Genomic DNA, 115,343 nt, shown 5'->3' on the forward strand with positions numbered 1-115,343 from the left:
ATAAGAAGTCTGAAACAGAAACAAGAAATGCAGCTTAAAATTTAAGTAAAGAGTGCCAACTACCTTGAAAAACACCGAGTCTATGAGCCGTGGCAACCACCGTACTGCAGATGCTTTTTCGGCTTCTTAACTGTGTTATCCAACGGTTTAAATCATCTTGTTTTTTACTCGCATGGCTGACGACGGTTCTGGCGCCATGAATAAGCTGTTTTCGTAAATATCCGTTGCCACGTTTTGTAATACTGCCATTAACACTTCGATGGCCAGAGGCAAATTGCTTAGGGGTTAACCCCAGCCACACCCCCAGTTCTTTAGCAGTATTAAACGCCTGGCCTTTGCCAATTGATGCAACAAACGCTGATGCGATAATGGGGCCTATACCAGGAATACTTAATAAGATTTTGCCATTAGGGTCACGCTCGACAAGCTTTTTTATCAAGGTATTAATTCTGTCTAAACGTTTATTAACACTTTGATATTCATCCCAGAAGTCATTAGCCATCAGTTTAATAATAGGGCGTTGTGACGCATCGTTAATGATGTCCCACATAGCCACTTCAAATGCTTTATAGCCCTGGGCAAAGCAAATCCCAAAATCAACTAATACACCCCTAATTTGATTAGTACAGGCGGTTTTCTCCTTTACTAAACGTTCTCTGACTCGGTGTAACATCAATATTTCTTGCTGCTCTTCGGTTTTCACTGGCACGAAACGAATGTTTGGCCTAAAGCTGGCTTCAAAAATCGCCATTGTGTCATTGTTGTCATGTTTACTGCCTCGCACGAACGGGGTGACATGTTGGGCAGGAATGAGTTTAACGTTATGCCCCATAGCGAGAAACTTACGCCCCCAGTAATGGGATGAATAACAAGCCTCAAAGACCACATCGCAATGGGGTTGTTGCAACATAAACTCAATCAGTTGAGTGCGATTTAAACGTTTATTGAAGACTTGCTTTGCATGGCTATCCATTCCTAAAACTTGGAAAACATTTTTTGCCAAATCAATCGCAATAGTGGTAACTTTCATGGTGGACGCTCCTTAAGTAACTGTATGGTTCAACATCAGTTTGGCGCATTGACGCCGTATTAGGGAGCGTCCATCTCATCACCCATTCCAATTGGATAAATAATAAAGACTCAACTAGGCTTTAGTTACCTTTATCTCTAACAGGCAACCTAAGATGGCGAGACCAAGACAAACTATCGTTAGCTTAGACGATACGTCTTACTATCATTGTTGCTCACGAGTTGTGCGTAAGGCTTTTCTTTGCGGAATAGATAACTCGACAGGCGAGAACTTTGAACATCGACGAGAGTGGGTGGATTCACGTATTCTTGAGTTGGCGACCATTTTCGCCATTGATATTTGTGCTTATGCCGTCATGAGTAACCACTTGCATGTGGTGATAAAAGTCGATGCAGACAAAGCGAGGTACTGGTCAGATAAAGAAGTACTGATGCAGTGGCATAAAGGCTTTAAAGGCACATTGTTAACTCATAAGTATGTTAAAGAGGAAGATCTTAATCAGTTTGAGCGCCAAATAGTCGATGAATGCATTACAGCGTACCGTAAACGATTAGTTGATATCAGTTGGTTTATGCGGTCTCTCAGTGAGCCGATAGCTCGAATGGCCAACAAAGAAGATAAGTGTACAGGTCGCTTCTGGGAAGGTCGTTTTAAATCTCAAGCCTTATTAGATGAAGCGGCCGTATTAGCCTGTATGGCGTATGTCGATTTGAACCCAATTCGAGCCAAGATGGCTGCGACCCCAGAAACCTCAGATTACACCAGTATTCAGCGCCGAATAAACTCAGCAATAAAAGGCGAGCAACCTACAGAGTTATTACCTTTTGTGGGTAATGAACGTTTAGACATGCCTAATGGGCTAATGTTCAGCGTGAAAGACTAATAAAACATGGCCACCCATTCTAAAACATAATAAAACATGGCCACCCATTCTAATTGGATAAATAATAAAGACTCAACTAGGCTTTAGTTACCTTTATCTCTAACAGGTAACCTAAGATGGCCAGACCAAGACAAACTATCGTTAGCTTAGACGATACGCCTTACTATCATTGTTGCTCACGAGTTGTGCGTAAGGCTTTTCTTTGCGGAATAGATAACTCGACAGGCGAGAACTTTGAACATCGACGAGAGTGGGTGGATTCACGTATTCTTGAGTTGGCGACCATTTTCGCCATTGATATTTGTGCTTATGCCGTCATGAGTAACCACTTGCATGTGGTGATAAAAGTCGATGCAGACAAAGCGAGGCACTGGTCAGATAAAGAAGTACTGATGCAGTGGCATAAAGGCTTTAAAGGCACATTGTTAACTCATAAGTATGTTAAAGAGGAAGATCTTAATCAGTTTGAGCGCCAAATAGTCGATGAATGCATTACAGCGTACCGTAAACGATTAGTTGATATCAGTTGGTTTATGCGGTCTCTCAGTGAGCCGATAGCTCGAATGGCCAACAAAGAAGATAAGTGTACAGGTCGCTTCTGGGAAGGTCGTTTTAAATCCCAAGCCTTATTAGATGAAGCGGCCGTATTAGCCTGTATGGCGTATGTCGATTTGAACCCAATTCGAGCCAAGATGGCTGCGACCCCAGAAACCTCAGATTACACCAGTATTCAGCGCCGAATAAACTCAGCAATAAAAGGCGAGCAACCTACAGAGTTATTACCTTTTGTGGGTAATGAACGTTTAGACATGCCTAATGGGCTAATGTTCAGCGTGAAAGACTACATTGTACTCGTCGAAGATACAGGCCGGATTATTCGAGAAGATAAGCGTGGTGCTATCAGTGAAAGTAGCCAAGATATACTTAATCGATTAAACATCCCCGAAGAAAATTGGTTAAAAATCACCACAGAGTTTGGTGCGTTATTTAAAGGCGCTGTTGGTGCATTACCCGCATTAACTGAATATTGTGAGCATTTAGACCGAAAACGACGACAAGGTGCTGCAAATTGCCAGCGTTGGCTGTGCGCTTAAGTCTTAACTTCCACCCTAAATTACAATTCACTTTGAACTTGATTAACATCAAGTTTTTCAGCTGTGCTGAATTCTGCTGATGACGAATAAACCACTCATATAACGCTATGATTTAGACATATGGATTGAAGTTGGTGAGTTGATTGCATCGAGCTGAACTCTCTCCAAAGCAATGAAAACGAGATATGTTACTTATTCAAATGATGGGTGGCATTTTTTATGCTGGCATTTTTTATGATGTTATGGGTGGCATTTTTTATGATGTTGTTGTTTTGTTTTGATGTTGTTTTGATGAGGTATCATTCTTTATAAAATCTAGTGTAGGCGATGTAGCTTAAATAGCATCTGGCATAGTGATGATGGAGGGAAGTCATCGCTTCATTATTAAGACAGGCATTCAAAAATTAGAACCAATTGGTTACTGGTATGGTGTTGCTATCCTGACGCATGGGGGAGTTCAAAACACAACAATATCGATTAGCCTACACTGATATGTTCGGTAATACCGTTTCAGCTCGTATCTTTAAATGAATTCCTTTGCTATATTTTATTGTAAGTAAAGTAGCGCTTTGATTTATTTCTGGAGGGGGTATGGCGAGATCACTTGTACTGTTTATTGTCTTTAGTCTAATACCCATATTTTCAGTCTATGGAAAAGAATTGAAACTTGCTGTGGTACCTAAATTTAATAGTGTTTTTTTTGAGCAAAGTAAAGCTGGTTGTATAGATGCCGCCGCTCAAATAAAAGGCGTGGAATGCATATATCGAGGACCAGATATAAGTAATGTTAGGATGCAAGATCAGGTAATAAATCAATTGATTGATGAAGGTGTCGATGGTATCGCGGTAGCCGTTACACAGTCTAAATATCTCGTTAACAATAGCCTGAAGAGAGCTAAAGAAGCAGGCATACCGATTATTACCTATGACTCTGATTTTGATGCTTCAATCAACGAAGACCCTAATAATATACGTCTAGCCTATATAGGCACTGATAATTTTGAATTGGGTAAATCATTAGGTGAAGAGTTAAAAAAACTTCGGCCCAATGGGGGAACGCTAATAATGCAATCTGGGCGACCAGATTCTCCCAATCTGAATTTAAGACTTATGGGTGTTCGTTCCGCATTATCGGGGAAAAAATACGATACACCTCCTGGCGAATTGCTTAATAACGACTCGGGCTGGACTGAAGTTAGAGAACCTTTTTTTAATTTTGATCAGCTGGATCAATCTGTTAATCAAATGGAGTCTGTAATGAAAGGTAAACCTGTAAAAGCAGATTCCTTTATTACTGTTGGTGGTTGGGCACAAAATGATCAAGCACTTTACCGTAAAATGATTGCCCCGTACCAGGCAAAAATTAATAACAACAAGGTCATCATTATTATTACTGATACATCTTCTGAACAATTAACTATGTTGGAAGATCAACTTGCTCATATCAATATTGGTCAAAACCCATATGAAATGGGAAGACAAGCCATTTTGACACTTTATAAGATTGTAACAGAACAAAAATATGAGAAAACAATTTACACTCCTATCACAGTTTGCACACCAGAGAATGTTGATACCTGTAACAAGAGTGCGGGATTGTAATCATATTTAATGTCGCCTGAAATAGAATTAACATAAAATTAACATGGCCACCCAAAGTTGTCGTCTAAACAATTAGCAATTAACAATGAAAAACGCTTTAATTACCCTTTGAAAAGGGTAATTAAAGATGGCCAGGCCAAGACAAACCATTGTTAGCTTAAATGACACGCCTTTTCCCTGTATATAGAAAGTTGCCACTGTTGCTCGCGTTTAGTACGTAATGCTTTTCTTTGCGGGATTGATAACTCGACAGGTGAGAGCGTTGAGCATCGCCGAGAATAGGGTTATTCACATATTTTTATACTGATTTTCTGCTTATTAAGCACGCTATTTGTTAGACCAAAATTTTGATAGCAAGATTAGTTGTAAATAATGTGTGTTGCTGATAATAATCGATCTCACATATGAAAGGTGGTTCAATTACACTCCAATCTTATAAAACGCCTGAATGGAAGAATGAGTATGCCACACCAAGATCAGAGCCTTACCATTAAAATGGCGGCTCCTTTTTGTATATTATTAATAGTGATATTACTGACACAGGTTGTTGGTGTGTATGTCAGTAATAACTTTTTAGCTTCTGGAGGGGTTAAAGGTTATTGGATTATAAGTCGATTAATCTTTCCATTTGTTCTCGTTTTATTGCTGGCCATACCGTTAAAACAATTGTACTTCTCTAAACCAACAATTAATCGTGAAAACCTGCTACTTATGGCTGTGTTTTTGGGTCTTTTGCTTTGTTTATTCGTTTATCTACAATTTTTTGCCGCAGATTATTTATCTCATTATCGTCATGGCAGTTCTTTAGAGGGGCTAAGAGAGGCAGGGAAGTTTCAACGTTTTTTAATTTTTACCGTATCGACTATCATTGGCTGGGAGGTGCTTCACCGAGGATTTTTATTGGGTGGTGGCCAATATTGTTTAACTCAGCATTACAAAATCAACCCGACGGCGGCGGCTGTGATAATGACCGTTATTGTCTGCATCTTTGAAGTATTATTCCACATAAAAAAACCGATTTACGAAGCTATAGGTATGATTTTTGCCTCGCCATTATTGTCTTATTTAACCATTAAGACGCGCAGTTTATGGCCAGCATTAACGTTTCATTTATTGATTGAGTTAGCATTTGGCTTTTCCGCTTTCTATTATTCGGTCTATTAATTACTGCATTTATAAACTTGGCCAAAATCTAAAATCACTATGGACACCCAAGAGTGTTGATGGACACTGGCATACTATTTGATATCGGACAGAATTGGTTTGTGTAGCGAAGCTGTTTTTAGATCGTAGCAAGTCAGTGATAGCAAGTGATAGTGAATAAAATGAATCTTTTGCGGCATTACCAAATTCTGTAGTGATTAATCACTATGCCAAAACACATCTTCTAAGTATAACCTAGAAAAGTAAGCTTACATGCCATACACGCGCATCTAATTTGTTTTATGGCTCTTTACTGTAAGTATGGCATTTGTGCAAATCAAGAAAGGTAACGTAAATGCACATCGCTATTGGATGATAATAAACTACTCTTTAACTTGTTCAGCCATTACCCTTAGATTGTATCTACCATCATTTCCGTGGTTATTTAATGTAGACTTTATAACGTCTTATATTGCAATTTCTTGGGTTGCCTGGGTTCCAAATGTATTAGTAGCACAATTATATTTACTAAAAACCAAACGTGTTAATTATGCCGTTCAACGTCCTATTGATAATACATTAAGTACATAGAGCAAAGTGTAAACCGCTCCTAAACCCAACCAATAAGCGAGAAATGGATTGATTAATTTGGTTAATCCGCTTGGTTAACCACTCGCGCCCCTTGGGGCACTTATTGCAAGTCGGACGTTAGAAACTTATGACGCAAAATAGTGCTATTAAAATTGCCTTTTGGCGAGGCGTGCTAATTGCTCCGCTTGCGGTACTGCCTGCAACACTTATTTGGGCTTTAATTGCCTTGGTTAATCAATTTACTGTTCAAAACTTAATTGATGCGATTTTTAATGTAATATTTATCAGTTTGTGGGGCATTTGCGTTGCTTATGTTATTACCGCGACATATGGCAGCTTAGTTTGGTATGCGCTTTGGCGTTATAACGTGCTGTCGTTGGGCTCATTATTATTAGCTGTTGTTATTCCTTGTGCGATAACGGCGATCATTACGACCGATATTTTGTTTTCGTTAATGGTCACATATTATTCATTAGCCGTGGTATTTTCGTTTTGGTTTGTTGGTATTCGAAATATTAAAGAGTGATAACGGCATCGTATTTTTTCAGTTGTGGGACGATGTGAAATTAATATCAAAATCGTACATCTGTTTTACGCCTTATGGCAGATAAAAGGAGTTTATTTTGCGCTTGATTCATTGGATTTACTTAACAATTGTTATAGTTGCAACTTTTTCGGCAAGTTCATCTGCCACAGTTGCAGTTGAGATATTGCCTATGCGCGACAGAGCTGAGTTTATTGACAGCATACTGGCTAAGCGGGTCGAGCTATTATTACCCAAGTTGATGAATGAACATAAGCTCGATATGTGGGTAATCATTAGTCGTGAATACAATGAAGACCCTGTTATTAAAACGCTATTACCTGCTACATGGATATCTGCTCGCCGCACAACAATACTGGTATTTGCTCGTAAAGGTGACGGCAGTGTTGATGCTTATGCAATCGCGCCTTATAACGTTGGTAATGTTTTCGAAAAAGCGTGGGATAAATCAAAACAACCCAATCAATGGTTGGCTCTTAATGAGTTAATTGAAAGCTATCAACCCAATACCATAGGTGTTAATCAATCGAAACATTGGGCTCACGCCGATGGACTAGTCGCAACAGATAAAGAAAATCTGTTAGCGCATTTACCCGAAAAATATAAAACAAAAATAGTTTCAGCTGAACCCGTCGCCGTAGGATGGTTGGAGCAACGAATACCTGAAGAAATTGCCGTTTATAAAGATATCGTAAAATTGGCTCATGCAATCATTGCTGAAGCATTTTCTAACCAAGTCATTATCCCTGGGGAAACAACGACTGATGATGTGGTTTGGTGGCTACGAGAGCGTATCGTTGAGCTCAAGTTACAAACTTGGTTTCATCCAAGTGTATCAATTCAGCGTAGTGATGATGTTGCCTTAGCGCGCGAGTCGAGTGTTACCCATGACAATGATAAGCAAATTATTTTACCGGGCGATCTACTGCATGTTGATTTTGGCATAACCTATTTACGTTTAAATACGGATACGCAGCAGCATGCTTATGTACTCAAGCCAGGCGAAAGCGAAGCACCACAATATTTACAACAGGCGCTGTTATCAGGCAATAAACTACAAGATGTATTTACCGGACAATTTGCTGAAGGTCTTACTGGTAACCAAGTATTAAAACGCTCTCGTGAACGTGCAATTTCACAAGGATTAACGCCCACAATTTATACTCACCCGCTGGGTTATCATGGCCATGCCGCAGGTACGACACTGGGAATGTGGGATTCGCAAGACGGGGTTCCTGGTGATGGTGACTACCCATTACACCTCAATACGGCCTATTCAATTGAGCTTAACAATGCCGTTTATATTGAGCCGTGGAAAAAAGAAATCAGAATTATGCTAGAAGAAGATGCCATTTTTGACGGACCGGGAGTGTGGTATTTAAATGGCAGACAAACAGCTTTTTTACTGATTAAATCTCAGTCTCGCTAAGCTTTATAGATTAAAACTTGTTTGGGAAAAATAGTTATTCTTTTATACCACAATGGTGCGCGAGTGTTGGGGGGCAAAGCCTCCTGTTAGGTGTATTCAACGAACCAAGTTACTCATTCTTTAGGTTCTATTTCGTTCCACATTTTAGTACGTTATGATTCATCGCTTAAAACAGCGTAAAGCAAACAAGGAAGTTGTATATGTCAGGAAGCAAAGTCTACTCACCCGTTCAAGCTAGTCTAGGCGCATTTTTAGGAGGGCCAATAGCTTCAGTTTTTTTCATAAAACAGAACTTTGTCGTCTTGAATGATGATGAAGCCGTTAAAAAAACGAATCGCTATGGTGCTTTGGTTATTACTTTTTTCATCTCAATTTTGCCTTTTTTGCCAGAAAACTTTCCAAATATGATCATTCCTATAATCACGATTATTTCTACGAGACTGTTAGTTGAAAAGTTTCAATTTACAAAAGAAGTCATCTCCAATAACGATGATTTAGATTTTCATTCTAACTGGCGAGTACTTTTTGTCAGCTTGATAAGTCTGGTTGTTTTTATGATTATTGGCGTTAGCCTGCTGTTGGCGTTAGATTTTTTTGGTGTTGAAAGTCTGCTGTAAACTTCACGACTTCACGACTTCACGTCTTTACTATGGGTAATTTTTTGAAAATGAAGTCAGCTTTCAAAGATAGTGATGTCAGGTTTTATTTTTTTAATAAAAACGAAAAATTGAGCAAATGAACTTAATCTACGCTATTTCGAACTAGCATGATTTAATTTTGGTCAAACATTAACAAGGAACTCAGTTGAGAAAAATCATTTATATCTTAGGATTGATATCCGTATTTTCAGTGCAAGGTGCCAGTTTTGATTGCTCGCTGGCCAGAAGCGCGATAGAAAAGAACATATGTGCTAACCCTGATATTTCAAAGGCAGATGAGGCGTTAGCAACGCTTTATAGCAATATTAAAAGCCAAGCTAAATATGTTAATGATTTAATTAATGGTCAGCGTGCTTGGTTAACACAACGAAATGCATGTGAGACTGATGTTTGTATTTTAGATAAATACCAATCTAGAGCGTTGGCGTTAAATGCTTGGCCTGAAACAGAGGCTAAAAAAGATAAAGCGCTAGAAAACTGTACCGATCGTCCCGAGTGTTGGCCAGAAGGCAGCGCTATGCATACTGGTTTGACATTAGTTAACAGTTTGAACAAGGCATCTGCTCAATTGAAAATAAAGCATGATGAGCTCATCGCTCTGTTGTCTGATGCCCCTAATTATTATGGTGAAAAACAGCCTGACTCTCGTGTTATCTCGGCTTTAACCGCACAGCAACTGTCCTTGAGTACTTATAGATCTGACGAATGTGAATTAATTGGTTCGCTGACCGGAGCGGGTGGCTCATGGCCATCGACTTATGCTAATCGTTGTGAGGTCAATTTGACTGAAGAACGTTTGCGCCGCGTTAATTCATCTATTAAGTGTATTAACAAAATACCTTTAGAAGATCGTTGGATGGAACAGTCTCGTTGTTTACAGCAACTTGCACCGTTAGCCAATAAAGTGTAGATAATTAACGTAAACTAGGGCTGCTAAGTACCTATTAAACAAGTTATTAGCTTCCTTAGTTATTTGGCCTGCATTTCTCGTTATAGGATGTCATTATTTAAAGGTAACTTTGCCTCCCACCATTTTAAAGGCTGGTGCGCCTCTCACTAAGGTATCTCTGGCAAATATCTGGCTGCATTCAGGGCATGTGCAAGGAACCTTGGTGTTGTCTTCGACAATACGCTCCTTAAAGCATTTGATTAAGGCGCCTTTACCTCCCTTACGATACTTAAACAATGGTGCTTTACACTTAGCGCAGAAAACATCGACGGTGCGCGAAGGACCTTTCTTGTTGGGTTGGGCCATGTATCGTTTACTCTAAAGTCTGTAAAGTGCTTTAGCCTATTGTAATGAAAAGTGCCGGGTTAGGCTAAAGTTAGCGATGCCTTTTATCATCCGGCCCTCTTGCTATTGGTATACGCTGTTATCCGTTAATGTTACTGACCAAGAAAGAGCTTAAGACTCTTTTAATGCTTATCTTTATGACTGGCTGTTTAATATTAATCAGCCTATTGGCACTCAAAAGTGCTTGGAGTGCCAACCATATGAAGATCGTGATTAAGGTTAAATTGACGAAACTGCTAATATAGATACATATAGAGTCATATAAAACAGCAAATAGACGATGGCTGTTAGATTAGGCTGTAATCATAATCGTAAATTAACACCCAATGCTTGCAGATGTTAGCCATGGTTTATATTGAGCTTTCGGAATGCAAATGTTAATTATTACAGAGGATTTACCTTTGAGTTTTTATGAAAACAACATTCTTCCACACATTATAAATTGTGCTTGTTCTTCAAGTGTCATCATGGAGCTTAGGCAGAAAGTTGTGCCTTTAGCTTATGGCAATGTTTTAGAGATTGGTATGGGCTCTGCTGTTAATATGGTTTTGTATAATCCTATGAACGTTAATATGATATGGGGCCTTGAACCTTCTCCTGGGATGCGTAAAAAAGCGCGGAAAAATTTAGCGAAATCGCCTATTCAGGTTGAATGGCTAAGTCTCCCTAGTGAACAGATTCCTTTAGATGATCAATGTGTTGACTCAGTTGTGTTAACTTATACTCTTTGCACTATTGCTGATTGGCGTGCCGCTATGCAGCAAATACATAGAGTGTTGAAGCCTGATGGTAAAATATTTTTCTGTGAGCATGGAGAAGCACCTGACGATTCAATTAAAAAATGGCAACATCGTTTAAATCGCTTATGGGGTAACGCTTTTGGTGGCTGTAATTTGAATAGACCTATGATTGACAATATACAAAGCAGCGGCTTTAGTATCGATTGGTTTGAAAGTGATTATATAAAGGGAGTGCCAAAGTTTGCATCGTATATTAGCTGTGGTGTGGCGACTAAAAAGACCTAACAAGAGAGTGGGGATATAAGGTGGTTTAAACTGGTCACTTTAATTTCAGTACTTAGTTTTGTTATCCTAGTCGAGGTGATGAGCATAATGATCTAGATTAAGATAATAGGCGGGAACTGGGCAGTGCTATTTTGGTCTAGAATTTAGTCGTTTTTATTTCGTGTCATTGAGGTGAATTAGTCGTTTTAATCGTTAATCTCTCTTGATTAGATAACCGAATTTGAATCCCATCGACTGTGGTAATCCGCTGAGCTTCAATATCTTTTTTACGCACCTTGTAACTGTTTGTCATCGCTTCAATAGGTTATGTAATTGTAACTTCAACGACGGTATTATCGTCATACCAACTCCAGCCCCAATAGCCTGCAGAGGCTAACATCGACACCGCAATCATAGTGTAAATAATTACTCGACTAAGAAGGGGTGATTTTTGTGCATCTGCCATATCTGCGATGCGATTAACTTTATGCCCTCGTCCACGGCGCAAGTAGACAATAGCGCCAAGGATTACCAATATTGTCACTAGAATTTTTGTTAGCACGTCATCTTCCACCAATTAATAATTAACCACAATTATACAGTTTATTGAATAATTTAACGTTATCTAGCACACATCAATCGTGCTAATTAATATTGATTACTCAGTTGTAAATATAGCCGCATAGGGACACTTCCGACGAGGATAATATCGTGATCGTTTATTAAGCTGTGATGACCACTCTAAATGACAATAGCTTAAGTCTTCAATTCTTACTATGCCTCACAGCCTAGGATGAAAGCTGCAATGGTAACAAATAACCCGTCAAAAAATGGGTTTAATTTACTTGCCTGACGAGGAACATCGATGCATTAAAGTGAGTTGATTCACCAGCAAGACTCATACAATACTCCTTAAAAAGAGTTGTAATGTCACAACAACATTAGCGAGTTAGATAGGTTATCTAATGGTACGAAAAAACATTCCCGCTCTTGTCTTGGTAACTGCAAGTAATGAGTTAATTAAAAGAGTCGACCAAATCAACTCATTATTAAGCGGATGATTGATACCGCTAATAATGAGAACTTGGCAATATTTTTATATACGGATTAATTCATCTATTTTCCTGTTGTAAGGAGGATTGATTTAACCAATGTATGCTGGTAAGTTATTAAAAATATTAATAATTAAACACGTGTTACTATTGCGCAGTTAAATGTGTTCCGGGTATTTACCGAAACTCTGACTCTTTTCACAAATACGCTGTCATAGATAAACTTATTAACTCAACGGAGTGATAGATGAAGTTGTTCAAATTGGCTTTAATTTTTGTAGCGGCCATATATTTATCTGGATGCGCATCTGGTGCAAAAATGAAAAATATGACGTTTCAGGGTGAACAAAAATCCTACTTTGATGTATTAAATGACAACATAGAGTTATCAAATGTCTCTGGTGGTCAAAAAACAAATCCACTGTGGACATCAGAAATTAGCAGTGAAGCCTTTTCTGGTGCTGTCAGGGGAAGCCTGCAAGCACAGGGATTATTGTCTGATGATGGTCGATATAAACTGGTTGTGAATATGCTTAAAGTGGATCAACCTATTTTTGGGTTAGATTTTGAAGTTACTACTCATGTTCAATATTTACTGACCGATTCGGCAACCCAATCCATTGTGTTTGACGAAACCATCATTGCACCGCACACAGCAACATTTAAGGATGCCTTTGTTGCGGTAAAAAGGCTTAGATTAGCCAATGAAGGTGCTGGAAGAAAAAACATTGAAGCACTACTTGATAAATTATCTGCGTTACAGATAGATAAGAATGAGGTATCACTAGTAGAGTAAAAAATGCATGGCCTCAAGCTTATTGCTTAGTCTGCTGTAAATTTTAGCTGACTTATTCGGTAGGCTTTTGTTTACTAGGCTCGCAGTTATTTTTTAAAGTGTTAGATTGATATAAGCATCCCCCAAATCACCTAGCCAGAAATTAGTCGAGTAATAGCTATCTAATTTCTAGTTTGGTTATATTTTGTTATTACCAGTTGGATACAATCCCCCATATTATTCTGAAACAACTATTGATGGTTATTTTTATTTTCATGAGTAACTTTTACATAGTAAAAAGTAATAATTTGTAAAAACTACAAAATAATTATATTAAAATATTTCATTTTTTATCATAAAATATAAATGTTATATTTATCAGTTGTTTATTTTTTTGTTGCTTCGGTTTAAATGTGGCATGCCTTTCGCTTTATTAAAATAGAGTCGCTAATATTTAGGCATGTTTTTTTATTAATGTTATATAAATTGACCCAATCTATTTATCGTAATAGTGTGTTAATTGGACAGTTTTTATTGCCCCTATTTATTTCAGCGTAATATCACTCTATAAATTTTGTATTTAAGGAGATTAGAAATGGCTACAACAAAGGCAAAAAATCAAGATCCACAACAGAAAATTGAAGATGCTTATCACTTAGCTGAAGAAGCGACTTCAGAGGCTGTTCATTCCTTGAAAGATAAAGCGAAAGAATCATTGGGTGAAGGCACTGAAAAAGTTAAATCGGCAACAGCTCAAACTGAAAATCTTATTAAGGAACACCCTTTATTAAGTGTCGGGTGTGCTTTTTTAGCGGGATGGGCGATTTCGAAACTTATAAAATAGCAAAGCGGCCGGAGGGGTTTTATTATGGAAAACACTGAGAAAGTGCACAGTAAAGATAAAATCTCCGATGGCTCGCAGACCGATCCTCACGTTAACTCAGATGAGGTGGACGTAAACTCCGATGACGTAAACGTTGAAGAAATTAAAGATATTTTTAATAAGGCATCGAAATTAGCTCAAGAGGTTGGACAGTGGTCAGAGTCTACAGTCCAACTTTTCTTTATGGAAATATTACGAAATGTTGCCGCAGCAAAACAGTTTCTTGTTTGCCAGCTTTTATTTATTCCATTGTTAGTTCTCTTTATCTTCAGTTTATGTGTTTGCTCCGGGATTGTGATCTACAGCCTCACTGACAGCATATTTATTGGCTTAGGGGTATTTCTACTCACAATGATGTTGGTTTTAGTTGGCTTGCTGTATTGGCAAAAACGGCTTATTCGTTTTTTTGGCTTCAAAGACACTGTCTCCCAATTAAAGGAGGGTATCGATGTCATCTCTAAAGCATCTAAATCATTCGATTAAGTTAACACGTATGCAGGGGAAAGACTCTGTTAGGCAGTGCGAGTTAACGCTTAATTTATTACTCCATTCTGTTAAAAAGCAGACTCGAAAGCATCCTTTTGGGGTCACAGTTGGTGTCACCATCGCCACGATTGTCTTTGCTCGGTATAGGAAAAGTATTAAATCTCTTTATCCTATTGCTTCTCTAAGCTTTAATTATGCGAAACAACATCGCAATTCAAAACCTCAAGAATAAAAACCAATCAATCATGATGATTGCCATTTTCTTGCCCATTATATGATCGAGTCAATACTTTGAACTGTTGTGAGTCTGGATAACTTTCAGTGTGACCCATCGCAAATATTTCAAAGATGTTAATTATTTACTGATTAAAGTCGTGAGTCATCACATACAAATAATGCTGATTGTTTAATAATCAGCTTAATTATTTAACTCAATGACGTTTAATATATCAACATGACCACAAAAGATATCATCGATGAAGAAGTCACTTATCCGTCGGATTATATGATCCTTTCAACAACCGATTTAGACAGTGTTATTACTCATGTTAACGATGACTTTATGACGGTCAGTGGTTATAAAGAAGATGAGCTAATTAATAAACCCCACAATATAGTACGCCACCCAGATATGCCTAAAGCTGCATTTAGTGACCTATGGGACACCATAAAGCAAGGGAAAAGCTGGATGGGATTGGTGAAGAATCGCTGCAAGAATGGTCAGTATTATTGGGTTAACGCTTATGTGACCCCGATTAAACGTAACGGTATTATTTGCGAGTATCAGTCGGTAAGAACTCAGCCTGAAGCAGAGCTGACTGAACGTGCTCAAGCCTGTTACGATGCAATTAATGCTGGTAAAGCTGCTAAGCCTAAGCTTGGTGCCAATATTATTACCAAACTTTTTTTGGCTTGGTTGCTATCTGTTGGGTTGTTGATGTCCTTGCCTTACTCAAGTGGTTTTTTCACCGTCGTCGCATTTATTGTTGCCATTATCTGTTTTTGTCGGCCGCTTTATGTTCTTAAACAGCGTTTTAGTAACATATTGATATTAAGTGAAACAATACATAATAATCCACTAAATCAATTTGTTTATACAGGTTATACCGATGAGCTTTCTCACATCGAATTAAGTCTACGGATGCAAAAAGCTGAAACGCTGGCGGTGGTTGGACGTATAAAAGAAAGTGGTGAGGAATTACAGCAAGGTTTAGAAGAGCATCAACAACAAAATCAAGCCAATCAAAATCAGTTGGTTACGCAATCACAAAACCTTGAGCAAGTTGTCACAGCCATCGGCCAAATGAGCTCGTCTGTTACTGATATAGCTAAAAATACGACAAATTCAACCACAGAAATTCATCACTTAGTTGAACAAATAGAGTCAACTAAGGTGGCATTAGCCAGCAGTCAAATCGCGACTACGGAAATTAATAACTTATTGGAAGAATCTCGTATTGCTATTTCTTCGCTGAATAAGCAATGTCAAAATGTAAACCAAGTTGTCGAGGTGATCGAGAGTATTGCACAGCAAACAAACTTGCTTTCGCTCAATGCCGCCATTGAAGCCGCTAGGGCTGGAGAGGCTGGTAGAGGGTTTGCTGTGGTCGCGGATGAAGTGCGTAACTTGGCCAGTCGCTCGGCAACTTCTGCTCATGAAATACACGCTATTATAAATTCACTTAGTCGCACAACTGCAGAAGCCGTTGCACAGATGGAACAAAGCCATTTGTTAATAGATAAGAGTATTGATTCTAGTCAAATACTCGAGAAAAGCCTGGTCTCGGTTAGTGAAGTGATGAGTATTATCGAAAGTAATGGCGAGCAGATTTCAGTGGCGGCAGAAGAGCAAGCTGCTGTTGTTAATCAAATTTATAACAACGCGATGATACTACAAGATGGCATTAATCAATTTGAACAAAATTGTCATAATGCAGCAATACATAGCCAAGAAATTAGTGGTCAGGGTATACGTCAAACAGAGTTGGTAAATCAATTTAATTAGATTGTAATATCACAAATTGTGAGGTGATGACTTCGGTATAATTGAGGTAATTTTACTTTGTTGACTCTGCTGAGCATCTTGCTGCCAAAACAAATTAACCAACTTACCAACTTACCAACTAACTAACCAACTAACCCAGGGTGAGGTTGTGAACGTTTTTTATACAGATTAAGTATGTTTTTAGAACTATATTTGTTCAGTACGTTATCACTTCATGAATGATTGGAAGTGATTCAGTATCGAAATTATTTATAGTGTTCAAAAAACGCACACTCATGCGGTTACCCTGCCAACTAACCAACTAAACAACCCACCCACTAACCAATCAATCAACAACATCAATACACTGTACATCGCGAATGTGCATATCAATGGCTTAAATAAGTGCTGTTTATCAACTGTGTTAGCTTGTGTGCTACAGCCTTCTTTGTATGCCGTTATCGTATTCTTTTGCCGAGTATCGCTTTGGGTGTATGGTTTTTTCTTTGATGGTTAATAAAGATTAAAGCTAGATATTATATTTAAATCAGCTGGTTAAGTGGTTTGTAATGGTCGGTGTCCGAATAAGCAATGAGTACTAAACAGGCGTAGTGGACGTAAGCCATAGTTTAATTAATACAAGTGACATCGGCATGAGAAGTGTCTACTAGACTAGCGGCCAGCACAAAAACGGCAATAATAGTGTCAATAATGTTTCAACTAAAAATGATGATTTGTGTAAATAAGGCATTTTTTATAATACGATGACTTTTAGCTTGTTATTTAGGCTTTATGTTTTAGTATAATCCGTTGCACTTATCAATTAGGGAGAACGTAATAAATGGAATTTATAAATGAAATAGTCGCAAATGAGAATTATACTTTTTTAGTGGTGTTAGTTATTGGGGGGCTGACTCTTTGGTTTCTTCCTGCTATTTTGGCATTATTTTTTAATCGAAAACACTTTAAATATATTCTGTTAGCGTGTATCCCTGCAGGGTTTTCTTTTATTGCGTGGGGCGGCGTTATAGTGTGGGCTACCACGGGTAAAGTTATTGGTAAATACGCTAATAAAGTTAACGCTGAAAGTTAACTTCTATCAATAATATACACTCACCATAAACCATAAAAATCATTATATGCACTTATTTTTCGCTCACTTTGTGATGCTTTTAAGTGCCGGTTTTTGGCGTCAGTTTTCGGTATAAAATGCAAAAGGATATTACATGAAATACTTATCAATTGTCATCATCGCACTCTTACTTGGTTGTTCTTAAAAAGATTTTAGTGCTCAGGTTAACGATTAGTTCATCGAGAAAGTTATTGGTGGCGAATACTCACGTAATGGCGCTCAATGCAAAACCATAAAAAATCAATGTCCTGAAGGACAATACGAAGAGTGGATTCAAAAGAGCGGTGAAAAAGCGTGTGCGTGCAATAGCTTGTAGCATTCAATTGCTTTGAGTAAGGGGTAAAAACTAAAAAACTTGATAATAGTTAGCATAATACTGGCGATTTTTATCGATAGTTAAGCTGGTTATTAACTGTGTTGGAAATCCTTTGTTTCATGTTAATTATCAACGGATAACGTTAGTTATATCTGGATATACAGGGAAGTAATACGATGAAAAAAATGATAACGGTTGTGACATTATTGGTGTTAGGTGTGTGTTTGAATGTTCAAGCGAATGACAGATATAAGCCTACATCTAATTTGTCATTGTTACGTTCATTAGACCGTGGCTATATGATTATTGGCACTACACATACAAACGATGTTAATGATCTTCAACTTGTCGATATAGAACGCCTTTTTAACGAGCTTAATCCCACTTTAGTGTTGTTAGAAGGTGGTTATTGGCCTGATAAAATGTCTAAAGCTGAAGCGATTAAGTGCTGTGGTGAAATGGGGTTTTTACAGTTTTTAGCTAAGCAGCATCATGTCAAAGTAACAACTTGGGAAGGCGATAGCCTAAGTGAAGCTAAATTTGTGTTAGAGAAGTTTGATGATGAAAGCCTAAAGGTATTTTATTTATTAAGACAAGCACCACAGTTGCTCAGTAATGTTAGTCTTGCCGACGCGAAAAGTAAGATGTCTAATCTGCTCGGACAATCTGGTTTTCCTGCAACAGAATATCACCTAAATGTTAAGCCAGATTCAATTGCTGAGTTAGACATTATGTTATCAACCATGGTGGGGAAATCTGCATCGTGGGTTGAGTTTTCATCGGCAACTATTTTTGACCAACAACTCAGCACCTCTGAATTTACGACGCTTAAAGCGATTAAAGATCGTGTAAATGAGTTTAGGGATAATAGCGCCATTAACAAGGTGAAAGCCGCGATCGATAATAATGAACGAGTCATGTTTGTGGCTGGTGGGCTTCATTTTATGCCTGTCATGAATGCACTCATGCAATAGCTTAGTGCTCATAGCTGTTTATTCATTTATATTTTATTGATAAAGATAGATTGGCCATGTGTGGCATCTTAGGTCCTAGTCAGGAATCATCATAAGGAAAGGGCTTTGGGTATCTTATTTGCGGTATTAGCGGCTTATTTATCATTGACTAGGATAGTGATGCCAGATGTTGATATGACCATGCCAATCCAGTAACTCATTTTACGGCGTTGACTCTTTTGCGAATCGCTTCTGTTAATTGTTTTTTGACTTGGTCTTCGCCACAAAATGTTGCAAATCCTAGTCCCCATCCATGAGGATTCACTTGAGTTGCCAATTCAACCACCCGGTAACAATAATCGCCCTGTTTTACGATTCTGTTAGGGTCTAGCCTATGGTTAAAGGTATGCGGTTGGCTGATATCAATTTCTGCTGCTAACTCTATAAAATCAAGGTTAGGGTCCATTTCACTCATAGTGCCAGTGGGTTTGTTTTGTAATGCAGTTTGAGAACCTACGAGTGTGTCTAATGCTGCAATATTATTTTGCTGTATAAAATGGCTAGTGGCTTGTTGTATTGACGCTAATGATGGCGCGGACTTGTTGATGTCAGTGGTCATTTTTGGTTTTATTTGGCTCGGAAGTACATTATTTTTTTTGGTTATTACATGTGGTTGTATGTTGTTGGGCTTATTGTTTGATGGCATCACGTTATCGAGAGTGTTGTTGTCTTCATCTAAGGAGATTGGTGTCTCTTTCGCGTTTATAGACGTCGATTGGCTAACATCAACATTCGTATCAATAATGGGCGGAAAATTCTTTATGAGTCGGGCACTTTCTAGGTCATGAAGCTTGGGTGATAAACTTGTTTGGGTTATTGATTGGTATTGCGCCGAAGTCATGAGATAGCTTTTTATTGCGGTGGGCGAAGGCTTAACCACTAAAGCTGACACTCGTTGCGTCGTGTCTTGGTACCAAAACGCAATCAACACATAAATCAATAAAACATGGATGATGAATGCCGTGAGTACAGGCTTAAGCCAATATGCTTCTTTAGAGGAGTGTGTTGAAGATCGAGAGTGATGTGGCTCCCAGCCAACCGTTATTACTTCCATTTATATCAATCACTTTATCGCAGTATTATCAGTCCTTTTTTGATTGTTAACAGAAGGTAAAGTTCATAAATTGATGTGGATAAATTTATCTTGCTTGAGCAAAAGACATCATCCTTGTTAATTGGTCTATTTTATCGAAAGAAAATCACACTATTATGCAATATTTATTCAGTTAACAGCCTGCTATTATTAAATAGTTATTTTTCATCACCGAGGTTTTCATGAAAGTATTACAGCGTTTTAGCGCTTTGCCCGCAATGGACGGTGATGGTGTAAACATTAATCGTATTGCCGACTTTGATAAGCTTCGTTTTGATCCATATTTAATGATCGATGAGATTAAGTCTGATGATGAACAAGATTTTATTGGTGGTTTTCCGCCGCATCCACATAGAGGTGTAGAAACCTTTACTTATATTCGTAAAGGCGGCTTTGAACATCGCGATCAAATGGGCAATGTTAAACCTATTCGTGCCGGAGATGTGCAGTGGATGAGTACTGGCAGTGGCGTGCTGCATTCTGAAATGCCATTAGCAGATGCCAAAGAAGGGCTGCATGGGTTTCAAATTTGGATCAATATGCCAGCAAAACACAAAATGCGTCCGCCTATTTATCAAGACAGCAGCAAACAGACTAATCCCCGTATAAATAACGAACACGGCGCAACGCTTGTTGCCTTGGCGGGGAGTTGGGGTTTTAATCATGAGCCACATAAGATTACTTCAACTCTTCAGGGGTTAGCTGGCCATGGGGCAATTGCTGATTTAACGTTAACTGAATATGGTCACTGCACGCTGAATCTTGCAGAGCACCAAACGGTGTGCGCTTATGTGTATCAAGGCGAGCTTAACTATATTGATGCACAAGGTTTGCGAGAAACTGCAGGAGCAGGGCAGTTTTTAGTTTTAAATGCGCTTGAAGTCTGTCATTTTCAAACCGAGGCCACAGGTGCTGGGTTGTTAATATTAGCGGGCAAGCCGATTAACGAAAAAATTGTCCACATGGGGCCGTTTGTGATGAATACCCAGGCTGAGATAGAGCAAGCTGTTCGTGATTATCAGCAAGGCCACTTTGGCCAAATTACCTAGCATTACCCTCAAAATAAGCTGAATTATTGATAAATATTTGTCAGCGAACTGCGAATAAAATTGCTACAATAGCTGACATCTGGCTTAGGTTTGTTTTAAGACCTTTGCTCACACCAATCTTATTTATTATCTGTTCCTTCTGGCAAGATAAATCGTTCGCAAATAGCGGTAAGCATTTTTCATATAACATCATTGTATATGCTAATTTTGTTCCGCTGTTTAATGATAGTTTTGCGCGTTATTGGCTCATTTATGTAATGGTATTGGTATATTTTTTTGCAGCTTTTGCCTGCTTTTTACCTTTCGATATCAGAGGATATTTGCCTTGAGTCAGTCTACAGAACAAGTCGTTAACACGGCTTTTGCATCACTTAAATTAAAACCTGAATTGCTTGAAAACCTCCAAACTATGGGTTTTGAATCGATGACTCAGATCCAAGCTGAGAGCTTACCGCCTATTTTGGCCGGTGAAGATGTTATCGGCCAAGCGATGACTGGTTCAGGTAAAACAGCTGCCTTTGGTTTAGGATTGCTTAATAAACTGGATGTAAAACGTTTTCGCATCCAAACCATGGTGCTTTGTCCAACGCGTGAGTTAGCCGACCAAGTAGCGAAAGACATTCGTACCTTGGCCCGTGGTATCCATAACGTTAAAGTACTAACGCTATGTGGCGGCGTACCTATGGGGCCACAAGTTGGCTCATTGGAACACGGAGCACACATTATTGTCGGTACACCGGGTCGTATTGTTGATCATTTAGATCGCAACCGTTTAGATTTAAGTAACATGAACATGCTGATTTTAGATGAAGCCGATCGCATGTTAGAAATGGGCTTCCAACAGCACATTGACCAAATCATTGCCGCGGCCCCTCGTGAACGTCAAACATTGCTGTTTAGTGCCACGTTCCCAGATCAAATCCAAGCGATTGCCGATCAAATTCTGTATAAACCGGTAATGGTTAAAGTTGAAGCTAAACACGATAACCTCACTATCGATCAGCACTTTTATCGTATTGAAGATAACCAGGGCCGTCTTGAGGCATTGCGTTTATTGTTATTAGATAAGCAGCCTGGAAGCGCAGTCGTGTTTTGTAATACCAAGCGTGAAACCCAACAAGTGGCTGACTCATTACATGAGTTTGGCTTTAGCGTACTAGCATTACATGGCGATTTAGAGCAGCGCGATCGCGATCAAATGTTATTGCAGTTTGCTAACCGTAGTGCGCGTATTTTAGTTGCTACCGACGTAGCTGCACGTGGTTTAGATATTGATGAGTTAGACGCAGTATTTAACTATCATATTGCTTACGATACTGAAGTGCATATTCACCGTATCGGCCGTACTGGCCGTGCTGGCAGTTCTGGAGCCGCATATACTTTCTTTGGTGAAGAAGACGGTTACAAAATGGCGATGATTGAAGAAGCCATGAACAAAGATGTCGTCAGTGAGCCTTTACCGCCAATGAGTGCGCTCAACAAGCAACCGCTTGCTGCTGAAATGATCACCATTCAGATTGAGGCGGGTAAAAAGCAAAAAATCCGTCCTGGTGACATTGTTGGTGCATTAACGGGTGGCAATGGTTTAGATTTTAACGATATTGGCAAAATTAAAGTGACTGATTTTCGCGCTTACTTTGCCGTAAAAAGCAATGTGTCTAAACAAGCGATGAATATCATCAGTAAAGGTAAGTTAAAAGGCCGTAGCTATCGTGCGTGGTTCATGTAACTGAGCCTTTTGCAGCCTGTAGGGTTGCAGTTGATTGATTTGCAGTTGATTGATTTGCAGTTGATTGATAGTTAGTCGATTGGGTTATGCCTGAATAATAAAAAAGCCGCTGAACAATGTTCACCGGCTTTTTTATGCTCTATCGCAAGTTAGCTTTTAACTTTAGCGTTGGCATAAGGATTATTGCTATTGGCTGACACTACTGGTGCAGTACCACTGCGACGTGGTGGACGATTACGCTGTGGTGGTTTATTACCATTCGCTCTAGCTTCCGCTTTAGGATCTGCAGGCTTATCGTGACTGCGTGATGGTTGGCGAGAGTCAGGTTTACGCGCTGGTTTATCACCTTGAGCGCCATCATTTGCATGCTGTTGAGCATGTTTACTGCGATTCGGGTTTGGCTTTTTAGCGCTATTACCGCCAGATCTGCTACTCGCTTCAGGGATAGTGAATGGTGCTTCAAAACCAGCAAGTTGCTTACGCTCAATAACACGATTGATTAAACGCTCGATATCATGCAGTAATTTAACTTCTTCAAGACCCACTAATGATACAGCTTGACCTGTTGAACCAGCACGGCCGGTACGGCCAATACGATGCACATAATCTTCAGGTACGTTAGGTAAGTCAAAGTTAACCACAAATGGCAGTTGATCGATGTCGATGCCACGCGCGGCAATATCTGTTGCGACCATAACTTGTACGGCACCGGCTTTAAAATCTGCCAATGCTTTAGTGCGTGCTGTTTGGCTTTTATTGCCATGAATGGCAGCGGCTTTGATGCCAGCAGCTTCTAGGCTTTTCGCTAAACGGTTAGCACCATGTTTGGTACGAGAAAACACTAACACCTGTTTCCAATCATTGGTTTTAATCAGTTCGATTAGCGCCATTGATTTACGGGTTTTATCCACTGGATACACACATTGGGTCACGGTGTTTGCTGTTGCGTTACGCGGCGTAACTGAAATCTCTACCGGATTGTTAACCAGGCCTTTAGCAAGTTCACGAATTTCATTCGAGAATGTTGCTGAAAACATCAAGTTTTGACGCTTAGCGGGTAATAATGCTAATACTTTTTTAATGTCGCGAATAAAGCCCATGTCTAGCATGCGGTCTGCTTCGTCTAACACTAGAATTTCTAATTTGTTAAAGCTAATGGCTTTTTGCTGACATAAGTCGAGTAAACGGCCTGGCGTTGCGACCAGAATGTCGACACCATTTCTGAGCGCAGCTAATTGTGGCACGATGGACACGCCACCAAAGACTACGGCTGATTTTAACGGTAAGTTGATGCCGTAAGTGGCGACGCTTTCTTGTACTTGCGCGGCAAGTTCGCGTGTTGGTGTTAATACTAGCGCACGGACTTGACCACGTTGCGCTCGTTCACCTTTAGATAATAATTCTAAAATTGGTAAGGTAAAACCAGCTGTTTTTCCTGTCCCTGTTTGTGCTGCTGCCATTACATCTTGACCGGCTAAAACCGCTGGAATTGCTTGTGCTTGAATTGGAGAGGGGGTGTCATAACCTTGTTTTTCAACCGCTTTTAAAATAGCAGCATTCAGACCAAGTGAGGAAAAACTCATAGAAAAATCTCTTTGGGCAACGCATTGTTGCTTTGAATAAAAGGTAGCCAGTAACGGCGGCCGTGAAGCTTACCTGAAAACCTCTTTGAGTGCTATCAAATCCCTGTGTGGGCAGCGATATATACTCTGAAATCACAATTAATAATGGACTATTTAATGGTGAAAATGTCTCGCTTATGATTGCCAAATACAGCGATTTAATGAAATCGTGTTAATCTTAAGACCAGAATCAGTGCTAAAAGTCGACTTATTGCATACAATAAAATGGTAACTCGTTTTCTATCTAAATATTCAGCGACTTAGCTGAGGTTACTTAACTTAAGGTGTCTCTAACTGATGAAATTAACGGCACAAATACATATTGAAAAAATGGCGTATGAGCTGCGAGATCATGCTCATGCCGTGATTAAAAATGTGCTGTTAATGTCTAATATTTCAACCTTATCTCTTCAACTTGCTATGCGCGAGCTCGCTCAACATAGCCGAGTCGCGTTGCATTTTCATCCCGATCAAATTGATAATCGAGGCCTCACTGTTGTTGATGGTTTATTGCGTGATGGGGTGTATAAAAGCCAGTTTGAAACCCATGTCTCTAATGGTCATTTATCACCAGAATTAGGCGGTTCTCGCGACCATTGGGAAAACCAATTATTTGGTCACAGCTATTCTGGGATTAAGCATCGGCCTAAATATGGTGCGTTAGATTTTGGTTTGTGCCCATTAGGCCCGGCGCCTCGCTTTGGCAGTTGTTATTTAGTGACTCATCCTCAAATATTGTCTCGATGTACCTTTAGTTACATGGACTCTTATCGGTTGCCCAAAGAAAAGGGCACTATAAAGTGTTTTGATGCGATTTTAGCGGCATTACTCAGTGAGAGTTTTGAGCGTCAATATGCTTTGGGTATTTCTGGGCTTAAACCGAGTAAGTTGATTGAACATTTTAGTCAGCATTTAACCGATGATATCAGTAGCCGTTTCGATGTGGCCCCTAGCGGTAATTTAGATCATTATATTGAAGCCCAAATTCACGGCGATGTGTCGCTCGATCAAGATATTGCTATATTAGTGGCCGATCCGTCATATGTAGGCACTGCCATTGGCGATTCATTAGTCGCCTTGTGTCACGAGTATGGAATTGAGTTGCATTGGCATCAAGGGCGGCAGATTAATGTGGCACAAATACCCGATGATTTTCGTGGTGCTGCGATGCCTATTTTGGCGCAAAGCCTTGCTGAAAATGAGTTGATTAATGCTGAGATTATTGGCCGTGCGGCGTATCAATTGCAAAAACAACCGGCTTCATGGAGTGAGCGTGGTGCACATTCTAAAAAACGACAAGATTTAAAGTTACTCTGGCACGTATTGGTAAAATACGGGGAGAGTACTGGTCAATAAATGTTATTACCAACAATAAATTGTTTTACTCGCATTGCTTCCCCTTTGGTTCTTTTTGCAAATTAGCTTGGTTTTGTCGCTCAACGTGTTTGTGTTAAAGACTGTGTTTAACACTGTGATGTTGTTTGTGATTAACCATTCTATTTGTAAAAAGATGCACTTTATTGAATTTGATAAATTTCAAGCTGATAGTGGTTAAATTTAATCTTTAAATAAGGCTTTATTAGCAAAATGTGAATCAGATAACATTTACACTGTTTTAGGTGTCAACTCGATGCCAGGACTGCGATACTGCGTGATTAAAGTGGTCATCGATAACTCTGCCGGAGCTTCATGGACAAGTCGTTAGAAAAGTCATTAGCCAAATGGCTTAAAAGCCAACAATCTTCTTGTGGTATTTTCCTCAAACTATCGGTGCTATGTGGTGTGCTAAATGGCATTGCCATGGTGGCACAGGCCTATTTTATTGCTCAGATTTTACAGGGTGTCATTATTGATAACCTTGTTCCCGCCACATTAAACATTCAATTTTTTGCCCTTATTGGTTTGCTATTCACCCGAGCATTGTTAGCGCAGGTGCGTGAACGGATAAGCTTTGAGGCGGGCAAACGTTTACGCACCGACATACGCCAAGCGGTGCTCAATAAATTAGTCGCATTAGGGCCGGTATTTATTAAAGGCAAACCTGCTGGGTCATGGGCAACCTTAGTATTTGAGCAAGTTGAAGATTTACATGACTATTATGCTAAATACCTACCGCAGATGATGCTGGCAGGGTTTATTCCTTTGCTTATATTAGCCTGTGTGTTTCCGCTTAATTGGGCCGCTGGGATCATTTTGATGGCCACCGCACCATTGATTCCGCTATTTATGATTTTAGTGGGTATGGGCGCCGCAGATGCTAATCGTAAAAATATGCAGGCGTTATCACGTTTAAGCGGTCACTTTATGGATCGCCTAAAAGGCCTGCAAACGTTAAAGCTGTTTAATCGCGGTGAAGCCGAGTTAGTTAACATTGAACATGCTTCGGAAGATTTTCGTGCCCGGACGATGTCGGTATTACGCTTAGCCTTTCTTAGCTCCGCGGTATTAGAGTTCTTTGCCGCGGTATCGATTGCCGTGTTGGCGGTGTACTTTGGCTTTAGTTACTTAGGCCATTTAGATTTTGGTCACTATGGCGTACAGGTAAGTTTGTTTACTGGCATGTTTGTGTTGATTTTAGCGCCAGAATTTTATCAACCCCTGCGAGACTTAGGCACTCATTATCACGCCAAAGCTCAAGCGATAGGCGCTGCAGAAGCGTTGGTTGAGCTACTTGATTATCACGTTAATACCCCTGCTAAAATCCATTCAGCATCACCAGATATGGCGTTCACAGCCGACAGCATAGACATTCAAGCGATTGGGATTGAAGTGTTTAGTTTAGATGGTCAGCGTTTAGCTGGGCCAATATCATTTACATTACCCGCAGGTGAACACTGGGCTATTGTGGGCCCAAGTGGTGCGGGTAAAACCAGCTTGCTTAATGCGTTGCTGGGTTTTTTGCCTTATCAGGGATCGTTACTGATTAATGGTCAGGAATTGTCACAACTTAATGTGGCCCAATGGCGGCAACATTTGGCTTGGTTAGGGCAAGATCCGCAATTGTTTCATGGCACGGTGAGAGAAAATGTTGCATTGGCCAATCCGCAATTAAACGATGAGCAGATTATGACGTTGCTAGAACAAGCTGATATCAGTGAGTTTGTAAAGCAGCAACCATTAGGCCTCGATTTAGTCATAAGCGACCAAAGTGCAGGAGTGTCAGTTGGCCAGGCCCAGCGTTTTGCATTAGCACGTGCGTTGGCACAACCCGCTAAATTGTTTTTATTAGATGAACCCACTGCCAGCTTAGATGCCCAAAGCGAGCAGTCAGTGCTGGCCTCGTTGCACCGCGCGATGCAGTCGACAACAGCATTAACCGTTACCCACAAATTAGATGATTTACACAACATGAATTACGTATTGGTGATGGACAACGGAATGGTAGTGCAGCAAGGCCATGTAAATGATTTACAGCAGGCTGATGGATTATTAGCACAAATGCTCAATCAGCAACAGAATCAACAACCGGAGGTGTGCTGATGTCGCAACCCGTTGATGCCGCGCCGCGTAACATTATTCAGGTGTTAAGGCCGTTTATTGCTTTGTTCCGCCGCCAGTGGCTGATGATGTTAGTCGGTTTATTGCTTACGTTTACCACGTTACTCACCGGTATTGGTCTGTTGTCTTTATCTGGTTGGTTCTTATCAGCCAGTGCGGTAGCAGGCTTAGCAGTGTTGACGGCCCAAACATTCAACTTTTTTACCCCGGCAGGAGGCGTTCGATTTTTCTCCATCGCCAGAACAGCAAGTCGTTACGGCGAGCGCTTAGCAACGCATGAAGCGACCTTTAAATTGCTGACTCAACTGCGTGTTTGGGCATGGAATAAGTTGCTACCGTTGAGTGCAGCTAACTTACAAGGTCTGCGCAGAGGCGACTTACTCAATCGTTTAGTTGCCGACATTGATACGTTAGATCATCTCTACTTACGCTTACTCACGCCAATGACCGCATCTTTGATGATGATTGGGGTCTTGTTGGTGTTTCTCGGGTGGTTTGATAACCATTTAGCCTTGAGTTTATGTGCTTTGTTATTAGCGGCTTGGTTTATCTTACCGCTGGTATTTTATTACTTAGGTAAGGCACCTGGGCAAGCATTGATGCAAGCGCAAAGGCAATATCGAGTCGAGTTGTTTGATGTTATTCAGGGGCAAGCTGAATTAAGTTTATTTGGCGCCAATAAGCGTTATTTAGCCCAACTTGATAAATCACAGCAGGCTTTATTTAGTCAGCAAACTACCATGGCTAATATTACTGGGTTGAGCCAAGCATTATTGATATTAATCAATGGCATTGCAGTAGTGTTTATGTTGTATTTAGCGGGTCAAAGCGTCGGAGATGCCACGCCTCCGGGGCCGTTAATGGCCTTAATGGTGTTTGCCACCATGGCCAGCCTTGAAATGATGATGCCAATAGCCGGTGCATTTCAACATTTATCTAGCACAGTACTTGCTGCGCGGCGGGTGACCGAAATAACCGAACAAACACCGAGTGTTAAATTTAATGCTAACAGTCACTTGCAAGCAAAACACGGCGCCTTGCAGCTCAGTGGTGTTCACTTTGGTTATCACAGCCATTCACCGGTGTTACAAGGTGTAGATTTGACTCTTAAAGCCGGTGGAAAAGTGGCTATTTTAGGTCCCACAGGTTGTGGTAAATCCAGCTTGTTGGGGCTGATTACTCGTGATTGGGCGCCGCAACAAGGGTCTATTTCGCTTGATGGCGAGCCCATAAGTGCCTACAGCGATGCCAATCTTCGTGCTGCGATGACCGTGGTGAGTCAGCGAGTTTATCTGTTTTCTGGTACCTTACGTGACAATTTAGCCTTGGCGTTGCCCTTTGTGCAAAGCGAAACCCAAAAAGCTCATGATCCTCGTTTTATAGAGGTATTACAGCGCGTTGGTTTACAAACCTTGTTGCAGGGCGATAAACCATTAGATTGCTGGATAGGTGAGGGCGGCCGACAATTATCGGGTGGTGAGCAGCGCAGAATCGGAGTCGCAAGGGCATTATTGCGTGACGCTCCTTTGTTATTGCTTGATGAACCGACTGAAGGATTAGATAAACGTACCGAGCGTGAAATCCTTAACGTGTTGCTCGATTTTGCGGAGCATAAAACCCTGTTAATGATTAGTCATCGTTTGACTGCGTTAGAACAAATGGATTGCGTGTACCTTTTTCAACAAGGTCGACTAATTCAACAGTTAGCGGATTAAATTAAACAATCAACAGAGTAAACTCTTAGCCTGGCGCGATAGAACATAAGTTATGGCTGTCTTGGGTGCGGTGTAATCAAGCTTAATCGGTAGGTGTTAATCAATCTAGTCGTGGGTTTTTTATGGATTATTGGTTATAACATGTACCGCTAATACTGCCGGAATGTAACAACCCTTTTGACACATAAATTACATAAATAGTTTTATCTCGAGACCATAAATTGACCTGCTTCACAAATCTGGCATTCGGTTATGTTCCAAAATTACAGTCCTCGCTCGGAGTGTGATCTTAGTTACTATATTAGTAGTTGCAAACATATAACATAAGCTATCGAATATTTTTAGATGGTGAATGTGATGGCTGGTGTTACCAATCCAGTAATAACTATTAAGCGCGGACTTGATATCCCGATTGCTGGAGAACCACTGCAGCAAATAGATGGCGCACCTAAAACGACCCAAGTGGCGTTAATTGGTGAAGAATACGTTGGCTTAAAGCCTACAATGTCGGTTGAAGTGGGTGATCATGTCGCCAAAGGCCAAGTGCTGTTTGAGGACAAGAAAACCCCTGGCGTGTTATTTACTGCGCCAGCCAGCGGAGTTGTTTGCGCGATTAATCGCGGAGAACGTAGGGTACTGCAGTCGGTAGTGATTGATTGTGATGCCACGCAAGAGCCTGCCATTATTCTCCAATCAGTGGATATTCATGCGTTATCACATCAAGCCGTTAAAGACGGTTTAGTCCGCAGTGGCTTATGGACAGCGCTGCGTACGCGTCCTTTTTCTCGAGTGCCCCAATTAGATGTCAGTCCTGCAGGGATATTTGTTACGGCTATTGACACAAATCCTCTCGCGCCCGATCCGCGTGTCATTATTGCCACTCAACCACAAGCTTTCCAAGCCGGATTATTTGCCCTAACGTTTTTGACCACCGAAAAAGTGTATTTATGCCAAGACGATGGCGTTTCGTTATTGGCAGATGCCAGCAGCGAGTACGACTTATCGCAAGTCAGTGTGCAACGCTTTAACGGCGTGCACCCAGCAGGATTAGTCGGCACTCACATTCATTACCTGTTACCAGCCAGTATTGAACGCCAGGTGTGGCATGTGGGTTACCAAGATGTGATTGCCTTCGGCAAACTGTTTTTAACCGGTGAACTGTATACTGATCGCATCGTCGCGCTAGGGGGGCCTAATGTATTAAAGCCGCGTTTAGTACGTACCCAGTTAGGCGCAAAGTTAAGCAAATGGGTAAATGGTGAAATTGACCAGCGACAGTCGCGCATTGTGTCTGGGTCATTATTGTCAGGCCATACCGCTGCTGATGTGTACGATTACCTAGGTCGATTCCATAATCAAATTAGCGTATTGACTGAAAATGAACGTCAAGAGTTGTTGCCTTGGGTGCGTCATGACAGCAGTAAATTTTCACTTACCGGCATCATGATGTCAGGTTTTAGCCGCACCAAAAAACTGTTCGATTTCACCACTACTGCTGGTGGTTCTCCGCGAGCCATGATGGCGTTTGGCCAACTGGCCCGCGTTATGCCGCTTGATATTTTACCCATCTTGTTAGTACGTGATTTAGTGGTGCGAGATACCGATGAAGCACAACTGCTCGGCGCATTAGAGCTAGATGAAGAAGATTTAGCGTTGTGCACTTTTGTGTGCCCAGGAAAGTATGACTTTGGTAAAGAACTTCGTGCTTGCCTAGATATTATCGAGAGGGAAGGTTAATGAGTCAGCAACAGAAAAAGCCTAGCAAACAAGACAGCTATTACGCTCATGGCAACTCGATGCGCAGCTATTTACGTTCGTTGTGGATAGCCAATGGTCGTAGCACCAAAGGTGATGTGCATATTCGTGATGCGATTGATGTTAAGCGCACCATGCATATTGTGGGCATGTGCTTATTTCCTGCAATGTTATTGGGCATGTACAACATTGGCCTGCAGGCTCAAATAGCCATTATTGCCGGGGCAACACAGCCGGATGTATGGCAACTTGCCTTTTATGACTTACTGTTTGGCCCACTTACAGAAAGTGCAGGTTTGATCAGTTTGTTTGCCTATGGTGCCAGTTTTTATGTGCCATTTTACTTAACTGCGTTGGTGGTCAGTTTGGTGTGGGAAGTGGTGTTTGCCAAAGTGCGCCACCAAGAGCTGCACGAAGGCTTCTTTATCACCGCGTTATTATTCTCACTCATATTACCTATCTCTACGCCGTTATGGATTGTAGCTTTGGGCCTTAGCTTTGGTGTGGTCGTGGCCAAAGAGATGTTTGGTGGTATGGGTTACAACTTTTTAAACCCTGCACTGGCGGGTTATGCGTTTATTTATTTTGCATACCCAACAGAAGTGGTGTCATTAAGCCAGTTTGTGGCGGTTGATGGCTTTTCTGGTGCAACGACGTTAACCCTTACCGTGGCTAAAAAATTAAGTTTTATTGATGTGAGTTGGTTCAGCGTATTAAGCGACAGCACTTGGTGGGATGCCTTTTTAGGTTTTACCCCAGGTGCAGTGGGTGAAACCAGTACCTTAGCCATCCTTATCGGTGGTGGTATTTTACTGCTTACCCGCGTAGCTGATTGGCGTGTGGTAGCCGGCGTGATGCTAGGAATGATCATAACCGTTTTGTTGTTTAACTACTTTGGTTCTAGCAGAAATCCTATGTCGGCAATGCCGTGGACATGGCATTTAGTCACTGGTGGTTTTGCACTGGGGATGATGTTTATGGCCACCGATCCGGTAACGGCGTCATATACCCGCAAGGCTAAATTTGCCTTTGGTTTTATGATTGGTTTTATGACCATTATTATTCGTTTACTGAATGCCAAAATGCCAGAGGGCATTATGTTGGCTATTTTGTTTGCTAATTTATGGGCACCGTTATTCGACTACTTAGTCGCACGCGCCAATATTAAACGGAGACTAAAACGTCATGGCCTTTAAGAAAGATAGCGTCGCTGGAACAATGATTTTTATCATCATTTTAAGCCTAGTTTGCTCATTTATGATCACCGGTACCGTGGAGATTTTAAAAGAGCGTAAGTTGGCTAAAAAGCGCGAAGAAGTGCAGCAGTTTGTGTTAAAGGCTGCGGACATCGACATCAGCCAAGGTGACTTTAGTGAGTTATTTGCTCAACGAGTGAAGCCTAAGATGGTTAACTTGGCGACAGGCAAGGTGACTGAAAAAGCCAATCTACTTGATTTTGATGAGCGCATGGCATCGATCAACCCTGAAACCTCGACCAAACCGAAAAAAGATATCGCTAAAATTAAAACCATGGCGACCGACATTCGTATTTTTGAGGTGTATGACACCAATGGCCAACTTGCCAGCATTGTGATGCCGATCTATGGCAAAGGTTTATGGTCGATTATTTACGGTTACATGGCGATAAAACCAGACTTAAACACTATCGAAAATATCGTGTTTTATGAACATGGCGAAACCCCAGGTATTGCGGACTTTATTACTGACCCACAATGGTTAGCCTTGTGGCAAGGCAAAACGTTATTTGATGCCAAAGGTAATATTGCCATTAAAGTGGTTAAGGGCGGCGCCAAAGATGGTGACATTCACGGTATTGATGGCGTCAGTGGGGCTACTCGTTCCGGTGTCGGTATTCAGCGCTTAGTCGAGTTTTGGTTTGGCGTAGAAGGATACCAAACCTATCTACACACGTTAGCTGCGGAGGGTAAATAAATGAGTCGTGCTATTTCAACTCGTGAGATCCTAACATCGCCAATTATGGCTAATAACCCTGTGGCAATACAGGTATTAGGTGTGTGTTCGGCTTTAGCGGTCAGTAATTCGATGCAAACTGCATTCGTCATGACACTTGCTGTGACCTTTGTGTTGGTATTTTCTAACTTGATTATCTCAAGTATCCGCAATTTTATTCCTAATAGTGTGCGGATTATTGCGCAAATGACGGTGATTGCCTCGTTGGTGATTATTGTCGATATGGTGCTACAAGACGTGGCGTATGAATTGTCAAAACAGTTGTCTGTGTTTGTTAGTTTGATCATCACTAACTGTATCATTATGGGCCGAGCTGAAGCCTTTGCGATGAAACATCCGCCTCATTTAGCCGTATTTGATGCCTTAGGCAATGCCTTGGGTTATGGCTTAATTTTAATGGGCGTAGCGTTTATTCGTGAGCTACTGGGGCGTGGCAGTTTGTTTGGTCACAACATATTTACCACTGTTGAAAATGGCGGTTGGTATCTTGCAAATGAAATGTTCACTTTACCACCCAGTGCGTTCTTTTTAATTGGCGTGATGATTTGGGTCATTAAAATCATTCAGCGTAAGCGCGGATAAGGAAACAGCATGGAACACTATATTAATTTATTTATCCAAGCGGCGTTTATCGACAACATGGCGCTGTCATTTTTCTTGGGTATGTGCACCTTTTTAGCCGTGTCGAAAAAGGTCTCTACTGCATTTGGTTTAGGCATTGCGGTGATTGTGGTCATGATGCTGGCTGTGCCATTAAACCAAATTATCTACGTTAATATCTTAGCGCCAGGCGCATTAGCTTGGGCTGGGTTTCCTGAGTTGAATTTAAGCTATTTACAGTTGATTACCTTTATTGGGGTCATTGCTGCATTAGTGCAAATCTTAGAAATGTTTTTAGACCGTTATATTCCGACCTTATATCAGTCATTAGGGATCTTCTTACCGCTATTAACGGTGAATTGTGCCATTTTTGCTGGGGTTATCTTTATGGCTAACCGTGACTATAACTTTACTGAGTCAGTGGTCTTTGCTGCGGGTTCTGGTGTGGGGTGGGCGATGGCCATTGTGTTATTAGCGGGATTGCGTGAGCGGATGAAGTTTCATGCTATTCCTGATGGGTTACAAGGTATTGGGATTACCTTTATTACCACCGGCTTAATGGCTCTGGGCTTTATGTCATTTGCGGGCATTACGTTGTAACGCATTGAAGAGAAGGGTTATTTAATGGAAATGGCAATAGGTATTGGCATGTTTACCATAGTGGTAAGTTTGCTAGTGGTGGTGATTTTAGCTGCCAAACGTAAGTTAGTGAACACCAATGATATCACTATTAGTATTAATGGTGACGCCAGCAAAAGCGTGCAAACTCCTGCTGGTGATAAGTTATTGGGCGCACTGTCTGGACAACATATTTTTATACCATCAGCGTGTGGCGGTGGTGGAACATGTGGCCAATGTCGCGTAAAAGTGAAAGCCGGTGGCGGTGATATTTTAGCGACCGAACTTGATCATATTTCGAAAAAAGAAGCCAAAGAAGGCTGTCGTTTAGCGTGCCAAGTGACGGTGAGAACCGACATGGAACTTGAGATTGATGAAGAAATTTTTGGGGTTAAAAAATGGCAATGTGAGGTTGTTTCAAATAATAACCAAGCGACGTTTATTAAAGAGCTGTTATTAAAAATCCCCGACGGTGAAGATGTATTATTTAAAGCCGGTGGTTACATTCAAATTGAAGCGCCTGCGCATGAAGTACGTTATGCCGATTTTGATATTCCTGAAGAGTATCGTGGTGACTGGGTTAAATACGGTTTGTTCGATTTAGTGTCTACCGTTGATGAAGACGTATTACGTGCTTATTCAATGGCAAACTACCCTGATGAAAAGGGGACGATTATGCTAAATGTACGTATTGCAACGCCGCCTAAAGCCGGTTTACCACCAGGCAAAATGTCGTCATATATTTTTAATTTAAAAGCCGGTGATAAGGTAACAATTTCTGGTCCCTTTGGTGAGTTTTTTGTCAAAGAAACCGATGCTGAAATGGTGTTTGTTGGTGGTGGTGCGGGTATGGCACCGATGCGATCGCACATATTTAACCAATTAAAAAGTGTTAAAACCAAACGTAAAATGAGCTTTTGGTATGGTGCTCGCTCAACTCGTGAAGTGTTCTATCAGCAAGATTTTGATCAACTAGCCGCCGAAAATGACAACTTTGTTTGGCATGTTGCTTTGTCTGATCCATTATCTGAAGATAATTGGACGGGTTATACCGGCTTTATTCATAACGTGCTGTATGAGAATTACTTGAAACAACATAAAGCGCCAGAAGACTGTGAGTTTTATATGTGTGGTCCTCCAATCATGAACGCGTCAGTGATAGCCATGCTAGAAAGCTTAGGTGTCGAGTCTGAAAACATCTTGCTAGATGATTTTGGTGACTAATGCTGTGTTGAGCGTTGGGTTTATGTTTGCTAGCCCATGTTCGGTCATTCATATTTACTCGTCCAAGCGTAGCTTAAAAGCTGTAAATAAGAATATGAACTGAGCGTATCAATAAAAAATCCCCATACTGTCATTGACGGTTTGGGGATTTTTTAGCAAATAGGGTTTCACTCGACATTAACGTTCAGAGTCGATATTAACGTTCAGAAAACGCCAGATAACGCATTACTTCGGCTTTGTTGAAACTTAGCACATTACCGTTTTGTTCAGTGAACAGTAAATTTTCGCGAGCATAACGCTTAATCGTAGTAGGGCTTTTGTCGAGTATTTCACAGACTTCATTTAAAGATAAATCGTTATCATCACTCATTCTCGTTCTCCTTACGTTATGGTTATAGCTACTCGTGTTGCCTTGTTAGTATTAAACATCACATGTGCATTAACTTGTCATATTCGCGTGTTTTTGTCGAGCTTAGTATCAAACCAATCACATTATTCTGCGTTGAAGCCTTTTGACGTAAAATGACTATGCCTTCAAGTCTTCGACTTGATTAACGTCATTTGAATTCCCACAGCATGAGCAGATAACTAATACGATTGGTATTAATAATGACAGCGATGCATCATGGCATTAGTGATAATTTGATGCGTGGGAGCGACCTGAGGCTTCAAAGCTACTTGGTACATCGACTCCGCTACCGTGTGCGCATTAATGGGCTGATATTTACGCAGCGGACCGATAAATAGAAACGATAAACCACCAAAAAGGCTTTGGCCAATATCTTCCATAAAACGACCATTATCTCGTGGTCCTAATAATAAGCTCGGTTGAAAAATATTGAGTACCGGTAAAGATAGTGCCTTAAGGGCTTGCTCTACTTCGCCTTTGACTCGATTATAAAACACGGTTGATTTAGCATCCGCGCCCAATGCGGTCACCACCATAAATTTAAGTGAAGGATTTTCTTGAACTTGGATAAGTTTAGCGAAAGCCAATACGGCTAATTTATCGACTTGATTAAAAGCTTCTTCGCTGCCCGCTTGTTTGATTGTGGTGCCTAAACAGCAAAACGCATGATCAACTTTTTCTGCCAATGCCAGCTCATGTACTTCGTCCAGTTGGCAGCAAATAAATTGCACTTTCTCAGCCCCAAATTGATGTTCGACCAAATTAGGTGCCGAACGGCCAATAACCAATACTTTACTATAATGTTCACTTTCAATGATGCGAGTAAGTAAGGTATTCCCCACTAAACCCGTCGCACCTATTATTGCTGCAATCATATAATCCTTTAGAAAGCTAAACCGACTCGCTAGACTCTAATCTGTCGCCTTAATGGTTTCAATAAGAATATTTTAATAGCAATTATTATCCTGTTTGTTAGCTTAGGACTACTACAAAAACTACCGGTTATTGAAAATGAGTTTTCACTTTATAAAAATATAACCATCATAAGAATAACAATCATAAGAATAGCAATCATAAGAACAACAATTAGGATGGATTATGAGCCAAGCGCATTTACCACTAACAGATTTTATTGAATATTCTCCAGATGAAATGCTCAAGCGGGCACAAGATAATTACCAGCAAGTTAAGCGACGTCATTCAATACGGGCATTCTCTGATCGCGCGGTACCCCAAGCCATTATTGAGCAGTGCATATTAGCGGCGGGCACGGCGCCCAATGGTGCTAACCATCAACCATGGCATTTTGTGGCGATAAATAGCCCACAGATAAAAGCGCAAATTCGTCAACAAGCTGAGGCGTTAGAGCAAGCATTTTATGCAGGTCGCGCCGGTGAAGAATGGTTAGATGCATTAAAACCTTTAGGCACTAATGCTGATAAACCGTATTTAGAACACGCGCCATGGCTGATTGCAGTGTTTAGCAAAAAACGTACTGAAGAATCGGGTGAACAGAAAAGTAATTATTATGTGCATGAGTCTGTGGGGATTGCGACCGGTTTTTTAATTCAAGCATTGCATCATGCAGGTCTTGGCACATTAACGCATACGCCAAAACCGATGAGTTTTTTAAGTAAAGTGTGTGGGCGCGACAATGATAATGAGCGTCCGTATATGCTTATAATAGCGGGATACCCGGCCGATGGAGCGACCATTCCACAGCATGCTATTGAGAAAAAGTCGCTTGCGGAGATTTGTGATTTTATTTAATGCTGTTCACTGTTAGTCTAGCTGTATTTACAAAACGACAGCTTGTAAAACGGCTGCTTGTAAAATGACTGCTTGTAAAATGATTGTTGGTAAGAATATTATTGATCTCAATGATCGTCGTTAGATACGTATTAAAAGGAGTTAATATGAAATTGTTAAGTTCGTTGTTGGTTTGCTCTCTAGGCGGGATTGTCTCCATGCTAGCAGAAGCTGATGATGCTCAATTAGGCCACTTAGTCGAATTATCGATAACACACAATGATAACGCTATTGGGTTAAGTTGCTTGCCAAGAACTGAAGCCGCTGGCGAAACCGCTGATTGGGTGATTGAGTGTAACCGTTTGGCTTATCAATATTTAATCAGCCAAACGGGCGAAGGTATTGAGTTTAATCGCCAAGTTAATGAAAAGCCTTTTGGGATGGCAGCCGATTTTATGGCGAAAACCTTGATGGCGGACCCATCAGGATTTAAGGCGGTCAATATTTCGCAAGAGTTTGAATTTACTCATAAGAAAACTTAATAGCCTCTTTTTTTGTCTCGATTTTTACATTTTTCTGAATACATAACTAACCCGCTATGGCTTTCATACTGCTATAGCGGGTTAATTATGTATTGCTCATCAGTAGCTATTAGTTGGTAGCAACAGTCATCATTTATATACCCGACGCGTTTAACTTAAATCAGTCATATAACGATGGCGTGTCTTCAGTGGGACGGGTTTTAAAACGACGATGAAGCCACATGTATTGAGCTTTGTTGCGGCTAATCAGTTGTTCTACAATCTGGTTACCACGAATGGCGTCGTCTGTTTCATTGTCGCCAGGAAAATTCTCTAAAGGCGGCATTATTTCAAGGGTGTAGCCTTTGTCATCGCTATTACGTTCAACAAAAAAAGGCACTACATTGGCTTTACCTAATCTTGCCAGTGAGGTTGCGCCAGTAATGGTGGCAGCGTCTGGCACGCCAAAAAAGGGAATAAACACCGCGCTTGAACGGCCAAAATCTTGATCGGCGGTATACCAAATGACATCAGGACTGCGCAGACTGCGGATCATCTGGCGCACATCACGCTTAGGCACTAAGCCTTTGTTTGAACGTAAGCGACCTTTGACTTGTAAGTATTCCATCACCGGATTGTTATGGGGACGATATACGCCAATTCCCGGGGCAAACTGGCCAAATATACGCGCGCCCATTTCAAGTGGTAAACAATGTACCGCAAATAAAATCACCCCTTTGCCATTGTCTAAACTCTGACTAACATGCTCAGTGCCTTTAATGGTCATGTGCTGTTGCACGCGCTCGTTTGACCACCACCATGCGTTAATGGTGTCAAATACCGCTTTACCGGTTTCTTCAAAAGTACGCTCAAGCAGTTGTTGCTTGTCTGCATCACTCATCTCAGGAAAGCATAAATTGATATTACGCTTAGCGGTATGGGTTCTTCCGCTCGCAACTTTCATGACTAATCGACCAATGCCACGGCCAATTTTCATTTGCCAAGACAGAGGTAATAGCAAGGTTAAACGCATCAAACCGACGCCAAACCATATAGGCCAATGTTTAGGATGATATAAATCAGAAGAAAATTCGGCTTTCTCGACCACGGACAACTCGTCTAGTTCACAAAAAATTATTTGTTATTCTACCTCATATTTAGATGAAAATTAGGTACAATCACGGTTAAATTTTTACAAGACAGCGAATACACTATGAAGGTTTCTCTCCCAGCTTTTGAAAATGCGCGCGTTTTAGTGATTGGCGATGTGATGTTAGATCGCTATTGGGTAGGCCCTACGGGACGCATTTCACCCGAAGCCCCTGTACCTGTTGTTAAAATTAATCAAATTGAAGATAGACCCGGCGGCGCCGCCAACGTGGCATTAAACATTGCAACATTAGGTGGACATGTCCAGTTAGCGGGCATAGTAGGCCAAGATGAAACCGCACAAGCATTAACCCAAGGGGTAAAAGTGTTTGGCGTAGAACCGCAATGGTTAACGGTAGCAGACAAGCCGACAATTACTAAATTACGAGTATTGTCGCGTAATCAACAGTTAATCCGCTTAGATTTTGAAGAGCAATTTGATAAAGCGACTAGCCAAGCATTATTCGCGCAAAGCGAAGCCATTTTAGACAATGTCGATGTATTGGTATTGTCTGATTATGCCAAAGGCGCCATTGATGAACCTAAGGACTTTATTGCTAAAGCACGAGCCAAAGGGGTAAAGGTATTAGTTGATCCGAAAGGGCATGATTTTGCTCGTTATCACGGAGCTTCATTAATCACGCCAAACATGAGCGAATTTGAAGCGGTTGTCGGTACGGTAACCAGCGAAGATGATTTAATCGAAAAAGCACAGAAACTGATTAAGTTGCACGACTTTGACGCCATTTTAGTGACCCGTTCAGAAAAGGGCATGACGTTAGTGTCGCAAAGCCAACCCGAACTGCACATTCCAACGGTTGCACGTGAAGTTCACGATGTTACGGGAGCAGGTGATACGGTGATTTCTGCTTTGGCGACCTCAATTGCTGCCGGTGCTTCGTTAGCGCAAGCTTGTGCGATAGCCAATACCGCCGCGGGCGTGGTTGTAGGTAAACTTGGCACTTCAACGGTTAGCCGCATTGAGCTGATTCAAGCATTAGCCCTTAACCATGGCGAGTCTGGTTTTGGGGTAATGACAGAAGATCAATTAGCTTATGCAATGGATCAGGCCCGTTTACGCGGTGAGCGCATTGTCATGACCAACGGTTGTTTTGATATTTTACATGCTGGCCATGTGAGCTATTTACAGCAAGCTAAAGCCTTAGGTGATCGCCTTATTGTTGCTGTAAATGATGATAGCTCGGTGACGCGCTTAAAAGGCCCTGGACGTCCGGTTAATCCTGTTGATCGCCGTATGGCAGTTTTAGCGGGTCTAGCATCGGTAGACTGGGTAGTCCCTTTCACTGAAGACACCCCACAACGTATTATTACGCGATTATTGCCAGATTCTTTAGTCAAAGGCGGCGATTACAAAGTGGAAGATATTGCTGGTGGTGCTGAAGTGATGGCTGCAGGTGGCAAGGTTGAAGTGCTTGGATTTGAAGATGGTGTATCCACTACCGCTATTATTCAAAATATTATGTCACAAAAATAGTTGATGCTTAGATACTGGCAACGGTCATTACTCAAGTTATTAAGCTGTAGCGTTGCTTGCGCGCCGTTATTGGTTGGTCACTTTGTTAATGCCGGCCAGCTTATTACGCCTCAATCTATGACCACAAATCAACTAAAAACCACAACAGTTATGGTTGAAAATGGTTTGGCGAGTGATGACATTCGCCAAGCTTATTTTATCCCAATAGCAACCAAACAAGCGCTAGTATGTTCTTTATCTTCACTGGTAAGGTGTATTGCGTTACTCCCTGCTTCATTACAACAACAAACCGCTTTTTCTGTTGCCAATATTCGCCGCGCCGTTGGGCGTAAAAGTGCGATGGTGCTGGTTGCTGAACATCGCACAATAGCAGGGGTTATTGTTGTCAATCCTGCTAATAATATGGCTGAACAGAGTGGTGCAATTGGTTTAAAAACTTATCAGTTGCCATTAGCCAACCAAATACAATTAACCTTGTGGCATGAAATAGGCCATTTATATAACATTGCATTACAAGGCAGTATTTTACCCTCATCTTTAACTGAGTATCAGCATGAGTGGCTAGCGGATTTGTATCTGTTATGGCGTATTGCGCAGCATTATCAGCAGCTCGATTTAGCGTGGCAACAATTTCATCGCCGAAACCTGGCCCTTATCAACGACAGTGGTAATTTGTCGCATTGGAGCGCGCCTCAACTTCAAATTGTGCTCAATCATTATAATGCCCAACAATTGCAGCATTTTACTCACTATGAGGATTTTTTATCCGCAGTTTATCCATTAATGCCGACGTGGTCGCCGCGTGACATGGGAGAATTTTCTAGCTTAGTGCAGCGTACTTTTAGTGCGGTTCAATCTTTGCCAGGGTACATTTTTTGGCGTCAATCGGAGCTAATTCAAGTGTTGTCGCCGACATTAGAAAGGTTAATGGGTAAGGCTGAGGCACAACGTTGGCTGAAAAATCAATTCTTAACCGAAAATAATATGTAAATTTTTGTAACCTGTTTTTATCACCTTCTGCAGCTCATTAAATTGTGATTTTTTATAACCTTTGATTTTAAAGGGTAAATAAATAGTTATCGCGATAATGTTCTGTTTTATCTTGTCTTTCTGGATATTGTACGGTTAAAAATGTTGTAAATTCGCTAATTCTTAGCAGAATTTTCTAGTTTGGTCTGGTAAGCTCTGGCACCAAAATAATTAGAGAGACCAAGTTTATGGCCAAGCGTTCACGAGTTGAAACTGAGTTAACCGTTAACCAAATTTTAGATGAAGCCTTTAAACAAATCCTCACGATTGGTTTTGAGGCGATGTCTTATACCACGCTGTCTGCCGCCACTGGAGTCAGCCGAACGGGTATCAGTCATCACTTTCCGCGTAAAACAGAATTTTTAGTGCGTTTAGATCAGCGTATCGGACAGTTTTTTATTGAAGGATTAGATTTGTCTTCGATATCGGCACTAGAGCAATCATGGGCTGAAGTTATGAAACAACCTGAACGTAAAGCAGTATTACAACTGTTTTTTAGTTTATGTGGCAGTAGTGACGAAAGCATGAAAATACTCAAATCGCTTAATATTGTCATCGAGGCTGCTGTTAGTCATTTTGCTGATGCTGGGCGTAAATGTGTTGAGCAACTTATCGGTAATAGTGCCTTGGCATTATTACAAGACGTGCCAAAGTAACTGATCAAAATTCACGAGTTTGTTACATGTACCAATTTGTTGTAAGCACTAAAAATTTTGGCTATTTAAGTTTTACCCTGTAAGTAACAAATCGGTATTAAAATTGACATTATGATCAATACGATATCGAAGAGACTATTCCATATTGGTATCTGAGCATTCAATAAGTTGAATTACGCAGGTATCGTTATGGAATGGTATTTCGTGAACGATGAACATCGCTCACGTATCTTGGTTTACGCCAGCTTTCTACTTTCATATCTGTCGCACATTTGCTGCGCTTGCTCGTCATCAAAAGCACGTAAGCCGCTTAATACTAATGTTTTGACTCCGCTACCAATCACTTTTCCTTCGCTTTGCAGTTCAAAGGTGAGGGTGACATCGCCACGCTTGCCATCAATCGCTAAGTCTTGTTTGATAAGGTGCAAACTGATGGTGCTGAAATCAAAATGGTCTAAATGAAATGACATGCTTTCATAAATCACTAATGGGCGATCAGGGTTAATCATGACCTTGTATTGCTTCATCATCGGCACAAGTACGTGGATAAAGTTCAATCCTGAAAAAGCAACATAACTTTTAATAAATGCCGCTGTTTGAATATCACATTGGCACACTTCACCTTGACGCTCAATATGCAGATATTCTTTGCCTTTGGTGTCGCTAATGCTGAATTTATTGGCCACATTTTTATCGACGTGCAGCTCAACGTTGTCACCGACCATGCCGGCAAACTTAAACTGCATGTTTTGGCTTAAGCCGTATTGGGTCAGCACTAGTGCAAATAATAAATCGCCAGGGACACAAAAGCGTTTAGCGCCCACATCGTGTATAGGGTTGAAATCTCCAGCGATTTTTTTGGCGAAGTCACTGGCTTGTTGAGCCGAAATAAACACGCTTTGATCTTGCTTAGTAAAATAAGGTGATAAAAACATAAAGAATAATTCTTATTAGTCAGTAGTAAGCCATATCACAAGGCATGATTGTTAATGATAACGCGGTAACAATGTAGGCTAATGCGAGACTAGGTTAGTGATAAAATCCATTAATGAGCGAGAGTTTACTGCATGAAGGCAAATAAACTCACCCGATGACTATAAACAGCCAATATTGAGCTTAACTACAGTCGTCATAGTGTACTTAGTTCTGTTTCGCCGGTGTCATCACAGACGAAATAAGTCGAACATGCTCTTTGTATTACAACAGTATACCAAGATTACTTGGTACGTTTACTTGAGATTTTGTTTTGAATGACAAATCAACTTAGTTGGCAGCATATCCTGAAAACGAATATAAAGTGATATAAATTATATTTTCAGTGTCATTTATATTGGATTTTCGTGTCATTTACATCGACTTAACGGATATCAAACCGCTCTTTGTTATGCTATTTGCTTGGTATCGAATACCAATCAGCCAGATATTTATCCGTCATTACGCCTTGTTAGCAACATAGATAACAGCTTTGAGATTAGCGCTGTGAATAAACTCACTGTGTGGATTTATCCCATTTTTTATCTGGCGTTGAAGATATATTATTCTGCTGGAGAGAGGCTCTTTTCGTTTTCACCCTGATAATGGGCATTTTTTTCACAAGACCTTGGCACAGTTGGTGATGATTTAAGGCTTATATGAGGGGCTTATGTGAGTGCTTATGTAGGAATTTATAGATTATTGGGGATATTCAAAAAAGGGGGGGCGTTTTTCAATCTTATTACCAAAATAAGAAATTATGTTTACCGTGTTTTTTAATGCTGTACATGGCTTTATCGGCTTGCTCACAAACATTAGTGAACTCGTCTAATTCATCAAATAAGCTGATGCCAATACTGAGGCCTACTTTAATGCTTTCACCCTCCAATTCGATAGGATGTTGATAGTGTGACAGCAAGGTTTTAGCCAATGCGGTTAATCGTTCCACATCATTGCAATGAACTAAAATGACAAACTCATCACCACCAAAACGTGCCACATGATGAAGTGGGTTTTGTGTTGAGTCTGCAGTGCTAAACAGTTGATCGCATATTTGCGCAATATCGTTGGCAATATGGATTAATAAACTATCGCCATATCGATGGCCTAAGTGGTCATTAATTATCTTAAAACCGTCCAAATCGATAAAGCACAGCGCGCCTTGATGTGTACTGTGAGTGCTTTTTCCTTGTTCAAAGGCAGCAATGAGTGCATTTCGATTGAGTAAATTAGTTAACGGATCACGATGAGCGAGTTTGGCTAAATCTTGTTCGTAGCGCTTTTCTTGGGTGACATCAATATGAGTGCCCATAATACGAAGCGGTTCACCGTTAATACCATATTCAATAATACGCCCACGGTCAGACACCCATGCAACAGTGCCATCTTTGTGCACCATGCGATGCACGGCTTGATAAATTTCAGCATTACCGGCTACATGACTTTCAAAGGCTTGTATCACCCAGTCTTTATCTTCCGGGTGGAGATTATTTTTCCAGCTGCTGATATGGGCCGGTAATTCTTCACGGGTAAAACCGAGCAGATGGCCCCACTGTTGATTAAAAATAGTCAGGTTTCCGCTGGGAATATGTTGCTCCCATAGACATAAACCAGTGCCATCAAGCGTAGCGTTGAGTTGCTCGTTTACTCGTTTATTGAGCAGCGAAAGCCGATTATTCTCGTATTCTAGTCGCTTGATTTTCTGCTTATGCTGCTCTAGTTCAAGCTGTAATTGAGCAATAATATCCTGCTGTTCCATTAATAACTGATAATCCTTTAAGTCCAATGGACCCAGTTTAGCGGGTTATTAAACAAAAAAACACCAGCATTGATTGCTGGTGTTTTGTTTGCCACAAGTTGATTTATAAGGCTTTAAGGATTGCTTCTACACTGTCCTTCGCATCGCCAAACAACATTTGGGTATTGTCTTTAAAGAACAATGGATTTTGTACACCGGCATAACCTGTGTTCATTGAACGTTTAAAGCCAATCACGTTTTGCGCTTTCCACACTTCTAACACCGGCATGCCAGCAATAGGGCTCGTTGGATCTTCCATCGCCGCTGGGTTAACCGTATCGTTAGCGCCAATGACGAGCACGGTATCAGTACTGCTAAAGTCTTCGTTGATTTCGTCCATTTCTAACACGATATCGTAAGGCACTTTAGCTTCTGCCAATAGTACGTTCATGTGGCCAGGTAAACGCCCTGCAACAGGGTGAATACCAAAGCGAACTTTTATCCCCAAAGCGCGCAGCTTTTTAGTGATTTCAGCTACTGGATATTGCGCTTGAGCCACCGCCATACCATAACCTGGGGTGATGATGACTGAGTCAGATGCTTTTAGCATATCAGCGACATCTTCTGCGGTTGTTTCGCGGTATTCGCCCACAGTGTCATCGCCAGTTGATACTGCCGCATCGTTACCAAAACCACCGGCAATAACAGAAATGAACGAGCGGTTCATGGCTTTACACATAATGTAAGACAGAATCGCACCCGATGAGCCCACAAGCGCACCAACAACAATTAGAAGGTCATTAGATAACATGAAACCTGCTGCTGCCGCTGCCCAGCCTGAATATGAGTTCAGCATTGAAACCACAACTGGCATGTCTGCGCCGCCAATTGATGCCACTAAATGCCAACCAAATGCAAACGCGATTAAGGTCATCAAGATGATTGGTGTCACTGCACCACCCGCCTGAACGAATATCACCATTAGAATAAACGACACCACAACGGCCAATAAATTTAATTTATGACGATGAGGTAGCATAAGTGCTTTTGATGAAACCAAACCACGTAGCTTAGCAAACGCCACAATAGAGCCTGTGAAGGTGACTGCACCAATAAAGATGCCTAAAAATACTTCCACTAAGTGAATGTTAAGCATGGCACCGGTTAGATGCTCAGTTTGTTGGGCTTTGCTTGCTTCAGCAAATGCAGCTTTTGCGGTTTCTAGTGTGGTGTTGAGGTCTTGCCCCATGACCACGACAATTTCAGACACTTCGTGTGGTTGGATATCAATAAAGCTATTAAAGCCCACTAATACCGCAGCTAGACCCACAAAGCTGTGCAAAATCGCGACGAGCTCTGGCATTTCAGTCATTTCGACTTTTAATGCTAAGCGAATACCAATCGATCCACCAATGACCATGGCGAGAATAATCCATTCTACGCCGCTTGTAGCAGGATTGAGTATGGTTGCAATAAGCGCAATCGCCATACCAATAATGCCAAATAAATTACCATTTTTAGCAGTTTCTTGTTTTGATAACCCAGCTAAACTGAGAATAAAAAACACCGCGGCAATGATATAAGATGCTGTAACCAGTCCTTGAGACACGATATGACTCCTTAATCTTTACGGAACATCTTCAGCATGCGCTGAGTGACGGTAAACCCGCCAAAGATGTTAATACTGGCAATAAGCACCGCGACAAACGCAAGCGCCGTGACAAATGCTGAACCCTGGCCTATTTGCAATAACGCCCCGACCACAATAATGCCTGAAATAGCATTAGTGACCGACATTAACGGCGTATGCAATGAGTGCGACACATTCCACACCACGTAATACCCCACCACACACGATAGGATGAACACGGTGAAATGCGACAAGAACTCAGCGGGCGCAACTGACGCCACTGCAGCAAAACCGGCTAGACCTAACACAGCTAAAATGTATTTAAGTTTTGACGGTACTTTGTCAACTTTGGCAGCTTTAGGCTCGATACTCGCTGCTGGTTTTTGCGGTGCCGCAGACACTGAAATTGCCGGTGGTGGGAAAGTAATTTCGCCGCCACGAGTCACGGTCATGTTGCGCATGACCACATCATCAAAATCGAGCACTGCATTGCCGTCTTTGGCTTTACACATTAACTTCATCAAGTTGACTAAGTTGGTGCCATAAAGTTGTGACGATTGCGCCGGTAAACGACCGGGTAAGTCGGTATAACCCAATACTTTTACGCCGTTTTCTGTAATAAAACGTTCGCCAGTGACGGTGTATTCACAGTTACCGCCAGTTGCTGCCGCTAAATCGACAATCACTGAGCCCGGTTTCATGGTATCGACCATGTCCTTGGTAATCAGTTTTGGCGCAGGACGACCAGGAATTAATGCGGTGGTAATGATGATGTCGACGTCTTTAGCTTGTTCAGCAAAGAGCGCCATTTCAGCGGCAATAAACTCTTCTGACATGGTTTTAGCGTAGCCGTCAGACGAGCCGCCTTCATTGTTTTCAAATTCAAGCTTTAAGAAGCTACCGCCCATTGACTCAATTTGCTCAGCCACTTCAAGGCGAGTATCAAATGCGCGCACTATGGCCCCCAGCGAGCCCGCAGTGCCAATAGCGGCAAGTCCGGCTACACCTGCGCCAATAACCAACACTTTGGCTGGTGGCACTTTACCTGCTGCAGTAATTTGCCCGGTAAAGAAACGACCAAATTCGTGGGCGGCTTCGATCACAGCGCGATAACCACCAATGTTGGCCATCGATGATAAGGCATCGAGTGATTGGGCGCGTGAGATGCGTGGCACCATGTCCATCGCCATCACGGTAATATTGTGACTTGATAGCTTTTCAACAAGCTCAGGGTTTTGGGCTGGCCAAATAAAACTCACCAACGTTGTGCCTGGTTTCATTTTGGCAATTTCGTCATCGGACGGTGCATTCACTTTAAAAATAAAGTCAGCGTCGTACACATTGTCGACCACATCCGCCCCAGCGGCTTCAAATGCAGCATTATCAAAGCTCGACTTCACACCTGCCTGTGCTTCAATTGCCACACTAAAGCCGAGTTTTATTAGCTGTACCACAGTGGCTGGAGTCGCGGCGACTCGAGTTTCACCTTCGATACTTTCTCTCGGTATTCCAATCTGCATGACTGTTTCCTGATGGTTAATAAAAAGACCGTCTATTGTTGTTCCCCATCAATAGACCATTCCGTTTGAGTATTTCTGCCTCACATGCTGCACTTTGAAGATAGAAAAAGAGCAGCATATGACCATTGAAGTCGGGTAAACTATTTAGCCAATGGCATTACGTTGACACAGTTACATTATATTTGCATGTCGTTTTACTCAGAGAACAATCAACCTGATAATTATTCATCAGTTAATTGGCGCTCCTAGCTTGCGACATGAGGCATGTTCGGTACAAGTGCCTTTAGGCTAATTAAAGGGTTTTAAATTAAGGTAATTTAAAAACTTTTAACTGCGCCACACTTTTGTAGCTTAAAAAAACATCTTTGCATATTCCTAAATGGAATAAAAAATCATCTTTTATTCTTTTTTGGTTTTTGTCCGTAGGAGTAAGCTAGTCCACATTACACTGTTATAAGGCCGTCTTATGTTGTTAAAAGAACTTTCAGCTTTAGCATCACCATTGTCTCAAGGACAAGTCGATAAGTTAAAGCAACTCACATCAGAATTATCTTCAGTTCAACTTGCATGGGTCAGTGGTTATCTCGCTGCGAGTGCTAACCAAGGTCAAAGCGGTGTCGAGACGACAGCAGAGACAAGTGCCGCACCAACAGTTACGATTTTATACGGTAGCCAAACGGGCAATGGCCGTGGCGTAGCCAAAGAACTCGCAGCCAAAGCGCAAGCGCAAGGTTATGCGGTTAATTTAGCTTCTATGGGCGAATATAATGTCCGCCAGCTAAAACAAGAAACCATCTTGTTATTGCTTGTTAGTACTCATGGTGAAGGCGAAGCGCCTGATGATGCGATTGAACTACACAAGTTTTTAGCCTCAAAGCGTGCACCTAAATTAGATAAGCTACATTATTCTGTGCTAGCACTAGGTGATTCAAGTTATGAGTTCTTCTGCCAAACAGGTAAAGACTTTGATGCGCGTTTAAGTGCATTAGGGGCAACATCATTATTACCGTTGGTAGAATGTGATGTTGACTATGAAGATATTTCACAACAATGGCAGGACAGTGTTGTAGAGGCTGTTAAGCCGTACATTCAAGCCTCAAGTGCAAGTGTGGTCTCTATTGGTACGGCATCTGTTGCGGGTGAAAGCGAATATACCAAGCAAAACCCCTATACAGCAGAAGTACTGGTAAGCCAAAAAATTACTGGTCGAGGTTCTGATCGTGACGTCCGCCATGTTGAAATTGATTTAGGCGAGTCAGGATTAACTTATCAGGTCGGTGATGCGCTAGGTGTGTGGTTTAGTAATAATGAAGTGCTTGTTGATGAAGTTATCGCCGCGCTCGGTTTAGCTGCAGACGACAACGTCACCGTGTCGAAACAGTCACTATCATTAAAAGCGGCGTTAACTGACAAGAAAGAATTAACTCAGTTATACCCAGGCCTAGTGAAAACATGGGCTGAGTTAAGTGGAAGTGCTGAACTTGCAGCCATTTGTGAAGACAAAGAACAAACCAGACAATTTATTCTTAAGCATCAGTTAGCTGATTTAGTCGCAGCATATCCAGCCAAGGTTAGCGCGGTGCAATTGGTTGATATGTTACGTCCATTGACGCCACGCTTATATTCAATAGCCTCTAGCCAGGCCGAAGTGGAAGCTGAAGTACACTTGACGGTGGCGTTAGTTGAAGATGAACGTCAAGGCCAAGCACGTTTTGGTGGGGCATCGCATTTCTTAGCCTCGGCTGAAGAAGGCCAACAAGTTAATGTGTATGTTGAGTCTAATAACCATTTCCGTTTACCCGAAAATCCAAACACACCGGTCATTATGGTGGGTCCTGGTACAGGTGTTGCGCCTTTCCGCGCCTTTATGCAGCAACGTGTTGTTGACGGAGTGTCAGGTGACAGCTGGTTATTCTTTGGTAACCCGTATTTTGAACAAGATTTCTTATACCAAGTTGAGTGGCAGCAATATCTTAAAAATGGCGATTTATCGCGTTTAGATGTCGCTTTCTCGCGCGATCAAGCTCATAAAGTGTATGTTCAGCATCGCATTGCAGAGCAAGCCGAAGCGTTGTGGCAGTGGCTACAAAATGGCGCACATGTGTATATCTGTGGTGATGCAGAACGCATGGCAAAAGATGTACACCAAGCATTAGTGAATATTGCGGTTGAACAAGGTGGCTTAAGCGCTGATGACGCAGAAGCTTACTTTGAAACACTACGTAGTGAAAAACGCTACCAAAAAGACGTGTACTAAATTCGACCTCGGTTGTTAGGCCAAATCTAGCAACCCAATCGCACTAATGAATTGAACAGAATTAAGAGAGGCCCAGGCCATGAGTGAGCAAAAGTTAGCGTTAAACGAATACTTAAAAATCGACAGTGATTATTTACGCGGCGATATCAAAGAGGGTTTAGATACTCAAGTGACTGGATCGTTTAGTGATGGCGATCAACAGTTGATCAAATTCCACGGTTTTTATCAGCAAGACGATCGCGATTTACGTAACGAGCGTAAAGAGCAAAAGTTAGAGCCATTGCATAGCTTTATGTTACGTGCCCGTGTACCTGGTGGTATTTGTACTCCAGCGCAGTGGTTAGAAGTGGATAAAATTTCATCTACGCTAACCACCTCAAACAGCATTCGTTTAACCACGCGTCAAACGTTTCAGTACCACGGCATTCCTAAACGTAATCTAAAATCCTTGATCCAAGGTCTTGATCGCGCAGCACTTGATTCTATTGCCGCTTGTGGTGACGTAAACCGTAACGTGATGTGTAACCCAAATCCAGTTGAGTCCAAGTTACATGCTCAGGCGTATGCGGTTGCCAAGCATTTATCTGATCATCTATTACCACACACTCGCGCTTACGCTGAGATTTGGTTAGATGAAGAAAAGCTATTAGGCACCGAAACGGTTGAACCTGTTTACGGCAAAACCTATTTGCCACGTAAATTTAAAATGGCTGTTGCGGTTCCGCCACATAACGATGTAGACGTGTATACCAACGACCTTGGTTTTATTGCGGTAGCAGAAGCTGGCGAGTTAATTGGCTTTAACCTGGTTGCTGGTGGCGGTATGGGTTCTACCCACGGTGAAGTTGAAACTTTCCCACGTTTAGCTGACGACTTGGGCTTTATTAAAACGGACGACGTTACCAAGTTTGCCGAAGCGGTAATGACGGTTCAACGTGACTGGGGTAATCGTGTTGTGCGTAAACGTGCGCGTTTAAAGTACACCATTGTTGACCATGGTCTTGATGCATTTAAAGCCGAAGTTGAAAAACGTGCTGGGGTTAAATTTGCACCTAAGCGTGAGGTGATCATTGGCGATCGCGGCGACCGTTATGGTTGGGTTGAAGGTATCGACAATAAGTTCCACTTAACGCTATTTATTGAAAGTGGCCGTATTAAAGATATGCCAGGTCAAACCTTGCAAACTGGTCTACGTGAAATTGCCAAAATCCATAAAGGCGATTTCCGTATGACATCTAATCAGAACATGATTATTGCCGGTGTTGCTGCACAAGATAAAGCTGAGATCGAAGGTTTAGCGCGTAAGCACGGCTTATTAGGCCAAGTGCTAAGCGGTACTCGCGGTCATTCAATTGCCTGTGTGGCATTACCAACGTGCCCATTAGCGATGGCTGAAGCTGAGCGTTACTTCCCTGAGTTTATTGATCACATCGATGCATTACAGGCTAAACACGGCATTAGCGAGCAATCAATCGTGGTGCGCATGACAGGTTGTCCAAACGGTTGTGCCCGTCCATTTGCAGCTGAAATTGGTTTAGTGGGTAAAGCACCTGGGCGTTATAACTTGTATTTAGGCGCCAGCTTTGAAGGCACGCGTTTAAATAAAATGCATAAAGAAAACATTCAAGAAGCTGAAATTTTAGCTGAATTGGATACCTTATTTGGTCGCTACGCCACAGAGCGCGATGCGGGCGAAACCTTTGGTAACTTCACTGTACGCATTGGCGTAGTGAAGGCGGTTATAGACGCCGCTAAGGATTTTCATGCCTAATGAAGTGGTAACGACTGCGTCAACTGACGCGGCCGTCGATCATTCAGTTACTCCGGCTCAACTGCAGGCGTTATTATTAGCGCCTAAAGCTGAGCAAATCGCAGCGCTTGAAAACATTAACCTGTTTTTAGCAGGCTTAACGGCGCAACAACGAGTGGCATGGGGTCTAGCATATTTACCGGGCGATCATGCGTTATCGTCTAGCTTTGGTATTCAAGGTGCGGTGATGTTGCACATGGTGACTCAAGCGCAAAGCGATATTCCGGTTATTTTAACCGACACTGGCTATTTGTTTGCTGAGACCTATCAATTTATTGATCAGTTAACCGAGCGTTTAAGCCTGAATCTTAAAGTGTACCAAGCGGGTCAAACCCAGGCGTGGCAAGAAGCGCGTTTTGGTAAGCTGTGGGAGCAGGGGATCGATGGCTTAGAAAAGTATAACCGCATCAATAAAGTTGAGCCTATGCAGCGTGCATTAGCTGAATTGAATGTCGGTACTTGGTTTGCAGGCTTGCGTCGCAGTCAGTCTAGTACCCGTGAAGCATTGCCGATTTTAGCCATTAGTGGCAAACGTTTTAAATTGTTACCCATCATTGAGTGGAGCAACAAAGACGTGCACATGTACTTAACGGAACATGACTTGCCCTATCACCCATTATGGGAACAAGGTTATGTGTCGGTAGGTGATACTCACTCAAGCAAACCACTTGAGTTAGGTATGTCTGAAGAAGAAACCCGTTTTAATGGCTTACAACGAGAATGTGGTTTGCACTTCGATATCTAGTTGTGAAGTGGTGTTAGATAATGTACTCCATTCATCCGCAATTTATTGCGGATGAATGCATTTTAAGGCTTTCATTATCTACCGTATCAGCCTCTATTTTGTCTTAAATTCGACGTTGTTCTTTTTCATTAATTTGTTTTATTCTTGTCATTCATAAGTTTGAATTATGAGATAAACTGCTTTTACCTCATCGGTTTGTAATATCATGCAGCCAAATTATCACCAAGCCTGTTTGTTAGCATGTTGTCAGACATTGCAACGTTATAATTAACAAGGGCAGGTTGAGGTTGGTTTGTCCTCCTAAATAATTAGTTGTGCATTGAATTGAGCTACTGGTTTTATGTGTAAATTGAAAATAATTAAATTTTATTTAAATTTTCATGCATCAGTGCCGATAATAGTCTAGATTTAGAAGTTCCTGTAGACGGTTTTTGTTGACGTTTTGGGATTGTTTTTGCAATCCACGTACCTTCAAAAGCTTCGCTCGCATCCTCGAGCACATTGATTGACTTGTTAGCGTATAAGCAATCTGTTTGATTGTTCCCGATAACTCAGCGGTTTGAGTTATCGGGAGATCAGATGTTTGAATTATTTCCGGCTTAATGCTTTTTGATTTTCACTTTATTCTCGTCAAATTCCCTCTCAAAACTCGTTAGATAATAAGCTGTCTTTTTGGCGTATTGGTTTTTTACAAGTGCAGTTTTCAGGATAAATATCCCCCAAAAGGTAACATCTAATGCGCTTATTAACATTTAATGCTAAATTAATCCGCAGTTTATCGGTGTAATCGATAATGCTTATCCCAAAAAGATGATAAATGTTTAAACGCTAACTCATTTCAAGGAAGAGTTAACAATAATATAAATTGGAGTTTATAGATGAATAAGATGGCAATTGCTGCTGTGGTATTAGCTGTTGGTGCTGGTGGATATTTTCTGTCGCAACAAGGGACGTCAGTCGTTAAAAATGATCCTATGTTGGACTATATTCCAGCAGATACATTAGCGTTTTCTGGGCAGTTAGTTCCATTTCCGTTAAAAGATTATCTGTATAGCATTGCAGGTAATTATCAAGCTTATGATCTGGATAAAATGCTGTCGCTAGATGATAGTTCATCAGCTCAAGAGCGCTTTTTTATCAGTTTATACAAGCAATACATGACCGTGTTGCCTGAGCCTGAAACCTTACTATCCACCTACGGCTTACCTGATTCAATCAAGAGTTATTTTTATACCTTGGGTGCATTGCCGGTCATGAAAGTTGAGATCAGCAATCCTGCAGCATTTTGGGCGGAATTAGATCGCGCCGAGCAGGAAAGTGGCTTAACTCATACTATGGGCAAATCTGGATCTGTTGAATATCGCGGTTATACATTGACTGATGTTGATGAGAAAGAACACGCTGAGATCGTATTTTCTGTTAAAGATGGCTGGTTAACTGTGACCTTGAATACGTCATTTAATCAACCTGAATTGCTTGAAACCGCCTTGGGTGAAAAGAAAGTTGAGCATCCAATTAGCGAAACCACCCTGTTGCAAGACATCGCTAATACTCATGGTTTTATGCAAGACAGTATTAGCTTTATTAATCATGTTGAATTGGTTAAAGGGTTAACGTCGACTGACGGTAATATGCTGGCCAAGCAAATGACCAAAATGATTGAGATTCAGGGTGAAGATCCTTTTGCTGAAATGAAAACACCCGTGTGTCAAACTGAATTAAGTGCCATTGCTGCTAACTGGCCGCGCAGTGTAATGGGGTTAAATTCATACTCTATCACTCGTGAAGAAAGTACCATTGATGCTGCTGTTGTGCTTGAAAGTAATAACCAGGTGATTTTGTCTGCATTGAATAAAATGCGTGGCTTTGTGCCATCATTTGCCAGTAATGGTCATGATAATATTTTATCACTTTCACTCGGTATTGATGTTAATCAACTCGCACCAGCATTGAACGAAGTGTGGAAAGATTTACAAACACCGCAATATCAATGTGCTGCATTGGCTCAAATGCAATCAGAATTAAGCGAGTTAAATCCAGCAATGCTTGGCATGATGACGGGGATGGCTAATGGCGTTAAAGGCATTAGTGTGACACTAGCGGATTACAAGTTAACAGAGAAGAATGGCCAAGCTAGTTTCGAAAAACTAGATGCATTAATAAGCGTGTCGGCTGAAAAACCGATGATGTTAGTGGATATGATGAAGCCGTTTTATCCACCGCTTGCAGAAGTGGACTTGAAAGATAATGGCGATCCAGTCGATATAACTCCAATGTTAATGTTGCCACCTGAATTTGGGGTTAGTGCAAAATTAGCCATCAAAGGTAGTCATTTAGTTGCTTATACTGGCGACAGGGGTACTGAGTTAGCTGATTTGATGTATAAGCAACCACTTGAATCTAATGGTTTCTTTGACTTGTCTGTCGATTACCAAAAAATGTTTGCTCCATTAGTTGATATGGCAGAAATGAGTGGCGAACCAATGCCAGAAGAATTGCTGATGTTAAAAGACTACGACATGCGTTTACAGATGTCGGTAGACTTTACAGATAAGGGCTTAGTAATTGGTTCTAAAGTAAATTCTAAAGCGAGTGCTAAATAATTTCATTAACGTTACTGTGCTAATACGACATTAATGAAACTAAAAAGGTGACCAAATGGTCACCTTTTTTATGTCTTGTACATTCTATTGTTGCGTTAATCGATTACAGCTAATTGTCGATGTTAATGAATTAAAGACATTAATTATCTAGCTTACAGAATGTCATTTAACGCAATACCAATACCAATACGCTGATTATGATGGTCATAATCAATTAAGCTTTCACCGTAACCATTAAAATATTGAGTATAAACACGTAAAGTACCAATAATCGGGTAGCTCCAGGTAAATTCAACTGCACCGCGATTGGTATCGCGTAAGTTGTTACGCAGTAGCATAGTAAAGCGATGCTCATTTAAACCGTACACTCCAGTCAGTTCGAAGTTACCCATGTAACTGTCGATATCTGGATTGTCATCGCCTTTAGCTGAATTAATATCTTCTTTTTCATCTTCAGGGATACGCCACCACACTCTAAGTCCGAGTGCGAAAGGGCCACGGTCGAATACTGCACTGCCGTATATTCGGTTCCAACTGCGTGATAATTGGTTGGTTTGACCATTAGACTGATGCACAGCACCAAACCCTAAAAATGAGTTGGTAAAACCACCAATTTTCCAATCATTATTGAATAACATAAACACTTCAGGTTCATGAGTGGTTTCACGAAAAGGAGATGAAGCTTCTTCGTTGTAGACTTGCCAATACGATTGGTTGGTGTAGGCAAAGAACAAATGGCCATTATCACCAAAAACATTGTACCAAACTGGAAACTTAAAACTGATTTGGAATTTTGCTTCTAGATTATCGATTGCGAAATCTTCGTCTGGGTATTTAACTTCAAAGGGTAATGCGTTGGTTCTGGTTTGATAGGTTACTGGAAGCAGATAATTAGCTTTGTGTGGCGTGATCACAAACGGCTTTTCAGATGTAGCGAGTTCTCCTTTTACACGTTCATCGACTAAGGAGTCTTCTGCAAGGGCGAGGGTACTATAGCCAAGTAATAATAACGAGAGTCCAAGATATTGAGTGCTTTTTATCATTGCATCATCCATAAGCATAATTATAGGTTTAATTTTAGTGTAATTCTTAGTTTCAGTATTTTTCAGTGCTCATTGTTATCAATTGGCAGAGCTTTGTCGAATTAAGTTAACAATTCTTTTCATTTCAACGGCGAATTCTATACGTATTAGCATGTCAAATAGATTAAATTGCGAACAAACCGCCTCATATTCTATTTAGTTATAAAAACTAACTATTAACTATTGTATATGGAATATAGAAAACGCTATATTTGAACATGGTCAAATATCTTGAGGTAAATGTGATGGAGTTAGTCTCTATGCCAGGGCAAAAAGCCAAAGGCAAAGTGTGGTTAGTCGGCGCCGGTCCAGGCGACGTTGAGCTGCTAACACTAAAAGCCTATCGCATTCTTAAGCATGCTGATGCGGTGTTATATGACGCATTAGTCAGTCAAGATATTTTAGATTTGATCCCCAGCAACGCTGAAAAAATTGCTGTGGGTAAGCGCGCAGGTAAACACAGCGCTGCTCAAGATGAAATTAATCAGCTATTAGTGACTAAAGCATTTACCCGTAAAAATGTGGTGCGTTTAAAAGGCGGCGATCCGTTTATTTTTGGCCGCGGCGGCGAAGAGCTACAAACCTTAGTTGCTGCCGGTATTGCTTTTGAAGTAGTACCTGGCATTACCGCTGCCAGTGGCACTTCCGCTTATGCAGGTATTCCGTTAACGCATCGTGATTATGCTCAAGGTGTCACGTTTATTACTGGTCATTGCCAGTTAGCGAGTCGCCCTATGGATTGGCAGGGTTATGCTAATTCCAACAATACTTTAGTGGTGTATATGGGCATATTAAATGCCAATATTATTAGTGATGGTTTAATCAACGCCGGCCGAAGTGCTGATACGCCAGTGGCCATTGTGTCTAACGCGACCACCTCATCACAACAGCGGTTTATGGGTAAGTTAGGTGAGCTGGCTCAATTAGCCGCAGATCCTGCTTTACAGATGCCTGCGCTGATGATTATTGGTGAGGTTGTTGAATTAGCTGACAGCTTAAATTGGTTTGATCCCGTCACTGCGCAACAAAAAACAGATTTAGACACAGTCGCGAAAGCGCTGTAGTCGAATAATTTAACCCGCTGCTCTGCAGCAATATTAGGTAATGGAGAATCATCATGGCAGGCCGTTCGTTAAGCCATTTACAACAACTGGAAGCCGAAAGCATCCAGATTATCCGTGAAGTAGCAGCTGAGTTTGGTAATCCTGTCATGATGTATTCGATAGGTAAAGACTCATCGGTGATGCTGCATCTAGCGCGCAAAGCTTTTTACCCGGGTAAAATTCCATTTCCGTTATTACATGTCGATACGGGGTGGAAATTTAAAGAGATGATAGCCTTTCGTGATGCGCAAGCTAAAGCGTTTGGTTTTGAGTTACTGACTCATACCAATCAGGAAGGTGTTGAACAAGGTGTTGGCCCATTCACTCATGGCAGTGCCAAGCACACTGACATTATGAAAACACAAAGTTTAAAGCAAGCCTTAAATCAATATGGTTTTGATGCTGCTTTTGGTGGTGCGCGACGTGACGAAGAAAAGTCTCGTGCCAAAGAACGGGTATATTCGTTCCGTGATAAACACCACCGTTGGGATCCTAAAAACCAACGTCCAGAGTTGTGGCGCACTTATAATGGCGCGGTCAATAAAGGCGAGAGCATTCGAGTGTTCCCTTTATCTAACTGGACTGAGCTCGATATTTGGCAGTACATCTATCAAGAAAGTATTGAGATTGTGCCGTTATATTTTGCTGCACAACGCACCGTAGTAAACAAAGGTGGTCAGCTCATCATGAAAGATGATGACCGTATGCCTATTGAAGAAGGTGATGTTGAATCGGTTGAACGGGTTCGTTTCAGAACCTTAGGTTGTTATCCGCTAACTGCGGCGATGCCTTCAGAAGCTGACACCTTAGAAAAAATTATTGAAGAGATGCTATTAACTCGTTCAAGTGAACGTCAAGGTCGCTTAATTGATTCTGACCAAAGTGCGTCAATGGAGCAGAAAAAGCGTCAAGGCTATTTCTAAACAATTGAACATGGTTGTTTTATCAACCCAGCATGCGAATGAATTTGAGTGAGAAAGATTATGGACCAAGCAAAAATCAATACCGACCGTATGGCAGCAGAGATCCAGCTGCACGGTGTAAAAGAATATTTAGCCTTACAACAAAACAAAGGCTTACTGCGTTTTTTAACTTGTGGCAGTGTTGATGATGGTAAAAGTACCTTAATTGGTCGTTTACTGCATGACAGTGCGCAAATTTATGAAGATCAGTTAGCGAGTCTAAAAAGTGACAGCGCGAAGATGGGCACTACTGGTGAAGCCATTGATCTCGCGTTATTGGTCGATGGTTTACAAGCTGAACGTGAGCAAGGTATTACAATCGACGTAGCTTATCGTTATTTCTCCAGTGAAAAACGTAAGTTCATCATTGCTGATACTCCAGGTCATGAACAATATACTCGTAACATGGCAACGGGCGCATCTACCTGTGACTTAGCGGTTATTTTGGTTGATGCACGTTATGGTGTCCAAACCCAAACTAAACGCCATGCCTTTATCGCATCGTTACTAGGTTTACGTCACTTTGTTGTTGCTGTGAATAAAATGGATTTGGTTGGTTTTGATCAAGCTGTGTTTGAAAAAATTCAAGCTGACTTCACTGAATTTGTTAAAGATTTGGGTGATTTAGATATTCACTATGTACCGTTATCTGCTTTAAATGGCGACAACGTGGTTAACCGCAGTACGCAGTGTGATTGGTATCAAGGTGGCACATTACTTGAGTTACTTGAAACTATCGATACCCAGCGTGAACTGAGCGATCTACCCGTTCGTTTCCCAGTGCAATACGTATTACGTCCTAACTTAGATTTTCGTGGTTTCTCTGGCACATTAGCGTCAGGTATCATTAAAGTGGGCGATGAATTAGTTGCATTGCCATCAGGCAAACGCAGTAAAATCGAGCGTATTGTGACATTTGATGGTGATTTGCAAGAAGCTGTAGCAGGCCAAGCTATTACGATTACCCTTGAAGATGAGATTGATATTTCACGTGGTGATTTATTGGCTCACCCTATAACTGCACCAGAAGTTGCTAACCATATTGTTGCCGATATGGTGTGGATGGATGAAAAGCCATTACAGATCGGTCAATTATATGATGTGAAAGTCGCGGGTAAGAAAACTCAAGCCGTCGTGAGCGAAATTGAATACATTACTGACGTGAACACGCTTGAGCGCAGTGCAGCAAGCTCATTAAGTTTAAATACCATTGCCCGAGTTAAGTTAGATTTAACTGAATCGATTGTGTTAGACGCTTACAGCTTGGTGCGTGATACTGGCGGCATGATTTTAATCGACAGATTATCTAATGCTACCGTAGCAGCGGCTATGGTTGTCAGTGGACATCAAGGCGATAAGCAAACCAACACTGAGTTTAGTGCATTTGAAGTCGAGTTTAATACGTTAGTGCGTAAGCATTTTCCGCATTGGAATGCTCGTGATATTAGCGTACTTGGAAAATAAATAATGAGCGAAATATGGTTGTTAGCGATTATCTTGTTAGCACTGGTCGGTGGGCTTCTTGCTGGGCTTGCAAAACCGGCCGCCATGTTTTTTTTCGCTTCATTACTTTGTTATATCCTCGGACTAGTTGACTTAAATGTAGCGCTTGGCAGCTTTACTAATAACGGACTAATTACTTTAGTGCTGTTGGTGCTGGCTGCCACAGCACTCGAGAAAACCTCATTACTGGGCAAATTAAGCCAAGTGATAGGGAAAGGCTCGTTATTTTCTACCCTGGCTAAGTTAGGTATATCGACGGCGTTGTTGTCGTCGTTTACCAATAATACAGCTGTTGTAGCATCGTTAATTGGTGTTGTGCGTCGTAATCAAGCGCATGCTCCTTCTAAGTTATTGTTGCCATTAAACTATGCTGCAATCCTCGGTGGCACGCTTACGCTCATTGGTACTTCTACCAATTTGATTGTTAACTCATTTGTTGAAAATGCTGGTCTTGAACCTCTGGGTTTTTTTGAGTTTTCACAAGTTGGCGCATTAGTTGTTATAAGTGGTCTAGTGGTGTTGACCATTATGGCTAATTTTTTACCCGATAGGCGTGAAGAGTCCGAAGATGAAGCATTGCCTTATCTATTGGAAGCTCATGTAGCTAAAACCTCTACTTTAGTGGGTAAAAGTGTCATTGATAACCGTTTGCGCGCACTTAAAAAACTTTATTTAGTTGAATTAGAACGCAGCGGTATACGTATTTGCCCTGTGCCACCACAAATGGTGCTGCAAGCCGATGACGTTTTGCGTTTTAGTGGCGCGGTTGAGTCGGTTGAGCTATTGCATCAGTTTGATGGTTTAGAGTGGTTTGGTAAGCAGCATGCTAAAGGCCAAAATTTGGTTGAAGCGGTATTAGCGCCATCATCAAGTTTGGTTGGCACAACCTTAAAAGATTCGCGCTTTCGTGAAGTCTTTGATGCAGCCGTGATGGCTATTCGTCGTGGTCATATACCGTTAAAAGGTGGACTCGGCGATGTGGTTTTACAACCCGGTGATGTGTTACTGCTCACGCCAGGCGATCGTTTTTCTAAGTGCCCTAATTTAACCAGCGACTTTGCTGCCGTTAGCGGCTTAGACTTAAGCGTGCGTTTAGATGAAAAACGCGGTAACTGGGTACTTGTTGGGTTTGCATTAACCATTTTGGCGAGCATTTTTGAGCTATTACCATTAGCCAAAGGCTTAGTTTTATTATTACTCAGCTACGTGGCGATTGGCGCGATAACCTTAAGTGAGCTTAAACGTCGCTTCCCGCTAGAACTAGTGGTGATTGTAGGCAGTGCCTTAGGCTTAGCTAACTTAATGGTCGCAACCGGCTTAGCAGACGTCATGGCACAAACTTTATTGAGTGTGTTTAATGGTTATGGTGTGTTTGCCGCCTTTGTTGGAATTTACCTGATTACGTTAATTGTCACTGAGCTGATAACCAACAACGCCGCTGCAGCACTTGCCTTCCCGGTCGCTTATGCGGTCGCGACCAGTTTTGGCGTCGATCCTCGGCCGTTTATTATGGCGGTGGTATTTGGCGCAAGCGCGAGTTTTATTTCGCCTTACGGCTATCAAACTAATCTCATGGTATTTAATGCAGGTAACTATAAATTAAGCGATTTTATCCGCTTAGGTTTACCGTTATCCATCGTATATTCATTAGTGGTTATTTTTTCGATCCCGTATTTCTTCCCGTTTTAACAAAGAATTTTAGTGTGGTGTAATAACCATTCGATAGGAGTAGTGATGAGTAATATTGTTTGGCATCAACATGCCATTGACCAAGCTGCCCGTGGCGCCCAAAAAGGCCAAAACCCAGTATTGTTATGGTTTACGGGATTATCAGGCTCGGGTAAATCAACCCTTGCTGGTGCATTAGAACGGGCGTTATTTGAGCATGGTTTTCATACCTATTTACTTGATGGTGATAACGTTCGACATGGTCTATGTAAAGACTTAGGCTTTAGCCTTGACGATCGCGATGAGAACTTACGTCGTGTTGGCGAAGTGGCTAAGTTAATGGTTGATTCTGGCTTAGTGGTGCTGTCGGCATTTATCTCGCCAACCCGTGAAGAACGTGATCGCGTCCGGGCATTATTCCCACAAGGTCAGTTTGTTGAAGTCCATGTGTCTACACCATTGAGTGTGTGTGAATCGCGAGACCCGAAAGGCTTGTACGCTAAAGCCCGCAAGGGAGAGATTACTAACTTTACCGGTATTTCATCACCTTACGAAGTGCCAGAATCAGCAGAGTTAACCATTGATACCAGCAAAGGCGATCTTGATACTCAGGTACATGGTTTATTAGCTTACTTAAAAGCGATTGATGTGCTTAATCCGCCAAGAGAAATTGCTGGTGCAGGGATTTAAACTTCCCTAAGTCGACTACATAAAAAGGGTTGATTATTTTATCAATACCTTAGCCAGATTAAGAGATAGGTTCTAGGAACTCGCAAGCTCGCCAGAGGGCGGTGCTTCGCTCCTTCTAGATACTAGATCGCTGCGCAGCCAGGTACTAGGACGCTTCGCGGCTAGATGCTATAAAATCTTAGCAGCGAAGCTTCCCCTATCCCTGAGATAACAAGCCAGCGTTTGCTTGTTATCTTTTCTTTAGCAGACCGAAGGTCGTTTGGGCATATGGTGCATTAAACTAACACCTGTTTGAGCACTCTTTGCCAGTTTTCACCCATAAAACGATCGCGATCGGTAGATTTGAAACGGGCTTTTTTCAAGGCATCGTCGATGCGGCTCATGCGGTCGATACTGTTTAATTCTGGGATCACTACATGCTTGGGTTCAACGTCAAAACCTAATACATTTTTGTCTTCTAAGGTGTGCCACCATTGGAGATATTCTTTTATCCCTTCGCTATTATTGTTATCTAACGCTAATAGGTTTTCTTGACCACGAAGTGGGAAATCATTGGCGATGGCTACGCAATCAAAGCCGCCCACTTTAGAAATATAAGCAAGTTGCTTTATGTAGTCTTCTATCGTTGGAATTGGCTTGTTGGTGAGCCAAAAACTCATCATGAACACCCCAAATACTCCGCCGTTATCGGCAATGGCACGGATAACTTCATCGGGTGAACAACGGGCATTGTTGACAATAGCGCGCGCAGCACCATGACTTAGCACTACCGGAGACTGGCTGGCTTTTACTGCATCAAGGGCCGTTTGGGCGCTTGAGTGACTCACATCGATAAGAATGTTTTTCCGATTAAGCTCTGTTATGAGCTCTCGCCCAGCGGCGGTTAATGGGGTATTTAAACTATTTAAGCCATTATTATCGAATGCACCACCGGCATAACGATTACCATAATGGTGTGTCAGCTGCAGTACCCGTAAACCCTGTTGATGCAAATTATCTAGTTGTTGCCATTCATTACTTAAACCGTCATTTTCAACACAATCAGCGCCTTGAATTTGAAAAAACACTGCGGTTTGTTGCTGCGTTTTAGCTTTACTAATGTCAGTTCCTGTGAGCCCTTGCAGATACACGTCTGGATTGGCTTTTACTGAATTAGCCGCTTGGGTAATACTGTTGATGCAGGCTTCATAAGTGCGTTTGTAATTTTTAGTGCCATCAGCTTGTTCAATGGTTTCAATCGCCGAGATATCGGCGATAAAAGCGTCGAGTTTTGAGGCTTTAACGTCATTGATGTCGGTCGGTAAAAATGATAAACCATCAATGTATAAACGACGTGGTTTAGCTGCCCATGCAGGAAATGAGCTTAAAGGGCTTAATAATGTGGCTGCTCCAAGGCCTTTTAAGATATGACGGCGAGCTTGGTTACAGACTTTTTGGGTCATTATTATTCCTTAGGGTTGGCAGGTGTTTCAGGTACCAACATCTTGTGTATAGGCAACGATGGCTTGCGCTAACGCATTTAAACCATTGGTACGAGATGGACTTAATTGGCCGCTTAATCCGAGACGATCAAAATACTGTTTTACATCAAATTGCTGTATTTGCCCGGTGGTTTTACCTTGGCAGGCGACCAGTAACAATCCAATTAAGCCTTTTACAATACGGGCGTCACTATCGGCCAGATAAAAATGCTGGCCATTTAGCGTGTAATGGTACAGCCATGCTTGGCTTTCACAGCCTTTAACTTGTGCGTCTGCCTGTTTAAATTCCGGCGCGAGTGGTGGTAATAATTTTCCCAATAACATTATCTGACGGTATTTATCTTGCCAGTTATTGGCTTGCTCAATGAGGTTAACGGCTTCAACTAATTCATCCGATAAAGGCGAAAATAACTGCGGTGAAGGTGTGGTGCTTGGACTTAACATGGTAATTCAAATAACCTCGGTTGTAGAGAAAAGATACATCAGGAGCCGCGTGTTGTACCTTAATACTATAACAATAACTCTTTTACAGTATTAAGTGCATGAATAAATTGATCAACATCTTGCTTATTAGTGTAGATGCCAATAGAAGCACGGCAACAGCCACTTAAATTAAGGCTGGCCATCAATGGCATAGCGCAATGATGACCACAGCGAACAGCCACAGCTTGTTGGTCGAGTAAAATCCCTACATCTTGGTGATGTTCACCTTGCAGATTAAACGCCACCGCACCAATATTATGGCGTTGATCATCAGCGCAGTGCTTATCATCAGATCGGCTATCACCAGGGTGACTATTATTGGCAATACCATACAACTCAATAGCGCCAAGCTGTTGCAGTTGTTGCTGTAAGTAGTGCAGCAATTGTTGTTCATGTGCGAGTATTTGCTCGCGAGGCAATTGTTGTAAAAAACGAATGGCAGCCCCTAGGCCAATGACTTCTGCGATAGCGGGCGTGCCAGCTTCGAGGCGATTTGGTAGCGCAGTAAACTCAGTATGCTCAAAACTCACGGTTTTGATCATCTCGCCGCCAGTGAGCATTGGGGTTAATTGATCGAGTTCAGCATATCGACCATATAAAATTCCCACGCCCGTTGGCCCATACATTTTATGGCCTGAAAACGCATAAAAGTCACAATCAATTTGTTGTACATCAACAGGTAAATGGGCAATGGCCTGAGCGCCATCAACTAAGGTTAACGCGCCTACGGCTTTGGCTTTTGCGACTAGCTCATTGACTGGGTTTAATGTGCCTAGTGCATTTGACACATGGCATAGGGCAACTAGTTTAGGCTTGAGCTTTAATAGTTGATCAAAAGCGGCTATATCCAGTTGCGCATTTATTGTCAGCGGGATCGGTTTGATCACAGCGCCAGTGCGCTTTGCCAGTTCCTGCCAAGGAACAATATTGGCGTGGTGGGCTGCGGTATCGATTAATATCACATCATTCGCTTTAATCTGCGAAGTCAGTCCGTAGGCCACCATATTGATCGACTCTGTGGTGCCATGGGTAAAAATGATTTCGTCTTGACGCGGGGCATGAATAAATTCAGCCACTTGTTGCCGAACGGCTTCATATTGCTGAGTTGCCCGCGCAGACAATTGATGCGCTGCACGGTGCACATTGGCGTTGTTGAGTTGGTAGTACTCGGTCATCGCATCAATCACCGCTTGCGGTTTTTGGCTAGTGGCTGCGGTGTCTAAGTAGCACAAAGGATGATCGCCAATGGTCTGTTTAAGTGCCGGGAATTGATCGCGCAATGCTTGATGATCAAATAAAATGGCAGACGATGATGACGATGCAGACTTCATAAATAAGGGTTTCTGTATTGAAAAGAAAAGGCATCAAGATCTTCAGTGATCTTGATGCCCATTGCAAGGTTTTGTGGCGATAAGCTCAATTTGTCTGGCGGTTATTGTTTTCCTACGGACAAGGGAAACGATATAGCGCTGATAGTTCGTTAATTCTTATCATCAGTTCGTCAGATAAGCTGACCTTGTGGCTGTCGATATTTTGCTTTAGCTGATGCAAGTTAGTGGCGCCTATAATGTTAGCGGCGACGAATTTGCGGCTATTGACAAAGGCTAAGGCCATTTCGGTGGGTGACAAACTAAACTCGCGGGCCAAATCGATATAAGCTTGCGTTGCTTCAAGGGCCATTGGCGTACTGTTATAGCGGGCAAAGCGTTTAAATACCGTTAAGCGTGCGCCTTCAGGCCACTGATTATTTTCGTATTTACCGGTTAACGCGCCAAAGGCTAACGGCGAATAAGCTAATAACGGCACATCTTCACGATAACTGATTTCAGACATGGCGATTTCGTAGCTGCGATTAAGCAAGTTGTAAGGATTTTGCACACTGATAATACGTGGCAAATCGTGCTTTTCGGCTAATTTTAGGTATTTCATAAAGCCCCAAGGGGTTTCATTAGAAATGCCGATATAACGCACTTTACCTTGCTTAATGATTTCCGCTAAGGCTTCAAGCGTGTCTAAAATAGGGGTGTAGTGCTCTTCTTCGTCGTGTTCATACATCATTTCGCCGAAGAAATTAGTATTTCTATCCGGCCAATGCACTTGATACAAATCGATAGTGTCGATTTGTAAGCGTGCTAATGAGTCATCAACGGCTTGATGAATGTTGCGCCAGTCAAGAGCCATATCTTTACGGATGTAATCACCTTTACCACCAGGCGCAGCAACTTTAGTGGCAATCACTAAATTGTCGCGATTACCTTGTGCTTTAAGGTAGTTACCAATAATGCGTTCGGTTTCGCCCTGGGTTTCGGCTTTAGGTGGTACAGGGTACATTTCAGCGGTATCGATAAAGTTAATGCCTTGACCAATAGCATAATCGAGTTGAGCAAAAGCTTCTGCTTGAGTATTTTGTTCTCCCCAAGTCATGGTGCCGAGGCAGATTTTACTCACCTCAAGGTTAGAATGCGCGATACGTTGATATTCCATGATCATCCTCCTATGGAATGTGCTTAATCTGAGGCTACCAAGCTTTTGGGTGATTGCAAAGCGCTATAATAAAGTCGTAGTAAAACTGTTTAAAAAACAATCTAATACCGCTGATATCTGATAATAATGGAGTGTTTTACACGTTATAAGCTCATTATCATCGCAATTTCACAGGCATCATGGCCGGTTTCGCCTAAATGCTGGCAGTGGCTAAAGCCCAGTTTTTCATAGAGTGCTAGTGCTTCAACTAGCACTGCCGTGGTTTCTAAATACATCGATTGATAGCCTTGTTGTTTGGCGAACTCAATACACTGACGGGTTAATGGCTTTGCCATACCTTGACCACGTATAGCGCGAGAAAAGTACATTTTTTGTAATTCACATACGCCGCCATTTTTTACTAATGGCGCAATACCTGCGCCGCCAACCACTTTGCCTTGATATTCAATCACCCAGTATTGTGAACCTTCAGCTTGATACACCTCACTTAAACAGTCGAGGGTTTTATCGGCCACGCTAAAACCTTTATCTGGGGTTAAACCATATTCTGCAGACACTTCACGGATCACCGCGGCCAATGCAGCATCGTCATGGGGTTGTAACATTCTAATCAAGGGCGCTTGCAAGCCGTCCTTGGTTGTATTTGCTTGCTGATTTTCAGTCATTAAATAATTCCGCATTGATAAAGGGAGCCATTGCCAGCACTAATGCTTGGGTATAAATGCTTTCGCGGGTGGCTAAACCTCGAGTTAGCAAGCCAATCGCGCCACCTTTTTGTTTAATATTATGAGTGTTAAATACTCGGTCCATTACTTTGCCAAGTTCTTCACCTGCTTGTAAAGCGTTAAAAATTGATAGTGGCAACGGCAAATTAGCGCTTCGACCAACAGATAATGTGTCGTTATGGATAATGGCCATGTAAGCAAAGGTGGCAGGGCTGTGATCAAACTGATCTACTCCGCCTTCCATTGCCACATAAAAGTCAGCATGTTGATCGACTATTTTTGCATTGGCTTGGCAAAATTGAGCACGGTTGATGGCACCCAATTTAGTTTCTGCTTCGGTCATTGGTTGGTCTGCGACCAGTGATGGCGCATGCATGCCAGTGCAATCAATATGAACATCAGGGAAATATTGTCCAATAGCTTGTTTTGCTGCATTGATTTTAACTGGGTTGGTTGAACCAACAATGATAGTTAACGTTTGTGGTATCGCAGGAGAAGTCGGCATAGGGTTATGTTCTTTTTTTGTTTGAGTTAACCATGATGATCACAGTGGTGAAGTTAACCACATTGTATGGGATTTTAACCATTTTGGGTTTGATGACGAAGTTACTTTTATTACTGTTAATTGTAACTTGTTGTAAATATTACTTTTGTTTAGTTGGTATGAAACCTGCTAACTAACTGTTAATTGCCGCTAACGCGCACTAACCACAGTTTACTCATATTAAGAGCATTTGTTTGGCGGCCTAAGCTTATTGTTATCCTCATAAAGGGAATTAATCTTATGTCTATTCGTATCGCAACCATTAGTGTCACAGTCGGGCTTATTCTGGGCGCCACCCTATTTGGTGCTTCGCAAAGTGAAGCAGAGTCAGTATTTTCGTCATCATCAGAGCAAAACCATACAAATCTTAACTTAGTACAGCAGCAATTGAATCTTGATGCTGGATCATTAACTGAGTTAGTCGCTAATACTGGCGCCGGCAAGTTAACGATTGTCGGCGTTGAAGGCCTAAAAGAAGTCACCGTACATGCTGATATCTACACCCAGTCATTGGATCAAGATGACATCGAAATTAAGCTCAGCTTGACCCGAAAAGGTGATAAGGGCTATTTATTATCAGAAATACACAGTGACCAATATTTCGGTGAGTCGCCTTATATTGATTTATTGGTAGAAGTGCCAACTGTGCTCGCATTGAATATTAAAGACGGTTCCGGGCCCATCCAAATAGATGATGTCAGTGCGGATATTGAGTTAATAGATGGTTCTGGCAGTATTGTGATGAACCACATTGGCAAATTGGTTTTAGTTGATGGCTCAGGCTCTATTAATATTTCCGAGGCGAAAGGCGCGATTGAGTTGCAAGATGGCTCGGGATCTATTCGCATTAACCATGTTATTGGTGATGTGAGTATTGAAGATGGTTCGGGTTCAATCAAGGTTAATCAAGTCTCCGGATTAGTTAAGATAAATGATGGTTCCGGTGGCATTGATGTGGCTAACACCAAAGGTTTGACCATTGTTAATTCGGGTTCTGGTAGTGTCGATTATCAAAATATCGATGGCCCACTAACCCTAGACTGATGCTCTGCCACATTAAGCTCAGGTAAATCAAACTTAAGCTTATTTGGCCGAGATGTTCAAGTTAACTGCAACTACTGCACGCAACACGTTTTTTTGTTTCAAAGCCAAGTTTAATCATGGCATGATGCAAGCACGATATTAGTGACGTTAGCATTGTTGAAGTAAGAGTTAATCATGGCAAAGAAGTTTTACGTAGTATGGGCCGGTCGAGAAACGGGCATTTTTACCAGCTGGGATGTTACCAAGCGTTCAGTTGATAAATATCCGCAAGCCAAGTACAAATCCTTTGCTACAGAAGCAGAAGCCAAAGCTGCATTTGCTAAATCTCCTGCAAGCAGCATAGGCAAAAGTGTGCCAGTAAAAGCGGCAGGTCGTTCATCGACAAAGGCTGCAGGGGCTGGAACATCAACCAAAACTCTTAGCGCTAATCAAGCTGTGTTAAGCCAATTTGATGTGGTTATTTACACCGACGGAGGTTGTGAGCCCAACCCAGGTAAAGCGGGTTCAGGGATGGCGATATACCGCAAAGGCGAGTTAGCCGAGTTATGGTTTGGTTTGTTTAATCCTAATGGCACCAATAATACTGCCGAGCTCAATGCGCTGCACCAAGCATTAATTGTGGCTAAAAAGGTCCTAGACGCGGGCGAAACGGTGCAAATCATGAGTGACTCACAGTATTCGATTAAATGTGTTTGTGAGTGGGCATATGGTTGGAAAGCCAAAAGCTGGACCCGAAAAACCGGTGAAATCGCCAATCTGGAGATTATCAAGCAAGCACATGAGCTATATGATGCAATGAAAGCCGATTTAGTACTTCAGCATGTCGCTGCCCATATTGGTATTGAAGGTAACGAGTTGGCAGACAGAATGTCGATTCATGCGATTGATCAACAGCACAAAGAGTTTAGTCAATTTACTGCGCCACTGGATATCAGTAAAATTCTCGCGTTGCGAACAGGCTAGTTATTGTCGCAATCTCTGTTGAACGCATTAAATTCTTTAAACGATAAACACAAAAAAGCCGGATTATTCCGGCTTTTGCATGTGTGACTTACGATTATTTATAATAACTTACGATTACTTAGTATTTTCTTCGTACATTAAATAATGGCTTTGCTCCATCCCCAATGATTCATAGGTTTTTTGGGCAATTTTATTGTCATGCTCAACATACAAACGGAAACTGGCGGTGCCACCGTTTTCTGCTGCTAAGTCTTTTACCGCTTGATATAGCTTGCCATAAATACCCTGACGACGATTCTGTGGACGTATATACACACTCTGGATCCAGTAATAATTACTTGCGCGCCAGTCACTCCACTCATAGGTGACCATTAACGATCCGGTAATTTCGCCGTCAACTTCGGCGACTAAATATACCCCACGTTCAGGATGGGTAAGCAGTCCTTCAACACCGCGAGTCAATTGCTCAGTGTCTAATGATAGGTTTTCGGTTTCCATTGCCATGGCTTGGTTAAACTGAACTAGGGCGTGCAGGTCGGCATGTTGGCCTATTCTTATTGTCATGTTTTTCTCGTTTTTATAGGATGATCTGCAGCCATCATAACGCGACACTCAATAAAAGTATTGGCTTGTTGCGTCAGAAAATGTGTACGAAATGAGTTAAGGCTCCAATATTTATGGCTTTAAACAGGATGAAAGACCCAGTTCGATAACGGTAAAATTCATCAATACAAAATCAACATTTTAATGCCTAAAACAAACATATCGATATTGCTTAACCCGCTTGATAGGGTGATTACAACTCCACAATAAAACAGCTGAGTTATATTTGTTCAATATAAAAACTCTCAAATGTTGGTTTTTTTCGGTATAACGAAGATGAAAAATAATCATATTATCGATGTTTTTTGCCGTATTTTTACACGGATTCATGCTGCTAATACTCGGCGTTACGCCAGTCTGTGCGTGGATCAGGGCTTACTTATTTACGGTCCTCCACTAACGTATAATTGAAATTATTGTGACGATGCAGTAATGTGACGCCACGACGATTTAGATCTATGTCACAAACTGCATAAATTGATGGAGATAATTATGAAAGTTGCTGTATTGGGTGCTGCTGGTGGTATTGGCCAGGCTCTAGCTTTACTGTTAAAAACTCAACTGCCTGCGGGCTCAAAGTTGTCTCTATATGACATCGCTCCTGTTACTCCTGGTGTTGCGGTTGACTTAAGTCACATCCCAACAGACGTAGAAGTAAAAGGTTTTGCTGGTCAAGATCCTACAGATGCATTAGTTGGCGCAGACGTAGTGTTAATGTCTGCTGGTGTTGCGCGTAAGCCTGGTATGGATCGTTCAGATCTATTCAACATCAACGCTGGTATCGTGCGTAACCTAATGGAAAAAGTGGCTGTAACTTGCCCTAAAGCATTAGTGGGTATTATTACTAACCCAGTTAATACGACTGTAGCGATTGCTGCTGAAGTATTAAAAAATGCCGGTGTTTATGACAAAAACCGTTTATTCGGTATCACAACACTTGACGTTATTCGTAGCGAAACCTTCATCGCTGAGCTTAAAGGCTTAAACGTTGCTGACGTTAAAGTTAACGTAATCGGCGGACACAGCGGTGTGACTATTCTTCCACTACTTTCTCAAGTTGAAGGTGTTACTTTCACTGATGAAGAAGTAGCAGCAATGACAACTCGCATTCAAAACGCAGGTACTGAAGTTGTTGAAGCTAAAGCCGGTGGCGGTAGCGCAACATTATCAATGGGCCAAGCAGCATGTCGCTTTGGTTTATCATTGGTACGTGGTCTACAAGGCGAAGCTAACGTTGTTGAATGTGCCTATGTTGACGGCGGCAGTGAGCACGCTACATTCTTCGCACAGCCAATCCTACTTGGCAAAAACGGCGTAGAAAAAGTATTACCTTACGGTGAAATCAGCGCATTCGAAGCTAACGCTCGCGATGCAATGTTAGACACCCTTAAAGGTGACATCAAATTAGGCGTTGAATTTGTTAAGTAATTAACAAGTCGATGGTCTAAAAAACGCGAAGCCAAGGCTTCGCGTTTTTTTTGGTTTAAAATGCCTAGCATCTAGCATCTAGCATCTCGGTTTATTGCTATTCGATTATTCACATTGTTTACACCCACAATTCTTCATTGCTACAGGCTCATCATCTAATCTTTCATCGCCTTACCGACATTAGTTTTCCATGTGGATCTAAAGTGCCATTGCTGTTTGGAGCAAAATTCTGCAAGTTACTAATATGTTAAATTTGGAAACCGCTGAAATGAGAAATAAAAAATACAGCTTAACCATGCCACTGCTCTTATTGGGTTGGATTTTTTCGATGCTACCGGCTCAAGCAACCGATACGCCTTATACCCCACTCACCGATTTTGGTGATAATCCTGGTGCGCTGACAAGCTTTTATCTTCCTGTGACGCAAGGCTCAAATGCTTCTCCTGCTGGGGATTTATCTTTGGTGGTGTTACTGCATGGTTGTATTCAAGACGGTGTCGAATTGGCTAACAAAAGTGGCCTAACGTCATTGGCGTTAGAGCATCATTTTGCGGTTTTAGTGCCACAACAAAGCTATGACAATAACGTAAAGGGTTGTTTCAACTGGTTTGCAAGTCAAGATACGCAGATAGACAGTGGTGAAATGTTATCGATAAAAAACATGATAGTAACTACTCAAGAAAAACTAGCTGCCAAGCATGTTTATATCATCGGGTTATCTGCTGGTGGCGCCATGGCGAGTGCGGCAATCGTCAATTATCCAAATCTATTTCAAAGCGGTGCGATCATCGCTGGCTTGCCATATCCCTGTGCCGATAATTTGATCAAAGCCATCTCTTGTATGAAGCAAGGACCAGCGCTATCGGTTGAAGAATTAGCTCAATTTGCCAAAGCAATACACCCTCAACAAACTCGTTGGCCTTCGTTGAGTATCTGGACGGGTGACAGCGACAATGTGGTCAATGCTAACAATGCGCAAATGCTCGCATCTCAATGGCAAGTGTTAACTCAATCTAACGCTAAGCCAACGGTGTCAAATGAATCTGGATACAGTATTTCACGCTGGAAAGATGCTCAAAATAACGCGTCAATCGAACTCGTCACTATTAACGATTTTGGTCATGGCATTGCCGTCAATCCAGACATAAAACATGGAGGTGAAGAAAGTGACTATCTGCTTAGGGCACCCATAAGCAGTGTGACTGAAGTGATTAAGCTTTGGGGGCTTTAATCAAGGTTAAATTTATAACATTATGTTTTTGTTATTAATTAATCGTTTGTTTTTTTAATATCTAGACCAAAACACATACTACTATAGTACCGATTCAATGTTGTTAAAAATGCTATACAGTCAATATGTGAACAGATAGTAATAAATCAAAATCAGTCGTAAACCAGAATTAGTAGTAAGTAAAACCATTAATAATAAATATTACAACGGGGATCTGTATGAAACAGAATACTATTAAAATGAGCTGTATTGCCTTAGCCATTTCGTCAGTGTTAAGCGCGCAATATGCCGTTGCCGCAGAAGAACAAAATAACAGCGGCGACAAACAACCTGTGTTAGAGCGCATTGAAGTGACAGCACGCAAAACAGTTGAAAGCTTGCAAAATGTACCTGTGGCAGTGACATCGGTCAGTGCTACCGAGTTGGCAGAAAACGGCATCAGCGTGATGACTGAAATTCAGCAGTTTTCGCCCAATACCACATTACAATCTAGCCGAGGCACTAACTCTACGCTTACCGCTTTTATTCGTGGTGTGGGTCAAGAAGATCCACTTTGGGGCTACGAGCCTGGGGTTGGCATTTACATTGATGACGTCTATATTGCGCGTCCGCAAGGTGCAGTGTTAGACATTCTTGATGTACAACGTATTGAGGTACTTCGGGGGCCACAAGGCACGTTGTACGGCAAAAATACCATTGGTGGCGCAATTAAGTATGTTACCAAAAAGATGTCTGGCGATAGTGAATTAAGTCTTAAAGGTACCGTCGGCAGTTATGGCCAAAAAGATGTCAAAGTGGCAGGGCAGTTACCTATTGTTGATGACAAGCTCTATGTCGGTTTTGCCTTTGCGAGTTTAAACCGTGACGGTTTTGGTGAATTTAAAACCTCGGCATTAGATGGCCAAGATACCGAAAACTATAATAAAGATGTAATGGCGGGTCGCTTAAGCGTTGAATACACACCTAACGACGATCTGTTTATGCGTTTTACGTATGATAAAACCCAGGATGACTCCAACTCAAAAGGCGGCTATCGACTACTTCCTAGCTTATTAACTGATGCACCAGTACCTGATAGCAAATATGATTCTTACACCAGTATGCCTACATGGAACAAAGTAGAAACAGAAGGGTGGAGCGCGACGGTCGAATATAACCTCAATGAAAACTGGAGCGTAAAGTCGGTCACAGCCAAGCGTGAAGGCGAGTCGCTAACCAACATCGACTTTGATAATACCAGCTTACGTATTTTCGACGTGCCAGCTATCTACGAAGATGAGCAATTTAGCCAAGAGTTTCAGGTGAACTATGTTGGTGATAATCTCAACTTAGTGTCGGGGATTTACTATTTTGACGGTGATTCTTGTGGTGTTTTCGATGCTATTTTAGAAGAAGCCTTTAAAGCATATGGTGGGCTAACTCGTGAGGTGAGTGGTTGTAATAATAGCGAAAGCTACGCTGCTTATGTGCAAGGTTCATACGACTTTACTGAAAAGCTATCGATGACATTAGGCGGCCGTTACACCCGCGAATCAAAAGAAGCCACGGTTTATAATGGCGTGATATTCGATAGTATTTATCCTGAAACGGGCTGGTATCCTGGATTTGTGCGCGATGACGCGTTAATTGAATCTCAAATACCTAAAGTGCTCGATGATGAAGAAACATGGTCTAAATTCAATCCGCGAGTCGGTTTAGAATACCAAGTGAGTGATGACATGATGGTGTTTACCAGCTACTCACAAGGCTTCAAATCGGGTACGTTTAATCCACGAGCAACAGGTGCTGAACCCGCGGTTGATCCAGAAACGGTTAATTCATATGAAATTGGTATGAAGAGCGAATGGAACGATAATCTTCGCGTCAATGCCACGCTATTTTACCTCGATCATAAAGACAGGCAGTTTGTCACGGTGTTACCAGGAGAGGACAGTTCAGACCTTAATCAGCGTTTAGGAAACATCGGTAAGTCTACAGCGACAGGCCTAGAGCTTGAAGTTGAATACGCTGCGACAGATTCACTTAACTTATTTGCTAATCTTGGCTTAATTGACGCCACTTTTGACGAGGTGATTTCATATGACGAGCTGGGTAATAAAATTGATATTAGCGACACTTATACCATTACCAATACCCCAGATACCACTGCAAACCTAGGGTTTAGTTACAGCATTGAAGCTGATGTAGGCAGTTTTATCATTAATGGTAATTACTACTACCGCAGCGATTATGACTTAGCGGTAGTGGATAATCTATTGAGTCAAGATGGATACGGATTGCTGAATTTTGGTGTGAATTGGTATAGTAATGATGGCCATTGGAATGCTGGATTACATTGGAAAAACGTCACTGATGAAGAGTATTTAGTGGGTAACTACGCCTTTGTCACGCCAACAGGCAATGGCGATTTTACGCCAGGGCTAGGCGGCGATAACACCTTAATTGGATATTATGGCGACCCAGAGACCATTTCATTAACCGTTGGCTATGTCTTCTAAAACCTTGTTTAATTGATGTAGATAAGGATAGCCGGTCTCTTTAGAACCGGTTATTCTTTTTATTGCTTATAAAGAGTGAACCATAACAATATCAACGCAATGTTAGGGAGCCAATGATGTCTCAAATTAAAGTGGCCATTGCAGATGACCATCCACTATTTCGTGCCGCGTTAACCCAAGCCGTGCTTAAAAGTGTTAACAATGCACAAGTGCTAGAGGCGGAAAACTTTCAGGAGTTAATCGCTATTGTGGAGCAGCACTCAGATATTGAGCTTATCTTTATTGATTTGCATATGCCGGGAAACGATGGTTTTACTGGACTGACGTTATTGCAAAATCACTTCCCCGATATCGTGGTTATCATGGTGTCATCAGACGACCAGCCGGAGATTATCCGTAAGGCGATCAATTTTGGCGCCAGTGCTTTCATTCCAAAATCAGCCAATCTAACCCAAATATCGACGGCGATTGATACTGTGCTTGAAGGAGGTGTTTGGCTTCCAGATCACACCAATATCAGTGCCGATCAACACACCGCCGCAGAACATCAACGTTTAGCAAAGCAATTAGCTCAACTCACACCGCAGCAGTACACTGTGCTGGCCAATATTGCCAATGGTAGGCTCAACAAACAAATAGCGTATGATTTAAACATTAAAGAAACCACAGTAAAAAAACATGTCTCAGCGATTTTACTCAAACTCGAAATCAATAATCGCACGCAAGCTGGGCTGGTGTTTCAACAATTAATGATTACTTCAACTGAAAACCAGCAGGTGGATGTACAAGCATAAATCGATTGCCCTAACGAACGGTTATTGTCGCAATGAATAGTTATCGCCATTGATTGCGGTTACTGATCGATAATAAGAATAGCGATAAAAAGAGTTAACTCAAATGCCTCCATATGAGGCATTTTTTGTGGTCATTAATCTATTGAAAATATTAGTTATTCAGGCGTCAGTTGTTTAATGATCCGCTTTAAGGCTATTGCCTTAAGTGGTTTACGCACAAAGCTAAATTGAGCACTGCTGGTGTGTTGCCTAACGGCTTCCGAAGGGTCCGCAGAGCAGATAACACAGGTGGGTTGGTTACGGCTTATCGTCAGGTGATTGGCTAATAAATACTGTACTAAGTCCACACCATTTTTATCATCTTCTAAGTGATAGTCAGCAATAATCAGTTTGGGTTGTGGGTTATTGGCCAATTGCAGTATGGCACTGGGTTGGTCTTTTGCGGTAATGACATTGCATCCCCAATCGCTGAGTAATGTAGAAATCGCTTTTAGCATCAGGTCGTCATTGTCGATCACCATTACAGTGATATTAGCGCTGTCACTGCTTATCTCATCTTCGGCTGTTTCAATCACTTTAAGCGGCTTTTTCTGCTGTAATACTCGGGGTATTTCAACACTAAAACACGTCCCTTTGCCTACTTCAGAATGCAGCGATATGTTGATATCCAACAACTTGGAAATTCGTTCACATATCGCCAAACCTAGCCCTAATCCCGGAATTTCACGAGTGAGCTCTAAGCGTTCAAATTCACAAAAAATGGCTTGCTGTTTATCCAGCGGAATACCTGGGCCATTGTCCCAAACTTGGATTAATAAAGCGTGCTCAAGTCGCCTGACGCCTAATAACACTTTAGGGACAAACTCAGTATTGTTAGTCTGCCCGTTTACTTTATTGTCAGGCGTAGAGGTTTGGGATATTACTTGCTGATTGCGTTTGCCTGAAGGGGAATAATGAAACGCATTAGACAAAAAGTTCTGAATAATACGCCGCAGTAGCCTTTGGTCGCTTTCTACAAAACAAGAAGAGACTTGGTAATTAAAATCAATACCTTGTTGAACCGATAACGCTTTAAATTCATTAACTAACGTTGACAGTAAATCATCAATCGCAAATTGGCTTGTTTCAGTTTTTAGCGAGTTACTGTCTAAGCGAGATATCTCAACCAGATCTGATAGTAAGCTTTCCACCACGTTTAAGGAGTCTTCAATATTGGTTGCCAAGTCATACAGTTCCGTTGATTTAACCCTTTGCTTCAACATTTCAGTGAATAAGGTTAAGGCATTAAACGGTTGCATTAAGTCATGGCTGGCCGCGGCCAAAAAGCGGGTTTTACTGCTATTAGCAGCTTCCGCTTCAGCTTTGGCTTTTTCAAGTTCCTGAGTGCGGCTTTCAACCCGTTTTTCGAGTGTTTCATTGGCCAGTTGTAAGGCTTTTTCTGCTTCAATGTGGGCAGTAATATCAGCAAAAGTACTCACAAAGCCGCCGCCTGGCATGGCTTGGCCGCGAATCTCCAGTACTTTTCCATCTAACATAGTGCGTTGGAAATGATGAGGGCTACCACTGCGCATATGAGCTAAGCGCTTTTCAACTAGCTGGTGAGCCTCGTCACCGACAATAATACCTCTGTCGATATTAAATCTAATCAGCTGTTCAATTTGCAGTCCTGCTTTGACGTAATCTTTAGGGTAATCAAGCAGTTCAATATAGCGTTGATTCCAAGCTACTAAGCGCATATCGGCATCGACAACACTGATGCCTTGCTCAATATTCTCCACGCCAGATTGCAGCAGTTCTCGGTTAAATTCAAAGATTTGGCTGGCTTCATCGACAATGCTAACTACATCTTCTAGTGGCACCTGCTGGCTGCGTGATGCGGCATTCATCACCATTCGGGTAGAGGCTGAACCGAGTACGCCAGACAGTTTTAAGCGAGTATAATCAACAAGCAGTTGTTGCTGATTTTTGCCTGCGAGTTTTTTTGACTCTGCAATAAGAGCATCGGCTTCATCTTTGTTGATAAAACGATTTAATAAACTGGCTAAATCTTCTATAGATAAGTGCCGTTCTAGTTGCACATGTTTTCTATTTACAAATAAATCAGCTTGTAAAACCTCGCCAACGCTTTGCTCTTTAAGCAGAGATATCATCACAAAGCAACCAATGTTAGCCACTAAACTGTAAAATACGCCGTGGCTAATATTGTCCAAACCGGTTAAGCCAAACAAGGCTGTCGGCGTTAGCCATGTGATATCAAATAAGCCAAATTTAACCCAATGAGCATCGGGAAAGGTAACCGGTAACAGTAAGGTATAAAGCCAGACAACACTGCCCATTATTAGCCCCACAAACGCGCCTTGAGTGGTGGCACTTCGCCAATATAAGGCGCCTACTGCGGCGGGGGCAAATTGAGATAACAGTACAAATGACAGCAAGCCAATACTGGCTAGATGATTTTGCTGATCGATAAAACGTTCAAAGGCGAAAGCTGACAAAAGAATGACTGCGATTGAGAATCTGCGTAAATTTAATAAAATGCCGGATAATTGCGGGGTTTGCTGAGAACCAAATTTCGGTAATCGTAATAGCAATGGCGTTAACACTTCTGTCGAAATCATCGTGCTTAGTACAATAGCTGCCACAATCACCATTGCGGTTGCGGCAGCCAGTCCACCGACATAAACCAATATTCCTAACCATGCTTGTTGATAAAAAAGCGGTAATGTCAGCACATAGGTATCGGCACCAACACTGCCACCCGGGAAGCTAAGCTGTCCGGCTAATGCAATCGGCAACACAAAAATATTAATTAATAGCAGGTATAACGGCACCATCCAACGTGCTGATTTGAGCTCTTTGTCATGATTGTTTTCAATCATCATCATGTGAAATTCTTGCGGCAAAGCGTAGATAGTAATCGCACCCAAAATAACCTGAGAAACCACAAGGTAAGTCGAGTCTGATTGGCTGGTTTGTTTAATATGTTGACCTTGGCTGAGCAAGTCACCAAAGCCATCGAATATAAAGAAGGTGGCAAAAATACCCACGGCTGTCAGGGCAAATAACTTAACGATAGAGCTAAACGCAATGGCCAGCACTAAGCCTTGATTATGTTTACTGGCAGACAGCTGGCGGGTGCCGAATAAAATACTAAAGATAATTAATACAATCGTTACCACAAATGCGGTGCTAATACCGGACTGAAACGTACCGGTTAGTAAATCAAAGCTGGTACTAATCGCTCTTAGCTGCAATGCGATATAAGGAATGGTGCCAAGTAGTGACACGATGGCAACGCTGGCAGCAATTTTAGGCGAACGGTCAAAACGGCACGCAATAAAGTCGGCAATAGAGGTCAAGTTTTGGCTTTTAATTATTTGCAGCGTGCGCATTAGCATAGGCCAAGCAAGCACCAAACAAATGATCGAACCAATATAAATGGGGGCCAGCCATGCGCCAGTTGTTGCTGCTTGTCCAACGGTGCCATAAAACGCCCATGATGTGCAGCATACCCCTAACGACAGGCTATAGACCCACGGCTTTTGGGTTAATTTTTTTATGGAACGATTTTGCCCCCACTGTGCAACCACAAACAGCATTGCAAGATAAGCAATCGAAATTGAACTAATTAACCAAGTATCAATAGATAACCAAGCCTGCAAGTTATTCCCCAATTATTTTTATTGTTTATCCTTGCGAAACTACACTAGACGCCCTGTTTGATAAAGATTTTTAACGATGCGGTGCACTAAGGTAGTACTTATTTATCCATACCCATCAGATAACATGATTTAACTCCATTAGTGTCATTTAAGGTTCCGATAACGCCTATGAAAATAACCCATAGATATTTGGTCGAAGGTTTAGTCTTTACGAGTTATGTGCTTTTTGCCATGGCATGGGTTGGCGGCACCGCCAGCATGAACAACATCATGGCATCGATGCACATTGAGAGTTTAGCGTCGGCAAGTTTTATCAGTGGTGCAGTCACGCTCGCAAAAATAGTCGGTACGTTTAGTGCTGCATATGTGGCGGTAAAGTTTGGAATAAAGTACGCCTTTTTGTTAGCCGCGTTATTAATTGTTGTCGGGATAGTAACGCCTTTAGCGACGAGTTATGAGTTACTGCTGGTGAGCCGATTTTTAATGGGCTTGGGCGGAGCCTTTATGATTGTGTACTTTAACCCGATTGTGATGCTGTGGTTTGCACCTGAAGACCGTCCGGTAGTTAATGGTTTGAATGCGGTAGCATTTAACGTAGGCACAGCGATTATTTTATGGGGCATGACTAGTATTAACACCCTCACCGGTAGCTGGCAAAATAGCTTAGTGTTGTTTTCAGGCGCGAGCTTGATACTGGCCATTGTGTGGTTACTGGTTAAGTTTGATGCTCCACAATCTGCAAATAATGCCTCTGGGGTAGAGCCTGCCATTTACGGTTATCTTGAGGGCTTAAAAGATACATTTAATTGGGCTTATGCTTTTACTTATTCTGGACTGCTTTCGTTTTATATTTGTCTATTTACTTTCTATCCTCAAGCGGGCATAAGCCAAAGTAAATGGGTGATAGGATTTGGTATTGTCGGTACGATTGCGGGAATGTTGTATAGCCGCAAAAATCCGTTACGTCTTCCTATTCTTCGCTTAAGTGGTTTGATTATTTTTATTACCGTTTTAGGCTTATCTTTTAGTACCGAGCCTTGGCTGCAAATAACATGCGCTATCATATTGGGCTTTTTTATCTTTTTCCCTGTGACTGCATTAGTGTCTATTCCTCACGAACTCCCTGACATGACGGGGCAAAAAATCACTGTGGTGTTTAGCCTGTTTTGGTCAATCAGCTATCTGGTTTCGACTATTGTGTTGTGGGTGTTTGGTAAATTGGTTGATTTAAACGATGGCAGTTATGTCAGTTCATTTGTGATGATCACGATACTCAGCGGCACCGTGTTTGTTGGCAGCTATTTTCTACCTGAAACAGGAAAACCAAAGGAGTTAACCTAATGCGAGGAACCGTTTCCCCAAAACTCACTGATTTTCTGGCGTTAGCCAACAGCAATATCGCCTTGGCTAAACAGAATAATGTCCAATTTACACCGACAATTTTGCGCCAAAATCTAGATAAACTCGGCGCACTAATGAGTGATTCGCCAGCGATGAGCTACATTGCAGATAAAATGCTAACGTTACCCGACCGTACTATTCCCGTCAGGATTTATAGCCCAGCGCCAGATAAAGCTTTGCCGGTGTTATTGCATTTTCATGGTGGCGGGCACATGTGTGGCAGTGTGGCGCTTTACGATCCTATTTGTCGTCATCTTGCCAATGCAGCGCAGTGTGTAGTGATATCTGTCGAATACCGGCTCGCGCCTGAATATCCATATCCTGCAGGGATTGATGACTGCGAACAGGTATTAATGCGTTACGCTGAGTTACTGGGTGATGTTAACCATCAGCACAATGTCACGATTATTGGTGACAGTGCTGGTGGCGCCATTTGCACCAGTTTAAGCATGAAAAGTTTGACCGATAAGCGGATTAACATCGACCAACAAATTCTTATTTACCCGAGTGTCGATTACACCTTAAACAGCCCATCATTAGACAGTAATGGCACTGGGTTCTTACTCGAAACCACTCGTATAAAGTGGTATTTCGAGCAGTACTTTCAATCTACCGATGTAGATGTCATTAAACAGGCTTCACCTTTGTTTGGGGCTATGTCTGTTAAATTGCCTAAAACCCTTATTTTTACTGCAGGCTGCGATCCGCTTCGGGATGAGGGCATAGCCTATACGAAGGCCTTAACTGCTGCTGGTGTTGATGTTGAACATCATTCGTTCGACGGCATGATCCACGCCTATATGTTGCTGCACGATGTAGTGAAAGATGAATGCATGGCAACCTATCAACACATTGCTAAATTCATGGCCTAGTTTGTCATCATTAATTGAAGCCTTGCCTGTTAGGCATTAAAAAGCCCTTATCGATGTGAATAAGGGCTAACATTGAATATAACGCTACCATTTTATAGAACAATAACGCCAAGCTTATTGCGCTGTCCACGCACCATCCATTGGTAAAGCTGCACCGGTAATGCCTCTTGCGGCACCACCACAAAGAAATAAAACAAACTCACCGATTTGTCTCGGTGCCAGCATTTCTGGTAACGGCTGCTTGGCTGTCACGAGTTGATATTTAGCGTCTTCATAACTCAAATTTTTATCGCTTGCTATGCTGTCAATTTGTTTGCCGATAAGCGGCGTATCCACCCATCCAGGGCAAATTGCGTTGACGGTAATTCCTTGTTCAGCGCATTCAATCGCGACCACCTTGGTTAAGCCAATAATTCCATGTTTTGCTGCACAATAGGCTACCTTATTGGCCGAGGCGACTAAGCCATGTACTGAGGCAATATTGATAATTCGTCCCCACTTTTTTTCAGTCATTGCAGGCACGACTTGTTGAATCGTATGGAAAGCGGAAGACAAGTTAATCGCAATGATGTCATTCCACTTTTCGACCGGAAAGTTTGCCACATCCTGGGTGTGCTGAATCCCAGCATTGTTAACCAAAATATCAATACTGCCTAATGCACTCATCGCACTGTCCATAAACGCATGTATGCAGTTAGCGTCTCTCAAGTCTACATTGCTGAAAAAGGTCTTTATTTGGTATTGGGTTGCAAACTCAGCCGCTAAAGTCTGCCCTTCATCTTGCGCCATTAAGCCATGCAATACGATATGACAACCTTGTTCGGCAAGTACATGCGCTGTCGCCAGGCCAATGCCGCTAGTGGAGCCGGTAATAAGTGCCACTTTCCCTTTGAGTCCAGTTTGTAACGTCGACATAGTATCGGTTCCCTTAATTCAATAGCGGCAATGACAAGGTATGCCATCAACCTATGTGTCATGTTTCATTGCGAGATCATGTCTAGTGCATATTCTCACTAACATCTGATTTAGTACTTTCAGAATAAAGCAATTACAGCACTATTTAATTGGCACCTTAGTACCATAAGAACAGGGAAATAGTTGTCGATACATTGAAGGGGAGTCGATGGTTTATTAAACAACATCGACAGGGTCATCAACAGGGTCTACATTTTCTGATTATTGAGTTCTTGGTCAAAAAATTCTTAGTGAATAGGCGGGAACATTACCAACTAATCTCTTTGCCTTGCCAATCTAAGTAACTGGCTTGGCCGTTGGGCTCAATATCGGCCATGATGTTATACAGCTGGCTGGCAACAAATTCTGGGGTAAAAAGCTTGCCTGCAGGCACATTAGCCTGAAAAGGTTTTGATAATGGTGTGTCAGTAGTGCCAGGATGAAACGCGATGAGTTTGACTCGTTTAAGCCGCCTTGCATATTCCACTGCAGTGGTTTTAATCAGCATGTTTAACGCGGCTTTTGAAGCGCGATAGCCATACCAGCCGCCTAAACGGTTATCTGAAATACTGCCAACTCGGGCACTCAATAAACTGATCACACACTTTGGGCTGTCTATCTTATGAGGTTGCTGTAGCAGTAACTCGGTTAAGGCGCTTAACCACAACATCGGCACAATACTGTTAGCATAAAACAGTTGCTGTAAGGCATCACTGTTAATGTCTTCAATGCGTTTTTCAGGCATTAAATGAGTTTTGTCTGTGGTTTCATTATCTGTGCGTTCATTAGTCGTTTTAGAGTGCAAAATACCATTACAGATGATGATTTTTTTAATGGTGCCAACCATCGATGACATGTCCGCAATACAACGAGAAATTGAGGCTTGTTGATAATCGCAGCTAATATGATGGTGAGTGACATTTTTGGCCAGCGCAGGCAGTGTCATTACAGGCAGTGTCAGTGAAGATTGACGGCTCACGGAGATAATGGTTAACGCTAAATCAGGCTCTTTTTCCGCGATGGCTTGGCTAATAAAAGCTTGTGCTATAAGCGATGAAGCGCCAATCACAATAATGGTTTCTGTTGTCGTTGAATCGCTCATGCTGTTTACCCTTACTTTACTTTATTTTACAGTTACCGTTATCACAGCGTTTTTGACCTGTAAGCAAATAAGATATACGGTAGCGATTACGGGCAAAGGCCAAATACGCAAGGTCAGCAACAGGTTTAATCAGCGGTAACCGTAATAATTTTATCCAACCATGCTTACCAGTTAAGCCCCATGCTTTGGCTGTTACATCTAAACCATATAGCCAGCTGCCATCAGCTTGTAACCCATGAAGCACGGTATTGGCTTTTAATACATCTAAATCAGGGAAACGCAGATTAATATCATCGGCGTTAATGTCTTCAAGGCCGATGTGGTTTAAACGGTCATATCGCTTTAATTGCTTCATTTCATTGAGGCACAGCGGGCAAGTGCCATCGTAAAAAATAGTCAGTTCCATCATTTACCTCATTTATGTTATTGCTTGCTTGAACACCTATACTGACTATTGTACGCCTCAAACATCAAGCCAGATTACATTTGTTTCCATGATCGAGATTACACACAAATTACCGAGGTTTATGATCTTTCTATTTCACTTTGGCGTATATATCCAAAACAATTCACAAGGGCTCAATAATGCCATTAAGCCAAGCCATTATTAAGGTCACCAATTTACGCTTACGTACGTTTATTGGATTTAACCAAGACGAACGCGAAAAGCAGCAAGACGTGGTGATCAATATCGAGATCCATTATCCAGCCGATCGATCGTTTCAAACCGACGACGTTGCTGATGCGCTAAACTACAAAGTGATCACCAAAAAAGTGATCCAGCATGTAGAAGAAGGCCGTTTTTTATTACTGGAAAAATTGGTTGCCGACGTATTAGATATTTGTCGGGAGCACCCAACTGTTACCCTGGCCAGAGTCACTATTGATAAGCCCCATGCACTGCGCTTCGCCGATTCAGTATCGTTATCTTTAGAGTATCAAGCCTAACCACTATTTAAGGATGTTATTATGACGACCATTAATGACATAACGCGCGCAGAGTTGTCTGCAGAAGCATTAAAAGTACAACAAGCATTGGTTGCTCATGGCCTTGAAACGCCATTAGTGCCAAATGATATGACCAGCGAGCAAAAATATCAGCGTATTAAAGGCTTAATGACCGAAGTTGTGTCAACCTTAGGGCTGGATTTAACCGACGACAGCTTAGCTGAAACACCGCACCGCATTGCCAAAATGTACGTTAATGAGATTTTCTCGGGCCTCGATTATGCTAATTTCCCAAAAATCACTCAAATCGATAATAAGATGGGTGTAGAAGAGATGGTAAAAATTAGCAATATCAGTGTGGTGAGTACTTGCGAACATCACTTTATTACCATCGATGGTTTCGCCAAAGTGGCTTACATTCCTAAAGATAACATTATCGGCTTATCGAAAATTAACCGCATCGTGCGATTTTTTGCCCAGCGCCCACAAGTACAAGAGCGCTTAACTCAGCAGATACTAGTGGCGCTGCAAACGTTATTGGCGACCGATGATGTCGCCGTGAGCATTAACGCCACCCATTACTGCGTAAAATCTCGCGGCATTATGGATACCTCATCAAGCACGCAAACCACAGCACTTGGTGGTTGCTTTAAGGCCAATCCCGCTAGCCGAGCAGAGTTTCTAGCATAGCTTTTAGCGTAATGTTTAGACATATAACCAGCTAGCATAACGTTTAGACATAACCAGCTAGCATAATGTTTAGACATAACCAGCCTGAACTCGGAATCGCTTGCGCCACAGCATGCCTTTTAAAAATGACTTCACATAATGAAGTCATTTTTTTATCACCCATTACACTATCGATTGTCATTATTACGCGCTAGGATGGTTTATTCTTAGATAACCATCTAATTTAATTATGATAAAGGCTCAATGTATCAGAGCTAAAATTAAGAGAGCATTATGGAACGTACAATACTGATCACTGGCGTAGGTAAACGCATAGGTTATGCACTGGCCAAATATTATTTGGCACAAGGTCATCATGTCATTGGCACTTATCGTACTCATTATGACAGCATTGAACAGCTCGGTAAGTTGGGTGCGAGTTTACATTCATGCGACTTAACCGATGCGGCATCTATTGATGGATTAATTACTCACATCAATGAGCATCATGATCGCCTCGATACCATTATTCATAATGCGTCAGACTGGTTACCCGACAACAACGGCTTAAGCCCGGCAGACACTATGACGCGAATGATGCAAATTCACGTATCAGCGCCGTATCAAATCAATCTTGCCTTAGCGCCATTACTGATTAGCGCAGCTAAAACCAATGACGACAGCATTGGTGCCAGCAACATTATTCACATGACAGATTACGTCGCCGAAAAGGGCAGTAAAAAGCACATCGCCTATGCCGCCAGTAAAGCAGCACTGCATAACATGACACTGTCATTTGCTAGCTTGTTAGCACCGCATGTCAAAGTAAACGCCATTGCTCCCGCGATGATTTTATTTAACCAAGATGACGATGATGCCTATAAAGTCAAAGCATTGGCTAAAGCCATATTGCCTAAAGAAGCCGGTAATGCAGAAATCATTTCCTTAGTCGATTATTTGCAGGCCAGCCATTATGTTACCGGCCGCAGCTATGCTGTTGATGGCGGCAGGCATCTAAAATAATCCATAAAACGCCAAGCGCTAATGTGCGGGGCAATGTTGACGTTAATTTGTTATAGACTTCTAGATGGCTAATTGGTAGTGTGGATATTAATCAGTATCCACACTCGCTATTATCGAAAGGAAGTCACTATGTCTGCAGAAAACATGAAGCTGGAATCATTGGCGTTACATTATGGCTACGAGTCTGAAGCCACCACCAAAGCCGCCGCGGTGCCGATTTACCAAACCACCTCATATACCTTCGATGATACCCAGCACGGTGCGGACCTGTTCGATTTAAAAGTGGCTGGCAATATATACACCCGCATAATGAATCCTACTACTAGCGTGTTAGAGCAACGCTTAGCCGCCATTGAAGGCGGCATCGGTGCGCTTGCAGTGGCATCAGGCATGGCCGCCATTACTTATGCTATCCAAGCGTTAACACAAGTGGGCGACAACATTGTCAGCACTAGCCAGTTGTACGGCGGCACGTATAACTTATTTGCCCATACACTGCCACGCCAAGGCGTTGAAGTCCGTATGGCGGCGTTTGATGACTTTGATGGCCTCGACGCATTAATTGACGACAACACCAAAGCCCTATTTTGCGAATCGATTGGTAACCCAGCCGGTAATATTGTCGACTTACAACGTTTGGCCGATATTGCTCACAAATACGGGGTGCCACTAATTGTCGATAACACCGTAGCGACGCCAGTATTGTGCCGCGCATTTGATCATGGTGCCGACATTGTTATCCATTCGCTCACTAAATACATTGGCGGCCACGGCACAACCATTGGTGGGGTGATTATTGACTCGGGTAAATTTGACTGGGTCGCCAACAAAAAACGTTTTGCGATACTAAATGAACCAGATCCGTCTTATCACGGCGTGGTGTATACCGACGCCTTTGGTCCAGCCGCTTATATTGGCCGTTGCCGAGTAGTACCACTACGTAATACTGGTGCAGCGTTATCACCGCACAGTTCATTCTTATTACTACAAGGCTTAGAAACCTTAAGTTTACGCATGGAACGTCACTGCAGTAATGCGCTTACGCTAGCCGAATATCTCCAGCAACACCCTAATATTAGCTGGGTTAATTACGCAGCACTACCAGACAGTCCGCATCATGCAACCTGCCAAAAAATCACTGGTGGTAAAGCCTCTGGTATTATTAGTTTTGGCATTAAAGCTGCTAACGCAGAAGCGGGTAAAGTAGCTGGTGGTAAGTTTATTGATGCGCTGCAAATGGTGCTACGTTTGGTCAATATTGGTGACGCTAAATCGTTAGCTTGTCATCCCGCCAGTACCACCCATCGCCAGTTAGACAGTGCCGAATTAGCCAAAGCCGGTGTATCAGAAGATCTAGTGCGCATATCGGTGGGTATTGAGCACATCGACGACATCATTGCCGATGTCAGCCAAGCACTTGATAAGGCGATTGTGTAAGCCCATTTTTAGTCTAATCAGTTAACTAAAAAGCCCCATCAATAGCGTTTATTGATGGGGCTTTTTCCATTCTGTTATGTTTGATTTTTACCTTCTACAAAGTCTAGTTGGTATGTAAGAGGAATCAGCAGTATCAACGTGTCTCCGTCCAAAGTGTCCGAAATAGCGTGATGAAAATGCCGTAGTGACATCATGGCCTTTATCACACATCCCTGTGTTTCAAGGCATGTAGACTCCTGTCTTGCAGATATGTAACAGGCTCGGGGGTACATGGTCGTTTTTTGACATCCATGTCATCACGACATTCGTCAGTCCATTCACATCAGATGTACCATCTGAGTCGTTAGGTGATTTTTATTATGCTATGAGGATGAACACTTTGCCGGAGCTGCCGGGGTGATCCAAGAGGGGGAAGCCGTTTTCCCCTTCTTGGTCTGGTGTGGGCGAAGCGCCACGACCTTAATAGTATTAAGCTATTTTAAATAGCCAATCTTCTCGTTGGGGTAATAATCACTGGTAAAGGAATATCCCAAAAATCAGTAGGCACTTGGCTGACTTGCTGACAGTCGTGGGCAAAGCCTACGGCTAACGGCTTGTTATCGACCACTTGTGCCAAGGTGCGGTCATAATATCCGCCGCCCATGCCCATGCGATTGCCGTGTTCATCAAAGGCGACTAGCGGAGTAATGATCATATCGAGCTTATCAACGGTAATGACATGCTGCACATTGAGCTGTGGCTCGCTGATACCATATTGGTTGTTAACCATCACAGAATCGCGATCGTAGCGCACAAACAACAAATTGCCCTTACTAAACGGATGAATACGCGGCAAATAGAGATTAATGTCGACATCCCATAACGCTTCAATCAGTTTTTGAGTAGCAAGTTCACCATCGTGAGTGACATACAAGGCAACATGTTGAGCCGACTGTGCCTGAATTTCAGCTAACATATGACGGCTGGCAATTAAGGCTAATTGATTTTGTTCTTCAGCGCTGAGGCTATTACGTTCTTGTCTTACATGGCGACGAATATTATCGCGACTCATGTCGACACTTTCAAATACGGGGTCTTCGAGTTCGGTTGGCGTGGCAAAATAGCTGATGCGTGCCGAAGAGGTTGACGTAACAGGACGATTGTCCTTGTTAGCCATAAAACGCGTGATACTCATATATTAGGAGTACTCCATCACTTACAAATTAAAAACACCAAAACACAGTATGAAAGTAGGTTATCGCTTTCTGAGTCGATATGAAAGCACAGGTTAATCTTCTGCTAATGTTGCTACAAAATTTAGCCTCTGCTCTGCATATCGAACCTAAATACGTAACACTATTTATCCATATTCATTGATTTTAGTAGCACTGGGCTATCGTAATCCGCCACCATTGTTTTTGCTTTTAACCAAAAACGTCTACGGGTTAAAAAATAAGTAAAGCTAATCGATAACAAGCCCCACTCAAATACATTGTGCTTCATAAAATCCAAGGCAGATGTTAATAGTTTCGTCACCTCACGGGCATAATGAGTATGATCTACCACAAAACCATACGTTGGATTTATCACGTAAAGCCCATATTGAATGGCGCAGTAAATACCCAGCCCAGCCAATAAACCAAACAATTTCCCATACCATCTTTTAGGTTTTTTCACCCCAAAAATAAGTAAGTAAACACCGACTAATAGCGAGCCACTCACTAAGGTGCTAGCGATGGTGGGTGAGTGTCTAAGTAGCTCTAACGTATTGTAATAAGATGAAAGGCCGATATGTGGTAATAATAGTGTGATGCTAATCGCCAATAACCAGATTTTGGTTTTACCGATATTTTTCCAATACCACTTCTTTACGCTCTTATAGCTTAACCACAGCAGTCCAAAGACAAACGCATAATTCACATAAGCGGGGAGTCCAAATAAACCAAATTTCATCATCAATAATGCCATTATCCATTCTGGCACTTGTGTCACACTCATGCGATGACCCGTTTCAGCGGCAAATAAAGGAAATAACAGCGCGATCAACATCCCTAACGTGAAGAAGAAATAAGTGTACTTCACTAAGCTTAAAAACATGTTTGGGGCAATGCCCTTAACGCTCTGCTTTTTTAACGTAGTGACTAAGTGTTGATAGTTAGAGATAACAGCATCGTTAATCTCATTTGATACCCAATTTTCTGTTAATAACGCAATTTGAGTATTGGTGGTGTTCGCTTCAATAATGTCTTTTATGGCAGGTGTTGCTAATACATCTTTGTCGGTTTCTTGGTCATTGCCTGTCAATTTCTGCGCCACAAGCCATACTGCAGGATCGTAAACACCACCGGCATTATGGGTAGTGTCATTCTTACCGGCAAAACACATTGTTGTATCGACTTTATCTACCGTAGCAGTAAATTGTAACGTCGGCAGTTTAGCGGTAAAAGCATAAATAAAAGTACAACCATCAAGGGTACCCTCAACGTCAACTTCAGTTATCTCGGTCAAATGATAAACTAAGTCTAAACCATTATTTTTAACGAATTCAGAAGTCCACTCGTGATAGTCGTTACTATTATAAGCCCATTTAGTGCTACGTTTGGCATCACCATCAATGGTGTAACTGTAATAGAGATAACCACCACCATTACAAGTATTACAAGTTACAGAACCTGAGCCGCTGCAGGTATTACAGGTTTTTTTACCACTTCCCCAGCAGGATGTGCATGATTCTGTAGTATAAACAGTGCGATTATTGTGGCTGTCGTAACGCGACACACTAATGCGGCCGCTGCCACTACAACCGGTACAAGAATTCTTGCCAGAGCCATGGCAATTAGAACAGCTTTGTGACCCAGAACCACTGCAGTTGTAACACACTTTGCTGCCTACATAGGTTTCTGGTGCAGATTTTAAGTCTCTATTTCGGATCAAAAAATTGCTAGAAATATCAGGCCCAAGAATGTTTAAAAAGCGATCGTTAAATAACGAGTTTTGTCCGCTAGCATACTCTTTTGCTTTGTCGTGGGCGTAATCCCTCGCATTCGATGCACTACCAGATTTAATGCCATTCGGACAATAGGCGCCATGTTCGTGTTGACTCACCCCAACTTCAATCGTCCACCCAAAAGTAAACTTAAGTTGAGGCAGTTTTGTTTGTTCGTTGCTTAATATTACTGGTACGTCTACACCAGTTAGATCTTTACCGTTGCTGCGGATAAATCGTTGGAATTGTTCTAATTTACTCACGTAATACTTCCTATAAACAATGCGTGATTCATTTTGCTGTTTCTGTCACCAGCGAACAGCATCAGCTCATTAAAAATTAATGTCGAAACTCGTTTGGCCAGCTTTCAAATATATCCATTGTCTAATGGGCTCTTGTCCTGAAGCAGAGACTTTAATGTCGTAATTGCCAGCAGGTAGCATCATGCCGGCTTGATATTTGGGCTTAATATTCATCACAGACACGTTGGCATTTGCGATATTACTCTTAATCGTTAGGGGTAATAGGGCAGTATTGGTAGGTGATGATTTAGCCGGTTGAGTGGCCTTATGTGCTGGCATTACCGCTAAATCAAAGCGATTAATCGGGTCGCTAATGGCATTAAAGCCTTGGGTAATTAGTAAGCGCTGGTCTATTGAAGAGCCGATAGGTTGTACAATCGGCAAGGTCACAAGTAACCATTTAAGCGTATATGACACCGTGGCGGAATCGTTCTTTTCCATTTGATCAAAAAAGTAATGCAGTGATGAGCCTGGCATAGTGTATTGGTTGCCGCCCATCGATAACGGAACCACAAATATTGACGCTAATAACACCGTTGATATCACCGGTTTTATCAAGCGATTAGGCTTAACTCTTGGCTCAGAGGACGCACGTTTAGCTTGTACTAGTTCGACCGCTTTCATCGGTAGCTTTAATACGGTAAGTAACACTAATGCTAAGCTAATCGCCATAGAAATTGGCGGAATAATAGTTGAACGTAATGCCGATTTACCTGTTGATTCAAACGCACCACCATCGGCAAACTCAACTAGTTGAGCGTCGAGCACATTGAGGTATTCAGTGGTTTTACGTTTTATATTGGGCTCAATAATATGTTGCTTAAACTCGCGATTATTCCAATCGGCTAGCGTAGGATTAACGTACAACTCTTTCATTTCTTGTTTTATACGCTGTTGAATATCGCTTTGCTGTTGAAAGGTTTGCCAGCTCAAATTAGGTGGCATATCGCTACCCTTAGCTTTCATTTTTGAACGCCACTCAGCATCGGCTTGTTGACGTACTTTTTTAGCCACCGCAATATCAAAGCTGTTGCGATCGGTGATTGACCAAGAAGGGGATAAGGTTAAGCCTTTTTGCTTTAGCTTCTTATTAACTTTTATACTGGTAAGTTCATGAACTCTAAATTGATGGATTGAGTTAATGCCTAGAGAGTAGCCCCCCGACTCCTTAACAAAATCAGGTGCCATTTTTATCATCAATACTTTTTTATAATGATTTACATCGTTGGTGTACACCATTCGATGATCTTTAAAGCCAGCATCGCCACCAGTGATAGCATCTGCAGCCTGCATCGCCGTGAATAAGCCTAAGCTCATAATGCCTGAAATAATAGAATTGCCGACGTTTTCTGAGGTTGAGATCTCTTCGCGAATTAACCAATCATCTGGAGGAATATAAGGAATACCGTACTTGGCTATTTCTTTGTCATAGCCTTTTTGTAATCGCTCGAAACATCTATCCTTACTACTACCACTTTTCTTTTCTGCGCATTTATTACGACGTTCAAAATAGTCATATAGTTTTGGAGCAATTTTTTGAGCTCGCGATTCCACCCTAGCTTCATAAGCTTTGGTGCCTTTTTGGTATTGTTCCCACCCTTGCTTAACTTGATTTTGGGTGTCTAACCAGTATGAATCTGACCGCGTTTGTACACTGGCTAAGGCTTGGTTATATTGATTTGAACCCGAGGCATACTCAGTGTATTTATTGCGCAGTGTTTGGCGGAAATTATCATAATGGCCATAGTGTTCGTCAAACCGAGACATGGCTCGATCGCGAACAAACTTTTCCATTATCAAACGCTTTTTGTCCTTTAAATCGTCGACTAATTTGTCGTCAGCGTAAACTAATCCGCCAAATACCGATAAAAAGGTTTTTTCGATAGCACTGTGTTCTTTATTGGGATCATACTCAATACCTTCGAATGTGATTGAGTTTTCAATTAACGCACTACGGAGTAACTGCGATAAATAAGCTTGCTGGCGTTCTTCAGGCGCTGAAGCGTCAATAATAAAATGATCGACTAACCATTTTTGTCCAAAAAATACCGTTGGCCACACAAGTACCGCAATGAGTGCAAAGTAACCTAAAGCGCGCGTAACGTTAGCGACTCTTTTACCCTTTAATAATAAATCAGCTAACAGTAACGTAACGCCTATTCCACTGATTGTTCGGCCAAATAGCTCTACTGTTCGTAAGTCTTCTATGCTGGAGTTTCGTCCTCCAGCAACATCGGTCAACGCTGCATTAAATACCGCTTCCGGGAACAAATACACTAGCGAGCAAATGAACATCAACAACATCCACCAGAAGGGGGTACCCGTTTTATTTATCTGGGCTTCAACTGCTTGCTGCTTTTCTACTTTTTTAGCGGTTGATTGCTGACTTTTTTGTACTTTTTCCAGCTCTTTTACCGCGGATTGCATTTTTTTTTGTGTAGGAGCGCTGTTAAGCAGATTTGTTGCAAATGGACTTTTGTTATTTTCAGTCATATTAATCTTTATCAACCATCGTCTTTTTATCTTTATGTCGTTATTTAATCGCTATTTAGCTTGGCGTGCAGGCAACCTTAAAATGATTGTATCACCTGTATTGTTATCAATTTTTTCATCAGTGATAGTAGGAAAACCATGTTCTAACAACGGAGTAGGAATAGTGTTTGGCACTACTTTAACGGGAGTCGCGTTGATGGCAGCAAGGCCAGAGTCTAATGATAGATAGTAACCTTCGTTTTGATAGCCACGCATTTCGGCAAAACGATCAAAGTCAGCATCTTGCGGTAAAGACGCAATATAGCGACCAAGATGGCTCAATGGCTGATAACGTTTAACTGGCAAAGCAGCATTGAATAGACGTTGGCAAATTTTGTAAGGTGTCGCATCGACAATGGCGCCATCAGGAAGTTGATCTGTGGTTAATTTGATAAGCTGTGATTGATGATACTCGCTACCATTGAGCGAATAGGTATACACTTTCATTCCGAGTTGATGTGCATGATATTTAACGTTGGCATGTTGCATAAAGCTACGGATATCTAGGTGGAGCCCAGAGTTTTTACCCAGTTTTCTCTGTAATTCAGAAAGTGAGGATTTTGCCGTATAATCTTTATAACGTGAACGATAACGCTTAGTACCGTATCGACCTACTAGCTCAAGCTTATTTTTATTATCTAAATAATAAGTATCGTTTTTTACGCCTTTACGCAAATCAGCCGTTAATTTTTCAATGCTTGTTGGGTGTCCACCCTGAATAAACCCTAAATACACCGATGGGTTAATGCCTCGCAGCTTATAAAGTATTTCTTGGTCTGCGGCTGAATAATAAAAACCACCTAAACCAATATATTTTCTGAGCATATTATCGAGTTCAACGAGTTTTTGGCCGTTGGTGTCAGACTTAACTTCTACATTCAGTTGTTGATTGTGATTGCGATATGCCGCAAAGGTTTTAAAGGCTTCAACAGCAGCAATAGGGCGTTGATCCAGTAAATGGTTACTTTGCTTGTCTCGCAGTTTGAGATTAGCAAACTCTTGAAAGTTCATACGGTTTAGTTTGAAGCGTTCACCGGTGTAATACACCGTCGCGCGACCGGTCTGACTATCGTGATGATTAACCCAAGTACCATCTTTGAGTAGCATTACGTCAATTTCAACACTGTTAAAATTATCATTTAACGCCGCTGCAATGGCATTTGCACTGCTTTCTGGCTGCCGAAAATCGCCCCGATGAGCTGATATGTCTAATCGACATTCGGCAGTAGACAGCATTTTGATATTGCCATTATTGGCCAGATATAAATTACGGTCGCCCAGGCTCAGCTGAGTATCAATAATATTCAAGCCTTGGGTAGCTGCATCAGTTGGTAAATGAGATAACTCAGTGGGAACAATATTAACAGGCTTAGGTGAAGGCGTTGGGGTGGATTTACAGCCTGCTAAAGTCAGCAGTAGTACAGCCATAATGATGCTGTAAAAATAGGGGGCGACGACACGACTTGTCATAATCCATATTTACAAGTTATTAATATTTAATGTTTTATACATTAATGAACCCGGTAAAACAACCTTATGGATTAAAGTAAACTTAATTCAAACATCAAAATGTGAACGAGGATGACTTATCAAAACCTGATTAGTTTCAGATCCAGTCCAGCACCATTTAGATTTTTCAATTTAAGGCACATTAATGCAGCAAATGGTTGTTATCTTTTATATCAATGAGACTGATATATGAGCAGACATAAATGTTTATGGCTAAATCAAGGTAACAAATAATGGAATATTGCAGAGGTATGATGAACACTTCTTAAAGAGTGTTCATCATAAAATTAGAATGCTCCCCAAAATACCGCTGCCGGCGCAGCCCTTGAACCGTAGGTTCAAGGCGGGTAAATGTTCATCTCCTAAGGCTTCTCGGTATAATCCGAGCATGCACAATGTTAACGAAAGCATTCACCCTGGGTTTGTAATTATCGGCACAGGGACTTAACCAACGAGCAAATATCCCAGGGAGCAAAACAGGGTAGAATTAAGCAATGCTTAGTTCTGAAATCTTAGTTTAGCCTTCCTAGCGGCTTCGTTCAACCAACGATGTTTCCAACGTTGACTGTAACAAAGAAATACGCTCATCCATTTGCGCCATATATTGTTTGTTTTTTTGTTTTTCTTCATACAATTCATTGCCAATGTTCAGCGCCGCCATAATGGCTAACTCTTCACGGCTTAAATTATTAGTACGCGACTTTAAGGTTGTCAGTTGGTTTTCAACTTCTCTGGCAACAGTCCGCAATGCATCTTCGCGTCCTTTTGGACATGCGATAGAGTAGGTGCGCCCTAATAGGGTAATGTCAACAGCACTGTTACTCATAATGTTGCCTCAGATCCTTAGTCAGTTCGCGAACTATATAGGGCTGAATTTAAAAGAGCAAGGCAACAGCATCCCTTTTTAACTATTTGCTGTTTGTGTGAACAAATCCGCTTCAGTCTAGGCATTATTTGGGCACAATACACACTAGCATTTGGAGCATCATAGTAACTCTGCTAGCATTGAAGCAGATATAGCGCTTTTAGGAATTTACCATGGCAATCCCACCTTCATTATGTATCGAAAAACTAAAACAGGCCTTAGATTACGCTGAAGTCGGCCAGCATCCAGTAGAAGTGCACGGGGCGCTTGTTGGGATTATTTGTGGTGGTGTAAAGCAAGAAAATTTAGCCTGGCTCAAGCCGTTAGTTGAGTTAATGAACGACGGTCAACCGCTAGAACCAAACTTACAACAGCTGATCAGCGATTTGTATCAAGACACCGTGACCCGCTTAGTCGATTTCGAATTTGGCTTTACTCTTTTATTACCAGAAGAAGAAGCGCCACTGAGCGATCGCGTTGAAGCGTTAGCCTTGTGGACCCAAAGTTTTTTAACGGGCATTGCCATTATTCAACCAGAGCTAAACAAAGCGTCAACCGATGTGCGTGAGGTAATTAAAGACCTTGCCGATATCGCTCAAGTAGAATTTGATGTCGGTGATGACGAAGAATCAGAAGTTGCCTACGAAGAACTGCAAGAGTTTGTCAGAATGTCAGCTATTTTATGTTATTCAGAGTTTGGCTTAGACATGCCTTTGAATGACACCGATGAGCATTCTACTTTTCACTAACATTTTGGTATAGGCAGCAACGCAGCGTATGACCACAGCACACACTTCTACCGAGCCACTCGTCGTTGATATTGCCATAGTGGGTGGCGCCATGGCAGGTGCCACGTTAGCCCTAGGGTTAGCTAAGTTATCTGCCACACTATCTGCTACGTTATCATCTGCCACTTTAGCGCGCCCGCTGCGTATTGCATTAATCGAAGCCCATGTTGCCAACAACAATCACCCCGGTTTTGATGCCCGCTCTATCGCCATTGCACACGGTTCTATTTTCGAACTGACTCGTTTAGGTATTTGGCCTAAGTTGCAGCATCTTGGCACCGCGATCGAAAATATTCATGTGTCTGATCGCGGCCACTTTGGCATGACCGAACTCAACGCTAAACCATTAGGCTTAGATGCATTAGGGCAGGTGGTTGAATTAGCTCGAGTGGGTAACGTGTTATTCGACGAACTGGCTAAGTCATCTGTCAGCGTGTTTTGTCCTGCCAAAGTCACTGATTTACAAGCCCAAACAGACGGTCACTTATTAACATTAGATAATGGCACTCAGCTGCATTGTCAGTTGCTGGTGGCCGCAGATGGCGCTAACTCGGTTGTGCGTCAACATTTACAGCAGCCTACTGAGCAAGTCAATTTTGATCAAACGGCGGTCGTTGCCAATGTCATTACCGACCAACCGCATCAACACTGGGCTTATGAGCGCTTTACCCAAACCGGCCCCTTAGCACTGTTACCGATGACGTCAGTGCCATCAACACCTTCCACTCAAGCGCGATATTCACTGGTATGGGCATTACCGCCAGCCAAAGCTGATGCATTAAAAAATGCAGATAAAGCTGAGTTTTTAGTGGAATTACAACAAGCATTTGGCCATCGTGTCGGCCGCTTTATCGATGTAGGGCAGCGGGTCAGTTATCCACTCACGTTATCGTACATGCCAAGGCCGATTTACCATCGTTGTATATTTATCGGTAACGCCGCGCAAACGTTACATCCTATCGCCGGACAAGGCTTTAACCTAGGTTTACGTGATGTAGTCGGGCTACTCAAGGTGCTTGAACACGCCTTTAGCAGCAACACAGCAACCGAAGTTGACCTCGGCAGCAGCGCTATCGTGCATCAATATTTAGCCGCTCGCCAAGCCGATCGCGACAACACACTCAACAACATCGAATTTTTAGTGCGTGGCTTTTCCAATCAATATTGGCCGTTAGTTGCCGGACGCAATATCGGTTTGCGTTTATTGTCTTGGCTACCGCCGTTAAAACGCCCCGTAGTGCAAACCGCCATGGGCTGGCGTTAACTCATTTTAAGGTAAGGATTGACCATGTTTTCAACTAAAACTTATGATGTTGCCATCGTCGGCGGTGGTATGGTTGGGCTTGCAACCGCAATCGGTTTAGCCAATGCCGACCTTAATGTGGTGGTGATCGATGCTGGCACAACCCAAGCGGTCAGTGGCGATCCTAAATTACGCGTTAGTGCGATTAACAAAGCCAGTCAGCAATTACTTGAAAACCTCGGCGCGTGGCAATACCTCGACGACAGTCGCGTTAGCCCTTACCAAAAAATGTCGGTGTGGGACAAAGACGGCCTAGGCAAAATTGAGTTCGACGCTCACAGCATCAGCGAAGCCTATTTAGGCTCGATCATAGAAAACGATGCCATCAGTTATGCCCTTGCCAAACGTGCCAGCGAAATAAGCAACATTACCTATATTGAAAACCAACGTCTTGAGCGCGTAGCCTTTGGCGAGCGCGAAGCTTGGCTAACCCTAGCCAATGGCGACAATGTCAGTGCAGCCGTAGTGGTTGCCGCCGACGGAGCCAACTCTTGGGTGCGCCAACAATGCAGTATTCCGCTAACATTTTGGGACTACGGCCACCATGCTATTGTCGCGACTGTGCGCACCGAACTCGCTCACGACGCCACCGCCAGACAAGCCTTTTTACCCGGTGGTCCATTAGCTATGTTGCCATTGTATGACGACAATTTATGTTCCATCGTCTGGTCGGTATCGCCCGACCAAGCCGAACAATTGTTAGCATTAGACAAAATCGAATTTGGCAAAGCGTTAACTGCCGCGCTAGATGGCCGTTTAGGCATGTGCCAGGTGATCAGCGAGCGTCAATCATTTCCGCTACGGATGCGCTATGCGCGCCACTTTGCCCGCCATCGATTAGTACTGGCAGGTGATGCAGCTCATACCATTCATCCGTTAGCTGGCCAGGGGGTTAACTTAGGCTTTTTAGACGCCGCCAGTATCATCGAAACCTTTACCGAACTGCATGAGCAAGGTAAAGATTTAGGCGAATATAGCCATTTACGAGCCCTTGAACGTTGGCGTAAAGCAGAGGCGATGGAGATGATTGCCACCATGGAAGGCTTTAAAAGACTGTTTGCCGGCAGCAATCCGCTTAAAAAAGCCATGCGCGACATAGGCCTAACCCTAGTTGATAATGTCGCTGGGCTGAAAACAGTGTTCATCAAACAGGCTATGGGTAACAAAATGACATTACCTAAACTTTGTCGTGAGCCAATTTCATCATAGCTAATGTAGAAACTTGTTTAATATCAGTCTACACAGTTAAATTGGCGTTTTTATTGTAAAAGATTATGTAAAAAAATTACAACAATAGATTAGCTAAACTAATGCGACCGGACTCGGATTAGAAAAATTTTTTGTATACAAATTAGGTCTGCGGAGTATAATTTTGTTCGCATTTTATCAAATACCTACATTAGATTAAGACCTAATTAAAGGCCCAAAAAAAGGGATAATAATGGCTAGCAAGACTGTACTTTTTAACAAGCATTTAGAATCTAAAGCCAAAATGGTTGATTTCCACGGTTGGGAAATGCCGATTAACTACGGCTCTCAAATCGAAGAACATCACGCAGTACGTCAAGATGCAGGCATGTTCGACGTGTCGCACATGACCGTAGTTGACGTTACCGGCAGCGATGCTTGTGCCTTCTTACGTAAGTTACTTGCTAACGATGTCGCCAAACTTACCGTACCTGGTAAAGCCCTTTACGGCGGAATGCTAGACGAAAACGCTGGCATCATCGACGACCTTATTACCTACTACTTAACCGACACCCATTACCGCGTGGTGGTTAACTCCGCTACTCGCGACAAAGACCTCGCCTGGATCAACAAACAAGCCGCAGCATTTGATGTTGTTGTGACTGAACGTCCAGAGCTTGCGATGATTGCGGTGCAAGGTCCTAATGCTAAAGCCAAAGCGGCTACAGTATTTAGCACCGAGCAAAATGCTGCCGTTGAAGGCATGAAGCCATTCTTTGGTGTGCAATCAGCCAGCTTATTTATTGCTACAACCGGTTACACCGGCGAAGCGGGCTACGAAATTATTGTTCCAGAAGCCGAAGCCGAAGCCTTATGGCAAGCACTACTAGATGCAGGCGTTAAGCCATGTGGTTTAGGTGCACGTGACACATTACGCTTAGAAGCGGGCATGAACCTATACGGTCAAGACATGGACGAGTCAATTAATCCATTAGCCGCTAACATGGGCTGGACAGTAGCGTGGGAGCCAAGCGAACGTGACTTTATTGGCCGTGATGCACTTACCGCCATTAAAGCGGCTGGCACAGACAAATTAGTCGGCTTAGTCATGGAAGAAAAGGGCGTATTACGCCACGATATGGCAGTATTTTTTACCGACGCTAACGGTGTTGAGCATCAAGGTGTGATCACTAGCGGTTCGTTTTCGCCAACATTAGGCTATTCTATTGCCATGGCCCGTGTGCCTAATGGTATTGGTGCTGTAGCTGAAGTTGAAATGCGTAAAAAGCGTGTTAACGTAAAAGTCATCGCTCCAAGTTTTGTACGTAACGGTAAGCAAGCTTTCTAACGACTCAATAAAATGAGTTGTGCTTTACCTAAAAAGAATTTATTTGTTAAGTATTAGAACATCAGATTAAGGAACAACGATAATGAGCACTATTCCAGCAGACTTGAAATATGCATCTTCACACGAATGGATCCGTAAAGAATCAGACGGTAGCTACACAGTAGGTATCACTGAGCATGCTCAAGAGCTATTAGGCGACATGGTATTCGTAGAATTGCCAGAAGTTGGCGACACAGTCACAGCCGGTGAAGACTGCGCAGTGGCTGAATCAGTTAAAGCGGCATCAGACATCTATGCACCTATTTCTGGTGAAGTGATTGCCGTAAACGAATCTTTAGAAGATTCGCCAGAGCGTGTTAACAGCGACGCATTTGGTGACGGTTGGTTCTTCCGTGTTATGCCTTCTGACGAATCAGAAGTTGATGCATTATTAGATGCAGACGGTTACCAAGAAGTGATTGACCAAGAATAAGCGCCAATGACGCAGGAAGCTCCCTCGGGAGCTTCTTTGTTATGTGCAGCTAAAAAATGACGAGCGCGCAACATAATAAACCCTAAACAGGTTATTCACGTATTACCCATTTTCACCCTAATCCAGTTCTGTGCCCTACCGCCATAACTGGTCGATTTGGAACAAGGTTTAACATGACCAAGCAAACCCTGACACAACTAGAACAACACGAGTTATTTTTAACACGCCACATTGGCCCAAGTGCTGAGCAGCAACAAGAAATGCTCAACTTCATTGGTGCTGAGTCGTTAGAAGACTTAACCGCGCAAACCGTTCCTGGCAAAATCCGTTTACCACAAGACCTCACCATCGGTGACTCGTGTGGCGAAGCCGAAGGTATCGCCTATATCCGCAACATAGCAGACAAAAACAAAGTCTTTAAAAGCTATATCGGTATGGGTTACTACGGCGTGCAAGTGCCAAATGTTATTTTGCGTAACGTGTTCGAAAATCCAGGTTGGTACACTGCTTATACTCCATATCAGCCAGAAATCGCCCAGGGCCGTTTAGAAGCAATCTTAAACTTCCAACAAGTGTCAATGGACCTAACCGGTCTTGACCTTGCATCAGCCTCATTGCTGGACGAAGCAACCGCAGCGGCAGAAGCCATGGCACTTGCCAAGCGCGTGTCTAAAGCCAAAAAAGCCAACATCTTCTTTGTTGCCGATGACGTATTCCCACAAACACTCGACGTAGTGAAAACCCGCGCAGAATGTTTTGGTTTTGAAGTCGTTGTTGGCCCAGCAAGTGAAGCGGTAAATTACGAGTTATTTGGTGCCTTGTTCCAGTACACCAACCGTATTGGCCAAATTACCGATTACACTGAGCTATTTGCCACGCTCCGTGACAACAAAGTCATTGTTACAGTAGCAGCCGACATCATGTCGTTAATGTTACTTAAATCACCGGGCGCTATGGGCGCAGATGTCGTATTTGGTAGCGCGCAACGTTTTGGCGTACCAATGGGATACGGCGGACCACACGCAGCATTCTTTGTTGCCCGTGACGAACACAAACGTTCAATGCCAGGCCGTATTATTGGTGTGTCAAAAGACACCCGCGGCAACAGCGCATTACGTATGGCCATGCAAACGCGCGAGCAACATATTCGCCGCGAAAAAGCCAACTCAAACATTTGTACCGCGCAAATTTTATTAGCCAACATGGCGTCGTTTTATGCGGTATTCCACGGCCCACAAGGCTTAAAAACCATCGCATCACGCATTAACCGTTTAGCCGACATTTTAGCGGCAGGCTTAACAGCAAAAGGCTTAACCTTAGCTAACACCACTTGGTTCGACACCATCAGTGTTAAAGGTGCCGACGTTGCCGCCATTAATGCCCGCGCCATAGCTGCGCAAGTGAACTTACGTATAGATGCAGACGGCGTGTTTGGTATCAGCTTAGATGAAACCACTATCCGTACAGACATCGCAGACTTGTTTGACGTTATCCTAGGCGCAGGCCACGGTTTAGATGTTGCAGCACTTGATGCCGACATCGTTGCTAATGGCAGCCAGTCAATTCCAGAAGCGCTAGTACGTCAAGATGCGGTATTAACTCATCCAACGTTTAATCGCTACCAAAGCGAAACCGAGATGATGCGTTACATCAAGCGTCTCGAAAACAAAGATTTAGCCTTAAACCACTCAATGATCTCGTTAGGTTCATGCACCATGAAACTCAACGCAGCAGTGGAAATGCTACCAGTAAGCTGGCCAGAATTTGCTAACATGCACCCATTCTGCCCGCTAGATCAGGCACAAGGTTACACCCAGTTAATTAACGAACTGTCTGAGTTTTTAGTTAAAATCACCGGTTACGATTCTGTGTGTATTCAACCAAACTCAGGTGCGCAAGGCGAGTACGCTGGCTTATTAGCGATTAAGAAATACCACGAGTCTCGCGGCGACGCGCACCGTAACATTTGCTTAATCCCACAATCAGCTCACGGCACTAACCCAGCATCGGCACAACTTGCCGGTATGAAGGTAGTGGTTACTGCGTGCGACAAGCAAGGAAACGTTGATTTAGAAGACTTACGCACTAAAGCAGCAGAACTAGCCGACAGCCTTTCATGCATCATGATCACGTACCCATCGACTCACGGTGTGTACGAAGAATCAATCCGCGAAGTATGCGAAATCGTCCATCAATATGGCGGTCAAGTGTACTTAGACGGCGCGAACATGAACGCACAGGTTGGTTTAACATCACCAGGCTTTATCGGCGCAGACGTATCGCACCTTAACTTACACAAAACCTTTGCTATCCCGCACGGCGGCGGTGGTCCTGGTATGGGCCCAATTGGTGTTAAATCACACCTTGCGCCATTTGTAGCAGGCCATACAGTGATTAAGCCAGGCCGCGAAAGCGACCATAATGGCGCCGTATCGGCCGCACCTTATGGTAGCGCCAGCATTTTGCCAATCAGCTGGATGTACATTAAGTTGTTGGGCACTAAAGGGGTTAAGCAATCAACCCAAACAGCGCTATTAAACGCTAACTACATAATGAAAAAGCTACTGCCTCATTACCCAGTATTATTTACTGGCCGTAACGACCGTGTAGCCCATGAATGTATTATCGATTTACGCCCATTAAAAGAAACCTCTGGCGTGACCGAAATGGATATCGCTAAGCGTCTAAACGACTATGGTTTCCATTCACCAACCATGAGCTTCCCGGTAGCGGGTACGTTGATGATTGAGCCTACTGAATCTGAGTCTAAGGTTGAGCTAGACCGTTTCATCGAAGCGATGATTTCTATTCGTGGTGAAATTACCAAGGTAGAAGCAGGCGAGTGGCCAGTGGACAATAACCCGCTGCATAATGCACCTCACACCCTAGCGGATATTATGGACCCAGAGTTTGATTCACGTCCGTACAGTCGTGAAGTGGCCGTGTTCCCAACGGCAGCGGTTAAGGCGAATAAGTTTTGGCCAACCGTAAATCGTATCGATGATGTTTATGGGGATCGCAATTTGATGTGTGCGTGCGTCCCATTATCTGACTACGAGTAAATAGCTACTTAACCTCAGTAATACTGCATCAGCCGCTACTTTTCGCTACTCATTGACAACAGTCAACTCCGTGGCGAAAAGCAGCGGCTTTTTTGTCTTACTTTCGGCAGTAACGCTATTTCGGCTTCAGCTGAGAGTTTTCGCATAGCTCGAAATAAGGAGTTTGACACCAGTCAACTCCGCGGCGAAAACCTCAAACTTCATTGTCTTATCATCGCCAGCGACGCAATTATGATGGTAGTGGGCTTCAATTGAAGTTTGAAAATTATACAAGCGACCGGAAGGTCGCTTTTTTATGTCTGTCATTCCGGCAATGCTTTTGAGCCGGAATCCAGGTGTTGGCCTAGGTATTTAGTGTCATACAGTTTATTTAACTATAGTTAACAGCTACTACGATACTTGAGATAAACACTAAAACCTATAAATAGAAAAGCATTAAAACCTATAAATGGAATGACATTAAAACCTATAAATGATACAACGGTAAAACCTATAAACCAAAAGCGTTAAAACCTATAAAAGGCATGGCGACAAACCTTGGTTTAATAAACATCTTGTGTAGTTATTAGGAACTCAAATGAATGATGTGTCACAAAAATTAGCGGATTCTCTCGCGCAATTAAAGACGCTCCAAGAGTCTGGTTTCGTTGCGATACAATCGAATCAATTAAGCCGGGTGCATCGTGAGCGTTTAATTAAGTATGGCTTTATTCGGGAAGTCATCCGAGGTTGGTATATTCCTGCAATGCCTGATGAAAAACCAGGTGACAGCACGTCTTGGTATACTTCTTTTTGGGACTTCTGCGGAGCCTATTTGTCAGCGCGATTCGATCAATCTTGGTGCTTATCACCTGAGCAGTCGATAAATCTACATATTGGTGACAGGACCGTTTGTCAGCAGCTACTTGTGCGTTCTCCAAAGGGAAATAATAAGCCTACCGCCTTCTTGCATAACACTTCTATTTTTGATGTCAGACTAAATTTGCCTGATGTAAAACATATTGAAAGTCTTGATGGGCTTAATGTATATAGTTTACCCGCAGCGTTAGTGTATTGTTCTGCGAGCCAGTTTGTTAATGCACCTGTTCAAATGCGCACGGCCTTATCAATGCTGACTGATGCATCTGATGTGTTATCCATTTTGCTGGCGGGTAATCACAGTGTTATTGCAGGCCGGTTAGTGGGGGCTTTTAGAAACATTGGCCGCGATCTTATTGCAAGCAACATACTTAAAGGCATGCGCGCCGCCGACTTAGTCGTGCAAGAAGAAGACCCCTTTAAAGAAAAGGTGCAGATAAGCTTCGGTCGTCGTGATGTCTCGCCTTATGTTAATCGAATACGACTGATGTGGGCACAGATGCGCGATGACGTTATAGCCCATTTTCCTCAGCCAAGTCATCAGACAATGACTATCGACAATTACATGGCCGAAGTGGAAGATAAATATGTCACAGACGCCTATCACTCATTATCCATCGAAGGCTATCGTGTCACTCATGAGCTTATAGAACTTGTTCGGTTTGGCCATTGGCAGACTGAAGACTCTGTCGATAGTAAAAAACACCTAGATGCAATGGCTGCTAAAGGTTACTGGGATGCATTTCAAGAAGTGAAAAAAGCCGTTCGGGTGGTGTTAGAGGGGAATAACTCGGGTGATGTATTAGAGCACGCACACAGTGATTGGTATTTGGCTTTATTCGGCCCAAGCGTTGCAGCTGGTATTGTTAAGCAATCAGACCTAGCGGGTTATCGAACCGGGCCAGTTTATATTCGTCAGTCTATGCATACGCCTCCTAACCGAGATGCTGTTAGGGATATGATGCCGACATTGTTTGAATTGTTGGCTGCAGAAGATAATGCGGCAGTAAGGGTTGTGTTAGGGCACTTTATCTTTGTGTATATTCATCCATATTTTGATGGTAACGGTAGAATGGGGCGGTTTGTTATGAACTTGATGATGGCCTCGGGTAGTTACCCCTGGACGGTTGTGCCGGTCGAACGACGCACTGAATATATGCAGGCATTGGAAGAAGCCAGCATCAAACAGAATGTTGTGCCTTTTACTCAGTTTCTGGCTTCACTAATGTAAAAGTGAAGGGGTAACAATGGCAGGCATTGTTAATGTCTAATCGCTAAGTACTTTAGACTCGGAATAGAAAGTTAAGTTGAATTTTTATGGAGAAGGATAAAATGATATTAGGGAATGATGTTGGTAACACGTTTATGGCAGTTTTTTTAAGGTTTAGGGACCAGTTTTTAATTAGTAAAAAAGGCTTTCATCTAGGCTTGTTGCTTTTGCTTTCTGCGCCGACTTACGCCGATGACCTTCTTGAAAGAACAAATAGTAATTTGGATTATTTAAGGCAACAGGTGATTAATCAACCCGAAAAAGGACTTATTGACATTCCTGCTTCTGAACGAGTTATTGGTGAGTTGAGCCAAGTTTTGGATGGCTATGATCTTGAGCTACATGACCAAATATTACTTCGTACTGTCCGTGCTTTAAGTTTAAAAAACATCAATATGCTGAGGTTAAATTCGCTACAAAAAGTCGATCTTGCTCAAGCTGAATTAGCGATAGCTGATATCGATTTTGTTAGCAAGAAGAGCGACTCGGCAGATTTGCTTTATGCTGCTGGTCATATTTCGATGCATTTACTTGATTATCCGGTTCAAGCATATCAGTACTGGCAGCAATGTGCAGAATCGGGACATGCCGGTTGCATGAATATTTTAGCAGCCCATCGATTTACCGGAGAAAATGGCTTAGCAGTGGATGTCGAACAGTCTATTTATTGGCATCAACAAGTGTATAAAACGGGTACAGAATATATTTGTGCTGGGGTATTTTCAGCTATTGCGCTAGGAGAACTCGCCCATTTTTATTCAGAGCTAGATACTGGAGGTAATTGGACACAATGGCTTGAGAAAAGAGACTTGTTACTTGATGATCTAATTAGCAAAGGCCACGATGAAAATATTTGCCAGTTAGGTGTTCATTACGCGAGAGACTTCGTATTGCAACATCGCTTATCTGAAGACAATATCGCAACACTCGATTTAGCTATTAAGTTAATGGCCGAGGATAGCGAAAAGCAAGTGTTGGAGGTTATTAAGCAGGGCAAAGAACTATCAACCGTTATTCCTTATTTATCATCGATAGAATATCCTGAAGAGCAATGCTCGTTAACTCTGAGTTTACTTTTATATGCTAAGTATGACGGTCAGCAAAAAGCTGTCCAAGATTTGACTGACTATATGACAAGTTTAAGCATGGAATACTGTGCTTGGGAGTTTGCATTAATAGAAAGGATGCAAACTTCAGGCCGTTGGCATTGATTGTTATAAGTTTTTGGGGGGGAATTACTCGGTCAGACTCTGCCCTCACTTATTACTGAAGTCTCACTGGCTAGCAGGAATTAAGACGCTAAAGTCGTTAACCAAGGAGCCGCAAGCATGCTATTAAATTCGTGGGGATCCCTCAGACTCTAACCCCCATTTATTCAAAATGGCTGGCTTGATTTTAATTCTTAGCATAAGCTGCTTGGTCTTAGCAGGTATACTTTTAGCATTACCACATATGCGACTTTGAACTGATTGTGATTCGGAAGTTGGCAGCGACAAAGAGTGTGCCAAACTAAAAGGCGAACTAAAAGACGAATGGACTTTAAATGAAGTCGCTCATCCCCCCCTCAAGCTGCATATTCAAATTGGAACAAATAATGAAAATAGTTAAATTACTCCCTCTAGTATTACTCGTTTTTCTCGCTGGGTGCGAATTAATAGGACCTTCAGTAAGAGTATCTGGACCTAAAGTTATCGTTGATGACAGCTCAAATAACAATGGAACCCATTGTCCTCCTGGCCAAGCCAAAAAAGGCAAGTGCTAAAATATATCAAGTTATAGTATCGTCGCAGCAAGGTGCACGAACTGGCTATCTTCAGCTCGTGTGTAAAGCATTATTAAATAAGTGGGATCCCTCAGACTCTGCCCACTTATTTCATTGACCTCGGTCTATGATGTCATTCATACCCAAAACAGATAGACTAGCGCGCTTCACATTAAATTAAATGAAAGGATTTCAATTAATGCATAAGCTAATACTCTTAACCGGTCTGGTACTGCTGACATCATGTGCTTCGAACACAAGTATCGTTGCCAATCAATCTACATCCCACAGCAATCCCATCTGCCTGATATCTGGAGTGCCTTCATCAGATATAAAATACACCGTTATTAGTCAGTTAAAGTATGCAAAAAATGGATATGGAAATATTAATAGCGTCCTGCCAATAATAGTGAAACAAGCACAATCCTTAGGTGCTGATGCAATTATTGACTACAACGGTGGTCATCGTTTCGGTTTTTGGCCATGGCAATTTATCAGACCTGTCGTACGTGGCACGGCTGTGACATGGGATTCACCAAATGATATTGACTGTAAAGCATTAGGTGGCACATTCGATACTCAATTGAAAGGCTCTCTTACCACTGACGTATAAAGGGAAGTGAGGGCAGAGTCTGAGGGATCCCCACTGAATTAATATTATGCTTGTGGGTCCTTGATTAAACGCTTGTTAAGCGGGGCCAGACTCTGATCCATTTATTCCAAGGAGCGGCCTGTACCGCGCAAGCCAGCCTGCCATCCATGGTTCACGCATTCACTTGCAAAGAGTCTTCAACGGCCTCAAGTAAAATGGAGCCTGCAGATATAATATCTAAAGCATTAAAAAGCGAACCGGTTGGTTCGCTTTTTGTTTCCGTCATTCCTGTCATGTGTAAATACTTGTCATTCCGATTATGTTTATATTTACGTCATTCCGGTAATGCTTTTGAGCCGGAATCCAGGTGTTTGCTTTATGCTGTGTACTTATTTATGACCTACAGCAACTAACTTCGTTTACAGACTACTTCGGCCAAATCCAGTGATAGAAAGAGAGCCACCATTAATTACGCTTTCGATTGCAGATAATAAACTCTGTCGGCGAGTTTTATGCGTTTTGTGCGTTAACGGGGGGTGACAAACTATAGGCATTTTGATAAAACGTGTTTCGCATTCATGGCATTTACTCGTGGTAATATTTGTTTGGCGATAAATTTGATCACCAAATGCCATGAATGTTTCTCATTTTTTTATCTATCTCGTTATTTTTATTCATTATTTTGTGGGGAGTCGTCAGGATCTGACTCCATTTATTCGACCCATTTATTCGTGGAGACCCCCTCCGTTTCTGACCCCATTTATTATGTAGTCTACAGAGTAAAAATTATAGTATTCATGAAGCTAATGCATGAGGAGCTAAGATGAATGGGATTAAATTTTCGCATATAAATGATAATTCATCTTCATAGATATCTTCCACTTTTGAAAAACAAAACGGATTACTTTCTAAATACTCGACCACAGTTCGAAGTAAGTCGCTACCAAAGCCATCAACAATTAAGCAAGTGCATTTTTTAGGGCTTATACAAGCACAAATATTAGCAATTCCTAAAGAGCTAAAGGTATTTCTCCAAAAAATATTATGTTCATCATCACCTTTTTTATTTGCGAGACACAACTTTAGTCCTTTCTTAAAATCAATGTATTTTATTGGCAAATTAGAACCTAGCGTTATGTCTCTAAATTTTTCATATTTATTTATTTTTTCAAGCTGCATTTTGTTATTAGAAAAGATACTCTTCAATATACTGAAAGGTATTATATTTTCCACTTCTCTTGATTCTGTTGTGATTATTTTAGTTAGTTTTTCACTCTTAACTAATTCAAAAACCTTTGCCGCTGTAGAACCAAAGTTACCACCAGGATAAGTTTTGTCTGAATCTAAAATACAGATGGCAGGTCCATCTTGATCTGATTGATGATCATTAATTACTTGGTGCGTAGTATCCCCTCCACCTAAAACTGATCGATAACTTAAAGATATCCCTTTAATTCCTTTGGTTTTAATGTATGCTTTCGTTAATGATGTGAAAAACCTAATATCAATAGAGTTTTCTGCGATAATTACAGATTCTCTATTTTTGAATTCAGACAGTGGAATGTATATGTTGTCTGTGTCTAATGTTAATGAGTTATGGTGATTTAATTTGTTTGACGTAATATTAATGATGAAATTAAAATTGTTAACTAAATTAAACCATTTAGTTTGGTCTCTATATATTTGTGTAAATGAATTTCTAGTATATTGTGCAAAAGCATTATGCTGAGCTAGTTTTATTAGAAGTTTTTTATCAGCTAAAACAAAGCCTCTTCCATTTTTACGTAAAGAAGCAATATCAGCTAAAGCTTCAATTTCGTCTTCTGTAAACTCATTATTTTCCAAATCATCGATTAGGGACTGATGTAATTTTATAATCATAGCTAGTCTAACTCCGCTTCGAAAAAACCCCACGGCCAGCTTTCTAGGTTTCCTTCATGGTCAAAGTTTGCCATAGTTACTGATGTTGCAGTATCAGGTGATGGTTTATCAAAAATAACTATGGATACATCTTCAGCTGTCAATTTTTTTTGAAAAATTCTGTGGCCTATTTGATTAATAATCGTTTCACTATGAGTCTCAATTATTAATTGAATTTCAGAATTATTTTCTTTCGAAAGTATTATGGCTTTAGCAAAAACATCGACTAAACGAGATTGGAATCTGGGATGCAAGTGAAGCTCTGGTTGTTCAATGATGATTACATTTGAGTTAGACGATATTAAATAACGTTCATCTCTTTTAGGTTTTTCACATGTTGAAAACCAAAGCTGAGTAATAATAGGGAGTATTTGTGAAAAACCAAAGCCCATATCTGTGACATTATAATAGTTTTTAGAGTTTTTATAGCACAACTTTAAACTTAAGTGGCCACCTTCCGAAATAGTTTCGAGCTGAAATCCAAAGTTTTCTAATAACCAATCTTTATACTGTATTTTTTGACTCTCTGTAAGGTTATTTAAAAACATAGCGAGATTTTTGCCTTGGTAATCAACTTCGTCAACACTCAAATCTTGTGCTCTATAATACCGTTCTGCAGTAGCTCTTAATGGCGCAATATACTTAACATTACTAAAGTAACTATCTATATTTTCATTTAGAAGATATAGGAGAGTAGGAAGTTTAAGCGCAAAGATTAGCGAGCGTATAATATCCAACTTGTTTTTATCATTTTTTATAAGAGCTATTTTTTTCTTCCATGTAGAAGTATTGGATACTTTTAATAGACTATTATAAAAATCCTCACCAATATTTTCTATATTGACAAGCTTGTATATTATTTCCATAGGGTTGGATTTGGCATGGCAATAATGCCTAACTTCTTCTTCGAGTTTTTTTATGCCATCATCATTAATAAAGTTAGGAGGCATATTGAATCTATAATAATTCTGGTATTGCTTGTCATTAACTTTAAAGTTAAAAGTAGGTAGTAATGCCGACTTACCATTATCTCTTTGTATAAAGCAATTTTCAAAGACATTAGATAAATTAGTGCTATTGATGAATAAGCTTTCTAATTTTGAGCTTTTATTAAATTTAATCTTACAATCTAAATCTGAATTGACAATTTTTAATTGAGTTATTTCTGCATTTTTGTTTAGTGAATCGCCTTTTATTGTGAACTCAAGTTCATAATCACCTTCTAGCCCTCCAAACATTCTACGAAAATAAGGTGGCTGGTGTTTTCTACTGTTTAATATTTGTGTCTTAAATCCGAAGGTTATAGAGTTATTTACAGAAAATTTTGATAAAACATTTTCATAACTACCAAAATCGACAAATGCACCAAACCATAAAATCGGTCCTCTAGTAATAGCGCTTAAACTTTGACGGAACAATGGGAAAGTTCTTAAAAACGTACTTTTTCCGGAGCTATTCTCACCCAATAAAACTGTTAAAGGTTTTATTTGTATATAGCCAGTATCAGCTAAACTTTTAAGACCTTTAATTCGAATACTTTGCATATACTTCACCTGAAAAATGATTAGCATAAAATGCTTTTATAAGTTCTAAGGGGGCTTTACTAATGTGGCTTACCTTCAAGTTCCTTATTTGTTTGACCATTTTCTAATATTTCATCCTTGATTCCTTAAGCTCTATTTAAAGAACATTTTTTATACATTACGCTATTTTAAACTCTAATAACTGGGTATAGAGTAAACCTTTTTCAAATTCATCATTTCCCTACCTCACTCTTACTCAAACACCGCTGTGCCACTTGATAAACGATTGCATCGACTTGTTGTTGGCTGAGTGTTTGGGTTCGGACGGCTGGTATGGTTTTGACCAGCTGCTTATGATTTAGGATGGGGAACGGTGGCCTAGTTTGGCTGGTGACGTACCAGCCGGGGAATACTAATACTGGGCTGGAGAACACTTGCTGGCCGGTAGCTTTGGTGAGCCACTGGCTGACCCACGTTGCTTGTCGAGTTGCTTGTTCTATTGGTTTGGTTTCAGTCCACGATGGAAAGCATAAGCGGCCATCTTTATAAAATAGTTGGTAGTCTTTACCTTGGGTTGAGCTAGTCGATTTACTGTCGCGTTTGCGCTTGTGGCGGCCTTTGGTTTCGATGGCGAATACGCCATTTTTGCCTATGGCTAAATGGTCGATGTTAAAGCCGTCGGCTTGGATGTCGTGAAACACTTGATAGCCCAAAGCTTGTAAGCCGATTAGCTCATTGGCAGTGGCGATTTCTGCGGTGTGGCCTAGGCGTAATTTGGTGAGTTTGGAAAAGTTTTTCCAGGTTTTATAACCACAATAAGATAATCCGATCATTGAGGTTATGGCAAACATCCAAGGGAATTTGCCGACGGTAATGTGTGCTTGAATGCTGTTAACGGCAAATGGTAGACACACAACCAATACGCCCATTAGCATACTGGCAATCAAATTGATTTGGAGGTCTTGTATCTCTTGCTGTAAGCCAAAAGCGGGAATTCGTTGAAGTTGGTCGCGATCGACGGGTAATTTAACAGTTCTGTCGCGATGTTTCAGCAATACAAACATCACCCCGAGGGTGACGAACATGCTCGAAAGAAGAATGCCTACTGATAATAAACTGGAGGATATACTTGTCATTGTCGTCCTTGCACGTGGTGTGACCTAAGTAATTGGTCGCAATTCTAAATCCATGAATCTGCTGGATTAATATACTCCGAGTTTAATAAAAATGTAAGCACTTCTTAATGCTGTCAAATAATCTATTTTTGAGGGTACTTGTTAAAGAATAAATAGAAACACCTTCACCTATTAGGTATGGGCATCAATTTCATTTATTGCAAAGTAAAATATTGGAGTATTGTAATAAAGCGACCTTATGGGTCGCTTATAACTGACTTTTGAAAGTAATCGTCGATTTATTCAGAGGGTGAATCTACGCTTTCAAGAATGAGTGACTTTAGGCGCTTATTCATTTCAGCTAGAGCTTCTAGATGCTCGCCTCGTACTTTAGGACTAATTTCAAGTGTTTGTTCCTGAGCTGATATGCTGGCATTAAAGGACGCAATGTTGCTTTCTAACTGTTTCTGTTTGTAGAGGAGTTCTGGTGAAGATAATTTACGTTGCTCTAATGCTTTTGTTA

Annotated in this window: 94 protein-coding genes, 1 other RNA gene and 3 pseudogenes (1 of these 98 running past the window's edge); 62 read left to right on the forward strand and 36 right to left on the reverse strand. The window is 41.9% G+C overall.

The features are described 5' to 3' along the window. Positions 1–34: 34 nt before the first annotated feature. Positions 35–1,030, reverse strand: a complete 996-nt coding sequence (locus AAEY97_RS08175; protein WP_502959440.1) for an IS110 family RNA-guided transposase — start codon at positions 1,028–1,030, stop codon at positions 35–37. Positions 1,031–1,184: 154 nt separating this feature from the next. Between AAEY97_RS08175 and AAEY97_RS08180 the strand changes: the two are divergent. The 9 genes and pseudogenes from AAEY97_RS08180 to AAEY97_RS08220 form a co-directional block, all read left to right on the forward strand. Continuing rightward, positions 1,185–1,910 (forward strand): annotated as a pseudogene (locus AAEY97_RS08180) (transposase); the annotation flags it as partial. A gap of 119 nt (positions 1,911–2,029) precedes the next feature. Beyond that, positions 2,030–3,007, forward strand: a complete 978-nt coding sequence (locus tag AAEY97_RS08185; RefSeq protein WP_350998007.1) for a transposase — start codon at positions 2,030–2,032, stop codon at positions 3,005–3,007. Between the two features lie 591 nt (positions 3,008–3,598). Beyond that, positions 3,599–4,609: a substrate-binding domain-containing protein gene (locus AAEY97_RS08190; protein WP_192115468.1), complete on the forward strand. Its 1,011-nt coding sequence runs from the start codon at positions 3,599–3,601 to the stop codon at positions 4,607–4,609. Positions 4,610–5,071: 462 nt separating this feature from the next. Then, positions 5,072–5,773: a CPBP family glutamic-type intramembrane protease gene (locus AAEY97_RS08195; RefSeq protein WP_350998010.1), complete on the forward strand. Its 702-nt coding sequence runs from the start codon at positions 5,072–5,074 to the stop codon at positions 5,771–5,773. A 288-nt stretch (positions 5,774–6,061) separates the two neighbouring features. Further along, positions 6,062–6,343 (forward strand): annotated as a pseudogene (locus AAEY97_RS08200) (DUF2306 domain-containing protein); the annotation flags it as partial. A 127-nt stretch (positions 6,344–6,470) separates the two neighbouring features. Further along, positions 6,471–6,869: a hypothetical protein gene (locus tag AAEY97_RS08205; protein WP_101086114.1), complete on the forward strand. Its 399-nt coding sequence runs from the start codon at positions 6,471–6,473 to the stop codon at positions 6,867–6,869. A gap of 97 nt (positions 6,870–6,966) precedes the next feature. Further along, positions 6,967–8,316 (forward strand): M24 family metallopeptidase, encoded by a 1,350-nt coding sequence (locus AAEY97_RS08210; protein WP_502959375.1) that lies wholly within the window; start codon positions 6,967–6,969, stop codon positions 8,314–8,316. Between the two features lie 200 nt (positions 8,317–8,516). Then, positions 8,517–8,933 (forward strand): hypothetical protein, encoded by a 417-nt coding sequence (locus AAEY97_RS08215; RefSeq protein WP_101086113.1) that lies wholly within the window; start codon positions 8,517–8,519, stop codon positions 8,931–8,933. A 187-nt stretch (positions 8,934–9,120) separates the two neighbouring features. Continuing rightward, positions 9,121–9,885, forward strand: coding sequence for a lysozyme inhibitor LprI family protein (locus AAEY97_RS08220; RefSeq protein ID WP_350998013.1), 765 nt, complete (start codon positions 9,121–9,123; stop codon positions 9,883–9,885). A gap of 93 nt (positions 9,886–9,978) precedes the next feature. On the opposite strand, the gene AAEY97_RS08225 is transcribed toward AAEY97_RS08220, so the two are convergent. Further along, entirely contained in the window at positions 9,979–10,230 is a 252-nt protein-coding gene (locus tag AAEY97_RS08225; RefSeq protein WP_101086111.1) for a hypothetical protein, read from the reverse strand. Positions 10,231–10,643: 413 nt separating this feature from the next. On the opposite strand from AAEY97_RS08225, the gene AAEY97_RS08230 reads away from it, so the two are divergent. Further along, positions 10,644–11,294 carry a class I SAM-dependent methyltransferase gene (locus AAEY97_RS08230; protein ID WP_242445107.1) on the forward strand — a complete coding sequence of 217 codons (651 nt, stop codon included), beginning with the start codon at positions 10,644–10,646 and terminating at the stop codon, positions 11,292–11,294. A gap of 304 nt (positions 11,295–11,598) precedes the next feature. On the opposite strand, the gene AAEY97_RS08235 is transcribed toward AAEY97_RS08230, so the two are convergent. After that, positions 11,599–11,835 carry a hypothetical protein gene (locus AAEY97_RS08235; RefSeq protein WP_350998016.1) on the reverse strand — a complete coding sequence of 79 codons (237 nt, stop codon included), beginning with the start codon at positions 11,833–11,835 and terminating at the stop codon, positions 11,599–11,601. Positions 11,836–12,572: 737 nt separating this feature from the next. Between AAEY97_RS08235 and AAEY97_RS08240 the strand changes: the two genes are divergently transcribed. The 6 genes from AAEY97_RS08240 to AAEY97_RS08265 all read left to right on the forward strand — a co-directional run bounded on the left by AAEY97_RS08240 (position 12,573) and on the right by AAEY97_RS08265 (position 18,875). Then, on the forward strand, positions 12,573–13,121 hold the full coding sequence (locus AAEY97_RS08240; RefSeq protein WP_174839625.1) for a hypothetical protein: 549 nt from the start codon (positions 12,573–12,575) through the stop codon (positions 13,119–13,121). A gap of 574 nt (positions 13,122–13,695) precedes the next feature. Continuing rightward, entirely contained in the window at positions 13,696–13,944 is a 249-nt protein-coding gene (locus tag AAEY97_RS08245) for a hypothetical protein (RefSeq protein WP_101086109.1), read from the forward strand. A 24-nt stretch (positions 13,945–13,968) separates the two neighbouring features. Beyond that, positions 13,969–14,466, forward strand: coding sequence for a hypothetical protein (locus AAEY97_RS08250; protein WP_101086108.1), 498 nt, complete (start codon positions 13,969–13,971; stop codon positions 14,464–14,466). A gap of 457 nt (positions 14,467–14,923) precedes the next feature. After that, complete coding sequence (locus AAEY97_RS08255) at positions 14,924–16,474, forward strand: methyl-accepting chemotaxis protein (RefSeq protein ID WP_101086106.1); 1,551 nt, start codon at positions 14,924–14,926, stop codon at positions 16,472–16,474. An 820-nt stretch (positions 16,475–17,294) separates the two neighbouring features. Continuing rightward, entirely contained in the window at positions 17,295–17,546 is a 252-nt protein-coding gene (locus tag AAEY97_RS08260; protein WP_101086105.1) for a superinfection immunity protein, read from the forward strand. A 531-nt stretch (positions 17,547–18,077) separates the two neighbouring features. Continuing rightward, positions 18,078–18,875: a hypothetical protein gene (locus tag AAEY97_RS08265; protein WP_101086104.1), complete on the forward strand. Its 798-nt coding sequence runs from the start codon at positions 18,078–18,080 to the stop codon at positions 18,873–18,875. Positions 18,876–19,071: 196 nt separating this feature from the next. On the opposite strand, the gene AAEY97_RS08270 is transcribed toward AAEY97_RS08265, so the two are convergent. Further along, complete coding sequence (locus tag AAEY97_RS08270) at positions 19,072–19,968, reverse strand: hypothetical protein (RefSeq protein ID WP_101086103.1); 897 nt, start codon at positions 19,966–19,968, stop codon at positions 19,072–19,074. Positions 19,969–20,189: 221 nt separating this feature from the next. On the opposite strand from AAEY97_RS08270, the gene AAEY97_RS08275 reads away from it, so the two are divergent. Both AAEY97_RS08275 and dbpA read left to right on the forward strand, forming a co-directional pair. Beyond that, positions 20,190–21,056, forward strand: a complete 867-nt coding sequence (locus AAEY97_RS08275) for a pirin family protein (RefSeq protein WP_101086102.1) — start codon at positions 20,190–20,192, stop codon at positions 21,054–21,056. Positions 21,057–21,381: 325 nt separating this feature from the next. Continuing rightward, on the forward strand, positions 21,382–22,785 hold the full coding sequence (gene dbpA / locus AAEY97_RS08280; protein ID WP_101086101.1) for an ATP-dependent RNA helicase DbpA: 1,404 nt from the start codon (positions 21,382–21,384) through the stop codon (positions 22,783–22,785). A gap of 149 nt (positions 22,786–22,934) precedes the next feature. On the opposite strand, the gene AAEY97_RS08285 is transcribed toward dbpA, so the two are convergent. Further along, complete coding sequence (locus tag AAEY97_RS08285; RefSeq protein ID WP_101086100.1) at positions 22,935–24,368, reverse strand: DEAD/DEAH box helicase; 1,434 nt, start codon at positions 24,366–24,368, stop codon at positions 22,935–22,937. 336 nt (positions 24,369–24,704) lie between these two features. On the opposite strand from AAEY97_RS08285, the gene AAEY97_RS08290 reads away from it, so the two are divergent. The 9 genes from AAEY97_RS08290 (at position 24,705) to nqrF (ending at position 35,809) form a co-directional block, all read left to right on the forward strand. Beyond that, positions 24,705–25,763 carry a DUF3626 domain-containing protein gene (locus AAEY97_RS08290; RefSeq protein WP_101086099.1) on the forward strand — a complete coding sequence of 353 codons (1,059 nt, stop codon included), beginning with the start codon at positions 24,705–24,707 and terminating at the stop codon, positions 25,761–25,763. Between the two features lie 333 nt (positions 25,764–26,096). Beyond that, positions 26,097–27,887 carry a heme ABC transporter permease/ATP-binding protein CydD gene (gene cydD, locus AAEY97_RS08295; RefSeq protein ID WP_101086098.1) on the forward strand — a complete coding sequence of 597 codons (1,791 nt, stop codon included), beginning with the start codon at positions 26,097–26,099 and terminating at the stop codon, positions 27,885–27,887. Positions 27,888–27,922: 35 nt separating this feature from the next. After that, positions 27,923–29,620, forward strand: a complete 1,698-nt coding sequence (gene cydC, locus AAEY97_RS08300; RefSeq protein ID WP_350998201.1) for a heme ABC transporter ATP-binding protein/permease CydC — start codon at positions 27,923–27,925, stop codon at positions 29,618–29,620. Between the two features lie 357 nt (positions 29,621–29,977). Next, positions 29,978–31,357, forward strand: coding sequence for a Na(+)-translocating NADH-quinone reductase subunit A (locus AAEY97_RS08305; protein ID WP_350998021.1), 1,380 nt, complete (start codon positions 29,978–29,980; stop codon positions 31,355–31,357). Continuing rightward, positions 31,357–32,571, forward strand: a complete 1,215-nt coding sequence (locus tag AAEY97_RS08310) for an NADH:ubiquinone reductase (Na(+)-transporting) subunit B (RefSeq protein WP_350976913.1) — start codon at positions 31,357–31,359, stop codon at positions 32,569–32,571. Before AAEY97_RS08305 ends, AAEY97_RS08310 begins: the two co-directional genes overlap by 1 nt. Next, entirely contained in the window at positions 32,561–33,328 is a 768-nt protein-coding gene (locus tag AAEY97_RS08315) for a Na(+)-translocating NADH-quinone reductase subunit C (RefSeq protein ID WP_101086095.1), read from the forward strand. Before AAEY97_RS08310 ends, AAEY97_RS08315 begins: the two co-directional genes overlap by 11 nt. Continuing rightward, positions 33,329–33,949 (forward strand): NADH:ubiquinone reductase (Na(+)-transporting) subunit D, encoded by a 621-nt coding sequence (locus tag AAEY97_RS08320; protein ID WP_101086094.1) that lies wholly within the window; start codon positions 33,329–33,331, stop codon positions 33,947–33,949. 9 nt (positions 33,950–33,958) lie between these two features. Next, positions 33,959–34,567 (forward strand): NADH:ubiquinone reductase (Na(+)-transporting) subunit E, encoded by a 609-nt coding sequence (gene nqrE, locus AAEY97_RS08325; protein ID WP_101086093.1) that lies wholly within the window; start codon positions 33,959–33,961, stop codon positions 34,565–34,567. A gap of 24 nt (positions 34,568–34,591) precedes the next feature. Next, a complete protein-coding gene (gene nqrF, locus AAEY97_RS08330) occupies positions 34,592–35,809 on the forward strand; it encodes an NADH:ubiquinone reductase (Na(+)-transporting) subunit F (RefSeq protein WP_101086092.1) in 1,218 nt (405 codons plus the stop codon). Positions 35,810–36,005: 196 nt separating this feature from the next. Here the strand turns inward: nqrF and AAEY97_RS08335 are convergent, their stop codons facing one another. Further along, on the reverse strand, positions 36,006–36,179 hold the full coding sequence (locus AAEY97_RS08335) for a helix-turn-helix domain-containing protein (RefSeq protein WP_101086091.1): 174 nt from the start codon (positions 36,177–36,179) through the stop codon (positions 36,006–36,008). 233 nt (positions 36,180–36,412) lie between these two features. Beyond that, a complete protein-coding gene (locus tag AAEY97_RS08340) occupies positions 36,413–37,093 on the reverse strand; it encodes a Rossmann-fold NAD(P)-binding domain-containing protein (protein ID WP_101086090.1) in 681 nt (226 codons plus the stop codon). Between the two features lie 223 nt (positions 37,094–37,316). Here AAEY97_RS08340 and AAEY97_RS08345 point away from each other — a divergent pair, with 223 nt between their 5' ends. Both AAEY97_RS08345 and AAEY97_RS08350 read left to right on the forward strand, forming a co-directional pair. After that, positions 37,317–37,988, forward strand: coding sequence for a nitroreductase family protein (locus AAEY97_RS08345; RefSeq protein ID WP_174839626.1), 672 nt, complete (start codon positions 37,317–37,319; stop codon positions 37,986–37,988). 146 nt (positions 37,989–38,134) lie between these two features. Further along, a complete protein-coding gene (locus tag AAEY97_RS08350; RefSeq protein ID WP_101086088.1) occupies positions 38,135–38,509 on the forward strand; it encodes a hypothetical protein in 375 nt (124 codons plus the stop codon). Positions 38,510–38,669: 160 nt separating this feature from the next. Here AAEY97_RS08350 and lpxL read toward each other — a convergent pair whose 3' ends face one another. Next, positions 38,670–39,596, reverse strand: coding sequence for an LpxL/LpxP family Kdo(2)-lipid IV(A) lauroyl/palmitoleoyl acyltransferase (gene lpxL, locus AAEY97_RS08355; protein WP_335690720.1), 927 nt, complete (start codon positions 39,594–39,596; stop codon positions 38,670–38,672). 105 nt (positions 39,597–39,701) lie between these two features. Here lpxL and hldE point away from each other — a divergent pair, with 105 nt between their 5' ends. From hldE to AAEY97_RS08370, 3 genes are all read left to right on the forward strand, one after another. After that, positions 39,702–41,132: a bifunctional D-glycero-beta-D-manno-heptose-7-phosphate kinase/D-glycero-beta-D-manno-heptose 1-phosphate adenylyltransferase HldE gene (gene hldE / locus AAEY97_RS08360; protein WP_101086086.1), complete on the forward strand. Its 1,431-nt coding sequence runs from the start codon at positions 39,702–39,704 to the stop codon at positions 41,130–41,132. A 3-nt stretch (positions 41,133–41,135) separates the two neighbouring features. Beyond that, the gene (locus AAEY97_RS08365) at positions 41,136–42,122 is read left to right on the forward strand and encodes a hypothetical protein (RefSeq protein ID WP_350998026.1); all 987 of its coding nucleotides are present in this window, start codon (positions 41,136–41,138) and stop codon (positions 42,120–42,122) included. 227 nt (positions 42,123–42,349) lie between these two features. Next, the gene (locus tag AAEY97_RS08370; RefSeq protein WP_350998029.1) at positions 42,350–42,817 is read left to right on the forward strand and encodes a TetR family transcriptional regulator; all 468 of its coding nucleotides are present in this window, start codon (positions 42,350–42,352) and stop codon (positions 42,815–42,817) included. A gap of 236 nt (positions 42,818–43,053) precedes the next feature. Here AAEY97_RS08370 and AAEY97_RS08375 read toward each other — a convergent pair whose 3' ends face one another. The 4 genes from AAEY97_RS08375 to AAEY97_RS08390 all read right to left on the reverse strand — a co-directional run bounded on the left by AAEY97_RS08375 (position 43,054) and on the right by AAEY97_RS08390 (position 48,677). Further along, a complete protein-coding gene (locus tag AAEY97_RS08375; protein ID WP_192115483.1) occupies positions 43,054–43,752 on the reverse strand; it encodes a DUF3581 domain-containing protein in 699 nt (232 codons plus the stop codon). 779 nt (positions 43,753–44,531) lie between these two features. Further along, positions 44,532–45,548, reverse strand: a complete 1,017-nt coding sequence (locus AAEY97_RS08380; RefSeq protein WP_350976890.1) for a diguanylate cyclase domain-containing protein — start codon at positions 45,546–45,548, stop codon at positions 44,532–44,534. Positions 45,549–45,651: 103 nt separating this feature from the next. Continuing rightward, the gene (gene pntB / locus AAEY97_RS08385; RefSeq protein ID WP_101086078.1) at positions 45,652–47,136 is read right to left on the reverse strand and encodes a Re/Si-specific NAD(P)(+) transhydrogenase subunit beta; all 1,485 of its coding nucleotides are present in this window, start codon (positions 47,134–47,136) and stop codon (positions 45,652–45,654) included. An 11-nt stretch (positions 47,137–47,147) separates the two neighbouring features. Beyond that, positions 47,148–48,677, reverse strand: a complete 1,530-nt coding sequence (locus AAEY97_RS08390; RefSeq protein WP_350998033.1) for a Re/Si-specific NAD(P)(+) transhydrogenase subunit alpha — start codon at positions 48,675–48,677, stop codon at positions 47,148–47,150. A 466-nt stretch (positions 48,678–49,143) separates the two neighbouring features. Here AAEY97_RS08390 and AAEY97_RS08395 point away from each other — a divergent pair, with 466 nt between their 5' ends. The 4 genes from AAEY97_RS08395 to AAEY97_RS08410 all read left to right on the forward strand — a co-directional run bounded on the left by AAEY97_RS08395 (position 49,144) and on the right by AAEY97_RS08410 (position 56,092). Next, entirely contained in the window at positions 49,144–50,934 is a 1,791-nt protein-coding gene (locus AAEY97_RS08395) for an assimilatory sulfite reductase (NADPH) flavoprotein subunit (RefSeq protein ID WP_350998036.1), read from the forward strand. A gap of 79 nt (positions 50,935–51,013) precedes the next feature. Beyond that, on the forward strand, positions 51,014–52,705 hold the full coding sequence (cysI, locus tag AAEY97_RS08400; protein ID WP_350998039.1) for an assimilatory sulfite reductase (NADPH) hemoprotein subunit: 1,692 nt from the start codon (positions 51,014–51,016) through the stop codon (positions 52,703–52,705). Beyond that, complete coding sequence (locus AAEY97_RS08405) at positions 52,698–53,489, forward strand: phosphoadenylyl-sulfate reductase (protein ID WP_101086074.1); 792 nt, start codon at positions 52,698–52,700, stop codon at positions 53,487–53,489. The genes cysI and AAEY97_RS08405 overlap by 8 nt, the downstream gene beginning before the upstream one ends. A gap of 878 nt (positions 53,490–54,367) precedes the next feature. Then, positions 54,368–56,092 carry a hypothetical protein gene (locus tag AAEY97_RS08410; RefSeq protein ID WP_162022330.1) on the forward strand — a complete coding sequence of 575 codons (1,725 nt, stop codon included), beginning with the start codon at positions 54,368–54,370 and terminating at the stop codon, positions 56,090–56,092. A 152-nt stretch (positions 56,093–56,244) separates the two neighbouring features. Here the strand turns inward: AAEY97_RS08410 and AAEY97_RS08415 are convergent, their stop codons facing one another. Next, a complete protein-coding gene (locus AAEY97_RS08415; protein ID WP_242445105.1) occupies positions 56,245–57,135 on the reverse strand; it encodes a phospholipase A in 891 nt (296 codons plus the stop codon). 284 nt (positions 57,136–57,419) lie between these two features. On the opposite strand from AAEY97_RS08415, the gene cobA reads away from it, so the two are divergent. Genes cobA through cysC form a run of 5 tightly spaced genes read left to right on the forward strand, consistent with a single transcriptional unit; the run spans position 57,420 to position 63,100 of the window. Further along, positions 57,420–58,238, forward strand: a complete 819-nt coding sequence (gene cobA, locus AAEY97_RS08420; RefSeq protein ID WP_350998043.1) for a uroporphyrinogen-III C-methyltransferase — start codon at positions 57,420–57,422, stop codon at positions 58,236–58,238. Positions 58,239–58,291: 53 nt separating this feature from the next. After that, positions 58,292–59,200 (forward strand): sulfate adenylyltransferase subunit CysD, encoded by a 909-nt coding sequence (gene cysD / locus AAEY97_RS08425; RefSeq protein WP_101086070.1) that lies wholly within the window; start codon positions 58,292–58,294, stop codon positions 59,198–59,200. 60 nt (positions 59,201–59,260) lie between these two features. Continuing rightward, the gene (cysN, locus tag AAEY97_RS08430) at positions 59,261–60,703 is read left to right on the forward strand and encodes a sulfate adenylyltransferase subunit CysN (protein WP_350998046.1); all 1,443 of its coding nucleotides are present in this window, start codon (positions 59,261–59,263) and stop codon (positions 60,701–60,703) included. Between the two features lie 3 nt (positions 60,704–60,706). Then, positions 60,707–62,431, forward strand: coding sequence for an SLC13 family permease (locus tag AAEY97_RS08435; protein WP_101086068.1), 1,725 nt, complete (start codon positions 60,707–60,709; stop codon positions 62,429–62,431). 45 nt (positions 62,432–62,476) lie between these two features. Then, on the forward strand, positions 62,477–63,100 hold the full coding sequence (gene cysC / locus AAEY97_RS08440) for an adenylyl-sulfate kinase (protein WP_101086067.1): 624 nt from the start codon (positions 62,477–62,479) through the stop codon (positions 63,098–63,100). Between the two features lie 275 nt (positions 63,101–63,375). Here the strand turns inward: cysC and AAEY97_RS08445 are convergent, their stop codons facing one another. From AAEY97_RS08445 to yjjX, 6 genes are all read right to left on the reverse strand, one after another. Next, positions 63,376–64,542, reverse strand: coding sequence for a membrane dipeptidase (locus AAEY97_RS08445; RefSeq protein ID WP_162022332.1), 1,167 nt, complete (start codon positions 64,540–64,542; stop codon positions 63,376–63,378). A 27-nt stretch (positions 64,543–64,569) separates the two neighbouring features. After that, on the reverse strand, positions 64,570–65,025 hold the full coding sequence (locus tag AAEY97_RS08450; RefSeq protein WP_350998049.1) for a SufE family protein: 456 nt from the start codon (positions 65,023–65,025) through the stop codon (positions 64,570–64,572). A gap of 65 nt (positions 65,026–65,090) precedes the next feature. After that, positions 65,091–66,395 (reverse strand): aminotransferase class V-fold PLP-dependent enzyme, encoded by a 1,305-nt coding sequence (locus AAEY97_RS08455; protein WP_350998051.1) that lies wholly within the window; start codon positions 66,393–66,395, stop codon positions 65,091–65,093. Between the two features lie 112 nt (positions 66,396–66,507). Continuing rightward, positions 66,508–67,548 carry an NADP(H)-dependent aldo-keto reductase gene (locus tag AAEY97_RS08460; protein ID WP_101086061.1) on the reverse strand — a complete coding sequence of 347 codons (1,041 nt, stop codon included), beginning with the start codon at positions 67,546–67,548 and terminating at the stop codon, positions 66,508–66,510. Between the two features lie 143 nt (positions 67,549–67,691). Next, positions 67,692–68,213 carry a GNAT family N-acetyltransferase gene (locus AAEY97_RS08465; protein ID WP_101086060.1) on the reverse strand — a complete coding sequence of 174 codons (522 nt, stop codon included), beginning with the start codon at positions 68,211–68,213 and terminating at the stop codon, positions 67,692–67,694. Beyond that, positions 68,206–68,778, reverse strand: coding sequence for an inosine/xanthosine triphosphatase (gene yjjX / locus AAEY97_RS08470; protein WP_350977247.1), 573 nt, complete (start codon positions 68,776–68,778; stop codon positions 68,206–68,208). Before yjjX ends, AAEY97_RS08465 begins: the two co-directional genes overlap by 8 nt. A gap of 279 nt (positions 68,779–69,057) precedes the next feature. Here yjjX and AAEY97_RS08475 point away from each other — a divergent pair, with 279 nt between their 5' ends. Both AAEY97_RS08475 and AAEY97_RS08480 read left to right on the forward strand, forming a co-directional pair. Beyond that, entirely contained in the window at positions 69,058–69,861 is an 804-nt protein-coding gene (locus AAEY97_RS08475) for a DUF4097 family beta strand repeat-containing protein (protein WP_101086058.1), read from the forward strand. A gap of 174 nt (positions 69,862–70,035) precedes the next feature. Continuing rightward, positions 70,036–70,824 (forward strand): ribonuclease H1 domain-containing protein, encoded by a 789-nt coding sequence (locus tag AAEY97_RS08480; RefSeq protein ID WP_350998055.1) that lies wholly within the window; start codon positions 70,036–70,038, stop codon positions 70,822–70,824. Positions 70,825–70,938: 114 nt separating this feature from the next. Here AAEY97_RS08480 and AAEY97_RS08485 read toward each other — a convergent pair whose 3' ends face one another. Further along, the gene (locus AAEY97_RS08485) at positions 70,939–71,388 is read right to left on the reverse strand and encodes a GNAT family N-acetyltransferase (RefSeq protein WP_192115495.1); all 450 of its coding nucleotides are present in this window, start codon (positions 71,386–71,388) and stop codon (positions 70,939–70,941) included. A gap of 531 nt (positions 71,389–71,919) precedes the next feature. Here AAEY97_RS08485 and mdh point away from each other — a divergent pair. From mdh to AAEY97_RS08505, 4 genes are all read left to right on the forward strand, one after another. Then, a complete protein-coding gene (mdh, locus tag AAEY97_RS08490) occupies positions 71,920–72,855 on the forward strand; it encodes a malate dehydrogenase (protein WP_011638612.1) in 936 nt (311 codons plus the stop codon). A gap of 268 nt (positions 72,856–73,123) precedes the next feature. Then, on the forward strand, positions 73,124–74,086 hold the full coding sequence (locus tag AAEY97_RS08495; protein ID WP_350998058.1) for an extracellular catalytic domain type 1 short-chain-length polyhydroxyalkanoate depolymerase: 963 nt from the start codon (positions 73,124–73,126) through the stop codon (positions 74,084–74,086). Between the two features lie 218 nt (positions 74,087–74,304). After that, positions 74,305–76,584, forward strand: coding sequence for a TonB-dependent receptor (locus AAEY97_RS08500; RefSeq protein WP_101086055.1), 2,280 nt, complete (start codon positions 74,305–74,307; stop codon positions 76,582–76,584). A gap of 116 nt (positions 76,585–76,700) precedes the next feature. Continuing rightward, positions 76,701–77,378 carry a response regulator transcription factor gene (locus AAEY97_RS08505; protein WP_101086054.1) on the forward strand — a complete coding sequence of 226 codons (678 nt, stop codon included), beginning with the start codon at positions 76,701–76,703 and terminating at the stop codon, positions 77,376–77,378. A 155-nt stretch (positions 77,379–77,533) separates the two neighbouring features. Here the strand turns inward: AAEY97_RS08505 and AAEY97_RS08510 are convergent, their stop codons facing one another. Further along, positions 77,534–81,040 (reverse strand): hybrid sensor histidine kinase/response regulator, encoded by a 3,507-nt coding sequence (locus AAEY97_RS08510; protein ID WP_192115496.1) that lies wholly within the window; start codon positions 81,038–81,040, stop codon positions 77,534–77,536. Positions 81,041–81,208: 168 nt separating this feature from the next. Between AAEY97_RS08510 and AAEY97_RS08515 the strand changes: the two genes are divergently transcribed. Together AAEY97_RS08515 and AAEY97_RS08520 are read left to right on the forward strand one after the other, a co-directional pair. Further along, entirely contained in the window at positions 81,209–82,381 is a 1,173-nt protein-coding gene (locus AAEY97_RS08515) for an MFS transporter (RefSeq protein ID WP_350998061.1), read from the forward strand. After that, positions 82,381–83,313, forward strand: a complete 933-nt coding sequence (locus AAEY97_RS08520) for an alpha/beta hydrolase (RefSeq protein WP_350998064.1) — start codon at positions 82,381–82,383, stop codon at positions 83,311–83,313. Before AAEY97_RS08515 ends, AAEY97_RS08520 begins: the two co-directional genes overlap by 1 nt. A 114-nt stretch (positions 83,314–83,427) precedes the next feature. Here AAEY97_RS08520 and AAEY97_RS08525 read toward each other — a convergent pair whose 3' ends face one another. The 3 genes from AAEY97_RS08525 to AAEY97_RS08535 form a co-directional block, all read right to left on the reverse strand. Further along, a complete protein-coding gene (locus tag AAEY97_RS08525; RefSeq protein ID WP_350998067.1) occupies positions 83,428–84,228 on the reverse strand; it encodes a 3-hydroxybutyrate dehydrogenase in 801 nt (266 codons plus the stop codon). Between the two features lie 307 nt (positions 84,229–84,535). Continuing rightward, complete coding sequence (locus AAEY97_RS08530; RefSeq protein WP_350998070.1) at positions 84,536–85,369, reverse strand: SDR family NAD(P)-dependent oxidoreductase; 834 nt, start codon at positions 85,367–85,369, stop codon at positions 84,536–84,538. Between the two features lie 16 nt (positions 85,370–85,385). Continuing rightward, complete coding sequence (locus AAEY97_RS08535; RefSeq protein ID WP_162024275.1) at positions 85,386–85,775, reverse strand: thiol-disulfide oxidoreductase DCC family protein; 390 nt, start codon at positions 85,773–85,775, stop codon at positions 85,386–85,388. A gap of 179 nt (positions 85,776–85,954) precedes the next feature. On the opposite strand from AAEY97_RS08535, the gene folX reads away from it, so the two are divergent. The 4 genes from folX to AAEY97_RS08555 all read left to right on the forward strand — a co-directional run bounded on the left by folX (position 85,955) and on the right by AAEY97_RS08555 (position 89,446). Then, on the forward strand, positions 85,955–86,317 hold the full coding sequence (folX, locus tag AAEY97_RS08540; protein WP_101086047.1) for a dihydroneopterin triphosphate 2'-epimerase: 363 nt from the start codon (positions 85,955–85,957) through the stop codon (positions 86,315–86,317). Positions 86,318–86,338: 21 nt separating this feature from the next. After that, on the forward strand, positions 86,339–87,007 hold the full coding sequence (folE, locus tag AAEY97_RS08545; protein WP_101086046.1) for a GTP cyclohydrolase I FolE: 669 nt from the start codon (positions 86,339–86,341) through the stop codon (positions 87,005–87,007). Positions 87,008–87,280: 273 nt separating this feature from the next. Then, positions 87,281–88,009 (forward strand): dihydromonapterin reductase, encoded by a 729-nt coding sequence (gene folM, locus AAEY97_RS08550; RefSeq protein WP_162022342.1) that lies wholly within the window; start codon positions 87,281–87,283, stop codon positions 88,007–88,009. Between the two features lie 144 nt (positions 88,010–88,153). Then, entirely contained in the window at positions 88,154–89,446 is a 1,293-nt protein-coding gene (locus AAEY97_RS08555; protein ID WP_350998205.1) for an O-acetylhomoserine aminocarboxypropyltransferase/cysteine synthase family protein, read from the forward strand. 478 nt (positions 89,447–89,924) lie between these two features. On the opposite strand, the gene AAEY97_RS08560 is transcribed toward AAEY97_RS08555, so the two are convergent. The 6 genes from AAEY97_RS08560 to AAEY97_RS08585 all read right to left on the reverse strand — a co-directional run bounded on the left by AAEY97_RS08560 (position 89,925) and on the right by AAEY97_RS08585 (position 97,580). Next, positions 89,925–90,620, reverse strand: a complete 696-nt coding sequence (locus AAEY97_RS08560; RefSeq protein ID WP_101086044.1) for a 5-formyltetrahydrofolate cyclo-ligase — start codon at positions 90,618–90,620, stop codon at positions 89,925–89,927. A gap of 161 nt (positions 90,621–90,781) precedes the next feature. Further along, positions 90,782–92,674 (reverse strand): hypothetical protein, encoded by a 1,893-nt coding sequence (locus AAEY97_RS08565; protein ID WP_350998074.1) that lies wholly within the window; start codon positions 92,672–92,674, stop codon positions 90,782–90,784. Positions 92,675–92,743: 69 nt separating this feature from the next. After that, positions 92,744–95,206, reverse strand: a complete 2,463-nt coding sequence (locus tag AAEY97_RS08570; RefSeq protein ID WP_350998077.1) for a carboxypeptidase-like regulatory domain-containing protein — start codon at positions 95,204–95,206, stop codon at positions 92,744–92,746. A 51-nt stretch (positions 95,207–95,257) separates the two neighbouring features. Then, positions 95,258–96,715 carry a glycerophosphodiester phosphodiesterase gene (locus AAEY97_RS08575; protein WP_350998080.1) on the reverse strand — a complete coding sequence of 486 codons (1,458 nt, stop codon included), beginning with the start codon at positions 96,713–96,715 and terminating at the stop codon, positions 95,258–95,260. A gap of 331 nt (positions 96,716–97,046) precedes the next feature. Next, a non-coding RNA gene (gene ssrS / locus AAEY97_RS08580) (6S RNA) lies at positions 97,047–97,228 on the reverse strand. Positions 97,229–97,280: 52 nt separating this feature from the next. Further along, on the reverse strand, positions 97,281–97,580 hold the full coding sequence (locus AAEY97_RS08585) for a cell division protein ZapA (RefSeq protein WP_101086040.1): 300 nt from the start codon (positions 97,578–97,580) through the stop codon (positions 97,281–97,283). 212 nt (positions 97,581–97,792) lie between these two features. On the opposite strand from AAEY97_RS08585, the gene AAEY97_RS08590 reads away from it, so the two are divergent. The 9 genes from AAEY97_RS08590 to AAEY97_RS08630 all read left to right on the forward strand — a co-directional run bounded on the left by AAEY97_RS08590 (position 97,793) and on the right by AAEY97_RS08630 (position 110,283). Next, a complete protein-coding gene (locus AAEY97_RS08590) occupies positions 97,793–98,368 on the forward strand; it encodes a UPF0149 family protein (RefSeq protein WP_101086039.1) in 576 nt (191 codons plus the stop codon). A gap of 28 nt (positions 98,369–98,396) precedes the next feature. Further along, the gene (gene ubiH, locus AAEY97_RS08595) at positions 98,397–99,671 is read left to right on the forward strand and encodes a 2-octaprenyl-6-methoxyphenyl hydroxylase (protein WP_192115509.1); all 1,275 of its coding nucleotides are present in this window, start codon (positions 98,397–98,399) and stop codon (positions 99,669–99,671) included. Between the two features lie 24 nt (positions 99,672–99,695). Continuing rightward, on the forward strand, positions 99,696–100,919 hold the full coding sequence (locus AAEY97_RS08600) for an FAD-dependent oxidoreductase (RefSeq protein WP_350998084.1): 1,224 nt from the start codon (positions 99,696–99,698) through the stop codon (positions 100,917–100,919). Positions 100,920–101,151: 232 nt separating this feature from the next. Beyond that, on the forward strand, positions 101,152–102,246 hold the full coding sequence (gene gcvT, locus AAEY97_RS08605; protein WP_335690766.1) for a glycine cleavage system aminomethyltransferase GcvT: 1,095 nt from the start codon (positions 101,152–101,154) through the stop codon (positions 102,244–102,246). An 82-nt stretch (positions 102,247–102,328) separates the two neighbouring features. Further along, the gene (gene gcvH, locus AAEY97_RS08610; RefSeq protein ID WP_101086035.1) at positions 102,329–102,718 is read left to right on the forward strand and encodes a glycine cleavage system protein GcvH; all 390 of its coding nucleotides are present in this window, start codon (positions 102,329–102,331) and stop codon (positions 102,716–102,718) included. Between the two features lie 173 nt (positions 102,719–102,891). Beyond that, on the forward strand, positions 102,892–105,780 hold the full coding sequence (gene gcvP / locus AAEY97_RS08615; protein ID WP_350998087.1) for an aminomethyl-transferring glycine dehydrogenase: 2,889 nt from the start codon (positions 102,892–102,894) through the stop codon (positions 105,778–105,780). A gap of 577 nt (positions 105,781–106,357) precedes the next feature. Continuing rightward, positions 106,358–107,869, forward strand: a complete 1,512-nt coding sequence (locus AAEY97_RS08620) for a Fic family protein (RefSeq protein WP_350998090.1) — start codon at positions 106,358–106,360, stop codon at positions 107,867–107,869. Positions 107,870–108,003: 134 nt separating this feature from the next. Beyond that, on the forward strand, positions 108,004–109,119 hold the full coding sequence (locus tag AAEY97_RS08625) for a hypothetical protein (protein ID WP_350998093.1): 1,116 nt from the start codon (positions 108,004–108,006) through the stop codon (positions 109,117–109,119). A 750-nt stretch (positions 109,120–109,869) separates the two neighbouring features. Next, entirely contained in the window at positions 109,870–110,283 is a 414-nt protein-coding gene (locus AAEY97_RS08630) for a hypothetical protein (RefSeq protein WP_335690769.1), read from the forward strand. A gap of 151 nt (positions 110,284–110,434) precedes the next feature. Here AAEY97_RS08630 and AAEY97_RS08635 read toward each other — a convergent pair whose 3' ends face one another. From AAEY97_RS08635 to AAEY97_RS08660, 6 genes and pseudogenes are all read right to left on the reverse strand, one after another. Next, positions 110,435–110,557, reverse strand: coding sequence for a hypothetical protein (locus AAEY97_RS08635; protein WP_350998096.1), 123 nt, complete (start codon positions 110,555–110,557; stop codon positions 110,435–110,437). Between the two features lie 136 nt (positions 110,558–110,693). Next, positions 110,694–110,842 (reverse strand): annotated as a pseudogene (locus tag AAEY97_RS08640) (IS4 family transposase); the annotation flags it as partial. A gap of 215 nt (positions 110,843–111,057) precedes the next feature. After that, positions 111,058–112,143, reverse strand: a complete 1,086-nt coding sequence (locus AAEY97_RS08645) for a hypothetical protein (RefSeq protein WP_350998099.1) — start codon at positions 112,141–112,143, stop codon at positions 111,058–111,060. A 2-nt stretch (positions 112,144–112,145) separates the two neighbouring features. Continuing rightward, on the reverse strand, positions 112,146–113,726 hold the full coding sequence (locus tag AAEY97_RS08650; protein WP_350998102.1) for an AAA family ATPase: 1,581 nt from the start codon (positions 113,724–113,726) through the stop codon (positions 112,146–112,148). 212 nt (positions 113,727–113,938) lie between these two features. Then, the gene (locus AAEY97_RS08655) at positions 113,939–114,841 is read right to left on the reverse strand and encodes a nuclease-related domain-containing protein (protein ID WP_350998105.1); all 903 of its coding nucleotides are present in this window, start codon (positions 114,839–114,841) and stop codon (positions 113,939–113,941) included. Between the two features lie 278 nt (positions 114,842–115,119). Continuing rightward, on the reverse strand, positions 115,120–115,343 hold the 3' portion of the coding sequence (locus AAEY97_RS08660) for a hypothetical protein (RefSeq protein WP_350998108.1). Its footprint extends 613 nt past the window's final position; the window shows 224 of its 837 coding nt (coding positions 614–837); the start codon falls outside the window, past its right edge; it ends in the stop codon at positions 115,120–115,122.

The organism is Shewanella sp. TB7-MNA-CIBAN-0143 (genome assembly GCF_040310065.1).
In the GTDB taxonomy this organism is placed as follows: Bacteria; Pseudomonadota; Gammaproteobacteria; order Enterobacterales; family Shewanellaceae; genus Shewanella.

Bases quoted from the DNA above. Each gene is read 5' to 3' on its own strand.
- AAEY97_RS08450 (WP_350998049.1), bottom strand. From the start codon at position 65,025: ATGTTAAGTCCAAGCACCACACCTTCACCGCAGTTATTTTCGCCTTTA.
- AAEY97_RS08185 (WP_350998007.1), top strand. From the start codon at position 2,030: ATGGCCAGACCAAGACAAACTATCGTTAGCTTAGACGATACGCCTTAC.
- AAEY97_RS08380 (WP_350976890.1), bottom strand. From the start codon at position 45,548: ATGGAACAGCAGGATATTATTGCTCAATTACAGCTTGAACTAGAGCAG.
- AAEY97_RS08365 (WP_350998026.1), top strand. From the start codon at position 41,136: ATGCTTAGATACTGGCAACGGTCATTACTCAAGTTATTAAGCTGTAGC.
- AAEY97_RS08635 (WP_350998096.1), bottom strand. From the start codon at position 110,557: ATGACAGGAATGACGGAAACAAAAAGCGAACCAACCGGTTCGCTTTTT.
- yjjX (WP_350977247.1), bottom strand. From the start codon at position 68,778: ATGCCGACTTCTCCTGCGATACCACAAACGTTAACTATCATTGTTGGT.
- AAEY97_RS08230 (WP_242445107.1), top strand. From the start codon at position 10,644: ATGTTAATTATTACAGAGGATTTACCTTTGAGTTTTTATGAAAACAAC.
- folX (WP_101086047.1), top strand. From the start codon at position 85,955: ATGCCATTAAGCCAAGCCATTATTAAGGTCACCAATTTACGCTTACGT.
- AAEY97_RS08275 (WP_101086102.1), top strand. From the start codon at position 20,190: ATGAAAGTATTACAGCGTTTTAGCGCTTTGCCCGCAATGGACGGTGAT.
- AAEY97_RS08320 (WP_101086094.1), top strand. From the start codon at position 33,329: ATGAGTCGTGCTATTTCAACTCGTGAGATCCTAACATCGCCAATTATG.
- AAEY97_RS08520 (WP_350998064.1), top strand. From the start codon at position 82,381: ATGCGAGGAACCGTTTCCCCAAAACTCACTGATTTTCTGGCGTTAGCC.
- AAEY97_RS08405 (WP_101086074.1), top strand. From the start codon at position 52,698: ATGCCTAATGAAGTGGTAACGACTGCGTCAACTGACGCGGCCGTCGAT.
- AAEY97_RS08620 (WP_350998090.1), top strand. From the start codon at position 106,358: ATGAATGATGTGTCACAAAAATTAGCGGATTCTCTCGCGCAATTAAAG.
- AAEY97_RS08525 (WP_350998067.1), bottom strand. From the start codon at position 84,228: ATGTCGACGTTACAAACTGGACTCAAAGGGAAAGTGGCACTTATTACC.
- AAEY97_RS08265 (WP_101086104.1), top strand. From the start codon at position 18,078: ATGAAAAAAATGATAACGGTTGTGACATTATTGGTGTTAGGTGTGTGT.
- AAEY97_RS08600 (WP_350998084.1), top strand. From the start codon at position 99,696: ATGTTTTCAACTAAAACTTATGATGTTGCCATCGTCGGCGGTGGTATG.
- AAEY97_RS08585 (WP_101086040.1), bottom strand. From the start codon at position 97,580: ATGAGTAACAGTGCTGTTGACATTACCCTATTAGGGCGCACCTACTCT.
- AAEY97_RS08495 (WP_350998058.1), top strand. From the start codon at position 73,124: ATGAGAAATAAAAAATACAGCTTAACCATGCCACTGCTCTTATTGGGT.
- ubiH (WP_192115509.1), top strand. From the start codon at position 98,397: ATGACCACAGCACACACTTCTACCGAGCCACTCGTCGTTGATATTGCC.
- folE (WP_101086046.1), top strand. From the start codon at position 86,339: ATGACGACCATTAATGACATAACGCGCGCAGAGTTGTCTGCAGAAGCA.
- hldE (WP_101086086.1), top strand. From the start codon at position 39,702: ATGAAGGTTTCTCTCCCAGCTTTTGAAAATGCGCGCGTTTTAGTGATT.
- AAEY97_RS08530 (WP_350998070.1), bottom strand. From the start codon at position 85,369: ATGAGCGATTCAACGACAACAGAAACCATTATTGTGATTGGCGCTTCA.
- AAEY97_RS08270 (WP_101086103.1), bottom strand. From the start codon at position 19,968: ATGGAAGTAATAACGGTTGGCTGGGAGCCACATCACTCTCGATCTTCA.
- AAEY97_RS08215 (WP_101086113.1), top strand. From the start codon at position 8,517: ATGTCAGGAAGCAAAGTCTACTCACCCGTTCAAGCTAGTCTAGGCGCA.
- AAEY97_RS08350 (WP_101086088.1), top strand. From the start codon at position 38,135: ATGAAATTGTTAAGTTCGTTGTTGGTTTGCTCTCTAGGCGGGATTGTC.
- AAEY97_RS08205 (WP_101086114.1), top strand. From the start codon at position 6,471: ATGACGCAAAATAGTGCTATTAAAATTGCCTTTTGGCGAGGCGTGCTA.
- AAEY97_RS08500 (WP_101086055.1), top strand. From the start codon at position 74,305: ATGAAACAGAATACTATTAAAATGAGCTGTATTGCCTTAGCCATTTCG.
- AAEY97_RS08285 (WP_101086100.1), bottom strand. From the start codon at position 24,368: ATGAGTTTTTCCTCACTTGGTCTGAATGCTGCTATTTTAAAAGCGGTT.
- AAEY97_RS08630 (WP_335690769.1), top strand. From the start codon at position 109,870: ATGCATAAGCTAATACTCTTAACCGGTCTGGTACTGCTGACATCATGT.
- cydD (WP_101086098.1), top strand. From the start codon at position 26,097: ATGGACAAGTCGTTAGAAAAGTCATTAGCCAAATGGCTTAAAAGCCAA.
- AAEY97_RS08415 (WP_242445105.1), bottom strand. From the start codon at position 57,135: ATGATAAAAAGCACTCAATATCTTGGACTCTCGTTATTATTACTTGGC.
- AAEY97_RS08250 (WP_101086108.1), top strand. From the start codon at position 13,969: ATGGAAAACACTGAGAAAGTGCACAGTAAAGATAAAATCTCCGATGGC.
- AAEY97_RS08335 (WP_101086091.1), bottom strand. From the start codon at position 36,179: ATGAGTGATGATAACGATTTATCTTTAAATGAAGTCTGTGAAATACTC.
- AAEY97_RS08310 (WP_350976913.1), top strand. From the start codon at position 31,357: ATGAGTCAGCAACAGAAAAAGCCTAGCAAACAAGACAGCTATTACGCT.
- AAEY97_RS08315 (WP_101086095.1), top strand. From the start codon at position 32,561: ATGGCCTTTAAGAAAGATAGCGTCGCTGGAACAATGATTTTTATCATC.
- AAEY97_RS08290 (WP_101086099.1), top strand. From the start codon at position 24,705: ATGAAATTAACGGCACAAATACATATTGAAAAAATGGCGTATGAGCTG.
- AAEY97_RS08390 (WP_350998033.1), bottom strand. From the start codon at position 48,677: ATGCAGATTGGAATACCGAGAGAAAGTATCGAAGGTGAAACTCGAGTC.
- AAEY97_RS08475 (WP_101086058.1), top strand. From the start codon at position 69,058: ATGTCTATTCGTATCGCAACCATTAGTGTCACAGTCGGGCTTATTCTG.
- AAEY97_RS08340 (WP_101086090.1), bottom strand. From the start codon at position 37,093: ATGATTGCAGCAATAATAGGTGCGACGGGTTTAGTGGGGAATACCTTA.
- AAEY97_RS08655 (WP_350998105.1), bottom strand. From the start codon at position 114,841: ATGACAAGTATATCCTCCAGTTTATTATCAGTAGGCATTCTTCTTTCG.
- AAEY97_RS08260 (WP_101086105.1), top strand. From the start codon at position 17,295: ATGGAATTTATAAATGAAATAGTCGCAAATGAGAATTATACTTTTTTA.
- AAEY97_RS08455 (WP_350998051.1), bottom strand. From the start codon at position 66,395: ATGAAGTCTGCATCGTCATCATCGTCTGCCATTTTATTTGATCATCAA.
- AAEY97_RS08240 (WP_174839625.1), top strand. From the start codon at position 12,573: ATGAAGTTGTTCAAATTGGCTTTAATTTTTGTAGCGGCCATATATTTA.
- AAEY97_RS08395 (WP_350998036.1), top strand. From the start codon at position 49,144: ATGTTGTTAAAAGAACTTTCAGCTTTAGCATCACCATTGTCTCAAGGA.
- AAEY97_RS08460 (WP_101086061.1), bottom strand. From the start codon at position 67,548: ATGGAATATCAACGTATCGCGCATTCTAACCTTGAGGTGAGTAAAATC.
- AAEY97_RS08375 (WP_192115483.1), bottom strand. From the start codon at position 43,752: ATGTTTTTATCACCTTATTTTACTAAGCAAGATCAAAGCGTGTTTATT.
- AAEY97_RS08305 (WP_350998021.1), top strand. From the start codon at position 29,978: ATGGCTGGTGTTACCAATCCAGTAATAACTATTAAGCGCGGACTTGAT.
- AAEY97_RS08645 (WP_350998099.1), bottom strand. From the start codon at position 112,143: ATGATTATAAAATTACATCAGTCCCTAATCGATGATTTGGAAAATAAT.
- AAEY97_RS08255 (WP_101086106.1), top strand. From the start codon at position 14,924: ATGACCACAAAAGATATCATCGATGAAGAAGTCACTTATCCGTCGGAT.
- AAEY97_RS08570 (WP_350998077.1), bottom strand. From the start codon at position 95,206: ATGACTGAAAATAACAAAAGTCCATTTGCAACAAATCTGCTTAACAGC.
- nqrF (WP_101086092.1), top strand. From the start codon at position 34,592: ATGGAAATGGCAATAGGTATTGGCATGTTTACCATAGTGGTAAGTTTG.
- AAEY97_RS08515 (WP_350998061.1), top strand. From the start codon at position 81,209: ATGAAAATAACCCATAGATATTTGGTCGAAGGTTTAGTCTTTACGAGT.
- AAEY97_RS08370 (WP_350998029.1), top strand. From the start codon at position 42,350: ATGGCCAAGCGTTCACGAGTTGAAACTGAGTTAACCGTTAACCAAATT.
- cysD (WP_101086070.1), top strand. From the start codon at position 58,292: ATGGCAGGCCGTTCGTTAAGCCATTTACAACAACTGGAAGCCGAAAGC.
- AAEY97_RS08190 (WP_192115468.1), top strand. From the start codon at position 3,599: ATGGCGAGATCACTTGTACTGTTTATTGTCTTTAGTCTAATACCCATA.
- folM (WP_162022342.1), top strand. From the start codon at position 87,281: ATGGAACGTACAATACTGATCACTGGCGTAGGTAAACGCATAGGTTAT.
- AAEY97_RS08650 (WP_350998102.1), bottom strand. From the start codon at position 113,726: ATGCAAAGTATTCGAATTAAAGGTCTTAAAAGTTTAGCTGATACTGGC.
- AAEY97_RS08625 (WP_350998093.1), top strand. From the start codon at position 108,004: ATGGCAGTTTTTTTAAGGTTTAGGGACCAGTTTTTAATTAGTAAAAAA.
- AAEY97_RS08575 (WP_350998080.1), bottom strand. From the start codon at position 96,715: ATGACAAGTCGTGTCGTCGCCCCCTATTTTTACAGCATCATTATGGCT.
- mdh (WP_011638612.1), top strand. From the start codon at position 71,920: ATGAAAGTTGCTGTATTGGGTGCTGCTGGTGGTATTGGCCAGGCTCTA.
- cysC (WP_101086067.1), top strand. From the start codon at position 62,477: ATGAGTAATATTGTTTGGCATCAACATGCCATTGACCAAGCTGCCCGT.
- AAEY97_RS08590 (WP_101086039.1), top strand. From the start codon at position 97,793: ATGGCAATCCCACCTTCATTATGTATCGAAAAACTAAAACAGGCCTTA.
- nqrE (WP_101086093.1), top strand. From the start codon at position 33,959: ATGGAACACTATATTAATTTATTTATCCAAGCGGCGTTTATCGACAAC.
- AAEY97_RS08225 (WP_101086111.1), bottom strand. From the start codon at position 10,230: ATGGCCCAACCCAACAAGAAAGGTCCTTCGCGCACCGTCGATGTTTTC.
- AAEY97_RS08195 (WP_350998010.1), top strand. From the start codon at position 5,072: ATGCCACACCAAGATCAGAGCCTTACCATTAAAATGGCGGCTCCTTTT.
- AAEY97_RS08560 (WP_101086044.1), bottom strand. From the start codon at position 90,620: ATGAGTATCACGCGTTTTATGGCTAACAAGGACAATCGTCCTGTTACG.
- AAEY97_RS08465 (WP_101086060.1), bottom strand. From the start codon at position 68,213: ATGACTGAAAATCAGCAAGCAAATACAACCAAGGACGGCTTGCAAGCG.
- cysI (WP_350998039.1), top strand. From the start codon at position 51,014: ATGAGTGAGCAAAAGTTAGCGTTAAACGAATACTTAAAAATCGACAGT.
- AAEY97_RS08480 (WP_350998055.1), top strand. From the start codon at position 70,036: ATGGCAAAGAAGTTTTACGTAGTATGGGCCGGTCGAGAAACGGGCATT.
- AAEY97_RS08345 (WP_174839626.1), top strand. From the start codon at position 37,317: ATGAGCCAAGCGCATTTACCACTAACAGATTTTATTGAATATTCTCCA.
- AAEY97_RS08485 (WP_192115495.1), bottom strand. From the start codon at position 71,388: ATGACAATAAGAATAGGCCAACATGCCGACCTGCACGCCCTAGTTCAG.
- AAEY97_RS08505 (WP_101086054.1), top strand. From the start codon at position 76,701: ATGTCTCAAATTAAAGTGGCCATTGCAGATGACCATCCACTATTTCGT.
- AAEY97_RS08175 (WP_502959440.1), bottom strand. From the start codon at position 1,030: ATGAAAGTTACCACTATTGCGATTGATTTGGCAAAAAATGTTTTCCAA.
- gcvH (WP_101086035.1), top strand. From the start codon at position 102,329: ATGAGCACTATTCCAGCAGACTTGAAATATGCATCTTCACACGAATGG.
- AAEY97_RS08245 (WP_101086109.1), top strand. From the start codon at position 13,696: ATGGCTACAACAAAGGCAAAAAATCAAGATCCACAACAGAAAATTGAA.
- AAEY97_RS08535 (WP_162024275.1), bottom strand. From the start codon at position 85,775: ATGGAACTGACTATTTTTTACGATGGCACTTGCCCGCTGTGCCTCAAT.
- AAEY97_RS08555 (WP_350998205.1), top strand. From the start codon at position 88,154: ATGAAGCTGGAATCATTGGCGTTACATTATGGCTACGAGTCTGAAGCC.
- AAEY97_RS08435 (WP_101086068.1), top strand. From the start codon at position 60,707: ATGAGCGAAATATGGTTGTTAGCGATTATCTTGTTAGCACTGGTCGGT.
- cobA (WP_350998043.1), top strand. From the start codon at position 57,420: ATGGAGTTAGTCTCTATGCCAGGGCAAAAAGCCAAAGGCAAAGTGTGG.
- AAEY97_RS08445 (WP_162022332.1), bottom strand. From the start codon at position 64,542: ATGACCCAAAAAGTCTGTAACCAAGCTCGCCGTCATATCTTAAAAGGC.
- gcvP (WP_350998087.1), top strand. From the start codon at position 102,892: ATGACCAAGCAAACCCTGACACAACTAGAACAACACGAGTTATTTTTA.
- AAEY97_RS08410 (WP_162022330.1), top strand. From the start codon at position 54,368: ATGAATAAGATGGCAATTGCTGCTGTGGTATTAGCTGTTGGTGCTGGT.
- cysN (WP_350998046.1), top strand. From the start codon at position 59,261: ATGGACCAAGCAAAAATCAATACCGACCGTATGGCAGCAGAGATCCAG.
- gcvT (WP_335690766.1), top strand. From the start codon at position 101,152: ATGGCTAGCAAGACTGTACTTTTTAACAAGCATTTAGAATCTAAAGCC.